Source organism: Streptomyces sp. WAC03905 (assembly GCF_057371075.1).
In genome coordinates this window covers 1-115,343 of sequence record NZ_JBXYDZ010000002.1, presented here as the reverse complement: position 1 = coordinate 115,343, position 115,343 = coordinate 1, and the positions used below count along the sequence as shown (strand labels likewise).

Annotated in this window: 72 protein-coding genes, 5 tRNA genes and 37 pseudogenes (1 of these 114 running past the window's edge); 58 read left to right on the top strand and 56 right to left on the bottom strand. The window is 65.5% G+C overall.

Annotated features, from left to right (window positions below; genetic code table 11):
* The 6 genes and pseudogenes from AC2RP6_RS01170 to AC2RP6_RS01145 form a co-directional block, all read left to right on the top strand.
* A protein-coding gene (locus AC2RP6_RS01170) for an FAD-binding monooxygenase (protein ID WP_486444410.1) crosses the window boundary here: on the top strand, nt 1-927 show its 3' portion. Its footprint begins 327 nt before the window's first position; only the last 927 of its 1,254 coding nucleotides appear in the window; the start codon falls outside the window, past its left edge; the stop codon is at nt 925-927.
* A gap of 851 nt (nt 928-1,778) precedes the next feature.
* Nucleotides 1,779-2,224 (top strand): annotated as a pseudogene (locus tag AC2RP6_RS01165) (helix-turn-helix domain-containing protein); the annotation flags it as partial.
* Nucleotides 2,225-2,318: 94 nt separating this feature from the next.
* Nucleotides 2,319-3,704 carry a hypothetical protein gene (locus AC2RP6_RS01160; protein ID WP_486444409.1) on the top strand — a complete coding sequence of 462 codons (1,386 nt, stop codon included), beginning with the start codon at nt 2,319-2,321 and terminating at the stop codon, nt 3,702-3,704.
* A complete protein-coding gene (locus tag AC2RP6_RS01155; protein WP_486444408.1) occupies nt 3,701-5,563 on the top strand; it encodes a GMC family oxidoreductase in 1,863 nt (620 codons plus the stop codon). The genes AC2RP6_RS01160 and AC2RP6_RS01155 overlap by 4 nt, the downstream gene beginning before the upstream one ends.
* Before the next feature lie 485 nt (nt 5,564-6,048).
* Complete coding sequence (locus AC2RP6_RS01150) at nt 6,049-8,574, top strand: FG-GAP repeat domain-containing protein (RefSeq protein ID WP_486444407.1); 2,526 nt, start codon at nt 6,049-6,051, stop codon at nt 8,572-8,574.
* Nucleotides 8,575-8,885: 311 nt separating this feature from the next.
* Nucleotides 8,886-9,842 carry an IS481 family transposase gene (locus tag AC2RP6_RS01145; protein ID WP_486444406.1) on the top strand — a complete coding sequence of 319 codons (957 nt, stop codon included), beginning with the start codon at nt 8,886-8,888 and terminating at the stop codon, nt 9,840-9,842.
* A 120-nt stretch (nt 9,843-9,962) separates the two neighbouring features.
* Here the strand turns inward: AC2RP6_RS01145 and AC2RP6_RS01140 are convergent.
* The 3 genes and pseudogenes from AC2RP6_RS01140 to AC2RP6_RS01130 all read right to left on the bottom strand — a co-directional run.
* Nucleotides 9,963-10,199 (bottom strand): annotated as a pseudogene (locus AC2RP6_RS01140) (IS256 family transposase); the annotation flags it as partial.
* Entirely contained in the window at nt 10,189-10,497 is a 309-nt protein-coding gene (locus AC2RP6_RS01135; RefSeq protein ID WP_486444405.1) for a Mu transposase domain-containing protein, read from the bottom strand. The pseudogene AC2RP6_RS01140 and the gene AC2RP6_RS01135, both read right to left, overlap by 11 nt.
* A 138-nt stretch (nt 10,498-10,635) precedes the next feature.
* Complete coding sequence (locus AC2RP6_RS01130) at nt 10,636-10,818, bottom strand: hypothetical protein (protein WP_486444404.1); 183 nt, start codon at nt 10,816-10,818, stop codon at nt 10,636-10,638.
* A 220-nt stretch (nt 10,819-11,038) separates the two neighbouring features.
* Here AC2RP6_RS01130 and AC2RP6_RS01125 point away from each other — a divergent pair, with 220 nt between their 5' ends.
* The 5 genes from AC2RP6_RS01125 (at nt 11,039) to AC2RP6_RS01105 (ending at nt 14,837) form a co-directional block, all read left to right on the top strand.
* Complete coding sequence (locus AC2RP6_RS01125) at nt 11,039-12,040, top strand: DUF6192 family protein (protein WP_486444403.1); 1,002 nt, start codon at nt 11,039-11,041, stop codon at nt 12,038-12,040.
* 2 nt (nt 12,041-12,042) lie between these two features.
* On the top strand, nt 12,043-12,462 hold the full coding sequence (locus tag AC2RP6_RS01120) for a RacP protein (RefSeq protein ID WP_486444402.1): 420 nt from the start codon (nt 12,043-12,045) through the stop codon (nt 12,460-12,462).
* A 65-nt stretch (nt 12,463-12,527) separates the two neighbouring features.
* Complete coding sequence (locus AC2RP6_RS01115; protein ID WP_486444401.1) at nt 12,528-13,346, top strand: IS5 family transposase; 819 nt, start codon at nt 12,528-12,530, stop codon at nt 13,344-13,346.
* 128 nt (nt 13,347-13,474) lie between these two features.
* Nucleotides 13,475-13,918: a GNAT family N-acetyltransferase gene (locus tag AC2RP6_RS01110; RefSeq protein WP_486444400.1), complete on the top strand. Its 444-nt coding sequence runs from the start codon at nt 13,475-13,477 to the stop codon at nt 13,916-13,918.
* Between the two features lie 44 nt (nt 13,919-13,962).
* Nucleotides 13,963-14,837 (top strand): IS5 family transposase gene (locus AC2RP6_RS01105; RefSeq protein ID WP_486444384.1). Its coding sequence is split into 2 segments (ribosomal slippage): nt 13,963-14,356 and nt 14,356-14,837, totalling 876 coding nucleotides; the frame shifts between segments, so codons are not numbered across the junction.
* A 163-nt stretch (nt 14,838-15,000) separates the two neighbouring features.
* Here AC2RP6_RS01105 and AC2RP6_RS01100 read toward each other — a convergent pair.
* From AC2RP6_RS01100 to AC2RP6_RS01080, 5 genes and pseudogenes are all read right to left on the bottom strand, one after another.
* Nucleotides 15,001-15,768 carry an IS21 family transposase gene (locus AC2RP6_RS01100; RefSeq protein WP_486444399.1) on the bottom strand — a complete coding sequence of 256 codons (768 nt, stop codon included), beginning with the start codon at nt 15,766-15,768 and terminating at the stop codon, nt 15,001-15,003.
* A gap of 876 nt (nt 15,769-16,644) precedes the next feature.
* The gene (locus AC2RP6_RS01095; RefSeq protein WP_486444398.1) at nt 16,645-17,163 is read right to left on the bottom strand and encodes a hypothetical protein; all 519 of its coding nucleotides are present in this window, start codon (nt 17,161-17,163) and stop codon (nt 16,645-16,647) included.
* Between the two features lie 765 nt (nt 17,164-17,928).
* Nucleotides 17,929-19,168, bottom strand: a pseudogene (locus AC2RP6_RS01090) (IS256 family transposase); the annotation flags it as partial.
* Nucleotides 19,169-19,676: 508 nt separating this feature from the next.
* A protein-coding gene (locus AC2RP6_RS01085) for an IS5 family transposase (protein ID WP_486444397.1) occupies nt 19,677-20,491 on the bottom strand; the annotation gives its coding sequence in 2 pieces (ribosomal slippage) (nt 19,677-19,882 and nt 19,882-20,491; 816 coding nt in all).
* Between the two features lie 18 nt (nt 20,492-20,509).
* Nucleotides 20,510-21,061, bottom strand: coding sequence for a tyrosine-type recombinase/integrase (locus AC2RP6_RS01080; protein ID WP_486444396.1), 552 nt, complete (start codon nt 21,059-21,061; stop codon nt 20,510-20,512).
* A 755-nt stretch (nt 21,062-21,816) separates the two neighbouring features.
* Between AC2RP6_RS01080 and AC2RP6_RS01075 the strand changes: the two are divergent.
* From AC2RP6_RS01075 to AC2RP6_RS01045, 7 genes and pseudogenes are all read left to right on the top strand, one after another.
* Nucleotides 21,817-22,223: pseudogene (locus AC2RP6_RS01075) on the top strand (IS5 family transposase); the annotation flags it as partial.
* Between the two features lie 279 nt (nt 22,224-22,502).
* Nucleotides 22,503-22,994, top strand: coding sequence for a hypothetical protein (locus tag AC2RP6_RS01070; protein WP_486444395.1), 492 nt, complete (start codon nt 22,503-22,505; stop codon nt 22,992-22,994).
* A gap of 4 nt (nt 22,995-22,998) precedes the next feature.
* Nucleotides 22,999-23,661, top strand: a complete 663-nt coding sequence (locus AC2RP6_RS01065) for a DUF5987 family protein (protein ID WP_486444394.1) — start codon at nt 22,999-23,001, stop codon at nt 23,659-23,661.
* On the top strand, nt 23,658-25,241 hold the full coding sequence (locus AC2RP6_RS01060) for a GMC family oxidoreductase N-terminal domain-containing protein (protein ID WP_486444393.1): 1,584 nt from the start codon (nt 23,658-23,660) through the stop codon (nt 25,239-25,241). Before AC2RP6_RS01065 ends, AC2RP6_RS01060 begins: the two co-directional genes overlap by 4 nt.
* Nucleotides 25,242-26,995: 1,754 nt before the next feature.
* The gene (locus tag AC2RP6_RS01055; protein WP_486444392.1) at nt 26,996-28,621 is read left to right on the top strand and encodes a replication-relaxation family protein; all 1,626 of its coding nucleotides are present in this window, start codon (nt 26,996-26,998) and stop codon (nt 28,619-28,621) included.
* Nucleotides 28,622-28,679: 58 nt separating this feature from the next.
* A protein-coding gene (locus AC2RP6_RS01050) for an IS3 family transposase (protein WP_486444613.1) occupies nt 28,680-29,881 on the top strand; the annotation gives its coding sequence in 2 pieces (ribosomal slippage) (nt 28,680-28,971 and nt 28,971-29,881; 1,203 coding nt in all).
* A 113-nt stretch (nt 29,882-29,994) separates the two neighbouring features.
* Nucleotides 29,995-31,283 (top strand): annotated as a pseudogene (locus AC2RP6_RS01045) (IS3 family transposase).
* A gap of 185 nt (nt 31,284-31,468) precedes the next feature.
* Here the strand turns inward: AC2RP6_RS01045 and AC2RP6_RS01040 are convergent.
* Nucleotides 31,469-31,600, bottom strand: a pseudogene (locus tag AC2RP6_RS01040) (IS110 family transposase); the annotation flags it as partial.
* 213 nt (nt 31,601-31,813) lie between these two features.
* Here AC2RP6_RS01040 and AC2RP6_RS01035 point away from each other — a divergent pair.
* Nucleotides 31,814-32,170 carry a transposase gene (locus AC2RP6_RS01035; RefSeq protein WP_486444612.1) on the top strand — a complete coding sequence of 119 codons (357 nt, stop codon included), beginning with the start codon at nt 31,814-31,816 and terminating at the stop codon, nt 32,168-32,170.
* On the opposite strand, the pseudogene AC2RP6_RS01030 reads toward AC2RP6_RS01035, so the two are convergent.
* Nucleotides 32,123-32,733: pseudogene (locus tag AC2RP6_RS01030) on the bottom strand (IS110 family transposase); the annotation flags it as partial. The gene AC2RP6_RS01035 and the pseudogene AC2RP6_RS01030 sit on opposite strands and share 48 nt — an antisense overlap.
* 383 nt (nt 32,734-33,116) lie before the next feature.
* On the opposite strand from AC2RP6_RS01030, the gene AC2RP6_RS01025 reads away from it, so the two are divergent.
* The gene (locus tag AC2RP6_RS01025) at nt 33,117-34,319 is read left to right on the top strand and encodes an IS110 family RNA-guided transposase (protein ID WP_486444391.1); all 1,203 of its coding nucleotides are present in this window, start codon (nt 33,117-33,119) and stop codon (nt 34,317-34,319) included.
* A 63-nt stretch (nt 34,320-34,382) separates the two neighbouring features.
* Here AC2RP6_RS01025 and AC2RP6_RS01020 read toward each other — a convergent pair.
* The 3 genes and pseudogenes from AC2RP6_RS01020 to AC2RP6_RS01010 form a co-directional block, all read right to left on the bottom strand.
* Nucleotides 34,383-34,945: pseudogene (locus AC2RP6_RS01020) on the bottom strand (transposase); the annotation flags it as partial.
* A gap of 310 nt (nt 34,946-35,255) precedes the next feature.
* Nucleotides 35,256-36,374 carry a ParB/RepB/Spo0J family partition protein gene (locus AC2RP6_RS01015; RefSeq protein WP_486444390.1) on the bottom strand — a complete coding sequence of 373 codons (1,119 nt, stop codon included), beginning with the start codon at nt 36,372-36,374 and terminating at the stop codon, nt 35,256-35,258.
* Nucleotides 36,371-37,555 carry a ParA family protein gene (locus AC2RP6_RS01010; RefSeq protein WP_486444389.1) on the bottom strand — a complete coding sequence of 395 codons (1,185 nt, stop codon included), beginning with the start codon at nt 37,553-37,555 and terminating at the stop codon, nt 36,371-36,373. Before AC2RP6_RS01010 ends, AC2RP6_RS01015 begins: the two co-directional genes overlap by 4 nt.
* Nucleotides 37,556-37,721: 166 nt before the next feature.
* Between AC2RP6_RS01010 and AC2RP6_RS01005 the strand changes: the two are divergent.
* A pseudogene (locus AC2RP6_RS01005) lies at nt 37,722-38,263 on the top strand (GNAT family N-acetyltransferase).
* 53 nt (nt 38,264-38,316) lie between these two features.
* Here AC2RP6_RS01005 and AC2RP6_RS01000 read toward each other — a convergent pair.
* Nucleotides 38,317-39,428, bottom strand: a protein-coding gene (locus AC2RP6_RS01000) for an IS630 family transposase (RefSeq protein WP_486444388.1) whose coding sequence is annotated in 2 segments (ribosomal slippage) — nt 38,317-38,903 and nt 38,903-39,428 — 1,113 coding nt in all. Because the reading frame shifts where the segments join, the coding sequence is not laid out codon by codon here.
* Nucleotides 39,429-39,764: 336 nt separating this feature from the next.
* Between AC2RP6_RS01000 and AC2RP6_RS00995 the strand changes: the two are divergent.
* From AC2RP6_RS00995 to AC2RP6_RS00930, 14 genes and pseudogenes are all read left to right on the top strand, one after another.
* Nucleotides 39,765-40,629, top strand: a pseudogene (locus tag AC2RP6_RS00995) (IS256 family transposase); the annotation flags it as partial.
* 359 nt (nt 40,630-40,988) lie between these two features.
* The gene (locus AC2RP6_RS00990; protein WP_486444387.1) at nt 40,989-41,531 is read left to right on the top strand and encodes a hypothetical protein; all 543 of its coding nucleotides are present in this window, start codon (nt 40,989-40,991) and stop codon (nt 41,529-41,531) included.
* 742 nt (nt 41,532-42,273) lie between these two features.
* Nucleotides 42,274-43,046, top strand: a pseudogene (locus AC2RP6_RS00985) (IS481 family transposase); the annotation flags it as partial.
* Nucleotides 43,047-43,268: 222 nt separating this feature from the next.
* Complete coding sequence (locus AC2RP6_RS00980) at nt 43,269-44,351, top strand: IS110 family RNA-guided transposase (RefSeq protein WP_486444386.1); 1,083 nt, start codon at nt 43,269-43,271, stop codon at nt 44,349-44,351.
* Nucleotides 44,352-44,378: 27 nt separating this feature from the next.
* Nucleotides 44,379-44,570, top strand: a pseudogene (locus AC2RP6_RS00975) (integrase core domain-containing protein); the annotation flags it as partial.
* Nucleotides 44,571-44,643: 73 nt separating this feature from the next.
* A pseudogene (locus AC2RP6_RS00970) lies at nt 44,644-45,647 on the top strand (IS5 family transposase).
* A gap of 916 nt (nt 45,648-46,563) precedes the next feature.
* A complete protein-coding gene (locus AC2RP6_RS00965) occupies nt 46,564-47,205 on the top strand; it encodes a hypothetical protein (RefSeq protein WP_486444385.1) in 642 nt (213 codons plus the stop codon).
* A 51-nt stretch (nt 47,206-47,256) separates the two neighbouring features.
* Complete coding sequence (locus AC2RP6_RS00960; protein WP_359126242.1) at nt 47,257-47,673, top strand: hypothetical protein; 417 nt, start codon at nt 47,257-47,259, stop codon at nt 47,671-47,673.
* 723 nt (nt 47,674-48,396) lie between these two features.
* Nucleotides 48,397-49,023, top strand: a pseudogene (locus AC2RP6_RS00955) (IS110 family transposase); the annotation flags it as partial.
* Between the two features lie 272 nt (nt 49,024-49,295).
* The gene (locus AC2RP6_RS00950) at nt 49,296-50,540 is read left to right on the top strand and encodes an IS701 family transposase (RefSeq protein WP_486444365.1); all 1,245 of its coding nucleotides are present in this window, start codon (nt 49,296-49,298) and stop codon (nt 50,538-50,540) included.
* A 360-nt stretch (nt 50,541-50,900) separates the two neighbouring features.
* Nucleotides 50,901-51,775 (top strand): IS5 family transposase gene (locus AC2RP6_RS00945; protein WP_486444384.1). Its coding sequence is split into 2 segments (ribosomal slippage): nt 50,901-51,294 and nt 51,294-51,775, totalling 876 coding nucleotides; the frame shifts between segments, so codons are not numbered across the junction.
* 25 nt (nt 51,776-51,800) lie between these two features.
* Nucleotides 51,801-52,158 (top strand): annotated as a pseudogene (locus AC2RP6_RS00940) (integrase core domain-containing protein); the annotation flags it as partial.
* Between the two features lie 221 nt (nt 52,159-52,379).
* A tRNA-Ile gene (locus AC2RP6_RS00935) sits at nt 52,380-52,455 on the top strand.
* A 205-nt stretch (nt 52,456-52,660) separates the two neighbouring features.
* A tRNA-Lys gene (locus AC2RP6_RS00930) sits at nt 52,661-52,734 on the top strand.
* 44 nt (nt 52,735-52,778) lie between these two features.
* Here AC2RP6_RS00930 and AC2RP6_RS00925 read toward each other — a convergent pair.
* From AC2RP6_RS00925 to ssb, 6 genes and pseudogenes are all read right to left on the bottom strand, one after another.
* Nucleotides 52,779-53,012 carry a hypothetical protein gene (locus AC2RP6_RS00925; protein ID WP_486444383.1) on the bottom strand — a complete coding sequence of 78 codons (234 nt, stop codon included), beginning with the start codon at nt 53,010-53,012 and terminating at the stop codon, nt 52,779-52,781.
* 217 nt (nt 53,013-53,229) lie between these two features.
* Nucleotides 53,230-53,547, bottom strand: a complete 318-nt coding sequence (locus AC2RP6_RS00920) for a DUF6233 domain-containing protein (RefSeq protein ID WP_486444382.1) — start codon at nt 53,545-53,547, stop codon at nt 53,230-53,232.
* A gap of 396 nt (nt 53,548-53,943) precedes the next feature.
* Nucleotides 53,944-54,320, bottom strand: a pseudogene (locus AC2RP6_RS00915) (ATP-binding protein).
* A pseudogene (locus AC2RP6_RS00910) lies at nt 54,317-55,737 on the bottom strand (Mu transposase domain-containing protein). Before AC2RP6_RS00910 ends, AC2RP6_RS00915 begins: the two co-directional pseudogenes overlap by 4 nt.
* 745 nt (nt 55,738-56,482) lie before the next feature.
* The gene (locus tag AC2RP6_RS00905) at nt 56,483-56,674 is read right to left on the bottom strand and encodes a hypothetical protein (RefSeq protein ID WP_486444381.1); all 192 of its coding nucleotides are present in this window, start codon (nt 56,672-56,674) and stop codon (nt 56,483-56,485) included.
* Nucleotides 56,675-56,704: 30 nt separating this feature from the next.
* Nucleotides 56,705-56,941, bottom strand: coding sequence for a single-stranded DNA-binding protein (gene ssb, locus AC2RP6_RS00900; protein ID WP_486444611.1), 237 nt, complete (start codon nt 56,939-56,941; stop codon nt 56,705-56,707).
* 182 nt (nt 56,942-57,123) lie between these two features.
* Here ssb and AC2RP6_RS00895 point away from each other — a divergent pair.
* Nucleotides 57,124-57,211 (top strand) — tRNA-Leu (locus tag AC2RP6_RS00895).
* 636 nt (nt 57,212-57,847) lie between these two features.
* Here AC2RP6_RS00895 and AC2RP6_RS00890 read toward each other — a convergent pair.
* A pseudogene (locus AC2RP6_RS00890) lies at nt 57,848-59,089 on the bottom strand (IS256 family transposase); the annotation flags it as partial.
* A gap of 785 nt (nt 59,090-59,874) precedes the next feature.
* Here AC2RP6_RS00890 and AC2RP6_RS00885 point away from each other — a divergent pair.
* Both AC2RP6_RS00885 and AC2RP6_RS00880 read left to right on the top strand, forming a co-directional pair.
* A complete protein-coding gene (locus AC2RP6_RS00885) occupies nt 59,875-60,744 on the top strand; it encodes an IS5 family transposase (RefSeq protein ID WP_486444355.1) in 870 nt (289 codons plus the stop codon).
* A gap of 71 nt (nt 60,745-60,815) precedes the next feature.
* Entirely contained in the window at nt 60,816-61,112 is a 297-nt protein-coding gene (locus AC2RP6_RS00880; RefSeq protein ID WP_486444356.1) for a hypothetical protein, read from the top strand.
* A 227-nt stretch (nt 61,113-61,339) separates the two neighbouring features.
* On the opposite strand, the gene AC2RP6_RS00875 is transcribed toward AC2RP6_RS00880, so the two are convergent.
* From AC2RP6_RS00875 to AC2RP6_RS00855, 5 genes are all read right to left on the bottom strand, one after another.
* A complete protein-coding gene (locus AC2RP6_RS00875; protein ID WP_486444380.1) occupies nt 61,340-62,536 on the bottom strand; it encodes a ParB/RepB/Spo0J family partition protein in 1,197 nt (398 codons plus the stop codon).
* Entirely contained in the window at nt 62,536-63,285 is a 750-nt protein-coding gene (locus AC2RP6_RS00870) for a ParA family protein (protein WP_486444379.1), read from the bottom strand. Before AC2RP6_RS00870 ends, AC2RP6_RS00875 begins: the two co-directional genes overlap by 1 nt.
* A 1,067-nt stretch (nt 63,286-64,352) precedes the next feature.
* Complete coding sequence (locus AC2RP6_RS00865; protein ID WP_486444378.1) at nt 64,353-64,811, bottom strand: hypothetical protein; 459 nt, start codon at nt 64,809-64,811, stop codon at nt 64,353-64,355.
* Between the two features lie 433 nt (nt 64,812-65,244).
* A protein-coding gene (locus AC2RP6_RS00860; RefSeq protein ID WP_486444360.1) for an IS3 family transposase occupies nt 65,245-66,530 on the bottom strand; the annotation gives its coding sequence in 2 pieces (ribosomal slippage) (nt 65,245-66,257 and nt 66,257-66,530; 1,287 coding nt in all).
* A gap of 119 nt (nt 66,531-66,649) precedes the next feature.
* On the bottom strand, nt 66,650-67,759 hold the full coding sequence (locus AC2RP6_RS00855; RefSeq protein WP_486444377.1) for an IS630 family transposase: 1,110 nt from the start codon (nt 67,757-67,759) through the stop codon (nt 66,650-66,652).
* A 71-nt stretch (nt 67,760-67,830) separates the two neighbouring features.
* On the opposite strand from AC2RP6_RS00855, the gene AC2RP6_RS00850 reads away from it, so the two are divergent.
* Nucleotides 67,831-68,922: an IS630 family transposase gene (locus AC2RP6_RS00850; protein WP_486444376.1), complete on the top strand. Its 1,092-nt coding sequence runs from the start codon at nt 67,831-67,833 to the stop codon at nt 68,920-68,922.
* 93 nt (nt 68,923-69,015) lie between these two features.
* Nucleotides 69,016-69,246, top strand: coding sequence for a hypothetical protein (locus AC2RP6_RS00845; RefSeq protein WP_486444375.1), 231 nt, complete (start codon nt 69,016-69,018; stop codon nt 69,244-69,246).
* Here the strand turns inward: AC2RP6_RS00845 and AC2RP6_RS00840 are convergent.
* Nucleotides 69,201-69,602 carry a helix-turn-helix domain-containing protein gene (locus tag AC2RP6_RS00840; RefSeq protein WP_486444610.1) on the bottom strand — a complete coding sequence of 134 codons (402 nt, stop codon included), beginning with the start codon at nt 69,600-69,602 and terminating at the stop codon, nt 69,201-69,203. The two genes, AC2RP6_RS00845 and AC2RP6_RS00840, sit on opposite strands and share 46 nt — an antisense overlap.
* Before the next feature lie 264 nt (nt 69,603-69,866).
* On the opposite strand from AC2RP6_RS00840, the gene AC2RP6_RS00835 reads away from it, so the two are divergent.
* Both AC2RP6_RS00835 and AC2RP6_RS00830 read left to right on the top strand, forming a co-directional pair.
* Nucleotides 69,867-71,096: an IS701 family transposase gene (locus tag AC2RP6_RS00835; protein ID WP_486444353.1), complete on the top strand. Its 1,230-nt coding sequence runs from the start codon at nt 69,867-69,869 to the stop codon at nt 71,094-71,096.
* A 163-nt stretch (nt 71,097-71,259) separates the two neighbouring features.
* Nucleotides 71,260-71,604 (top strand): hypothetical protein, encoded by a 345-nt coding sequence (locus AC2RP6_RS00830; protein WP_486444374.1) that lies wholly within the window; start codon nt 71,260-71,262, stop codon nt 71,602-71,604.
* Here the strand turns inward: AC2RP6_RS00830 and AC2RP6_RS00825 are convergent.
* Nucleotides 71,605-72,015 (bottom strand): annotated as a pseudogene (locus tag AC2RP6_RS00825) (transposase); the annotation flags it as partial. It lies immediately after the preceding gene.
* Between the two features lie 559 nt (nt 72,016-72,574).
* Here AC2RP6_RS00825 and AC2RP6_RS00820 point away from each other — a divergent pair.
* The gene (locus AC2RP6_RS00820; RefSeq protein WP_486444373.1) at nt 72,575-73,018 is read left to right on the top strand and encodes an acyl-CoA thioesterase; all 444 of its coding nucleotides are present in this window, start codon (nt 72,575-72,577) and stop codon (nt 73,016-73,018) included.
* 36 nt (nt 73,019-73,054) lie between these two features.
* Here the strand turns inward: AC2RP6_RS00820 and AC2RP6_RS00815 are convergent.
* Nucleotides 73,055-73,734, bottom strand: a pseudogene (locus AC2RP6_RS00815) (transposase family protein); the annotation flags it as partial.
* A 353-nt stretch (nt 73,735-74,087) separates the two neighbouring features.
* Here AC2RP6_RS00815 and AC2RP6_RS00810 point away from each other — a divergent pair.
* Nucleotides 74,088-74,549 (top strand): hypothetical protein, encoded by a 462-nt coding sequence (locus tag AC2RP6_RS00810; RefSeq protein ID WP_486444372.1) that lies wholly within the window; start codon nt 74,088-74,090, stop codon nt 74,547-74,549.
* A gap of 346 nt (nt 74,550-74,895) precedes the next feature.
* Here the strand turns inward: AC2RP6_RS00810 and AC2RP6_RS00805 are convergent.
* From AC2RP6_RS00805 to AC2RP6_RS00785, 5 genes and pseudogenes are all read right to left on the bottom strand, one after another.
* Nucleotides 74,896-75,080, bottom strand: a pseudogene (locus AC2RP6_RS00805) (IS110 family transposase); the annotation flags it as partial.
* 52 nt (nt 75,081-75,132) lie between these two features.
* On the bottom strand, nt 75,133-75,417 hold the full coding sequence (locus AC2RP6_RS00800; protein ID WP_486444371.1) for a hypothetical protein: 285 nt from the start codon (nt 75,415-75,417) through the stop codon (nt 75,133-75,135).
* Between the two features lie 4 nt (nt 75,418-75,421).
* Entirely contained in the window at nt 75,422-75,559 is a 138-nt protein-coding gene (locus tag AC2RP6_RS00795; RefSeq protein ID WP_486444370.1) for a hypothetical protein, read from the bottom strand.
* A 179-nt stretch (nt 75,560-75,738) separates the two neighbouring features.
* Nucleotides 75,739-75,903: pseudogene (locus AC2RP6_RS00790) on the bottom strand (recombinase family protein); the annotation flags it as partial.
* 338 nt (nt 75,904-76,241) lie between these two features.
* Nucleotides 76,242-77,466, bottom strand: a pseudogene (locus tag AC2RP6_RS00785) (PP2C family protein-serine/threonine phosphatase).
* Between the two features lie 118 nt (nt 77,467-77,584).
* On the opposite strand from AC2RP6_RS00785, the gene AC2RP6_RS00780 reads away from it, so the two are divergent.
* Nucleotides 77,585-77,956, top strand: a complete 372-nt coding sequence (locus AC2RP6_RS00780; RefSeq protein ID WP_486444369.1) for a hypothetical protein — start codon at nt 77,585-77,587, stop codon at nt 77,954-77,956.
* A 233-nt stretch (nt 77,957-78,189) separates the two neighbouring features.
* Here the strand turns inward: AC2RP6_RS00780 and AC2RP6_RS00775 are convergent.
* The 4 genes and pseudogenes from AC2RP6_RS00775 to AC2RP6_RS00760 form a co-directional block, all read right to left on the bottom strand.
* A pseudogene (locus AC2RP6_RS00775) lies at nt 78,190-79,147 on the bottom strand (IS5 family transposase); the annotation flags it as partial.
* 53 nt (nt 79,148-79,200) lie between these two features.
* Nucleotides 79,201-79,629, bottom strand: coding sequence for a RacP protein (locus AC2RP6_RS00770; RefSeq protein ID WP_486444368.1), 429 nt, complete (start codon nt 79,627-79,629; stop codon nt 79,201-79,203).
* A gap of 3 nt (nt 79,630-79,632) precedes the next feature.
* A pseudogene (locus tag AC2RP6_RS00765) lies at nt 79,633-80,644 on the bottom strand (DUF6192 family protein).
* 1,270 nt (nt 80,645-81,914) lie between these two features.
* Nucleotides 81,915-82,713, bottom strand: a pseudogene (locus AC2RP6_RS00760) (IS5 family transposase).
* 202 nt (nt 82,714-82,915) lie between these two features.
* Between AC2RP6_RS00760 and tap the strand changes: the two are divergent.
* The 3 genes and pseudogenes from tap to AC2RP6_RS00745 all read left to right on the top strand — a co-directional run.
* Nucleotides 82,916-84,973 (top strand): annotated as a pseudogene (gene tap / locus AC2RP6_RS00755) (telomere-associated protein Tap); the annotation flags it as partial.
* Between the two features lie 11 nt (nt 84,974-84,984).
* Nucleotides 84,985-85,544: pseudogene (gene tpg / locus AC2RP6_RS00750) on the top strand (telomere-protecting terminal protein Tpg).
* An 805-nt stretch (nt 85,545-86,349) separates the two neighbouring features.
* Nucleotides 86,350-86,616 (top strand): Lsr2 dimerization domain-containing protein, encoded by a 267-nt coding sequence (locus AC2RP6_RS00745; protein WP_486444609.1) that lies wholly within the window; start codon nt 86,350-86,352, stop codon nt 86,614-86,616.
* Nucleotides 86,617-87,254: 638 nt separating this feature from the next.
* Here the strand turns inward: AC2RP6_RS00745 and AC2RP6_RS00740 are convergent.
* Together AC2RP6_RS00740 and AC2RP6_RS00735 are read right to left on the bottom strand one after the other, a co-directional pair.
* Nucleotides 87,255-87,428 (bottom strand): hypothetical protein, encoded by a 174-nt coding sequence (locus AC2RP6_RS00740; RefSeq protein WP_486444367.1) that lies wholly within the window; start codon nt 87,426-87,428, stop codon nt 87,255-87,257.
* 492 nt (nt 87,429-87,920) lie between these two features.
* Nucleotides 87,921-87,994: transfer RNA gene (locus AC2RP6_RS00735), tRNA-Ile, on the bottom strand.
* Between the two features lie 236 nt (nt 87,995-88,230).
* Here AC2RP6_RS00735 and AC2RP6_RS00730 point away from each other — a divergent pair.
* Nucleotides 88,231-88,842 carry a hypothetical protein gene (locus AC2RP6_RS00730; protein ID WP_486444366.1) on the top strand — a complete coding sequence of 204 codons (612 nt, stop codon included), beginning with the start codon at nt 88,231-88,233 and terminating at the stop codon, nt 88,840-88,842.
* Nucleotides 88,843-89,099: 257 nt separating this feature from the next.
* Here the strand turns inward: AC2RP6_RS00730 and AC2RP6_RS00725 are convergent, their stop codons facing one another.
* The 3 genes and pseudogenes from AC2RP6_RS00725 to AC2RP6_RS00715 all read right to left on the bottom strand — a co-directional run bounded on the left by AC2RP6_RS00725 (nt 89,100) and on the right by AC2RP6_RS00715 (nt 91,990).
* Nucleotides 89,100-90,344 carry an IS701 family transposase gene (locus AC2RP6_RS00725; protein WP_486444365.1) on the bottom strand — a complete coding sequence of 415 codons (1,245 nt, stop codon included), beginning with the start codon at nt 90,342-90,344 and terminating at the stop codon, nt 89,100-89,102.
* A gap of 155 nt (nt 90,345-90,499) precedes the next feature.
* A pseudogene (locus AC2RP6_RS00720) lies at nt 90,500-91,082 on the bottom strand (transposase); the annotation flags it as partial.
* An 83-nt stretch (nt 91,083-91,165) separates the two neighbouring features.
* Nucleotides 91,166-91,990, bottom strand: a complete 825-nt coding sequence (locus AC2RP6_RS00715; RefSeq protein WP_486444364.1) for a recombinase family protein — start codon at nt 91,988-91,990, stop codon at nt 91,166-91,168.
* 168 nt (nt 91,991-92,158) lie between these two features.
* Here AC2RP6_RS00715 and AC2RP6_RS00710 point away from each other — a divergent pair, with 168 nt between their 5' ends.
* Genes AC2RP6_RS00710 through AC2RP6_RS00700 form a run of 3 tightly spaced genes read left to right on the top strand, consistent with a single transcriptional unit; the run spans nt 92,159 to nt 95,708 of the window.
* On the top strand, nt 92,159-92,683 hold the full coding sequence (locus AC2RP6_RS00710; RefSeq protein WP_486444363.1) for a PadR family transcriptional regulator: 525 nt from the start codon (nt 92,159-92,161) through the stop codon (nt 92,681-92,683).
* Nucleotides 92,680-93,375 carry an ABC transporter ATP-binding protein gene (locus AC2RP6_RS00705; protein WP_486444362.1) on the top strand — a complete coding sequence of 232 codons (696 nt, stop codon included), beginning with the start codon at nt 92,680-92,682 and terminating at the stop codon, nt 93,373-93,375. The genes AC2RP6_RS00710 and AC2RP6_RS00705 overlap by 4 nt, the downstream gene beginning before the upstream one ends.
* Nucleotides 93,372-95,708 (top strand): ABC transporter permease, encoded by a 2,337-nt coding sequence (locus tag AC2RP6_RS00700; protein WP_486444361.1) that lies wholly within the window; start codon nt 93,372-93,374, stop codon nt 95,706-95,708. Before AC2RP6_RS00705 ends, AC2RP6_RS00700 begins: the two co-directional genes overlap by 4 nt.
* A gap of 194 nt (nt 95,709-95,902) precedes the next feature.
* Here AC2RP6_RS00700 and AC2RP6_RS00695 read toward each other — a convergent pair.
* The 5 genes and pseudogenes from AC2RP6_RS00695 to AC2RP6_RS00675 form a co-directional block, all read right to left on the bottom strand.
* Nucleotides 95,903-97,188 (bottom strand): IS3 family transposase gene (locus AC2RP6_RS00695; protein ID WP_486444360.1). Its coding sequence is split into 2 segments (ribosomal slippage): nt 95,903-96,915 and nt 96,915-97,188, totalling 1,287 coding nucleotides; the frame shifts between segments, so codons are not numbered across the junction.
* 1,636 nt (nt 97,189-98,824) lie between these two features.
* Nucleotides 98,825-99,046, bottom strand: coding sequence for a transposase (locus AC2RP6_RS00690; RefSeq protein ID WP_486444608.1), 222 nt, complete (start codon nt 99,044-99,046; stop codon nt 98,825-98,827).
* Nucleotides 99,037-99,699 carry an IS3 family transposase gene (locus tag AC2RP6_RS00685; protein WP_486444359.1) on the bottom strand — a complete coding sequence of 221 codons (663 nt, stop codon included), beginning with the start codon at nt 99,697-99,699 and terminating at the stop codon, nt 99,037-99,039. Before AC2RP6_RS00685 ends, AC2RP6_RS00690 begins: the two co-directional genes overlap by 10 nt.
* A pseudogene (locus AC2RP6_RS00680) lies at nt 99,696-99,944 on the bottom strand (transposase); the annotation flags it as partial. The pseudogene AC2RP6_RS00680 and the gene AC2RP6_RS00685, both read right to left, overlap by 4 nt.
* Before the next feature lie 375 nt (nt 99,945-100,319).
* Nucleotides 100,320-101,246 carry a hypothetical protein gene (locus AC2RP6_RS00675; protein WP_486444358.1) on the bottom strand — a complete coding sequence of 309 codons (927 nt, stop codon included), beginning with the start codon at nt 101,244-101,246 and terminating at the stop codon, nt 100,320-100,322.
* Nucleotides 101,247-101,614: 368 nt separating this feature from the next.
* On the opposite strand from AC2RP6_RS00675, the gene AC2RP6_RS00670 reads away from it, so the two are divergent.
* The gene (locus AC2RP6_RS00670) at nt 101,615-102,202 is read left to right on the top strand and encodes an Imm21 family immunity protein (RefSeq protein WP_486444357.1); all 588 of its coding nucleotides are present in this window, start codon (nt 101,615-101,617) and stop codon (nt 102,200-102,202) included.
* Nucleotides 102,203-102,229: 27 nt separating this feature from the next.
* Here AC2RP6_RS00670 and AC2RP6_RS00665 read toward each other — a convergent pair.
* The 5 genes and pseudogenes from AC2RP6_RS00665 to AC2RP6_RS00645 form a co-directional block, all read right to left on the bottom strand.
* Nucleotides 102,230-102,990: pseudogene (locus tag AC2RP6_RS00665) on the bottom strand (transposase).
* 106 nt (nt 102,991-103,096) lie between these two features.
* A pseudogene (locus tag AC2RP6_RS00660) lies at nt 103,097-104,100 on the bottom strand (IS5 family transposase).
* Between the two features lie 73 nt (nt 104,101-104,173).
* A pseudogene (locus tag AC2RP6_RS00655) lies at nt 104,174-105,309 on the bottom strand (IS481 family transposase).
* A 115-nt stretch (nt 105,310-105,424) separates the two neighbouring features.
* Entirely contained in the window at nt 105,425-105,721 is a 297-nt protein-coding gene (locus tag AC2RP6_RS00650; protein WP_486444356.1) for a hypothetical protein, read from the bottom strand.
* A 71-nt stretch (nt 105,722-105,792) separates the two neighbouring features.
* Entirely contained in the window at nt 105,793-106,662 is an 870-nt protein-coding gene (locus AC2RP6_RS00645) for an IS5 family transposase (RefSeq protein ID WP_486444355.1), read from the bottom strand.
* Nucleotides 106,663-106,784: 122 nt separating this feature from the next.
* Between AC2RP6_RS00645 and AC2RP6_RS00640 the strand changes: the two are divergent.
* Nucleotides 106,785-107,627 (top strand): annotated as a pseudogene (locus AC2RP6_RS00640) (IS630 family transposase); the annotation flags it as partial.
* On the opposite strand, the pseudogene AC2RP6_RS00635 reads toward AC2RP6_RS00640, so the two are convergent.
* Nucleotides 107,587-107,724 (bottom strand): annotated as a pseudogene (locus AC2RP6_RS00635) (IS481 family transposase); the annotation flags it as partial. The pseudogenes AC2RP6_RS00640 and AC2RP6_RS00635 sit on opposite strands and share 41 nt — an antisense overlap.
* Nucleotides 107,725-108,692: 968 nt before the next feature.
* Between AC2RP6_RS00635 and AC2RP6_RS00630 the strand changes: the two are divergent.
* Nucleotides 108,693-111,290 (top strand): helix-turn-helix domain-containing protein, encoded by a 2,598-nt coding sequence (locus AC2RP6_RS00630; RefSeq protein WP_486444354.1) that lies wholly within the window; start codon nt 108,693-108,695, stop codon nt 111,288-111,290.
* Between the two features lie 172 nt (nt 111,291-111,462).
* Nucleotides 111,463-111,544 (top strand) — tRNA-Leu (locus tag AC2RP6_RS00625).
* 110 nt (nt 111,545-111,654) lie between these two features.
* Here AC2RP6_RS00625 and AC2RP6_RS00620 read toward each other — a convergent pair.
* Nucleotides 111,655-112,445, bottom strand: a protein-coding gene (locus tag AC2RP6_RS00620) for an IS5 family transposase (RefSeq protein WP_486444607.1) whose coding sequence is annotated in 2 segments (ribosomal slippage) — nt 111,655-111,860 and nt 111,860-112,445 — 792 coding nt in all. Because the reading frame shifts where the segments join, the coding sequence is not laid out codon by codon here.
* A 355-nt stretch (nt 112,446-112,800) separates the two neighbouring features.
* On the opposite strand from AC2RP6_RS00620, the pseudogene AC2RP6_RS00615 reads away from it, so the two are divergent.
* Together AC2RP6_RS00615 and AC2RP6_RS00610 are read left to right on the top strand one after the other, a co-directional pair.
* Nucleotides 112,801-113,032 (top strand): annotated as a pseudogene (locus AC2RP6_RS00615) (transposase); the annotation flags it as partial.
* A 273-nt stretch (nt 113,033-113,305) separates the two neighbouring features.
* Nucleotides 113,306-113,890 (top strand): annotated as a pseudogene (locus AC2RP6_RS00610) (IS630 family transposase); the annotation flags it as partial.
* A 167-nt stretch (nt 113,891-114,057) separates the two neighbouring features.
* On the opposite strand, the gene AC2RP6_RS00605 reads toward AC2RP6_RS00610, so the two are convergent.
* A complete protein-coding gene (locus AC2RP6_RS00605) occupies nt 114,058-115,287 on the bottom strand; it encodes an IS701 family transposase (protein ID WP_486444353.1) in 1,230 nt (409 codons plus the stop codon).
* Nucleotides 115,288-115,343 lie beyond the last annotated feature (56 nt).

Below are 115,343 nucleotides of genomic sequence, written 5' to 3'. Positions count from 1 at the left end.
GAGGCCGTCCAACCGATTGCGGCATCTGAAAACCAAAAAGTGGTAGGGGTAAGCGTTTTCAGCAAATCTAGCAGGAAGTATTCTGATGTAAAGTGTGATCTGCTGGTTGATGCGACCGGTCGAGGGTCGCGTGCGGCCGTGTGGCTTGAGTCCCTAGGCTATAGCCGCCCTGCGCTTGAGGGAGTGCAGGTGGACATGGGGTATTCGACGCGAACCTTCAAGTTGACTCAGGGGGCACTAGGCGGAGCTTCTGCTGTTTTCTCTACGCACGCAAAGAATCACCCCCGAAGCGGCTTCCTTATGGAACTCGAAAACGGCTACCACATTCTAAGTCTTGGTGGCATCTTGGGTGACCACCCTCCCGCCGACTCGGTGGGATTCAAGGATTTCGCTAAGTCACTCCCTTTCTCAGATATTTACGAAGCTATTAAGGATGCGGAGGAAGTTGGGGAACCCGCAACGTTTCGATTCAAGGCTAGCCTTCGCAGGCGCTACGAGAATCTCAAACGGCTGCCAGATGGTTTTATTGTGATCGGAGACGCTTTATGTTCTTTCAATCCGGTATACGGACAAGGGATGACCGTTGCGGCTTTGGAGGCTCTGACTCTAGGGAAGCTCCTTAGCACGGGGAATGCGGTCACCCCTAGAGAGTATTATAATCGAGTCAGTAAGCTGATCGATGTTCCCTGGAAAACTGCAGTGGGCGCGGACTTAAGCAACCCCAAAGTGAAGGGGAGGCGCACATTAATGACCCGATTTTTCAATCGATACATTGAATTTCTCCACGCGGCCTCCACGCGTGATATCCGGCTTGGTAACGCCATGCTTCGAGTCCTGGGAATGATTGATCACCCTAGTTCGCTAATGCACCCAAGAATCTTGCTTGGCGTTGCGGCTGGAGCCGTTAATAGAAAGCTTCACACATAGGCCTAAATTGAAGCTGGGCGGACATCAAGTAATATGTGTATCCGAGCTGGCGAGGGAAAGTTGTGAGACGCGAAAAGCGTCTTCAGAAGTCGTTTCGGTGGTGCGATTATTCGTTTTTTCAACACTTGACGGATCTTGGTTGCGCCGCTGGAGCCGGAGGAGTTCTGTATGCTCTTCCGAGGTCGTAGCACCTGCTGAAGTGGTAGTCCAGGGCGGTAGTTGGGATCGGGCAGGTGACCGCAAAGTGCTAGCCGAGATCACTTCGTGGTGACATCGGGGGTACGTGGCAGTAGTTGCCGTCACTCTTCGGGCCGATCTAGTCATCTTGCTCGGAGATGCTTGAGCAACGGCGGCAGATCCGGTCAAAGATCTGGTCGACGGTCTTGGTCCACATAAGGGCCGTGAACCGTCGTTCCAGACTTTGATCCAGTTCTTGAGTGCGGTCTTGAGATCGTCCAGTGAGTAGAACACCCACGCCCTAGTGTTCCGAGTCGGGGATTCTGTAGAGTTGTAGTTTTGGGTGTGACGATGGGGCGGCCGAGGGCAGAGTTGGTGTTGGCGGATGAGTAGCGGGCCGTGCTCGAGGGGGGCGGCGCCGTTCGACGCCGCAGGCGTGGGCCTTGCGGTGCTGGATCATCCTGGCGGGTGCTGAAGGTGTGACGAACAAGGATGGTGCGGCCCTGGTGGGTTGCACGCTTCATGCGGTGGGTCGCTGGCGCTCCCGTTTCGTATAGTGAGGCCTTTCAGAGTGGCCACTGATCGGGTGACGGGCCAGCGTTCCGCAACGCGTAGGGCTCTCGCGCCGTTGGGGGAGGTGTTCGACGTCTCAACTCATCAGCGCAGGAGCCTCGTTGGTTTCCCGTCCTGCCGCACTCGTCCTGCCGCACGCTCTGGTCGAGTGGATATCCATGCTCATCGTAACCCGTTAGGGTGATCGGCGCTGCAAACTGCCGCCTCACCAGCGTGCCCTGGCCGGCCTGGTCTACCTGCGCCGGCGCGACCCGCTCACGCAGATCGCCGCAGGCTTCGGCATATCCGGCGGCACCGCCCACGCCTATGTCACAGCCGTCGTCGAGCACCTGTTCCGGAAGACGCCCGGACGGCTGCGGATCCTGCGCGAGACGGATCCGAATCACGTCCTGCCGACAGGACGCTCGCCGAGTGCGACCGCGTCGGTGACAGCCGGGCCGACTACTCGGCCAGGCACCACCGTCACGGTGTGAACATCCAGGCCGTGGCCGACCCCGCCGGCAAGCTGCTGTGGATCTCCCCCGCACTGCCCGGCCGCACCCACGACGCCGATAGTGGTGCCTGTGGCCTTGACACAGATTCAGGCAGAGTGGTTCGGTGGCTCATCCACTAACAGTCTGGCAGTAGCTGCAAGGGGAGCCATGGGATCGCATGGAACAGTCTTCGCCGAGACGATGTTAGGCGTCGTCCGCCTGAACGGGGAGGCTGAGGGGCGTCCGATCCGCCTAGACCTTCGGGCGCGGGCGAACGTAATGGTGCTTCCGCACCGCACCACCACGGCTTGCCTGACGGGACGGGTGCGGGTACGGGGATTTGCCGATGATGCAGACGCCGCGGGTCAAATGGAGATTTCGCCATTGGTTCGACGACGGATACGATACCGGTTGAATTTTATTGCAGGAAGCCGTCGCCTGACTCTGGAAGGCTGGAAATCTATCTCCTTCCGGCGGCCGCTGAGGTCGATAACCACACTACCGTACACCCTATTCGAAAACGATCTTCAGATCGGACGGGGCACGCTGCGCTTCCCATTAGCCATTGGACTGCTGCCGTTCCTGACCAGCTGGCGCTTACCCCGACACGGGGAAGGAGAGCGGCAACTGGCACCGCGATGGAACGGCACACCGGGCCGCACAGAAGTCTGGTACACGACTATCACCGACCCCACAGACGGGACCGGCATCTGGCTGCATCAAGAACTGGTCGCTCCCACTAACGGATCCCCCGCCCGTGTACACGGCTGGATCGCGCTCTACCCGCCAAAGGGCCCAGTGCGGCATGCGCGGTTCGGCCCCGAGTCCCGACCGCCCGGCCTGCCTTATTCTTCTCCGCACAGCGATTCAGGCTTGCGGCAATTGCGTGGCAGCGCACACACCTACGCCTGGGACCTGACCGAACGCCCTGCAGGTGAACCGCTCTACACCTTCCCTCGCTGGGCCTGGCGCCACCGCCTGCTGCCGGCAGCACAGATGCTGCCGGCAGCCTCCTCCACCTACAGCGGCACTATCACCCACCCCGGCGGGGTGCTCCACCTGAATGGAGCACCGGGGGCGACCGCACGGATCTACGGTCACGGCAACGCCGAGCGCTGGAGCTGGTTACACGCCGACCTCGGCCACGGCGACACCCTGGAAATCGTAGCCGCTGTCTCCAGGAAACCTGGACTCAATCGTCTGCCGCCTTTAGTGTTTCTCAAAATGCGCCACAAAGGCAGGGACTGGCCGCGCAGCGCCTCACGCGCTGCGTTCGGCTGGGTTGGACTGGGTCGGTTCACCGCGGGCATTTCTCTGCCGACTTGGACCGTGACCGGCCGAACCCTGCTGCGTCGCATCCGTGTTGTGGTCAACCAGCCCGAGGAACGTACCCTAACGTTGGAGTATACCGATCCGGATGGCAGCCACGCGGTGTGCCGCAACAGCGAAGCCGCCAACGCCGAGATCGTTCTGGAGAACTGGTGGGGCCGCTGGCGTCCGGAAGCTCGCTGGACCCTGGCTGGCACGGCACACGCAGAGGTAGGCAACCGGTGAACCGCAGCCTGCACAGCCTGGCCGCCGCCCTGCTCGCCGACGATGGCAGCTCGCCATGGATGGCCGACGTCCCGACCAGGTTAGAAAGCTTACTCGCGTCGCTGCCGCATCCGGGCCGGGCCTCTTTCCTCAGTGCTGCCGTCGCCATAGATGCTTACGCCCTCCTGCGTACCGGGTCACGGTTGGATCGCCTTACTCCGGCCGGCCGCGAAACCCTCATTGGCGCCCTGGCCACCCGCTCGGCCCTTCTGACGCTGCTGGATGCCCTGAAAGTGCCGGTTGTTTTGGCGGCCGAAACTGAACGCATGCTCCACCAACGGCCCGCCATACCGGGCAGATCGGCCGTCCCTGAGGATCCACCCCTGGACTGCATCCCCTCTATCGAATGGCCGGATCGGGTCACGGCGGATGTTGTAGTGATCGGCTCCGGCGCGGGCGGAGCGGTCGCCGCCCGCAGCCTTGCCCGCGCCGGAATGAGCGTGCTCGTCGTCGAAGAGGGGCGCCACCACACCACGGCAGACTTCACACGCACAACACCGCTAGACCGTTTCACCGAGCTGTACCGAGACGGCGGCGCCACCGTCATGGTCGGCCGACCACCGATTCTGCTACCCACCGGTCGTGCCGTGGGTGGCACCACGATCGTCAACTCAGGCACCTGCTACCGCACCCCCAGGCGCGTGCTCGATCGCTGGCATCAGCAACACGGCCTCGACCTAGCGGACTCGGCAGGCTTTGCGAAACATCTGGACGAGATCGAACGCACCCTGCGCGTCGCCACCCAGCCTCTAGAAGTCCTAGGCCAGGCCGGCCTCCTCACCATCCGAGGTGCCCAGCGCCTCGGATGGCATGCCGAACCGCTGCGCCGCAACGCCCCGGGCTGCCACGGCTCCACTCAGTGCGTCGTGGGATGCCCCACAGGCGCGAAACAGAGCGTGCAGCTATCTGTGCTGCCGGATGCCTGCGCCGCAGGAGCCCGGATCATCACCTGCGCCCGTGTGGACCGCATACTCACCGACCCCGACCGGCCCGGCGGGCCCCGCGCCGCCGGCGTCAAGGCCCGCCGCCCCGACGGCACCACGTTCGAAATACTGAGCCCACTCATCGTCCTGGCCGCGGGCGCCCTGCAGTCTCCAGCGCTGCTGCGCCGCTCCGGCCTAGGCCGACACCCGATGACCGGCCGCAACCTCGCTGTGCACCCCGCTACTAGCATCGCCGGTCGCTTCGAGCACCCGATCACCGGCAGCGCGGCGGTGCTGCAAAGCGCCGGTGTGGAAGAACTCCACCATCAAGGCATCCTGATCGAGGCCACTGCCCCCCCACCCGGCATGACCTCATTCGTCCTGCCCGGCCTCGGCCAAGACTTGCGCGCCGAACTCGACGGTGCCGACCATTTGGCCACTTTAGGCGCGATGATCGCCGACCGGCCAGGTGGACTGGTCCTTGGGCGCACCGGACGACTGGTCCGCTATCACCTCGACCCGAAAGACGGCCGCACTCTGCTGCATGCTGTCTCTGCGATGGGTGAACTGTTGTTCGCTGCTGGGGCAACTGAAGTACTCACCGGGCTTCCCCGGCACCCACGCGTGCGCACTCTTGCCGAGCTGCACGAAACCTTGAGCCGTACGACAGCAAAAAGCCTGCACCTGTCAGCCTTCCACCCCACCGGCACCGTAGCCCTGGGACGCGACGCGCAGATCGCCCCAGCCGACGAGCACGGTCGACTGCGCGGTGTAGGAGGCGTCTTAGTTGCCGATGCCTCCGCCCTGCCGAGCTGCCCCGAAGTCAACCCCCAACTCACCGTCATGGCTCTTGCCCTGGCCGTTTCCCAGAACGCCATCGAGTTCGCCGGACAGTGAGGTTCCCGACGGCCTGGGCCCCGGCGCGCGTTCCGCGCGGGGCCAAGGCTCGCTTCGTAGGCCGCCCGATCGGCTTGTCCCATATTGCAAGTCTGTTTTGAACCGGTCATTCGTAGGATCGGATGCGTCCTGGGTATGGCTTTGAGCTAGGCCGTTCTCTTGGATAATTTGGTTGTCGGTTAATATATTTCGTCGACTGGCCCAGTAGGTCGCATTGAGCCGTTTAGGTCCTTGCTGTTGCACGGCCCTTTGTGGCGAGCCTCCTTCATCTTCGGCTCTGCCAGGACGTTCAAGTACCGTTGATATATGGTGATGCGCCGAACCTTGCCTCTCAGGATATCAGGTGAAAGATTCTGAGTGAAAGCGGAGGCCTGCTCCCCGTTGCATTCTTTATGAAAGTGAGCTCGACTATGCGGTATTGGATGCTTGTGGGATCTCGTCCGCGGATGGCCGCTCTGGAAGGTCGGCCGTTGAGACTTCGAGTGATGGCGGTGGTCGTCGCGCTCAGTCTAGTGATGCCTGCAAGCGAGCTGCTCTCCGGAGGAGGGGTGGCGGGGGCTGCGGAGAGTAAAAATACTGCTTCGATTTCCCCGGCGGCGGATCCGCCGGGTATTCTATCTGGTGATTTCAATGGTGATGGCCGTACAGATATCACGCTAGTGGGCCTACAGGAGGTAGATAAGGCACCGACGGCATTCTCGGCGGGGTCCGGCACCTTCCGGTATACCGCGGGTACGATCGGGACAGGGTTAGGTTATTGGGCCCGTCAGCCGGGTGTGAAGCAGCTGACCGGTGACTTCAACAAGGATCATAAGACCGATATAGCCCTAGTCGGTGCGACGGGTCAGAACACGGTCCCGTTGGCGTTGTCTCTTGGTGACGGTAATTACATGGCAACGGCCCCGGACGTGGGGTCCGGCTTCGCTGCGTGGGCGCGTGAGCCGGGGTCGTCGGCGGTGACGAGCGACTTCAACAGGGACGGTGCCACGGACATTGCGCTGCTGAATGTTCCGGGGCTGTCGTTCGTTCCCGTGGCGTTCTCGCTGGGCGATGGGAAGGCCTTCTTCGTGCAGGCCGTGCAGGCCGGGGAGTTTCCCAGCTGGTCCCGGGTAGAGGGTGCCGAGCCAGTTGCGGGGGATTTTAATAACGACGGGACCACCGACATAGCTCTGGTCGGCGGTGTCGGCTGGCACACTGTCCCGATCGCGTTTGCTAAGCCGGAGGGTAACTTCGAGGTCACTAACGGTGCTGTGGGCGCTGGCTACGGCCAGTGGGCGAGTGGCCCTGAAACTAAGCCGTTGGCTGGTGACTTCGACAACGACGGTCTTACCGACATAGCATTGGTCGGCTCGGGCGGTTTAACAACGATGCCGCTCGCGCGTTCCAACGGAGACGGCTCGTTCCGGGTGACAGCGGGCGATGTGGGCACCGGTTTCGGAGCCTGGGCCAGCGACCCAGACAGCACTCCGCTCGCGGGAGACTTCAACGGCGACAACAAGACAGATGTCGCTTTGGTGGGCACGTCGGCCCTGAACAGTATTCCGATCGCGTTCTCCCACGGTGACGCAGCGGGTACCTACGGCGTGGTAGCCAAGAGCGGCGCACGTCTGGCCGACCTGGCGAGGACAGCCGGGGCCGTCCCGGTGGCGGGCGACTTCAACAAGGATGGCAAGACCGACATAGCCGTGGTCGGAGGCGATGGCTGGTCTTCCATGCCGCTGGCGCTTGCCGCGGGCGACGGCGTGTTTACGGTGGCCTCCACCCCCTTCGGGCTACCCGAGTTCGGCGCCTGGGCAACGGAGGCCTCCACCGCCTGGATTCATAACGAAACTCAAGCGGACCGCTTCGTCCGCGCCGTTCAGCAACCACGTCAAATCGTCAGGATCGCTCCGAGCGTGAACCTGGATCTCAGCGGCAGGCAGGACATCCAGATCGCATCCCACGTCAGGATCCTGGGCGCGCGTACGAGTGAGTTTCCCAGAGGCCCGCGCATTTTCACTAAGACTTTTCCCAAGAACTTCTTGAGGATCGGACGGGATCACTACGATCCCCTGCGCTCCGACAACGTGAGGATCAGCGGCATCCGCTTCGACGGAGGACTTGGCGAACGCGAGGCAGAAGAGGAGGACCCGCTCTCGATAGGCGTCACGATCTCCTCAAGCCAGAAAGTGGAGATCGACCACTCTGAATTCTACGGGTGGAGCAACATGGGCATCCAGGTCAGGGACGAGCAGAACCGAATCGACTTCGAGCATCGAACCCTAATGCCCCACATCACGGACAACTACTTCCACCACAACCAGCATCAGACGGGAGACGTGGTGGGCGGCGGTCACGGTGGCGGCTACGGCGTTGAAGTCGCCTATGGAGGCGCAGCGCTGGTGGAGCGCAATGTGTTCAATTACAACCGGCATGCTATCGCCGGGGACGGGCGCGCCGGAAGCGGTTTTCTATTCTACCGCAACATCGTTGAAAACGGCGGCGGCTGGAATACCAACATTTATCACACTCACATGATTGACATGCACGGCCGGGGTGATTGCGGAATAAGCACCTACAATTGCGGACTGGCTGGTGAGTACATGGATATCGCTCATAATCACATCAAGTACACGGCTGGAACCGGAATCAAGCTCCGCGGCACACCCACAACTGGTATGGACGTCCACGACAATCTGTTCGCACACAGCAACAAGTGGACAGACCTTAGGCTGCGCAGCGGGGCTCTCGATCAGACCGAGCAGGGGATCAGGGAGTGGAACAATACCCTGAACATTCCCTCAACAGCCCAGAGGTTAGCGGTATGCGACTTCAACGGTGACGGAGCTACGGATAATTTCCTAGCCAACGGCGTGACGTGGTGGTGGACCGATGGTAATGGCGTCCACCACTTCCTCGCCCAGTCCCAGCTGAGGTACAGCGAAATTTCTGAGTACCGCGACACAAACAATGACGGCCGATGCGATATTATTGCCAGAGGGAAAACTTACCTCACATTGCCCGAACTTTAGATGGGCTGAGGACTCGCAGAAAATCCAGGTGCTACTATCATTATTTAGCTTGTTGGTGCTTGCTGCGAAGATCTTCCGGGCTTGAGAGCTTCGAGGCTTTTGGTACGACATCGTAGCGGGGTGCCCGCCATTTGTTCTTGGCACCGGATGGCCATCCGGTGCCTTGGGGTTAGGCGAGCGAGCCGGGTGGGCGACGATCAGGATCTAGTTGTACTGATCACGAGCGTTGTTGACACTTGGCTGGTCTTGAACATGGCGAAGACCTCCGGTGTGGTGGGAGCTGTCTAGGAACTCACCGCACGGAGGTCTTCGTGTCCCACCGTAATGCCCGGTTGACCGTGTTCGGTAGGCGGCTACTGGTCGAACGGGTCGTCTCCGGCCGTCCCGTCGCCCACGTCGCTGCCGAGATGGGCATCTCACGGGCCACTGCCCATAAGTGGATACGCCGGTGGAGGACCGAGGGCGAGGCGGGCCTTCACGACCGGTCCAGCCGGCCCCGCACTACGCCGCACCGGACGCCGGCCGACATCGAGGCGAGGGTCTGTGAACTGCGTCGGGCACGCAAACTGGGCCCCGCAAGGATCGGCCCGGTCCTGGGATTGCCGGCCTCGACCGTCCACCGGATCCTGACCCGGCACGGTCTCAGCCGGCTGGCCTGGTTCGACCGTCCCACCGGCACAGTGATCCGCCGCTACGAACGCGAGCGGCCCGGCGAGCTCGTCCACGTGGACGTGAAGAAACTCGGCCGGATCCCCGAGGGCGGCGGCCACCGTGCCCTGGGCCGCGAGGCCGGCCGCAGAACCAAGTCCGGCGTGGGCTTCGACTACGTCCACTCCGCCATCGACGACCACACCCGACTCGCCTACAGCGAGATCCACGACGACGAGAAGGCCGCGACCTGCGCGGGCTTCCTCACCCGCGCGGCCGCGTTCTTCCACAGTCAAGGCATCACCCGCATCGAACGGGTCCTGACAGACAATGCCTGGGCCTACCACAAGGACCTGGCCTGGAAAGCCGCCCTCGCGGAACTCGGCGCGACCGGCAAGCTCACCCGCGCCTACCGGCCACAGACCAACAGCAAGGCCGAACGCTTCAACCGCACCCTGCCCGACGAACGAGCCTACCAGCGGCCCTACCAGTCGAATAACGCGCGGACCCAGGCACTGACAGACTTCCTCCACACCTACAACCACCACCACAGCCACACCGCACTCGGCGGACACCCACCCATCAACCGAATCAACAACCCTGCGGATCAATACACCTAGTGACCTGAGTCAGAGGTTCGCTGCTAGTCGGGCATGAGTCGTTCTGGTTCGAAGATTCCGCCGTCGTCGGTGAGTGGCGCCCAGCGGGCGGTGTTGGAGGGCTGGTTACGTCGTCGTTCGATTCTGGCCGTTCTTCCCGGCCGGATCCTGCCGGTCATACCCGAGGTGACCGGTCATCTCACCCTCGAGAGCGGACTCCAGCAGCCGCTTCGTCAGCTGCCGGAGCAGCCCGCCCTCACCCGTCAGCTGCAAGCCCTCCGTCTGGGCCCGGACCACAAGTTCCTCGATGAAGCGGGCATCCGCAGCCGTAGGCCCAGACCTCGTCTCAGACGCCTTGACTATGTTCTCACTGGTCACAAACGGCACTCATCCATGATCGGAGGCACACCGAATTCCTTACAATCCCGACCAGCAGGACCTCCAGGTAATGGTCCAGCACCTTGTGATAGGTGTAGCGGCGGGTCAGCCTCGGGTGGCGGGCCACGACGGTGCGGCCGTCGAAGACCACGAGTGCGTTCGCGCGCAGCGACACCCGCACCTGGCCGCCGATGAAGCGGGCGAGCACCGAGTAGTAGCTCTGGCGGACAGTGATCCGGCCGTTGCGGTGGACCGTCGGGGTCAGGTCCAGGCCGCAGTCGTAGCGGTCCGCCGGCAACGGGTTCAGAACCCGTTTCTGATTCCCCGTGGACGAGTAACCTGAGCTCTACGCTGGTTCGGTGTCCAAGGGCGCCGGCCAGGCCGGGGAGAGGGTCTGTGAGGGCTGTGGTGAACGGCTGAGGCCGGATGCCCGGCCTCACGCGGTGTTCTGCTCGGCGGCGTGTCGTTCCAGGCAGTGGCGGGTGCGGCGGCGGTTGCGGCAGCGGCTGGCGGCGATCCAGGACGAAGCCGGCCAGAGACGGTGCCCGGTCTGCGGGACGGCCTGGACGCCCGGGATCGACCGGAGCGTACGGGCGGTGTTCTGCTCGGGGCGGTGCAAGGTGGCCGCTTGGCGGTTGCGGAAGGAAACGTTCGGGACACGGTCACAGTAACGGTGAGGCGAACACTTTCGCGGACTGGGTCCGGTCATGGACCGGTCATTTGCGGACATTCGTTGTGATCTTCAGGTTGGCGGCTCCACTCTCCGTAGTGGAAGCGGGACCTGTCCTGACATGGACGCAAGTGCCGTGCCTTGTCCCGTGTTTGGTGGTGGTATCGCCATGCCGGAGGAGATCGACAACGTCGGAGAAGTGACCCTCTCCCGCTACGAGCAGATCGTGGCCGAGCTGCGGGATGTGGTCGAACAGCAGACACGCGGGCAGTTCACGATCGGGGACCGTGCCCTGGAGATCGAGCCGATGAGGGACCCGGGCGGCCAGGGCCTGGTCGATCCCCAGTGGTCGGTGGAGGCATCGTTGACACGGCTGGCCGAGGACATCGGCCTGAAGTTCAGCACGGTGAAGGGAGCCCGGTGGACCGCCTCACGCTGGCCGGCGGCCCACCGGCAGAAGGACGTCTCCCACTCGGTCCACCGGATCCTGGCCCACATCGAGGACCCTGAGGAGCGGTTCGCGGCGATCCTGGTGCCGCCGGAGGGCAAGTCCCGCTGGAACACCGACGACGCCAAGCGCAGGGTCGGCAACCGGGTCGAGACGCCGGTGACGCCTCAGGAGAAGATCACCGCGATCCACTCGCTGGCCCAGGACAACCGGGTTGCCGCAGCGGTGACCAGCGATTTCCTCAAGCGGCCGGAGGTGACAGCGACGGTCACACAGGTGGACAAGGCCCGGGTGGTGGAGGAGTTCACCCGCGACGAGCAGGTGGCCACCACCGCGGCGACGAGCCTGCTGCGGCGACCCGAGGTCGCCTTCAAGGCGATGAGCGACGACACCGCACGCTTCCAGGTCAACCATGCCCAGAACGAGAGGTCCAGGCAAGCACGCGAGCACTTCGAGACCACCAGCCCCGTCGCCCCGGCGGTCAAGAAGCTCGACCGGACGGTCGAGTTCCTCGACCTCGTCACCGCCTGCCACTCCTTCGTCGCCGCGGCCGGCCGCACCGTCCCGGGTCTGCGCGACCGCACCCTCAGCGAGGACGAAGCCTCGATCGTGCACCAGAACATCGCCAAGGTCAGGGCGACCCTCGACTGGATCGAGAACGCCGTCGACACCGGCAAGGTCGACATGGACGACGCCCTCGCGGCCCTGCTCCGGGGCCAGTAGCCATGCCCCGCGCCTCCCGGCGCAAGGGCGACGCCGCCAGACGGCACGCCGACATCCTCCGCTTCGTCCTCTTCGAAGCCCGCCCGGCTGGACTGGTCTCCCACCAGCTCATCCGCGCCAGCGGACTCTCCCTGCACCAGGTCCGCGCCGGCCTCGCCGCGCTGAAGGACGAGGCCGCCTCCAAGGGCTGGCCGCCGCTGATCTGGACCCGCACCGACGGCTACCAGCTCGGAGCCGAACGGGCCGTCCTGGAGGCATACGAACGGCAGGTGGTCAGCGAGAAGCTCACCCAGTTCCGCCGGTTCATCACCGGCACCGTCGCCCCGCACGCCGCCGCCTACCCCAACGACAAGTGGGTCCGCCACATCGTCGCCCAGCTCAACTCCATCGAATCCACCCTCGACCTCATCGCCTCAGCCTGACCCTTCCCACCCCTGGCGAAGCCGTCCGGCCCCGCCCCCATGTCTGGAGGGACGACCCGGTTGTCATGCGTCCCCGCCGCTATCCGACCGACACCACCGACGCCGAGTGGGCGCTGATCGAACCGCTGCTGCCGGTCCCGGCCTGCGAGACCCACGCCGGCGGCCGGCCCGAGAAGCACCCGCGGCGCGAGATCGTCGACGCGATCCGCTACGTCGTGGACACCGGCTGCAAGTGGAGGTCCCTGCCCGCCGACTTCCCGCCCTGGCGAACCGTCTGGGGATTCATGGCCCGCTGGGCCGCCGCCGGGATCATCGGCCACATCCGCGACGACCTCGCCGGCCGGATCCGCCGCACCATGGGCAAAGGCCCCGGCGCGGTCGCCACCGTGATCGACTCACAGTCCGTCAAAGCCGCCGAAACCGTCTCCCGGGCCACCCGCGGCTACGACGCGGGCAAGAAGATCAACGGCCGCAAACGGCATCTGGTCGTGGACACCCGGGGCCTGCCGCTGATGGTGATGGTCACCCCCGCCTCCCTCAGCGACCGCGACGCGGCCAAGGAGATCCTCTTCCGCCTGCGCCTCACCCACCCCGAGATCACCCTCGTCTGGGCCGACTCCGCCTACGCGGGTAAGCTCGTGACCTGGGCAAAGACCCGCCTCAACCTGACAATCAAACCCGTCAGCCGGCCCAAGGACACTGCCGGATTCGTGATCCTGCCCCGCCGCTGGGTCGTGGAGCGCAGCATCGCCTGGATGATGCACGCCCGCCGCCACGCACGCGACTACGAACGCCTCATCCAGCACTCCGAAACCTTGATCACCTGGGCAGCCATCACCCTCATGACCCGCCGAATCACCCGAGGCACAGCCAGCCCGGACTGACGTCCGTCCATCTGAAGCTCGTCACCGCAGTCCGCCCGCCATGGAAACCAGCACGGGCTGGCTCGCAGGTGCCCTCAGCCCAGGCCATCTGGATTGCTCCAACCTATGGAGTAGCCAAAAATAGGACCATGCTCACGATTCGACGCGCTCTCAGCTCCGACCTGGATGCGCTTCTGCCACTCATTGCAGAGTTCTACGCGGTGGACGGTCATCCCTTCGACTCCAATCGAGTAACTGCGGGCCTTCGTCCGCTCCTGGCCGACGATTCCGTCGGCCAGGTATGGCTAGCGACGACGAGTGGAAGTGAGGCGCCCGACGGCTACGCCGTTGTTACATGGAGCTGGTCCTTGGAGTCCGGTGGGCGCGACTGTCTTCTCGACGAAATCTACGTCCGCACCCCGGGCAGGGGAACAGGTGGCCAACTTCTCACCCATGCCATGACACACGCGCAAGCAGCAGGCAGTTCATCTATCTTCCTCGAGACCGAGGAACCCAACTCTCAGGCCCGCGCTTTCTACACCCGTCACGGCTTCACAGCAGAAAAATCGATCTGGATGGGACGAGACCTCTAGGGCCTGTTGCGAAAGTGGATCTTGTTCGTTGATGATCACCTGTCGTGGGACGTGGAGATCTGACGAACGGCCAGTGGGCCCGGCTTGAGCCGTTGCTGCCGACGGGCATCAAGCCGGGCCGTCCGCAGGTATGGACACGGCGGCAGCTGATAGACGGCATACGGTGGCGGACCCGAACCGGCGCTCCCTGGCGGGACGTGCCCGAACGCTATGGGCCGTGGGACCGGGTCTATGACCTGTTCCGGCGCTGGCAGCGGGACGGCACGTGGGCCCGGATCCTCACGCGGCTCCAGGCCGAGGCTGATGCGAAGGGCCTGATCACCTGGGACGTGAATGTCGACTCCACCGTCTGCCGGGCCCATCAGCACGCCGCCGGGGCGGCAGAAAGGGGGACCTCCAGAAGGAGCCGCCCGGCGGAGTGTTCGTCGAGCCGGCCGACCACGGTCTCGGACGCTCCCGTGGCGGACTGACCAGCAAGATCCACCTCGCGGTCGAGCAGGGGCAGAAGCCTCTGTCGGTGGTGATCACGGCTGGGCAGCGGGGTGATTCCCCGCAGTTCGAGCCGGTCCTGGAGGCGATCCGGGTGCCCCGGCTCGGGCTCGGCAGGCCGCGCAAGCGGCCAGACCGGGTCCGGGCAGACAAGGCCTACGACTCCCGCAGCAACCGCTCCTACCTGCGCAGACGCGGAATCAAAGCCACCATCCCGGTTCCGGCGGACCGGGTCCGCAATCGCCTCAAGCGCGGATCGCGCGGCGGGCGCCCGCCAAAGTTCGACAAGGACGACTACAAGCAGCGGCACGCGGTCGAGTGCGGGATCAACCGGCTCAAGCGCCACCGGGCCGTCGCCACCCGGTACGACAAACTCGCCGTCCGTTACGAAGCGACAGTGCTGATCGCAGCCATCAACGAATGGCTGTGACCAGCACTTTCACAACAGGCCCTAGCTAGAAGCACAACGGACGTCCCAACCTCACACCACCAATCCGGGGCTGCCTCGGAGGCGTTGCCGTTGGTCACAGCAGGTATCCATGCATTGTCGTGATCAAATTCCGTGATCCACACCTCGCCGAACAGTCCCCGGATCAGAAACAGGTTCTCAGCAGCGGCCCCTCGGCGTGGAAGTCGAAGCCGATGCTGGTCGCCTGCCCTGAATGTGCCGGACGTCCTCCAGCTCGTCGATCTCGGCCAACTGCTCGTTGAGCTCCGTCAGCGTCGTGACCTGCGGCGGCGGGACCATGTGGGTGCGGGCGGAACCGGCCGCCCTCGTGCTCGCCCCCGCCTTTCTCATGCGCGCCCTCCTCGCCCGGGACGCAGTAGAACGACGTGACGCCGTACCAGGACCGGAAGCTCACCCAGCGGGTCGTCTCGTTGCGGTTCCGCCCGAAACACACCTGCCGCACCGCCGGCCGAAGGTTGTCATATCGAATGCGCCCGGCCGGGACACCGCCCAACGCCTCGAACGCCGTGACGTGCCCTTCGAGGAACGCCTGCTGGGACGCGGTGGCGTAGACGCGGTGCACCGCCTTGCCGCTGTAGGACATGCGGAGCGTGAACAGCACGCACTTGCCCCGCTCGTCGGCCAGGTCCACCCACACATCCGCGAAGTCGACCTCCGCCTCCTGCCCGGGCTGCTTCTCCTGCGCGACGGTGCCCTCCAGGTGGCGGCGGCCTTCCTTGGCGAGCGCCGTCAGCTGCGGGCGCCGCCCGCGGACATAGTCCCGGATTGTCAAGTACGACGCCAGGTCGAAGTCGTCCTCGACCGCGAGACGGACCTTGATCCGCTCGATGGTGTGCCGCTGCTTCCGCGGCGCCTCCAGTTCCGCCCAGAGCATCTCGTCGATCCGGGACATCACCGGCACCAGCACCGACCCACGAGACGCGGGCCGCTTGCGCTCCCTCGGCAGTCGGCGTGCGAAGCGCCTCCGCCACCGTGTTCCGGCTCACCCGGTAGCGCAGAGCCAGCTGCCGGCCCGAGACCGTCGGATCCACACGCCGGTCCCCCTAGATCTTCTCGAACAGCCCCGGGTTGGTCGGCGCCATGTAAACCGCGTGTCTGATGCCTCAACTGCCCCATTACAGGCGTTATGCTGTTTTATCTCTGTGGTGTCAGACGGGCCGCACGCTGGACCCTTTCTCTCCTGCGTGCGGCCCGTCTGTGTATTCAGGCGCCCTGAACGGGACTGGCCGGTGGCCTCCTGTGCCCGGTGCGCGCCGGCCTGATTTCGGTCTGGCGTCTGTCCAGAGGGCAGCGAGACGGCCCGTTGAACTAGGAATGCTTTTGCGGTCTTGGTTGCGTTGTCTGGCCATTGGGTCGTGGTGCAAGAGTGTGAGAGATCTCAGGCTTGGCTGTTGGAATCCAGCGCGGCCACGTCCACTGTGGGGGCAACGTGAGGGCTCGCTTTCCAGATCAGCCCCCACGACTCGATCAGTGGCTGAACTGCTTGCGGTCCTTCGGCTAGTGCTTCGAAGAGTGCTTCACGGCGCCCCTGGAAGCGTTCTGGAGTCGGTTCGCCTGGGGGGCCAACCACTTGGGCGTGCCATGCCTCCTGGGTGATCTGGACATGCGTACCACGCTTTCGGTTCCCCATACCTGCCTTCGTTTCGTTCGCTCTCGAGTTCCAACGTCGGAGGGCGGGCTGAAAGAATAAAAATTTCTCTGCCCCTCCTGGGGTAAGCGATTGATAGCACCTGTCGACCTTCACCTTGCGCAATCAAAACTTTGAATCTCAGAAATTGATCCTAATTATCATATTGAAAGAGCTGGCGATTTTTGCGGCATTCAACAATTCTCCTGCCAGCCTTGCGACCGAAGGATCTCTAGGCGGATTTCTCTGAAGGTCTATCATCCAGACCTGGAGAGAAAATAAAGATGCAACTATGTTTTTATCTATGATGCTTCCAGGAGATTCAATTTTCCAATGGGTTGGCTCCCAGGGGACAAATAGTTGATATCCGTCGAATAGTTGTTCAAAGATTCCATACGTACCATCTCCGATTGTTAATCCTTCCAGCACTTTTAGCGTTTCTGGTTCGGCGGTTTCCGTGACTTCCACTTGCCACTCACCGCCTCCTCCCCGGGTTGCGCTGCGGCGCAAATTTATTCGATCTTCCCCGTGCATTATGCTGAACCCTGCCTGCTGATCGCAGAACTCTACAAGCGGCCTCCAATCTTCCAGTATTTCCTTGCGCCTCTCCCTTGGGAAGTATTTCTTGTCGTATCGGACTATTCCCCACGTGACTCCCATGCCATAAATCCTACACCCAGGTGTATGCCTCGGCCCCGCGCTGCTCGGCATCCAGCATTTACGCGGCGGGCACCGCGTACGATCGGCGGCGTGGAAAGACGGCTCAGGATCTGGGCACTGCGACGGGGGCGCCTGCCGAAGTGCTGGTCTTTGATGTGCCGGAAGACCGCCTGGCACGCAGAGCAGATATGGGCGAACATCATGGTGGCGGTTGCCAAGGGGCTCGCCGCGGAGCGTCGGCAACCGAATCGGCTGGGGCGATGTCGCAGCTATGGGACGAGACCGACCGGACGGCAGGCGGATAGGCCGGGAAGCCGACAGCTCTGGGTGATCGTCCGGCTGGAGTTCTGGCGGTGTCTCGTGCGCACGCGCATAATGTGCGCGAGGCCCCAAACCCGCTGGAATTCCGGTCCGGAGTTCCAGCGGGCGTGCACGATCTGCCACCGGGGCCACTCGCACGCGGCGGGCGCCGAGAGGCGAGCCCGCCTGTCGGGGGCGACCGGACGCCCGGCCACGACGAGCGGAGCGATCACGCTGGACCGCGCCACATCGCAGCAGCAGTTGCTCCCCGCCAGCCTCTTCCGGGCTTCAGGAGCCCCTCACGCGCCGTTCGGCGTAGCGGCGAGGAAACAAGAGCGGCCCGCCACGGTTCCGGGCCGTCTGACGGCCGCTACAACTCCCCCGCGATTGATAGGGGCTGTAGAGTTTTTGGTGTAATTGGGTTGGCTGGTCGGGCCAGATTCGGTTGTTGGTGAGGGGGCCGTCGAAGGCGATGTCGAAGGCTTGGAGGGCCCGCTTCCAGCGGGTGGTCCAGCGTTTGCGGCCGGTGCCCGTCGGGGTGAGGGACATCGCCGCGAGGTAGACGCACTTCAGGGCGGCGTTCTCGGAGGGGAAGTGGCCGCGGGTCCTCACGGCCCGGCGGATGCGGGCGTTGACGGAATCGATGGCGTTGGTGGTGCAGTGGATCCGGCGGATCTCGGCGTCGAACTGCAGGAAGGGGACGAACTCGGCCCAGGCGTTCTCCCAGAGCCGGACGATCGCTGGATACTTGGTGGCCCATTCCTCGCAGAACTCCAGGAACCGGCTGGTCGCGGCATCATCGGTCGGAGCGGTGTAGACGGGCTTGAGTGGTTTGGCGATCTTGTCCCAGTCCTGGCGGGCGGCGTAGCGGAACGAAGCCCGCAGCGGGTGAACGACACATGTCTGCACGACGGTCTTGGGCCAGACCTCCCCAGACCGTGTCGGGCAGGCCCTTCAAGCCGTCGCAAACCAGCATCAGGATGTCCTCGGGGCCGCGGTTCTTCAGCTCGGTTCAGGACACGGAGCCTGTGCTTGGCGCCTTCGCCTCCTTCGCTGCCGGCCCAGAGCCCGAGGATGTCGCGGTTGCCCTCGGCCGTGACCGCGAGGGCCATGTAGATCGGGCGGCTGGTCGACCTGGCCCTCGCGGATCTTCACGTTGATGCAGTCGATGAAGACGGCCGGGTAGACGCGGTCGAGCGGGCGGGCCTGCCATTCGGCCATGCCCTCCATCACCGAATCGGTGATCGTGGAGACGGTCTGCTTCGACACGTCGGCGCCGTAGACCTCGGCCAGGTGCGAGGAGATCTCACCGCGGGCCAGGCCCCTTCGCCGACAACGAGAGGACCATTTCGTCGACGCCGGTCAGCCGGCGCTGGTACTTCACGATCTGCGGCTCGAAGGCGCCGTCACGGTCCCGGGGAACCTGGACGGTCACCAGGCCGGCATCGGTGATGACGGTCTTGACCCGCTTGCCGGTACGGGAGTTCTGGCCGTTCTTCCCCGCCGGATCCTGCCGGTCATACCCGAGGTTACCGGTCATCTCACCCTCGAGAGCGGACTCCAGCAGCCGCTTCGTCAGCTGCCGGAGCAGCCCGCCCTCACCCGTCAACTGCAAGCCCTCCGTCTGGGCCCGGACCACAAGTTCCTCGATGAAGCGGTCATCCGCAGCCGTAGGCCCAGACCCCGTCTCAGACGCCTTGACTATGTTCTCACTGGTCACAAACGCCACTCATCCATGATCGGAGTTACACCGAATTCCTTACAATCCCGCGGCCCGCAGCATCCGCAGTGCACGCCCAGCCGGCTGGTCAGCTGCAGACTCGGCACGTCTTGTGGATGCACAATCACGGAGTTTCTGAGGCCGGCAGACACCATGCCGGTCATGTCAGGTGGCATGAGAAGCGCTCGGCTTCTCTGCACGTCCGTGATCTGGGCATCCGGGATTTCGAAAGGGGCGCCCCCGGGTTCGGTATCGATGGCATAGCTGCCTCGGGGGACTGTCGATGGCGCGAGCCGTGTCGTGCGGTGGCGGTCCGTGTCGTGCATGGAGACGTCCGGGATGCCCGGAAGCGCAGACCTCACACGGTCGGAGGTGTCGTAGGGGTCACCACGGCACCGACCGGAGCACACACGTCCTGCCCCCGGCTGGACAACGCCGCCCCGGGCCCCTCAGAGATCCAGAACTTCTAATTACTAACGACTTAGACCGTGTCCTATGTGGTGAGGTGGACGTGGCGCTTGTAGCAGCAGAGGGCTGCGGCGAGGCCGAGGAATGGCAGGTAGTTGCGGGGGTGGCGTTTGTAGCGGTGGTTGAGTCGGCGGTAGCCGGTGAGCCAGGACATGGTCGGCTCGATCACCCACCGGGCGTCTTCGAGCCGTTCCGATGGCTCGATGCCCTTGCGTGCGATACGGACTCCGATCGCTTCCCGCGTAACCGTTTCCGCAGCTCGGGTACGTCGTAGGCCTTGCCGGCGTGCAGACGCCGGGGTTTGAAGTGGCGGCCGCGGTGGGGGTCGTGTCTCGTTTGGTTGCCCGTGATCATGGGTTTCAGCGCGAGGCTGTCGTGGGTGTTGGCCGCGGTGACGCCGACGAGGAGGGGCAGTCCGGCCGCGTCCGACAGGACGTGCATCTTGGAGCCCGGCTTGCCTCGGTCCACGGGACTCGGACCTGTGAGTTCGCCCCTTTTAGCGCGAGCATGAGCAGAGTCCAGGACCACGCGGGACAAGACGAGGAGGCCGGCGTCGTCGAGGCGGTGCAGGATCCCCTCGTGCAGCCGACCCCACACGCCGGCCCTCGACCAGATCAAGAACCGGCGGTGAGCCGTCGACTTCGATATCCCGAAGCACGGCGGCAGTGACCGCCAGGCACACCCCCTGACCAGCACGTAGATGATCACCGCGAACAACGTCTCATCAGGCGTATCCGGTGTCCCACCACCCTGAAACCGCACCTTCGACGGTGGGATCAGCGGCTCCGCGATCTCCCACAGCCCATCCGGAACAATCCAACTCCACCTACCCCGCCCCATACCGACAACAACAACGCCTCACCACATAGGACACAGCTGACCGAGTAGCCGCTGTACTTCGTCGAGCGAGCCACCGGCATCGGCGACGTTGCTGCCGAACGCCCGTCGAAGCATGTGCGGGGTAAGGTGCCGGCCCACCTTTGCCCTCCGGCCGAGCCGTTCGACGAGTTCCCCCACCGCGTCCGGGGTGACCGGCGAGCCCAGCGGCGGGCGGAAGAGGTTCACCAGCAGGAAGTCGCTGCTGTCGTTGCCCAGGAACTCATGGCGCTCGTAGACGTACTGGTCGAATGCCTGGACCTCGAGGAAGTCGACCGGGGACCAGATCGACGAACGACGTTTGGACCACGCCGGGTTGGGGTTCTGGCGTCGCACGACGTGCAGGTGCGGCCCTTCGACATCGCAGCCCAGGATGCGGGAGTCCATCATCAGGTGGGCGTCGCAGTGACGCAGCCCCGCCAGCTGCCCGACGCGCAGTCCCACCCGGGCCATCAAGAGAACAATCAGCCGGTCGCGTGCCGAGCGGCAGGCGTGCAGCAGAGCGACGATCTCCTCGTCGCTGGCCCGGTTCACCTCGATCTCGGGCTCCTGCAGCCGGTGCCGGGCACCGAGCCGGTAGCCGATCCCCGTGTCCTCGCCCTGGGCCTCCGGTGGCAGGTCCTGCGTGCTAGCGATCTCGTAAATCTGCCCGAGGACCCATCCAGACGCGCCTTCGCCGCCACGGCATGTGCCAGAAACCCGCGTACCCCGGTCAGAACGCCGTTGATCCGGCTTCCCGACGGACCGGGCCCACCCCGGGACCTGCCATGACGATCTGCGAGGCTCCGCCGGAGCTGTACTTGAGCCAGACTATGAACAGCCCCATGTCCGCCGCTGCCGTCGCCCAGTCGCGACCCGTGCGCCGGCACCACCGCAAGTACAAGGCGATAGCCCCGGCGTACGACTTAGTCGTCAGCTCAGCGCGACTGCGGCCGAACCATAGATCCCGTAGGTACCGATCCGCGACCGGCATCACCTGCAGCTGATCATCAATGACCGTCCAGTACCGGCCCCCGGACGGCATGCGGACCAAGAACGCGTCCATCACTTCCCTGTCGTGCACCTCACGCGACGGCCCACCACAAGCACCACACCCCCGGAAAACCGTCATGCAAGGCATCAACGAAGAGGATCAGACAACGTCACACCACACCAGAAAGAACCCCAGAGAACGGCTGCCTCCACCACTGCCTCACCGTCGGCAGGCCCTACGGGGAGAACACCGCCTTCCCCGCCCCGCCCAGGCTCGAACTGGCCACACGGCTTGACCCGCTATACCCATCGGATGTCTGATCACCGACCGCCGTGGAACACCCCTTGCCGTGTCACTGACCAGCGGAAACCGGCACGACATCACTCAGCTCATGCCGCTGCTGGACGCGATCCCCAGCATCCGTGGCCTGGTCGGGCGGCCCCGTCACCGGCCACGGGGGCTGTTCGCCGACCGCAGCTACGACTACGACAAATACCGACGCCTGCTCCGCGGGCGTGGCATCACACCGAAGATCGCCCGCAAGGGCACCCCAACGGCTCCTGTCTGGGCAAGACCAGATGGGTCGGCGAGCGCACCTTCGCATGGCTCCACCAGTTCAAACGCCTCCGGATCCGCTACGAGATAAGAGCCGACCTCCACCTCGGACTGCTCCAACTCGCATGCAGCATCATCTGTTTGCGACAACTCAGAACCTCATTATGAAATGCTCAGTAAGTGGCTGAGTCACCGTCCCATCTCTTGTACTGGCGGGTAGTTGTGCTTCATCCTCGGTGTCTGGCTCTCCGCCTGCGATGTAGCGGCGGGCTTTCCTGAGCGACGCCCCTATTTGTTCCGCTTCCAGGAGGTCCCGTGTCCCCTTCACGCCTGCGTCACCTTCTGCTCGCCTGCGCCTTCGCCCTGGGGGTGTGCACCGCAACCGCCTCCCCGGCCGCGGCCGTCCCTACCGAGACGGCTGCATCCTCACCCCCATCGTTAACTGTGGTGGGCCCGTTCAGCGTGCCGGGCTTCGCCGCTATCTGTACCCGTCACACGTTTGGCGAGGCGGAGAAGCCGCCGTGGTGGCTGGCGTTCACCGATCCGCTGTGTGTGAAGTACAGCAAGCGCGACATCACCCTCGACAACGGCGGTGCGCTGACGTTCTTGCTCGCCGAACCAGCCCGGATCGCGGCCCCGCTGCTCACCTGCCACTACTACCAGAAGGACCACTGGAGCGTGCAGTCCACCACCGGTGCGGTGCCGTGGGTGGCCTGGGACGGCCAGTACTGGTGGGACAAACACAGTCAGCGCGCCGGAGCACGTCTGACCAACTTCCGCATCAACGGCATTTCGGTCGGCATCGGCGACGCCGTAATCGCGCTGCGCCCGCTCTATCCCGATCTTGCCGACGCGCTCGCCGCCTACGGCACCGCTTCTGGGGAGAGCGGCCTGACGACCACGCTGCCGTTCGACCTGCGCTGTGCTCTGGGCGGGTGAACCGGTGGTTTCTCGGACTCCGCTGGACCGGCGGGGCCTGCTCAAGGCCCTCGCCGCCACCACTGCCCTCCTGGCCGCCGGGCCGCTGAGCGCAGTGCCCGCTGAGGCAACCACCACGCTGGGCACCTGGAACACCCAGACCCTGGAGGCATTCGCCGACACCCTCATCCCCGGCCAGCGCCGCTACTCCGGTGACCTCGCAATCGCCGGGGCCGTCACCGGACCAGGAGCGGTGCAGGCCGGCGCCCTGCAAGTTCTCACCTACCCCCAGTTGCCACTGGCCCCGTGGCTGCCGGGTATTGCCGCTCTGCTCGATGCTCGGGCGCTGGCCTGGGCTGCCAGTCAGCTCATGCTCCTCCCACCGACGCGGCCCGCGTTCGTCGGCCTGTCGTTCAGCCACCGCACAGCCCTGGTCACCGGCCTGTTCGACCCCGACGACCCGGACCGGCCAATCTGGCAAGTCATGGCCCTACTGGTCGGCCTGGCCTTCGACACCGCCGCCCATCAGGCCACTACCACCGCACTCGCCAACGGCCACCCCGGTCTGTCCTGGATCGGCTTCCCGGATCCGGACGCGGACGGTTTGTGGCGCTTCCCGCAGCACTCCTACAACCGGCTCCTGGCTGATCTGCATCCGCAAACCACCGCCTCGGGGAGCCCGGCATGAGCGCCCAGACCACCGACGTGCTGGTGATCGGCTCCGGCTTCGGCGGCGCCATCCCCGCCTACTACCTCGCCGCCGGCGGAGCCCGCGTCACCATCCTCGAACGCGGCCCCCGCCTCGCCGCTACCGACTTCTCCCACGACCTGCGATTCGGCACCTACACCCGCATTGTGGACGTGATCAAGGGCGATGGGATCTCGGTAGTGGCTGGAAACTGCGTCGGAGGCAGCAGCGTTGTCTACTTCGCCGCATCCCTGCGCGCCCCATCCTTCATCTTCGAACGCCAGGGAAGCCTCGGACGCCGCATCTGGCCCGCCGCGCTAACCCGGGACGCACTCGATCCCTGGTACGAGCGGGCCGAGCAGGCCCTGCCCACCACCCGCCTAGACTGGACTTCCATCTCCTACGCAGGCGGCGTCCTCGCCGCCGCCTGCCACAGGGCCGGACGCACCTGCAACCCGGTGCCGGTCGCCGTCGACTTGGCCCGCTGCACAGACTGCAACTGGATGCTCTCAGGCTGCCGCTTCGACGCCAAACGCTCCATGCTGCTCAACTACCTGCCCGCCGCCGAAGCCCACGGCGCCACCATCCACCCCCTGCACGAGGCCCAGACCGTCGTCCCGTCTTGGATCGACGATTACCGGTACGCGGTCAGCTACACCGTGCTGGACCCGACCGATTACACCTGCACATTTCAGACCGGCACCATCCACGCCAAGATCGTCGTCCTGGCCGCTGGCGCCGTCGGCACACCCGTCATCCTGCAACGCTCCGCCCTGCCCCTGGGCGGCATCCCATCAGCCGTCGGACGCTACTTCTCCGGCAACGGCGACCGCGTCAGCGTCGCAGCCATGAACGAAACTAAGGTCCGTGACCTGCTAGGGCTGTCCCGCCCGGATGGCACCGCTTACGCCGCTCTGCCGATCGGTAAACCCATTACCACCGCCACCTACGACCACCTGGACCCTAAAGCGCCGGAGTTCACCCGGTTCACCCTGCAGCAGATCTACTTCCCACCCATCACCAACACCCTCGCCCGGGCTACTCTCGCTCCCGGCTGGTTCGGCACAGGCAAACGGCAGCTCCGGAGGTCCTGGCGGTCCTGGCTGACCCTGCTCGCCATGACTGAGGACGACAACGAGGGCACCTTCGGCCCCCCACCCCTCACCGGAGGCTTCACCCGACTCGCTCCCGGCCTCGGTCTGGGCACCATGACCTACACCCCCACCACCCACACTAAAACCGGCTGGAACGCTGCCGATACCGAACTACGCGCCATCCTTCAGAAAGACGGCCTGGCCACAGTCCGGCCTTGGACTGAACAGGTCGGCGGAACGGTCACCGCACACCCGCTGGGGTCCTGCCGGATCGGCGACGACCCTTACACCTCAGCACTCACCGATCAGCACGAACTCCGTGGACAGCCAGGCCTTTTCGTCACCGACGGCGCAGCCGTCCCCACCTCCCTCACCGTCAATCCTTCCCTGACGATCGCCGCACTCGCCGAACGCGCCACCCCAGCGATCATCACCCGCGCCCGGCAGGCCGGCATCCCGGTCAGCCACGGCGCCCCACTGCCCTGAAGCTCACTACCTGGGGCAGGTGTCTGCCTGCCCCAGAGGTCGTGGCTACTCGGCCCCAGGTCTCCAGGACTCGGCTCGGTGAAGCGGGTTTGATCGGCCACCCTGGTCGCCCAAGCGCTGCCCGGGAGTGCAGTCGCTCGAGCGGATAGCCGGCCGTGCGCGCGGTGGTGGTGGTGGTGTCGGCCCTGCCCCTCACGTCCATCGCATCCGGCTTGCGGGCACCGCGGACGTCGAGCTGCACTGCGTGTCGCACGTGGGGACGCCAGGTCTTGCGCATCGCGGCCGCGTAGTCCGCCGGAATGCCGTACAGCGATACCTCCTCCACGTCCGGGACATGGTGCAGCAGAATTCGTGGACCCGATGGTGCGCACCATTCCACCGACTTGAGGCCACCGCACCGTGTGGAGACCACCGTGCCCGGCATCCGCTCCACCGAGTGGAGACCACCCGGTGGAAGTGGACGCCATCGCCCGAGACGATGGGGTCCATCCACCCGGTGTGTACCTACTGCATTTCCCCTTGACGTGGGCCCGTGTCAAGGAGGGATGTGCCGCCACCCAGCCGGTCCACTCCGCCGCACCGACCCACCGGATGCGCACCTCCACGGGTGCGCCGGCTGGGTTGGTGCGCACCGGATGGAACCGCACCGCACCGCACCAGCGCACCGGTGCGCATCGTGCGCGTGGCTACGGACGCCCGGTCATGGACTGCACGGTGTGTGCCCACTTCAGGTGTTCGTTGCGCATGGTCTCCAGGGCGGCGTGGGTGTCTACGTGGGCGGCGGGTCGGGGATGACGTTCTCGACGAAGCGGATGATGCTGCGGGCGATGCCCAGCACGGCCGTTGTGGGGGAGTCGCGCGTCCAGTCCCGTAGGGCGGACAGCAGGATGCATCCGACCTCGTCCAGGGCGAAGGAGTCCGAGGCTCCCCGTCGCCGAGGACCCCCGTGATGGGGAAGACGATGTTCTCAGCGAGGCGCAGCAATACGAAGGCCAGCTCGGGAGTAGCCGACGTGCGTCCGGAGGCGTGGTTCCCGCCGCCCGTCTGCACGGCGAGAAGGTAGTCGAAGGCGCGATCGACCTCTTGCGGGGTGAGCGGGGTGCAAGGCGGGATCAGGATGGCATGGAGGTCTCCTCAACTGGGTGACGTCGCTCGGATCACGATGACTCCCAGCAGCCTCGAACGAGCACCCTGTGGACAGAGGACAGAGAAATCTCCCCTCCGCCGGATGCGGACGAATCAGGACTGCAAGGGCCAAAAAGGGCCCCCTTGTCCAGCTTGGCCGGTCCGACCGCGAGCCCGGCCCTGACCTCTTGTCCAGGTCCGCTACCGACCCGCCCGCCGCCGGGTTTCTCCTTGACCTGGCCACGGTCAGGCCGCGGACAAGTGGTCACCTGCACGCTGCTCCTTCGCCCCGGCCGCCCCGGCCGGGGCAGCGAAGGAGAGCAGACGATGACGAGCACTCACCCGAGAGCCGACGGGCAGCGGCACCGCGCGGGCCGATCGGACGTGAAGGCCGGACCGTGGGGGTGGCAAGCCCGAGGGGGATCCCTGGGTGCCCACTTCGGATGCCCCTCGGGAACCCCCTTTGGTGCCCGGTACCTGGGGGTAGGGGAAAACCCCTTGTCAGCGCGGTGATGAGCGCGAAAACGGCATCGTCACACCCCTCGGAGGCCAGCCCCGGCCAGCCGCGGCCAGCGGCGCCGGTCGGCCGGCGGCCGGTCGCGAGCAACGACGGAGAGGGAGCAGGGCTGATGACGGGGAAGAGGATCACCAACCCGGCGGGGTCGACGAACAGCTACCGCGGCGACGTGCCGCGCGTGCTCGGAGCGCTGAAGGTGGCCACGACGGATCAGATCCAGCGGATCGGCGCTCCGCACCTGACGTTCCGGCACGCCGACAAGCCAACCCCGGCCAAGCAGAAGCAGGCCCGCACCGCCTCGCACACGGCCGCGCTCTCCGACATGCGGGGGCACGGCCTGTCCGAGAACGGCGGCTCCACCGAGACCGGCGACACCCTGCGGAACCTGACCCCCAAGGGCCTCCTGGCCGCCTCCTACGAGCTGAACCGGCCGGCGACGGAGACGGGCTCCACCGCGCGCGGCGCAGGCTCCAGCGGGGCCTCCCACCCGATGGCCGTCAACGAGACCGTGATCGCCATGCTGCGCCCGAAGCCGAACATGGCCAAGCTCACCGACGACCCGCCACACGTCCAGGCCGCCGCCCAGGCCGCCGTCGACTCCCCGGACGGCATCGCCACCATCGCCTCTTACTGGACCGAAGTCCCGCTCCCGGCGACCGGCACGTGGAACGCGCCCGGCAAGGACGGCGCCCAGGCCGACCTCGTCCTCACCGCACCGCAGGACCAGGTGCCGCTGCTGTTCATCGAGGTCGACAACTGCCACGAAACCGCCGAAGAGCTCGCCGCCAAGCTGGAGAAGTACGCCCACTTCTTCAAGCGGAAGATGAAGGACACCGACGGCAAGGAGCGCCCGATATGGCGCACGCACTGGACGGTCCCCGAGGGCCGGTACGGCGATGCGCCGCATCCGCCCATGCTGCTGGTGTTCAACCGCGTCGGCGAGCGCAACCCCAACCGCACCGTCCCGCGCCTGCAAGAGCTGACCCGTCACCTGTGGCAGGGGGAGCGGCAGCGCAGCGGCCACCATCTCTACGACCGGAAGATCCCGATCATCGCAGTCGGGCTGAACCAGCTACGTGAGCACGGCCCGGCCGGCCCGGTCTTTCTCCGCTTCGGACGCATCCACCCGCAGCCGCTCCTGGAAGCGATCGGCAACCCGCGCCGCGAGGCCGCCAACGCCCGCGAGCAAGAGGAGGCCAAGGCCCGCGCGGCGGAATATCAGGCACGGGTACGGCGCGCGGCACAGGAGCACGACGCGAAGAAGGCGGCCGCAGCTGCACGGAAAGCCGCTCAGCGCGAGGCCCGCCGGCCTACCTGCGCCAGCTGTAGAACGCCGTTCACCGACGAACGCTGGGAGGCCGTGGAGAAGACGCACTGTGGAGAGCTCGTCGGCACCCACCGCAGCTGTGCGACGGCTGCAAGCACCAAGCTGTCGCCGCCACCAAGGAGCGCCAGGAGCCGGTGCACAGCGAGGCAGCGGCGGACGACTTCTGGCCCGCCCCCCCCAGCGCCCCGTCTGCACCGAATGGGGTACCGCGTTTACCGACGAACGATGGAAGGCGACCAAGCCCGTCGGCTGGGGTTCCTCCCCGGCCAAGCACCCGTCTCTGTGCGGGGACTGCGACCAGCGGTACGAGTCCGACTCGGACCGGGCCTGGGGTGTGAGTCCCCGACATGGCGAAGACCTCCGGTGTGGTGGAGCTGTCTAGGACGGCACCACACGGAGGCTGGGCCTTGACCCCTGATCCTGGACACACGAGACAGTGGATCCTGAGGATCTGAAGGACGGACATCTCGTGGTCATGAAGAACTGTCCGCCGCAGTTCAGGGCGGACGCGGTCGCGCTGTACCAGTCACGGCCCGGAGCGACGATCAAGCAGATCGCCGCCGATCTGGGAATCAACCCCGAAACCCTGCGCAACTGGATCCGAGCCGCTGGCGCGAGCCGGCCCCGCGGACACCAAGCGCAGGCGCCGGCCCAGCCGGCGGTGCCGTTGGAGGCGGAGAACGCCGCTCTTCGGATGAAGATCCGCGAGCTGGAGGAGGAGCGCGAGATCCTGAGGAAGGCGGCGAAGTATTTCGCCGGGGAGACGCGCTGGTGAACCGCTTCCAGTTCGTCGCCGACTACCAGCGCCGGTACGGCGTCAAGCGGTTAAGCCGGATTCTGGGGATCGCCCGCTCCAGCTTCTACTGCTGGCGCGCGACAGCCTCCGACCGAGCCGCCCGCCAGGCGGCCGACGCCCGGCTCGCCACCCGAATACCGGTCGTGCACCAGCAATCGGACGGAACCTACGGCGTCCCCAGGATCACTGCCGAGCTCCGAGAGGACGGCGAGCCGGTCAACCACAAGCGGGTCGCCCGCATCATGCGGAGCATCGGGCTCGCAGGCCTGCGGCTTCGCCGCAGGCACCGCACCACCGTCCCCGACCAGGCCGCGGCCAACGCCCCCGACCTGCTCGGACGTGACTTCACCGCGACCGAGATGAACACGAAGTACGTCGGCGATATCACCTATCTACCGCTGGACGGTGGGAAGTTCCTCTATCTGGCGGCCGTGATCGACCTCGCCTCACGTCGCCTGGCCGGCTGGGCGATCGCCGGTCACATGCGCACGGAACTCGTCACCGACGCCCTGGCCGCGGCCCGGCGGACCCGCGGCAGCCTGACCGGTGCGATCATGCACACCGATCACGGCTCGCAGTACAAGAGCCGGGCATCCGCCGAAGCCTGCACGTCAGCAGGAGTGATCCAGAGCATGGGCGCGATCGGGTCCAGCGCGGACAACGCGCTGGCGGAGTCTTTCAACACGACCTTCAAACGCGAAACGCTCCAAGACAGGAAGGCACGGTCCAGCGAGCGCGAGGCCCGCCTCGACGCCTTCCGATGGCTCCACCGCTACAACACCCGACGCCGACACTCCCGCCTCGGACAACGCAGCCCGATCGCCTACGAGACGGCAGTCACAACAACATCACCTACACTGGCCCAAGCCGCATAGCCCGTGTCCAGGACTCGGGGTCAAGGCCCGGCCTTCCCGCCGAGTTCCGGTCACCCTGAACCGTTCCGGCTTCTCTGCCGCTCCGTTGTGAGACATCAGTGAAGGATGGGGCTATGCCTAGAAGGATTGACTCAACGCTTCGGAGTCAGGCTGTGCGGCTGGTGACGGAGCATCGTTCGGAGTACTCCTCCGAGCGCGCCGTCCACATCCAGGTCGTCGATTCCCTCGGTGTCTCGAGGGAATCGGTGCGCCGCTGGGTCACCCAGCACGAGATCGACAGCGGTCAGGCCGCGGGCGTCAGCACGGACGAGCGCGAGGAACTCAAGCGGTTGCGGGCAGAGAACAAGCGGCTGCGCGAGGTCAACGAGGTGCTGAGGTCCGCGACGATTTTCTTCGCGGGGGAAGTCGCCCCCCGAAACCGCTGATCGTGGCTTTCGTCGATCAGATGAAGGCCGTCGGTCACGCCGTCGAGTCGATCCCGGCCGTGCTGAACACGGCGGGGGCTGAAGATCACGGCACGAACCTTGTGGGCCTGGTGTGCCCCGGCAGCGGGCGGGAACGAGCCCGCGGGCCCGGACCGTGAGTGACGCCCTGGTCGAGGACGTCGTCCGGTCCCTGGTCTTCACCCCCAACGCGGCCGGGCAGCGTGTGCTGGCTCCGGAAGGGCTCTATGGGCGACGCAAGATGCTGGCCCTGCTCCGCCGGACCTGCTGCCCGGGGCCGGGTTCGGGGCCGTCGACCGGGCCATGCGCTCACCCGGTCTGTCCGGCGTGGTCCGCGGGCGAAGACCGAGGACCACGATTCCCCAACCCGGCTGACACACGGGCTCCGGACCTGCTGGACCGCAACTTCACCGCGCCGGCCCCGGACCAGAAGTGGACAACCGACTTCACCTACGTCCGCACCTACCAGTCCTTCACGTACGTGGCGTTCATCGTGGACTGCTTCTCCCAGAAGATCGTCGGCTGGCAATCCTCCGTCAGAAAGGACGTGGAGCTGGTCGACGTGCCGTTGCGGATGGCACTGTGACGCCGCGGCCACGAGGGAAACCCCGTCCCACGCGGCCAGTTGATACACCCCAGCGATGCCAGGTCCCAATACACCAGTGGGCGCTTCACCGAGCACCTGCACATCGAGGGCATCCGGCCCTCGATCGGGAGGGTCGGGGACGCCTACGACAACGCCCTGATGGAGACGATCAACGGCCTCTACAAGGCCGAGTGCATCCGAACCAAAGGTATTCCACGACGGGCCCTGGAGGACCGTCTCCGACGTCGAGTACGCCACCGCCTCCTGGGCCGAGTGGTACAACAACCGCAGGCTGCACTCCACTCTGGGCATGATCAGCCCCACCGAGTACGCGGCAGCACACTACGCTGACACAGAACCACGAGCCGACTGATCACCGGCCAACAAAACACCGGCAGAAAAGTCGGAACGGTTCAGTGTGGCTGTCGTGAGCGATGACGTGCCTGTTGGGGATTCGAGGGGCGAGGGCATGCGGCCGTGTGACTTCTGTGGTCATCCGGTCGTGATCGACTCGGTCGACGAGCGTGACTGCCCCATGTGCGGTGAGGTTGCTGAGGATCAGGCAGCCGCGGCTGGCCGGGACTCGTAGAAAGTCCCGTCGCGGAGCATCGCGAAGGGGACGTCGGCCCGACGTCTGGCGAGGCAGAGCAGGGCCTGGGTGTGGTGCTTGCCCTGGGCGATCTTCTTGTCTTAGACGTGTCCTATGTGGTGAGGCGTTGTTGTCGGTATGGGGCGGGGTAGGTGGAGTTGGATTGTTCCGGATGGGCTGTGGGAGATCGCGGAGCCGCTGATCCCACCGTCGAAGGTGCGGTCTCAGGGTGGTGGGACACCGGATACGCCTGATGAGACGTTGTTCGCGGTGATCATCTACGTGCTGGTCAGCGGATCTGGTCGAGGGCCGGCGTGTGGGGTCGGCTGCACGAGGAGATCTTGCACCGCCTCGACGACGCCGGCCTCCTCGTCTTGTCCCGCGTGGTCCTGGACTCTGCTCATGCTCGCGCTAAAAGGGGCGAACTCACAGGTCCGAGTCCCGTGGACCGAGGCAAGCCGGGCTCCAAGATGCACGTCCTGTCGGACGCGGCCGGACTGCCCCTCCTCGTCGGCGTCACCGCGGCCAACACCCACGACAGCCTCGCGCTGAAACCCATGATCACGGGCAACCAAACGAGACACGACCCCCACCGCGGCCGCCACTTCAAACCCCGGCGTCTGCACGCCGACAAGGCGACGCCGTCCAGCCTTGCGGATCTGGGCCGGTGACCCGAACCGCTCCAGCAGCGTGAGGACGGCCGGGTGCTGCAGCCGCGGCCCCAGCACCCGCTCCAGCGACGGATGGATCTGCGTGAGCAGGCCGTGTAGCCGGTTGGTGACGCGGGCTTCGTCGGCCAGGTCGTCATCGAAGCCGACGATCATCTCCAGCTCGGCGATTGTCTCGTGCTCGCCGTCGATCGCCCACAGCGTGTGAAGCATCGCCCGGGAGGCGTCCGCGATGCTGAACGCGTCTCTCACATCCGCTTTGGCCTCGCCGGGATACAGATCGGCGATCCGCCGCATCGTCAGCCCTGGTAAGTAGGCGACTGGGCAGCCCATGTCCCTCGCGATCGCCAGCGCCAGGGCGCCGATCGAGGCCGACTGGTCGACAACGACCAGCACCGTCCCGTGCTTGGCCTGGAGCTTCGCGAACAGCTCGCGGAGCTTGGGCTCGGTGTTGGGCAGGCGCTTGTCGAAGGCTTTCTTCCCGGCCGGGGTGACGGCGGTGGCGTGGTGTTCGCCCTTGCCGACGTCCAGGCCGTGAAGACGTCGATGTCGCTAGTGTCGATCACGTGCAGGCCCCTCCATCACGCTTCCGGCCGGCCTTGCCTCGGCACCGAGCTGCCACACCCACGTTACGGAGAAGCTCTTCCGGCTCGGGTGAAGCCGGTGCAGCCCCTTATCAGCGGTCCGTCGATGCCTGCGGGCCGGTGCCCCCCCCCATTACCGTTCTGGTGGCCCCGCAATGGGGCGCCCGGCCTCCGGAGTCGGTATGACTTTCTCCCCCTGTCGAACGCATGGCCTGGGGGGTGGTGTCACCGGCTCCGGAGGCATCGACAGACCGCTGATTAGGGGCATGACCACCGACCTTTCCGCAGGTCGGGAGGCTCTTCGTAATGTGGATGTGGCGATCGGTGCCGTGGGACGGCCGGGCAGGGACGACCGGAGGACGCACGTGATCGACGTCAGCGACATCGGTGTCTTCCTCGGCCTGGACGTCGGCAAGGGCGAACACCACGCCACCGCCGTCACCCCGGCCGGGAAGAAGGCCTTCGACAAGCGGCTGCCCAACAGCGAACCCAAGCTCCGCGAGGTCTTCGGCAAGCTGCAGGCCAAGCACGGAACCGTGCTCGTGGTGGTCGACCAGCCGGCCTCCATCGGGGCCCTGCCCTTGGCGGTCGCCCGGGACATGGGCTGCCCGGTCGCCTACCTGCCCGGACTGACAATGCGGCGGATCGCCGACCTCTACCCAGGCGAGGCCAAGACCGACGCCCGCGACGCCTTCGTCATCGCCGACGCGGCCCGCGTCATGCCGCACACCCTCCGCTCGGTCGATCTCGAAGACGAGACGATCGCCGAGCTGGAGATGATCGTGGGCTTCGACGACGACCTGGCCGGCGAAGCAACAAGGATCAGCAACCGGCTGCGGGGCCTGCTGACACAGATCCACCCGTCGCTGGAACGGGTGCTGGGCCCGCGAGTGCAGCACCCGGCGGTACTCAGGCTTCTCGACCAGTTCGGCTCCCCTGCCCAGATTCGCAAGGCCGGACGCCGACGGCTCGTGACGCTGATACGCCCGAAAGCACCGCGGATGGCCGAGCGACTGGTCGAGGACATCTTCACCGCCCTGGACGAACAGACCGTCGTCGTTCCTGGCACGGACGCGGCCGCGCTGATCGTCCCCAGCCTCGCCAACTCGCTGCAGACAGTGCTTGACCAGCGGAAACTCCTCGCCGCCCGGATCGAGGAACTGCTGGAGGCACACCCTCTTTCCAAGGTCCTGACGTCCATGCCGGGGATCGGCGTCAGGACCGGAGCACGGATCCTCATCGACGTCGGCGACGGCACTTCGTTCCCGTCCGCCGCCCACCTCGCCGCCTACGCCGGCCTCGCCCCGGCGACCCGCAGCTCGGGCTCCTCGATCCGAGGCGAACAACCCTCCCGCCGCGGAAACAAGCAGCTCAAACGGGCCTTCTTCCTGTCCGCGTTCGCGGCTCTGGCCGACCCGACGTCCCGGGCCTACTACGACAAGAAGATCAGCCAGGGCAAGCACCACACCCAAGCCCTCCTCTGCCTCGCCAGACGCCGAACCGACGTGCTCTTCGCGATGCTCCGCGACGGCACCTTCTACGAACCCCAACCCGCCCCCACGGGTTGACGAAACCCATAGGGGCCCCCCCGGATCAGCAACCGAAACAAAGGGGGAATCGCAATGATGAAGTCAAGCCGCCTGCGTGACGGGTGGGGCGGAGGTGAACAGCCTTCCGTCACGGAGCATCGCCCACAGGACATCGACCCGGCGCCGGGTGAGGGACAGCAGAGCCTGGGTGTGCAGCAATCCTTCGGCCCGTTTTCTGAGGTAGTAGTCCCTGGAGAGGCCGGGCCGCATCATCGAGGCCTGGGCGGACATGTAGAACAGCCAGCGCAGACGCCGGTTGTAGTGCCTGGGGCGGTGGTAGTTGCCGGTGCGGCGCCCGGAGTCCCGGGCGACCGGCGCCAGGCCGGCATGGGATGCCAGGCGTCCGGCGTCTTTGTAGCCGGACAGGTCACCGACGATGGCGACGAACTCGGCCCCGAGGATCGGGCCATGCCGGGCATGGACTCGATGATCTCGGCCCGCTCGTCCGAACGGAAGGTCTCACGGATCTCCCGTCGTTGTCTTTGATCCTCTCGTCCAGGGCCACCAGCTGGTGGGCGAGGTCGCAGACAAGCCTAGCGGCCTGCTTCTCAGCGGGCAGCGCGATCTGCTGGGACTGCCGCGGCCTCGACGGCCTTGGCCACAGTGATGTTGGCTCCACGGAGAGGAGGTCCACGACGACGAGAACCAAGCTGTGGCGGGCGGCGAAGGTGTGGGCCTGCTTGGTGAACTTGCAGGAGGCGGCGAAGAGCGAGACGTCCGCTTTGTGTTTGCTACGCGCGCAGTATTCGCTGGGCGCGGTGACGTCGAGCTTCTGAAGGTCAGGGCTGCCGACGGTACGGTGCTTCGCCGTCTGCCCCTTTTCGGAAGCCCCTGTCTCTGCTTCTACCGCTCCCCCGCACGGACGGCCCCTGCTCTGGCTCCGGCCTCTGCAGGGACGCCCCCTGCTCTGGGCGTTCAGAGCACGCGCAGGTCTGCCGCCACCGCTGCCAGAATCGCGGCAAGCTGAAGACGGCCCTCCTTGGGGAGAAGCCGAGCGAAGTCAGCGACCAGTGCCTCCTTGCTACCGCTGCGCTCGATGTAGCGGTGCAGGAAACGAGTTCGCTGCTCGTCATCCAATACGCCAATGACGAGGTCCATGACCGCGTTGCCGTCATGCCACGGCAGTGAAGGAAGCTGTGTGGGAAGGCCGTGCTCGGCGATAACCGCGCCATCGGTCGGATGGGCCTTCGCACTGCCCTCGTCGGACTGAGGGGTGACGGCGTCATCCTTGGGCTTCAGCTCTCCACTGGCGGCATGCGGGGTGCTAACGGCGTTAGCACCCCGCTCGGTCCGCTTGCGGCGTTTCGCATCAGCCCGCTTCGCGAGTGCTTCTTGTGCTGCACTTTGCTGCTGCTGTGCGGGCAGCTGGCCGATGCTGCGTGCGATCTCAACCGGAAGGCTTCGATCTTCGACCGCGTCCTGGAGCTCCTGGGTGAGCTTGAGGAGGGCGATGCGCTGGGTGACCCAGGGGCTGGATTTACCCAGCGCGCGGGCGACAGCGCGTTGGGATCCATGGACGTGGACTAGGCGCTGGAGGGCCTTCGCCTCCTCCAGAGGGTCGAGGCTCTCGTGCTGGACGGCCGCTGTGAGAGCTGTCTCAAGAAGGGTGTCAGCGTCCTGGGCGAGTGAGTCGTCAACGTGGATGGGGACGTCGTCCAGGCCAGCCAGAGTGGATGCGGCAAGTCGACGGTTGCCATCGACAACCACATACGCGGCTTGGCCGATCCGGTCATCGTGGCCGGGGTGAGCTGCGAGGAACGCCTGCCGGCTAACGACAGCGAGGGGCTGGATGACGCCCCGGGAGGTGAGGCTGTCGGCGAGGTCCTCGACCGACTTGAGTTCCTCGCGGGGGTTGTAGGGGTTGTGGGCCAGGGCGTCCAGCCGAACGCGGAGTGTCCCGGCCGGGGCGCTGGTCGGGTCCGGGGCGGGGCCGTCCTGCCCGGCGAAGCGTGCGAAGGATGCCGCACGGCTGCTCATCGGCTGTGCCACGGCGTTGAACGTGGGGGAGTCGCCCAGCATGTCCGCCTTGCTCATGCCGTTTCCACTCCTCGCGCGACCTGTCGCATCCGGTGGGCCTGCTCGCAGTCAGGTGCGTAGTCCAGCAGCGGGCGCTGCTTTCGGACGGCCTCGCGCTGCTCCTTGACGTCGGGGACCACGGCCAGGACCGGGGGAGAGCCGAGCGACTTCCACTTCTCGAGGGACGAGGTTGCGATGTAGCCGCGTCGGCTGTCGAACTTGTTGACGACGAGTCCAAGCTGCTCGATGGCGAGGTCGTAGTCCCTGGAAAGGGAGTCGATCTGCTGGATCAGCATCCCGTAAGCCTGGGCCGAGGTGTCCTCTGCTTCTACGGGAATCACAAGACCGGAAGAGCCTGGCTTCTCGTCGTCGCGCTGGCGGCCGTAGTTGAGGGCGGCGTCCATAGCGAGTCCGAGGCTGGGCGGTGAGTCCACGACGATGACGTCGAAGTGCTCCTCGAGCGGGGCGAGTGCCCGTTCGAGGGTGGCCTCACGTGGGCCACGGAACATGGTGAGCCCTGAGTCGAGAAGAAACGCGTCGAAGGCTGCGGGCAGGATCCGCAGGCGTCCGCCGAATCGCTCACCGCTTATGACCACAGTGAGGTCGAGTAGCCTCTGCTTGGCTTGCTCACGGTGGAGCATGTGCGTGATGAGACTTTCCTCGCCCGCTGGAATGGCGGTAAGGCCGAGCTGGTGGGTGAGGTGTCCCTGAGGGTCGTAGTCAACCAGAAGGACTCTCAGGCCACCGACTGCGGCATCGGCTGCCGCACTGACAGCGGAAAGATCTTCGGCGAAGGCTTGGGCGAGGCCCGCGGATACGGCGGTCTTGCCGACGCCGCCCTTCTGGTTGCAGACGACGATTCTGCGGGTCGTCACTTGTACGCCGGCGGGGTTGTCGGCGAGCCAGAGAACCACGGACTGTGCCAGCCCCTGGATGTAGGAGACGCCGCGTTCGCGGCAGTCGGCTTTGAAGTCCTCGTACAGGCCCTCGGGGAGGTAGGTGCCGAACGAGTCCGCTCCGGCGGTGTTGACAGTGGGGAGGTCGTCACTGCAGTTCCGCCACGCCTGGATGCCGTTTGCGACGGCATCTTGCATGTCGATCTGGAGCTGCGCTGCACGAACCTTGAGTGCTTGCTGGAGGTGGGCGGGCAGCTTGGAGACGAGCTTCTCCCGCTCACCTCCCGAGTTGAGAGATGACATGGACGGCAGCATACTGCCGCCAGGCGAGGTGATGGTGATCCATAGGAGCGTTTTGCCGAAATCTGGCGGTAGTTGCTCCGCAAGCGCTAACGCCGTTACTGAGTTTGAAGGCGTGATGTCGGGGCCGGATGCTCCTGCTGTGGGGAAATTCGGTAGGTCGCCTGTCATGGCTGAGCTTGGACCCGCTGTCTGGCCGCCCGTCCCGTTGCGGACCGAGCGGCTCGTGTTGCGCGAGCCCGAGGCTCGGGACCGTGCGGCGTACGTTGACCTGTTCACCTTGTCAGAGGTGCGGACGTACCTCGGTGGCCCCCGACCACGTGCTGAGCTTGATAGTGCAGTACCTGAAGTGCCCGGGCGACGTCCTGCGTGGTCGATCACGACGGGGCGATGATCGGCATCGTCACGCTTGACCGGCGGGACGCGGAGCGTTCGGGACACGTCCGTCCCGATGCCAGGGAGGCCGAGCTCAGCTACATGCTCCTGCCGGAGGCGTGGGGACGTGAGTACGCTTTTGAGGCATGCGCCGCGGCTCTCGGCTGGTTCGCCGACGCCGTTCCCGGCGAGCCGGTGATGCTCTGCACCCAGGAGGCCAACGACCGCTCTGTACGTGTCGCGGAGAAAATGGGGTTCAGCGAGATGGAGCGGTTCGAGGAGTTCGGCGCCGAGCAGTGGTTGGGCGTGTGGTCCTCGGTCCCGCGGTCTGGTTGAGCACGTACTCAGCCCACGAGCGTGGCTCCACCTCCGGTTTCTTGAGCGCGGCTTCACAGGAGGGCATGCTGCGGCGACTCACAGCATGGCCCGTCTGAGCTGAACGTGAGGATGAGGCCGATAGCGGTGAGGCATCCGTCGATGATGCCGCTGCGGTATTGAATTTGGCGGAGGCCGTGTCGGAGCCGGCGTATGAGGCGGTCGGGGTCGGTGAAGGCCGTGTTGGCCTGGATGGTTCGGCGCAGAACCGACCAGATTCCTTCGACCAGGTTGAGGTCGGGGGCGTAGGGCGGCGGGTGATAGGCGGTGATCCAGTCCTGAGCGTCGATGAAGGCCCGCATTCGGTGGTCCTCGTGGACGTTCAAGTTGTCCCAGACGAGGACGATCGGTCCGTCGAACTGCTGGTGGGCGGCGATGAGGAGGTCGCGGTACTCGGTCCAGGCGAAGCTCTTGCGGCCGCCGCTCTTATGATCGGTATGTCGTTTGGGTCGATAGATCAGGCGGAGGCGTTCGCCGGGTTTGTAGCAGCACAGGGCTGCGATGGAAAACGGGCGTTGGGAACGGCCGCTGACCCGGATGGCCGGGGTCGTTCCGCGCTTGCCCCACATGCGAGAGGTCGGCGGCATCATCGAGAATCCTGCCTAGTCCTAGAAGACGAGCCGGGCCCCGAGCGCCGCCGCGGTGGTTCCAGGCACGGCCACAGCTCCTTCACCCAACTGGCCACCGCCACCTCGTCCCGCTCGACGGCACGACGGGCCGGAACCTGATGGCTCCAGCCGTGCCTCCGCAGCATCAGGGAGATCCCCGACAACGTCATGCTCTTGTGGAACCGCCGGCCGATCAGCGTCTTGATCCTGGCCAGCGTCCATCGCTGATCCGGCCGGCCGTGAGCGACCGGACCCTCGGCCATCTCCTCCTCGAGCACGACAAACAGCACATCGCTCAGTTTCGGACGGGACGCCAGGCCACGAGAGCGAACCGCGTCCTGCCCGGCCTCCCGCCAAGCCTGAGGCCACCGCTGGACTGAACGGACGCTGACCCTTAACTCCTTCGCGATATCGGTACTGCCCCGCCCATCGGCGAACATCCCGACCGCCTCCATCCGGACCCGCTCACGGAATGCTTGCCTCTCCGCGTTCAGACCCCCACCCTGCGGATACCTCATACACCGGGCATACCGCGACGATCACCGCTCGTCAGCCCCTACGACAACCCGCCTTTAAGGTCAGTAGCACTTGAGGCGGTGCTAACGGCGTTAGCACCGCCTTCCTCCCAGTGAGTATCAGGCTCGAGGTGCCCGAGGTCTCGAGATACGTGAGGGCCTGCACCCCCGCGTACCGAGCGGCAGTACAGGCCCTTGTGCCAGCAGGTCAAGCGACCTCACACGCGGCTCCGGCCCGCAGAATCTGGGTAACAAGCAAGACGGTGAGGACTTCCCGTGACGAGGTAGTGCGTGGCCGCCACAAGAGTCTCGCGCACCGGTAGCTCGTGGTGACGGGCGCTGGCTGAACTTGTGGTCCGGGCCCAGACGGAGGGCTTGCAGTTGACGGGTGAGGGCGGGCTGCTCCGGCAGCTGACGAAGCGGCTGCTGGAGTCCGCTCTCGAGGGTGAGATGACCGGTAACCTCGGGTATGACCGGCAGGATCCGGCGGGGAAGAACGGCCAGAACTCCCGTACCGGCAAGCGGGTCAAGACCGTCATCACCGATGCCGGCCTGGTGACCGTCCAGGTTCCCCGGGACCGTGACGGCGCCTTCGAGCCGCAGATCGTGAAGAAGTACCAGCGCCGGCTGACCGGCGTCGACGAAATGGTCCTCTCGTTGTCGGCGAAGGGGCCTGGCCCGCGGTGAGATCTCCTCGCACCTGGCCGAGGTCTACGGCGCCGACGTGTCGAAGCAGACCGTCTCCACGATCACCGATTCGGTGATGGAGGGCATGGCCGAATGGCAGGCCCGCCCGCTCGACCGCGTCTACCCGGCCGTCTTCATCGACTGCATCAACGTGAAGATCCGCGAGGGCCAGGTCGACCAGCCGCCCGATCTACATGGCCCTCGCGGTCACGGCCGAGGGCAACCGCGACATCCTCGGGCTCTGGGCCGGCAGCGAAGGAGGCGAAGGCGCCAAGCACAGGCTCCGTGTCCTGAACCGAGCTGAAGAACCGCGGCCCCGAGGACATCCTGATGCTGGTTTGCGACGGCTTGAAGGGCCTGCCCGACACGGTCTGGGGAGGTCTGGCCCAAGACCGTCGTGCAGACATGTGTCGTTCACCCGCTGCGGGCTTCGTTCCGCTACGCCGCCCGCCAGGACTGGGACAAGATCGCCAAACCACTCAAGCCCGTCTACACCGCTCCGACCGAAGATGCCGCGACCAGCCGGTTCCCTGCGGCACCTCCCGGACTACAGGTCGGCCATGCTGCCCGGACTGCCAGCGTCACTCCGCTGCATGCTCAGCCTGCGGCGGCGTCGCGGCGGTCGTCTCCGGCACCCTCGACCAACCCCTTAGCCTGGGCTGCACCGCGCCTGAGGCCTGGCACACCTGCCCCACCTGCACCGATCCCGATTACTCGCACCCTGGCCAGTGCGCTCGTTGTCTCACCAATCGGCGCCTCACCGAGCTCCTGGGCCATCCGTCCGGCACCCTCCACCCCGGTCTCGAAGCCCTGCGGAACAACATCGCCACCACCGAGCACCCACTCACCTCCAATCGGCGGCTGAACAAGCCGTCCGTGTCTCCGGTCCTGGCCGACCTCGCGGCCGGCAGACGAGCCCTGACCCACGAGGCCCTCGACGAGCTGCCCGACAGCCCGCCCCTCGCCAACCTCCGCCAGGTGCTCGTCGGCGTCGGTGCCCTGCCCGAGCGAGGCGAGTACATGGTCCGCCTCGAACGCTTCCTCGCCAGCCTTCTCGCATCACAGCAAGATCCCGAACAGCGCAAAGTCCTGCACCAGTACGCGATATGGCATCTGGTCCGTCGACTACGCCGACGCAGCAACGGCCGCCCCCTAACCCCGCAGCAGTTCGCATCGCGCGCCAACGCGCCCAACGCGGCCGTCGCCTTCCTTACCTGGCTCACAGCCCACGACCTCACCCTGGAGACCTGTCGGCAGGCCGCCGACCTCGACCAGTGGCTCACCAACGACTCCGCGAACTACCGCCACACAGGCGGGCACTTCGTCCGCTGGGCTCGCACCAACAAGCTCACCACCTTCCACGTCCCCACCGTCCGCTGGAACGGCCCCACCCAGCCACTCGACGACAAGCACCGGTAAAACGTCGCACGCCGGCTCCTGCACGACGACACCCTCAAGCCCGAAGACCGCCTCGCCGAACCGCTTCTCCTCCTCTACGTACAAGGGCCATCGGCGATCCACCGACTGACCATCGAGGACGTCGAGGTCGACGCTCAAGAGGTACGTCTCCACCTCGGTAGTGCCCCCGTTCAGCTCCCCGAGCCCGTCGCCCAGCTGGCCCGCACTGTCGCCGCGAACCGCAAGGGGCACGCGACCATCGGTGCCCTGGCTCCGTCTCCATGGCTCTTCCCCGGCGGCCAGCCCGGACGCCCGATCAGCACCACACAGCTGACCCAGCGCCTGAACCAGCTCGGGATCCGGCCCAGCCAGGCGCGCAGCACCGCTCTCTTCCAGCTCGCCACCGAGACCCCCGCCGCGATCCTCGCCCGCACCCTCGGTATCCATGCCGACGTCGCCGTCGCTTGGTAGCGTCTTTCCGCCGGCGACTGGAGCACCTACGCCAACGAAGTCAGCCGCCGCACCACAACGGAGAAATCATGAAACTGCCCGTCGTCATACACCGGGCCCGATTGGGAGTCGATGAGTTCAGGGTCCACCGACCTGCCAAGCCGTTGACCCGTGCCGTGCTCACTGACCACGACCGGCACCTAGGTGTGTTGTCCCGGGACGTTGGTGACACGCGTGCTGGGTTCTTGAAATGGGTGAGGGCCTCCGGGTTCGGTGTGGATTGCGACATCTGCACCGGAGACAGGAGGCCCTCGTGGTCCACCGTAATGCCCCGCTGACCGAGACCGGACGACTGCGTCTGGCGCGTTGTGTCGTGGACGACGGCTGGCCCCTGCGGCGGGCCGCGGAACGCTTCCAGGTCAGCCACACCACCGCGGCCCGCTGGGCCGGCCGCTACCGGCAGCTCGGCATCGCCGGAATGAGTGACCGCTCCAGCCGCCCCCACCACCAGCCCCGAAGGACCTCTGCCGAGATCGAGACGGAAGTGCTCCGCCTCCGCCGGGAACACCGCATCGGCCCGCTGCGGCTGGCCATCCGCTGCCGCATCGCGGCCTCCACCGCCCACCGCATCCTCACCCGGCACGGCCAGCCGCCGCCCTGGCCACCCTGGACCGGGCCACCGGCGAGCCCGTCCGCCGCTACGAACGCGCCCGCCCCGGCGAACTGATCCACATCGACGTCAAGAAACTCGGCCGGATCCCCGACGGCGGCGGTCACAAAGCTCTCGGTCGGGCCGCCGGCAGCCCGAACAAGGACCGCCGCAACGGCGCCGGATACGCCTACCTCCACACCGCGCTCGACGACCACAGCCGGATCGCCTACACCGAGGACCTGCCTGACGAGACCGCCCCGACCTGCGCCGGCTTCCTGGCCCGGGCCACCGCCCATTTCGCGTCCCTGGGCATCCGCGTCGAGCGGGTCCTGACCGACAACGCCTGGGCCTACAGCCGGAACACCTGGCGCGACACCTGCCGTGACCTGGGCATCCAGCCCCGCTGGACCAGGCCCTGGCGGCCACAGACCAACTGCGAGGATCTGACGGCGTTCTTCCGGTTGGTCTGACCCACAGACCAACCGGCCATTCGTGCCTTGTTGCCGATGTGTCGCCCGGCCGGGAGAACGTGTGCGGCTGCACCGGCGGACCGCCGGATGTGACCTGATAAGAGCCTGGCTCACGCGCCTCATCGCAGTTGTGTCCCCTGTGCTCCATCGGTGCGGCTCCATCCACATGGACCGCCAGGAGGACAGGTGCCCAGCAGCTCCACCACGAGCGTGACCCTCGGAGTCGACACCCACGCAGACATCCATGTCGCGGCCGCCCTCGACCAGCTCGGCCGGCGACTGGGCACGCTCACCGTTCCCTCGACACCACAGGGCTACGCCTCCCTCGAGTCCTGGGCGGCAAGCATGGGCACCATCGAACAGATCGGTCTGGAGGGCACCGGTTGTTACGGCGCCGGCCTGTCCAGGTGGATGCGGCAGCGGGGTCATCGAGTCTTCGAGGTCAACCGACCTGACCGCCAGACACGACGGCGCCGCGGGAAGTCTGACGCAGTCGACGCCGAGGCCGCGGCACGAGCGGTGCAGGCCGGCGTCGCTACGGCCATACCGAAGACCGGCGATGGTGCCGTCGAGATGATCCGCACCCTCAGGGTCGCCCGCCGCAGCGCGATGAAGGCCCGCACCCAAGCCGTCAACCAGCTCAGATCCCTGATCGTGACGGCTCCCGACACTCTTCGCGAGCGCATCCGCGGCCTCCACCGGTCGGAGCTGATCCGCACCGTCACTCGCTGGCGGACGGGAGCTGAACCGGACACGCTGACCGCAGTCACCAAGCTGGCGATGAGGTCCATCGCCCTCCGGTATCAACAGCTCAGTGACGAGATCGCAGGACTAGACCGTCACCTGCACAGGCTCGTTAGCCAGGCAGCAGCCGAGCTCATGGCCGTCAAGGGGCTTGGCGCCGAGACGGTCGCAGCCCTGCTCATCGCCGTCGGCGACAACCCCGAACGGCTCCGGTCCGAGTCGGCCTTCGCCCACCTCTGCGGCGTCGCCCCCATCCCCGCTTCTTCAGGCAAGACCAGCCGCCACCGCCTCAACCGCGGCGGCGACCGCCAGGCCAACCACGCCCTCTACATGATCACGGTCACCCGCATGGCCTGGGAACCACGCACACGCGCCTACGTCGCCCGCAGGACAGCCGAAGGCAAGACGAAGACCGAGATCATCCGCTGTCTGAAACGGCACATCGCACGCGAGATCTACCGGCTGCCCGTCCCCCGCATCCCAGCCCAGCCGCCGTCCCAACAGGACCTGGCAACCGCAGCCTGACCGTCCTTGACAGCTATTAAGAGCATCGGCAAGGTCGAACGCTTCCACCGCACCCTGCCCGACGAATGGGCTTACCTACGGCCCTACACCTCCAACGACGAGCGAACCAGGGCCCTGGCAGACTTCCTCCACACCTACAACCACCACCGCAGCCACACCGCACTCGGCGGACATCCACCCATCAGCCGAATCAACAACGCTGCGGGTCAATACACCTAGGGTCTGTATTGGGTCGTGATCGGTTTGTCGGATCTGCCCTCGCTGCGGGGGTGGATCCGGTAGTCCGGTGCGTGTGACGCGTGCGCAACTGACGGACGATGAGTGGGGATTCATCGAGCCGTATCTGCCGATTGGTGAGTACGGCCCGTATCCCGAGCGGCTGCGGGAGCAGTTCGAGGGCGTGATCTGGAAGTTTCGTTCGGGAGCGCAGTGGCGGGAGATGGCGGAGCGGTTCGGTGCCTGGTCCACGGTGCACAACAGGTTCAGGCAGTGGCGGGACGGCGGGGTCTTTGAGGGACTGCTGGAAGGCGTGATCGCCGAGGCGGCTGGGCGGGGCAGGGCTGACATGTCGCTGGTCAGCGTGGACTCCACGACGGTCCGCGCCCATCACGACGCGGCCGGGATGCGCTTAGAGAAGGAGGTTCTGGACGCTCTGGAGAAGGCCGCCCTCGAGGCGGAGGCGGCCCGGCAAAAAAAGGGGCGACACGGCGGAACAAGACGGACACGGCAACGCCGGGGATCCCGGCCGGGCCGAGCGACGGCGCGTCCGGCGACGGCGCAAGCTCCGTCTGAAAGCAGCTCTGCTCGGGCGATCGCGAGGCGGGCAGACCAGCAAAATCCACCTGGCTGCCGACCGCCGCTGCCGGCCTCTGGCCCTGACCTGACCGCGGGGCAGGCCGCGGACAGCCCCCAGTTCATCCCCGTGCTCAAGAAGGTGCGGGTCCGCGGGCCCGCCGGACGTCCGCGCACCCGGCCCGGCGCGGTCGCCGGGGACAAGGCCTACTCGTCCCGCGACAACCGCTCCTACCTGCGCAAACGCGGGATCAAGGCAGTCATCCCGGAGAAGAAGGACCAGGCCGCCAACCGGAAGAACAAAGGCCGCAGGGGCGGCCGGCCAGTCACCCACGACACCGACCTCTACAAGGAACGCAACACCGTCGAGCGCCTGATCAACAAGCTGAAGGCCTGGCGAGGCATCGCCACACGCTACGACAAGAACCCCGCAGCTACCTCGCAGGCCTCCACCTCCGTGCCGCCATGATCTGGATCAAAGACCTCACCCGGACCGACCTTTGATCACGACCCAATACGCGCCCTAGGGCCGGTAGCTCCTCAGCCCTAGCGGGCTTGCGGTGCCCCGCTGGGTAGGTCAGGAGGATTGGCGACTGCAGGCTGTACTCGTTGTAGGAAAGGAACCTTGGCTGAGGTCGGGGGTGGTGCAGGTGGCCCCTGACCGTAGTCCGGCGTCGGACCCTAGTCCTGGGCTCGCTTTCGGTGGTGCAGCTATCAGTCGGTGGAGCAAGCTGCTGTCCGTCCTCCCGGAATCGGGGCACCGGGCCCGCAGCCAGGATCCTGTGCAGACGCCCACGGGATGTAGTGCCCCCCTTGAGCGGAGAGTGAGCCAACCCATGCTGCCCTGTGGAGCACTGCGGAATGTCCTTGACCCTAGGAGCGGATAACTGAAGAGGAGTGACGATGCCTCAAATTGCTCTTGAAGAAGAGTATCCAGGATCCATAGGGCTCTGACCTGCAACAACGCGACTGGCAGCGTGTCGTGGGGGGCACGTTTTGCCTGGTGAAGTGTGTACCCGGCGAGCACATTTGGGCGGAAAATCAAGCAGCGGTTTACTCTCTGGTGCCGCCGCGAGGTCTCGCATCGTCGCAGGTGGGCGCGTTGCCGTTGGCGGACGGCGAGCCTCTACTGTCCGGCTGCTGAGGACTGGCGTGTGCTGCCGTCTCGACACGTAGAATCAACGAGGCATGGACTTCCGGTACGAGGTGGCACGGAAAGTTCACAAGGCGTGGACTTTTCAGGGCGCTGAGGGCCTGCTTGCGCATCGAAGACCCACGCGGCGCGTCGATGCATCAAAAGACAACTGGGCGTTGATTTTTAGATAGGCTCGTCCTGCCTGAGTACCAAGGAGGACGTGTGACATCTGATCCGCCCGCCCGTCGTCGAACGCGTGGGCCCCGCTCTGTCCCTACACCTGCCGTGGCAGGAAACGAGGCTGAGTTCGGAGACATCCTGGCCGTACTCGGCCAGCAGCTCGGAGAGGAGGTGGCCCGGGCCGCCGATCCTGGTGGCCGACGCCGACTGAAGGGTGTCCACTTCGAGTACGCAGCAGATCCCCGGTCCGTTCACGACATGGCGGGCGGGGCCGGCTACAGCCTGGCGAGCAATTGGTTCACACAGCTGCTCGCGCAGCTCGCCGTCGCCAACAGCATCACCAAGTCCCAGCTGTGCGTCTTTCTGTTCGTAGCCGGCGGACAGGTACCTGGCACGGGGATTGCGCAGTACACACAGCAAGAGATCACTGATGGACTGAACAAGGTTGCCGCCCAGAAGGGCGGCAAGATGATCACGCGTTCTACCGTGAACCGTGCTGTGCAGGCCCTCTGCGGTTATAACTGGGTGGAGAAGGCTGGCAACGGCCGGATCCAGATCAACGTACGCCTCTGGTTTCACGGGAACAGCACCGCGCAGCACGACGTCCTCGCTGAGATCGCCGAGCGGCATGAGCGGAGTCCTGAGGCTTTCCCCTACGCGGTGGGGCCTGAGGATGCTCATCAGGATGAGTTCGACCTCGACTTCGGCGTGGACGCGAGGATCCGTGGAAGGAAACGAACCGGGTGATAGCGCTGCCAGGCCTCATCCAGGGCGACCGATCACAAGGAAGGCCCTTTCATGGCTAACGTCCTGTCTCCGATCGTCGCGGAGCGCATCTGGGCTCTGCCTCTGTCCGGATCCGCCGTTAAGTTTCTCCAGTACCTTCTCTACCGGTGCGAGTTCGGAGGAGCGCTGCCAGTGCGGCAGAGGGACATGGCTACGGAGTACGGCGTGACTCCGCAGGCTGTCAGCGGTCTGATGGCGCCCTTGTGCGCTCTCAACATCGTTCTGCGTCCGCGTAGTGAGGAGCGGAACGGCAACTCCTACCGCCTTCACCCGCTCGCAGCGAAGTACGAGACCCCTGAGGCCATGGAGGCCGCCTTCCGAGACGCGCTCGTTCGCATTCAGGCCGGGGACCTGCCGAACCTGAAGCTGCCTACATACCGCCAGGCGCCGCCTGCCCCTACTGGCAGGCCGAAGCTGCAGGTCGCCTGACCTGTGCGAGAACGAGAAAGAGGGCCCCTCCACAGTGGTGGAGGGGCCCTCTTCGCCTGAGTAACAACGGTGCTAGCAGCATATCCGCTGCCCGCCGGTTCGGGCAGCGGGACTACGCCGGAGCTGGTACCTCACCCGAGAGTGGATGAAAAGTTTGTGTAGGGCCGGGGCCGTCCTGCTCAGGCGAAGATGACCATGGTCCTCGTGATCTCTTCACCCCTCCAGGTACTGGTGCACTGCGAAGAGATGGCTGTCATACGTCGGTAGTGATGCTCTCCTTGCCTGGGGAAAATGATCAGAGCCCCGCAACCTCCCTGAACTCCGTCCATAGGTATTGATCACGTCCGCCCATCCCACAACACTGCAGTGATCGGACTGCCGTCGAGGAGGCCTTTTGACCAACGAGGCTGCAGAACGACCGCTCCGCCGGCGCGAGGTGAAGCTCAGCGGCGTCTGCCCCCGTTACCGTCCTCGTGGCTCCGCGATGGGGCCTCCGGCCTTCGGGTCCGGTATGGCTGTTTCCTAAGAATGTTGGGCGGTCCGGGAGGACCGGGTGTGGCTGATGACTGTGTGTCGTTGATGGCTCGAGGGGAATGGCCGCCCGGTCCTTCTGGACGCTCCGACCACTGATTGAGAACTGCGGTCATCGCTGGTTAGGGACCTGTCGGCGGAGTGTTCTTCGGACCACGAATGTGCTGGTCACGGCGGAACGGAGCTTTGAGGGTGAGCGCGCGGCAGGCACGGATATGGGTCGGCATCGACGCCGGCAGGGGCACCAATGGGCGGTCGCCATCGACGCCGACGGCGAGACGGTGTTCTCGACGAAGGTGATCAACGACGAGGCCCAGATCCTCACGCTGATCGAGACCGCCAGAGAACAGGCTGATGAGGTGCGGTGGGCGGTGGACATCTCGGGCCGAGCCTCGACCCTGCTGCTGGCGCTGCTCATTGCGCATGATCAGCGGGTGGTCTACGTACCGGGCACGCACGGTCAACCGGATGTCCGGCGTCTACCGGGGCGAGGGCAACACCGATGCACGCGACGCCCGGGTCATCGCCGATCAGGCCCGCATGCGCCCCAAAGACTTCGCCCAGCTGGACATTCCGCAGGAGACCGTCTCCACGCTCCGGCTCCTGACGCACTACCGGGCCGATCTCATCGCCGACCGCGTGCGGCTGATCAACCGTCTCCGTGACCTGCTCGTCGGCATCTGCCCGTCCCTGGAACGGGCCTTCGACTACTCTGCGGCCAAGGGCCCTGTAATCATGCTGACCGAGTACCAGACCCCGGCTGCCCTGCGCCGGATCGGTGTGAAGCGGCTGACGATGTGGCTCGAACGCCGAAAGGTCGGCTTCTGGAACAGCGGCACCGGCCTTACCCGACGGCGGGCAACGCTGTTCGACCTGGACATCAATCGGTCCGGCACAAATCGGAAGCTGTCCCCCGACAGCCAAGCTCCTGCCGCTTAGTACTCCAGCAGCGTTTTGCTATCTGGCCTGGTCAGGGGTGTCGTGGGGAGTGTAGTGGGAGGGTGGGGTGCCGGTGGTGGTCTTGGCCGGGTGCTCCACCAACGAGTGGATGAGAGGTATGGGCCGGGCTGAGTCGTGGACAGCTTGTCTTCGTGATCGACGACCACGCGGACGCGGCCTGGGAACGACAACTCGAGGACCTGTTCCTTCGGATCGGCCACCGTTTCGGCCGCGCCGACCTGCGGCGCCGCGGACGGGACTACATACGAGGCCTGCTCGCCCCCGTCGGCCGCAAGAACGGCTGGCAACTGGCCGAATTCGCTGGCCATCGCACGCCCGACGGCCTGCAACGGCTCCTGAACAGGGCGAACTGGGACGCTGACGACGTCCGTGACGACCTCCAGTCCTACGTCGCTGAGCATCTCGGCGAGGAAGCAGGGGTGCTCGTCGTCGACGACACCGGTTTCATCAAGAAGGGCAGCACCTCCGCCGGGGTCCAGCGCCAGTGCTCCGGCACCGCCGGCCGCACCGAAAACTGCCAGATCGGCGTCTTCGCCGCCTACGCCACCACCCGCGGCCGTGCACTGGTCGACCGGGAGCTCTATCTGCCCAAGTCCTGGACGGACGACCGAGACCGCTGCCAGGCGGCAAAGGTCCCCGACGAACGGGGCTTCGCCACCAAAGGAGAGCTGGCCAAGCGCCTGGTCCTGCGTGCTCTGGCCTCCGAACTTCCGATTGCCTGGGTGACAGCGGACGCCGCATACGGGCAAGAGGGACGCTTCCGCCGACTACTGGAGCAGTCCGGGCTCGGCTACGTGCTCGCAGTACCCAAGTCCCAGCAGGTTTTCGGCCCGCGCATCGACCACCTCTTCGCCCGGGCCCCCGACGAGGCATGGGAGGCGATCTCCTGCGGCGACGGCGCCAAGGGGCCACGGCTCTACCACTGGGCGGCCCTGGAGCTGCCCACGGTGGCCGAGTTCGACTACCAGGGACAGGCCCCCGTGCGCCGCCGGTGGGCTCTGGCCCGCCGCAGTCTCAGCAAGCCTGAGGAGATCGCCTACTACCTCGCCTACACACCGCTCGAGACAGCCATTCAGGAGATGGTGCGGATCGCCGGGATGCGCTGGCAGATCGAAGAGTGCTTCCAGGCCGCGAAGAACGAGTGCGGCCTGGACCAGTACGAAGTTCGCCGATACGTGGGCTGGTATCGCCACATCACGCTGGCGATGCTGGCCCACTCCTACCTCGCGGTCATGGCCCACGAAGCGACAAAGGGGGGTGCAGAAACGGTTCCGGCGCCGTGGTTCCCCTCACCGTGGCAGAAGTCCGCCGGCTCCTGGCGCTTCGCCTCGGCCCAGGCGGCCGCCCGGGCCGGGCGCTCCGCCGCCACGTGCTGAGCTGGTCACTTTGGCGTCGCAGACGCCAGGCGACAGCCCGCCACTGCCACTACCAGCGGCGAATCCACTCGTTGGTGGAGCACCCGGCCAAGACCACCACCGGCACCCAACCCTCCCACTACACTCCCCACGACTCCCCTGACCAGGCCAGATAGCAAAACGCTGCTGGAGTATTGGTTCTGTCCGGCGGATCATGACGGCACAGGCTCCAGGCCATGCATAGCACCCTGACGGAGCACGCCAGATGTCTCTACGGCAACGAATACCGATGGTCGACGTGCCGTTGCGGATGGCACTGTGACGCCGCGGCCACTAGGGCCTGTTGCGAAAGTGGATCTTGTTCGTTGATGATCACCTGTCGTGGGACGTGGAGATCTGACGAACGGCCAGTGGGCCCGGCTTGAGCCGTTGCTGCCGACGGGCATCAAGCCGGGCCGTCCGCAGGTATGGACACGGCGGCAGCTGATAGACGGCATACGGTGGCGGACCCGAACCGGCGCTCCCTGGCGGGACGTGCCCGAACGCTATGGGCCGTGGGACCGGGTCTATGACCTGTTCCGGCGCTGGCAGCGGGACGGCACGTGGGCCCGGATCCTCACGCGGCTCCAGGCCGAGGCTGATGCGAAGGGCCTGATCACCTGGGACGTGAATGTCGACTCCACCGTCTGCCGGGCCCATCAGCACGCCGCCGGGGCGGCAGAAAGGGGGACCTCCAGAAGGAGCCGCCCGGCGGAGTGTTCGTCGAGCCGGCCGACCACGGTCTCGGACGCTCCCGTGGCGGACTGACCAGCAAGATCCACCTCGCGGTCGAGCAGGGGCAGAAGCCTCTGTCGGTGGTGATCACGGCTGGGCAGCGGGGTGATTCCCCGCAGTTCGAGCCGGTCCTGGAGGCGATCCGGGTGCCCCGGCTCGGGCTCGGCAGGCCGCGCAAGCGGCCAGACCGGGTCCGGGCAGACAAGGCCTACGACTCCCGCAGCAACCGCTCCTACCTGCGCAGACGCGGAATCAAAGCCACCATCCCGGTTCCGGCGGACCGGGTCCGCAATCGCCTCAAGCGCGGATCGCGCGGCGGGCGCCCGCCAAAGTTCGACAAGGACGACTACAAGCAGCGGCACGCGGTCGAGTGCGGGATCAACCGGCTCAAGCGCCACCGGGCCGTCGCCACCCGGTACGACAAACTCGCCGTCCGTTACGAAGCGACAGTGCTGATCGCAGCCATCAACGAATGGCTGTGACCAGCACTTTCACAACAGGCCCTAGGGAAACCCCGTCCCACGCGGCCAGTTGATACACCCCAGCGATGCCAGGTCCCAATACACCAGTGGGCGCTTCACCGAGCACCTGCACATCGAGGGCATCCGGCCCTCGATCGGGAGGGTCGGGGACGCCTACGACAACGCCCTGATGGAGACGATCAACGGCCTCTACAAGGCCGAGTGCATCCGAACCAAAGGTATTCCACGACGGGCCCTGGAGGACCGTCTCCGACGTCGAGTACGCCACCGCCTCCTGGGCCGAGTGGTACAACAACCGCAGGCTGCACTCCACTCTGGGCATGATCAGCCCCACCGAGTACGCGGCAGCACACTACGCTGACACAGAACCACGAGCCGACTGATCACCGGCCAACAAAACACCGGCAGAAAAGTCGGAACGGTTCACTCGATGTGGCGGGTTGGTGGGCGGCGGTCCGCCGGGAGCCGAGGGGGAAGGCGCAGGTTCCCGCTGAGCGTGGGATGGTTGCGCTCGGTGCAGAGCAGCCGGGCGGCGCCTGGAGGCACCGGCTTGTGGCAGGACAAGCGATCGTCCGGGTGTTCTAATCTGAGGTGTGGGTTGATCGGGGATGGTAGCTCAGCTGGTCAGAGCAGCGGACTCATAATCCGTCGGTCGTGGGTTCGACTCCCACCCGCCCCCACACCGGAACCAGCCCACACTTCCGTAGTGAGAGGTCTGGATCTCTAATGGGCTTTGGGCGGCGTTGTCCGGCCCGGAGGAGGACGTGCGTGGTCCCAATCGATGCCGTTCGCGTTGCAGATGCCCGTGGCGCTGGCCGGGGGTGGGGTGCTGTGGGGTGTGGTTGGCGGGCTGTGTGGTCGGTGGCGTGTTTTTATCGTGGGTATGGGGCGGTAGCTCAGTTGATTAGAGCTGTGGACTTTTAATCCGTAGGTCGTGGGTTCAAGCCCCACCCGCCCCACCGCTCGGACCGTTGTGATGCGCCCGTGGCGGGGGCGTGGTGTTTCAGGCGGGTGGCCGGGTCCCGCTGCTGCGGGTAATTCCGTGGGCGTTGAGGGTGTTCCAGACCTCGGTGGTGGTGGTGCGTCCGGTGCGCTCGGCGATCCGGGCGGCGGTTTCGCCGCGATTGTAGGCGGCCATGGTGGTTTTGGTCAGGTGGCGGCGGGCGGTGTGTAGGGCCTCCTGCGCGTCGTGCAGTGCGTGCGCGGCGGCTTTCAGGGAATCGTCACTGCTGCTCATGTCCCTACCCTGCCAGCGTGACCGCCGGTTGATGGCGCCCGGTCCGGTGTGTCTGGGTGGCTGCCGGGGCCCGCACTCCAGGGAGGTGGAGGGTGCAGGCCCCGGCCGGGTTGTGCACCCGGGTGTGCAACGAGCGTGCCAGGAGGAAGGTTCCGCGCCCGGCGTGCAGTCCCGCCACAATTACCGGACGCGGGGCGAGAGGGCAGCAGCGCTGTTGTCAGGGCTGAGCGTGGTCTTGTCCTGCCGGTAGCGGGTCGGTTGAGGCTGGGAGTGAGGTGGCGGCGTGGCATTCGCGGCAGGTGACGGTGCGGGGCTGGCGGAGGATGTCGAGGGCTTGGTCGAGGGTGATGGGGGTGGCGCCGGGCTGGCAGCCGATGACGTGGACCAGGCGGGCTGCGGGGTGGCCGGGGCGGTGGGGGATGTCCTGTACCGTCCAGGCCTGGCGGCCGTGGCCGATAGGTGCGGCGGGATGGGTCGGGACGGGTGTAGTCGCCGCCCTCGAGCGGGCGGACGTGCCGGGCGTCCAGCCACCCATTGCGCTCCGCCGGTTCCGTACGGCCTTCTTTGCCGCCGGGTGCCCAGCAGCTGATCCCGACTCGGTACTCCCCGCCGTCACTGGTACGCCGCCGCTCATGCAGGTGGGCACGCAGTTCCTGCCCGTCCGGCATGGTGACCATCACCCGGGCCGTGTTCCCCCGCATACCCGCCCCCTCCCACAGGCCGGCATCCTAACCAGCCCCGGGAGTGCCACCGCGGGCAGCGGCCTTTGCACGAGCGCCTGCCACTACGTCACCGTCCGAAGGGCGCCGAGTCCAGCTGTGTCGCCGACGTGTGTCAACGGCCAGTGACAGCCAGTTGTTCCATGCGCTGACGGCCGATTGAGCGTCCCCAGCGGCGGCCAGATACTTCCCCGCCGTTGAGAGGGCTGTGGTCACCTCAGAGGCATCACTCCCTTTCCGGTGGTGGCCTCGGTGAGTCGGAAGCTGTCACCTTGGGTGACCACGACGTGAGCGTGGTGGAGGAGCCGGTCGACGGTTGCGGTGGCGAGGGTCTTGGGCATGATCTCGTCGAAGCCGGAGGGGTGGAGCGGCGGGTCCGGAGGTTGGCTGCGTCACGGCCGGCCGCTTCTTCGGCCAGCAGGACCCGGACAGCCTCGGCCGGATCCCATCTCTGGGCCTTCGCGGTGGGGATCAGGTCGCTCAGTGCCCTGCGCAGGTGCGGGAGTTTGAGGCGTTTGGTCAGTTCGATGGCCTCGGCCAGCGGGTCGCTGTGGGCGCCGGTGATCGTGCGGATCGGGGTAGCCGTCAGCCTTCGTCCTTCTCATCGGTGATGCCGAAGCGGGACCAAGCGGAGGTGCCCGGCAGCAGGCTGTGTTCTTCGGAGGCGCGGGTGGGCTCGACGGTCTCCGCGAACCTGCCGGCGATCGCCGCGGCCCCCAGGGCCCGGTCGACTCGGCGACGGAGTGGAGCTTGGCGAGCTGGACGGCCTCGGCCATCTTCGGCTTGAGCGGCGGGCTCCGGCGGCCGCAACTTCGATGAGCCAGGAAGCAGCCCCGGGGCCGAGTGCGAGGAAGGCGGCCTCCGCGGCGGTCTTCACCCGCGGAGTGCGGTCGGCCTCCTTGTTCTCCCGCAGCGGGTAGTGCTCATCCTTGATCGAGGGATTGCTCGGGCTGGAGCGGTCGTGGCGGGCGACTTCGGCCGGTCCGTCCTGGCCGACGGGGGTGACGATCGGTTCGTCGCCGTGGGAGCGGGCCGAGACGCGGGTGTCGACGAGGTCGTGCGGGACCGAGTAGCGGACGCCCTCGACGGAGATCGTGGCGTCCCAGTTCACCCGCCGAGTGCTGCCGAACGCGACGGTGAAGGGTTGTTTGGGCAGTGGGTGCAGCCGCTGCTGTTCCTCGAGGAGGGCCTCGGCGGGCCGGCGGCGGCTCTCGCGGTGGACCCTGTTGACCGTGTCGCAGAACTCGCGGCAGGCCGCTTCGAGCTGGCCCATCGTTTTGTAGTGCGGCAGCAGGTTCGCGCTGGTGGGGACCAGGTCCGCCTTCGCGATGCGGATGGTCGCCTCGCTGCCGCCCTTCGTCTCGGGTCTGCCGGCAGGCAGGTCCGGATCGTCATGCCGTAGTGCCGTCCGACCTCGACGATCTCCGGGGCGTCTTCTCGTTGTCGGTCCGTGCATAGGTCGGCACTCCGCCGATCCGTCGCAGGGTCGCGTCCAGGCAGGTCACGATCGTCGGCAGGGGCTTGTCGAAGACCGGGATCACGACCCGAAACCGGGACCAGGCGAGCCGCGCGCACCACAAAGACGTACGTCTTCCGCCGCTGCGCGGGCCCTCGCCCCAGTCCCACTGGAGCCAAAGCGCGGGTTAGGCGATCCAGGGCCGGTAGACACGGTGGTGCCCCGACCGCATGCGCGTTCTCACCTCGGCGACCGCGCGGCGGGTGGTGCGTTCCCCGCCGGTGAAGCCCATCGCAGTGATCCGCCGGTGCACGATGTCCGCCCGTATCCGCCCCTTCGACGCGGCCACGAGTTCCTCGATCTTCTCCAGGAACTCGTCCATCGGGCGGGTTCGGTGCTGCCGCTCGACAGGACGCTCGCTCTGCTCGCGCAACTGGACATATCGCTTCACCGTGTGGTGGTCGCAGCCGGCCAGCTCGGCCGCCGCGCGGTAACTCCCCGTGAGGTCGTAAGCCTCCAGGATTTCCAAGATCTCCCTGCTGTTCCTCACACCGGCCAGCTTCGCTGGCCGGTGTCGGTCCGATTCCGGGGAGGTATCTGGCCGTCACCGGGAAGACTCGTGGCCACAGAATGCTATATAAACGGCCGCCTACGGGGAGTATCTACCGGCCACCGTCAGACGTGTGGGCGTCGGTCACCCAGGGCCCCTCGGCGGCGCTCCGCGCTTGGCTTTGCCCATTCCTGGACAGTCCACCGCTCCTAGACCTGGCCCTTCACTACTGGCCTGTCCGCAGTTCAGGTGCCGCATGGGCGGGGAGGATCCCATGAGCAGGTGTGGGTCCTCCCCGAGCATGGAGTGGCAGTTTTCAACCGGATTGCTTCACATGCCCCCACCCCGCGCCGCCAGTACCGCACACGTAACCATCCCTGCTCCCGCTCGTTTCCCCGCCGGGAACCTGCGCCTTCCCCCACGGCTCTGTGCCGGGCGGCCACCCCACCGCCCGGCACAGAGCCACAGGCAGCCCACCCTGTACGCCCGCAGGCCGAGGCACGCGGTTATTCTCAGAGGCAGGGTCAGAGGTACCCGTTCACCACCGCTCCGGACAGCCACCCGAACCACGCCTGTCCACACCCTGTTGAAAAACCTGTGGCAAAATGGGAAAGAGCTGAACATTCGGACAGGTTGAGGGGTGCTCCCCGGCTCCGGCGAGAGCACGTGGCCGCCGGTCGGTTCTACAGGTCCCGGGACGGTGTGCACCGGATCGCTGACCGCCCGGGTGGGGGATTTCGGGCGGTCAGAGCGGGGTGTCCGGAGTGTCGGGCAGGCCGTGGTCTTGGGCGGGCATGGAAGCCGGGCGGCCGGGGCGGGCTGTTGCCCAGGGGTCGTCGGGGGTGTTTTCGCGTGTGGGGGTGGGGTGTGTGGTGCGGGTGATGTTGAGGGTGGCGAACATTATGGAGGCGCCGATGTCGTCGACGTCCATCATCATCCTCGAGCGTTTCTCACCCTCCGGGCTTTCCTAGCGCTCGGTGCGCAGTCGCCCCGCGACTACCACCCGCGCCCCCATCTGCAGGGAGGTGGCGGTGTTCTCGGCGAGCTGGCGCCACGCTGTGCAGTCCAGGAATGTCGTTTCCCCGTCCCGCCACTGGTCGGTGTCCCGGTCGAATGTACGGGGAGTGGAGGCGACCGCGAACCGGGCCACCGGTATCCCACCCGGGGTGAACCGCAGCTCCGGCTCTTCCACCAGATTCCCCACTACCGTCAACGGCAGATCATTGCGCATCCCTACACCCTGGCACACCTGCTGGCCCGCTCACACAGCGAACCGCAGGTCGGCGGTACAGTGGGAGCCGCACTCCGCCAGCAGGCCAGCCGACCTCGGCGGGTCACCCGGCCCCCAATGCCCCGGGCAGCCGGAAGGGCGGGCGGATTGTTCATGGGAGTGTGGCGGAACTGGCAGACGCCCCGGATTCAAGTCCCGGTGCCCCAAAAAGGCGTGAGGGTTCGACTCCCTCCACTCCCACCAAATAGCGAACCGGCCGGCCCACCACCGCTGCGGGTGCGGCGGAAATGCCGACACCCCGGGCCGGAATTGCAGGAACCCGTTCATGGGACGCGCCAGGGGCCCGACCGGCTAACCCTGGCGCTCACCCCTGATCCTCCCCCACACCCACTGCGCGCACCATCACCACGCCGGAACCCCGCAAGCGCCACGGAACAGGCAGCCGTCCGGCAAACATCCACCCCGACGCAAAGAGCTGCAGCGCGCCCCGTGCCCAGCCGGACAGCGCGGAGTTCCAGGGTGCGCCACAGCAACACGGTGCTGCGGGACCGGACCGGACGAGCACAGGCCTCACAACACCACACCTTTACAGTCCCCCGAAACCACCGGCGTCCACACCACACCAAACACTGGGAAGAGCCCGAACATGGACTCCGTCTCCTCAGAGCACAGCCATGCATCCGGCCGGCACACTGGCCGCTGCGCAACCCGCTGGCAGGAACACTCGTTGAACAGCACGCGTCTCAGCTCCCGAGATGCACCCAGGGGGCTCTCGCTGACTTCAACACCGAGAGCCCCCACCCGCCAGGTTCTGTAGAGTTTTTGGTGTAATTGGGTTGGCTGGTCGGGCCAGATTCGGTTGTTGGTGAGGGGGCCGTCGAAGGCGATGTCGAAGGCTTGGAGGGCCCGCTTCCAGCGGGTGGTCCAGCGTTTGCGGCCGGTGCCCGTCGGGGTGAGGGACATCGCCGCGAGGTAGACGCACTTCAGGGCGGCGTTCTCGGAGGGGAAGTGGCCGCGGGTCCTCACGGCCCGGCGGATGCGGGCGTTGACGGAATCGATGGCGTTGGTGGTGCAGTGGATCCGGCGGATCTCGGCGTCGAACTGCAGGAAGGGGACGAACTCGGCCCAGGCGTTCTCCCAGAGCCGGACGATCGCTGGATACTTGGTGGCCCATTCCTCGCAGAACTCCAGGAACCGGCTGGTCGCGGCATCTTCGGTCGGAGCGGTGTAGACGGGCTTGAGTGGTTTGGCGATCTTGTCCCAGTCCTGGCGGGCGGCGTAGCGGAACGAAGCCCGCAGCGGGTGAACGACACATGTCTGCACGACGGTCTTGGGCCAGACCTCCCCAGACCGTGTCGGGCAGGCCCTTCAAGCCGTCGCAAACCAGCATCAGGATGTCCTCGGGGCCGCGGTTCTTCAGCTCGGTCAGGACACGGAGCCTGTGCTTGGCGCCTTCGCCTCCTTCGCTGCCGGCCCAGAGCCCGAGGATGTCGCGGTTGCCCTCGGCCGTGACCGCGAGGGCCATGTAGATCGGGCGGCTGGTCGACCTGGCCCTCGCGGATCTTCACGTTGATGCAGTCGATGAAGACGGCCGGGTAGACGCGGTCGAGCGGGCGGGCCTGCCATTCGGCCATGCCCTCCATCACCGAATCGGTGATCGTGGAGACGGTCTGCTTCGACACGTCGGCGCCGTAGACCTCGGCCAGGTGCGAGGAGATCTCACCGCGGGCCAGGCCCCTTCGCCGACAACGAGAGGACCATTTCGTCGACGCCGGTCAGCCGGCGCTGGTACTTCTTCACGATCTGCGGCTCGAAGGCGCCGTCACGGTCCCGGGGAACCTGGACGGTCACCAGGCCGGCATCGGTGATGACGGTCTTGACCCGCTTGCCGGTACGGGAGTTCTGGCCGTTCTTCCCCGCCGGATCCTGCCGGTCATACCCGAGGTTACCGGTCATCTCACCCTCGAGAGCGGACTCCAGCAGCCGCTTCGTCAGCTGCCGGAGCAGCCCGCCCTCACCCGTCAACTGCAAGCCCTCCGTCTGGGCCCGGACCACAAGTTCCTCGATGAAGCGGTCATCCGCAGCCGTAGGCCCAGACCCCGTCTCAGACGCCTTGACTATGTTCTCACTGGTCACAAACGCCACTCATCCATGATCGGAGTTACACCGAATTCCTTACAATCCCCCGACAGGGTGGTCTTCAGGCCGTTCACGTGACCGCTGAGGCCCTTGCCGTTCTCGGGTCGCAGGGCGTCGGCCGGCACCCTGCCGCCTCGTCGGAGTGCCTCGCGGTTGATGTCTTGCGCTCGCGGGGGGAGTTCGGCGTAGTAGTCGCGAACTCGGGCAGGTGTTCAGACAATGTCGGTGACGAGGACAGCCTCGTGTTTGGCGAGGACGGCGACGATGTCCTTCAGAGCTTCGGGGGTCGGATCTCACGGTAATGGGCACAGCTGCCAACTTCGAGAAGGGCGACGGCTACTACGCCGCCCGCCCCTCGGCACTGAGCGCCGTTGTGATCTGCATCGCCAGGAGCACCGGCTCTCCGAGGGTTCCCTGCGCGGGAAAGATCTGCGTTGAAACCGTGGGTGAGGATGGCAGGGGCCGCCGCGCACGCTGGTTGGATTCCCAGCAGTTGCACGACTCCCCTGCAACCGCCATGGGCAAGCCCGCACGACGGGGTGCATCCGTCTCCAGCCTGGCCAGCAGGTCCCTGCCCCACGCTCGGAAGTCAGCGGAACGGCTCAGGACCGTGTGCTTGTCGCTCGATAGACCGGCAACCTGGGAGCACACCAACTCCGCAAGCGAGTGGGCGCTGCGCGCAGGGCAGCTGTTCGAGGCTCTGACGCTTCTAGGCCGTGTTTTAGGTCGGGGTTCCGGTTCACGCCTCATGCCGTGATGATCACCGTGTGGGGCGTGGGGATCTTTCTGATGAGCAGTGGTCTGTGCTGGAGTCGTTGCTGCCTGCGGCTGGTGTGAGCCGCAGGTCGCCTTCCCGGCGGCGGTTGGTGGACGGTGTGCGGTGGCGGGTGCGGACCGGTGTCCCGTGGCGTGACCTGCCGTGTGAGTACGGGCCCTGGCAGACCGTTTACGGGCTGTTCCGCAGGTGGCAGCGCCAGGGTGTGTGGGGGCGGCTGCTGACGTTGTTGCAGGCGAGGGCGGATGCGGCTGGGCTGATCGCTTGGGAGGTCAACGTCGACTCCACCATTTGCCGGGCCCACCAGCATGCGGCTGGTGCCCGCCGTAACGGCGCTGGGCAGAAGGAGCCGCCCGGCGGAGTCGGCAATCAGCCGGACGATCACGGGCTGGGCAGGTCCCGGGGCGGGTTCACCACGAAGATCCATCTGGCGTGCGAGCAGGGCCAGAAGCCGCTGTCGCTGCTGGTCACGGCTGGCCAGCGGGGCGACAGCCCGCAGTTCGAGCCGGTCCTCGAAGCCATCCGCGTGCCCAAGCCCGGCGGTGGGCGCCCCCGGCGCAAACCCTTGCGGGTGCGGGGAGACAAGGCGTATTCCTCGCGCGCCAACCGTGCCTACCTGCGCAGACGCGGGATCCGGTGCACGATCCCGGAGCCGGCCGACCAGGTCCGAAATCGCAAGCGCCGCGGCCGTGATGGTGGCCGCCCGCCGGCCTTCGACCGGCAGGACTACAAAGCGCGTCACGCGGTGGAGTGCGGGATCAGCCGCCTCAAGCAGCACCGGGCTGTCGCGACCAGATACGACAAGCTCGCTGTGCGTTTCGAGGCTGCCGTTCACATCGCGGCGATCAGCCAGTGGCTGTGAACCACCGGCCGGCCGCCGGGCCGTGCCATCCTGACCACCGGGAACGAGTAGCACACGCAAGGGGAGGGCCCGTGGCCGCCGACTACTACTGCGCCGACAGCGAGAACGGCGACCACATCGACGACCCGTCCGAGGACGCACTGTTCATGCTCATCGGCGATCTGAACGGCACGGACAACACCTTCGTCGTGATCCAGCCCGACGAGGACGACCCGGTTTGGTTCGCTTCCGTCTCCGTGCTGGACGAGGGCGGCTACGAGATCGTCCGCCGCGACACGAGCACCCGCGAGCACGACGTCACCGTTGAGACCGGCAGCGACCGGATCGCGGGCGACCTCACCAAGTGGCTGGCCGCCCGCGCTTCCTAAAACACGGCCTAGCCGCACGTCTTGAACCGTATGCGGCAGCCCCGGTAGCCGCCGCTTTGTGCGTCCGCGCAGCCGCGGAGGCGGTCCTGGAGCTCACGGCACCGTCTGAACTCTGACTACGGACGAACCTAAGCGTACGGAAAACGGTGGAGGCCCTTGCGTGGCAAGGGCCTCCGTGCGCCCATGGCGCGGGGCTCGAGGCGGGCTGTGCTCCGCCTACGAGGATGCTACTTGAGGAGGCCGGTTGCGACCTGCTGCAGGATGACGGCCAGCGAGCTTCGGTCGTCGACGGAGAGCGCGCCCCTCATGTCCTTGATGACTGCGTCAACCCCACTGCTGACGTGGAAGTAGCGCAGAATGAAGTTACTGCGCTCCGAGGGGGACAGGTTGGTGATGGCGGCTTCCATCAACGCGGCTCCGCTTTGCCACAGACTGGCTGGCAGCTCCGGGGTGCTCTCGGTTTCCAGCGGAGCGGGCCGCGGGTCCGGGAACCGGTTCTGCTGCGGGGGTTCCTCCGAGGCTGCGGAATTGGCTTCCGCTCCTGCCGAGTGGGCCGGGGTAGTTTGCGTTGTTATAGGGCGTGGTGTCGGGGCTGCCTCGACTGAGGCGGTTTCACGGTCGTAAAACTCAGGCTTCATGTCAGCTCCAGCCGGCTCTCCGACAGGCATCGGCTTCGGAATGGCGACGACCGGCTTCTCAGCTTTCTTGGCTGCCGAGCGTTCCGCAGACGCTGTGGCCCGACGCTGTTGCTCGTCTCTCCACCAGCCCAGCTGTGTGGGACCGTCCCAGCTTTTGTCCCGTGCCAGCTTGCCCAGTGCGCGGGCAGCATCGAGGGGCATCGTCTTCTTCCGCACCAGATCCTGGGCTTCGGGTGCCAGGTGCGTGAGGAGAATGCGCTGGGTGACCCAGCCGTCGACTCGCTCGAAGTGCTGGGCCACGGCCCGGTTGGAGCCGAACTCGGCGACGAGAGACTGGACGGCGTAAGCCTCTTCTATGGGGTTGAAGTTCTGCCGGTCGACGTTCTCGGATACCACGGCTTCCATGAACGTCTTGCGGTCTTTGGCCAGGCCGTCGTCCACGACACAGTTCAGAGTGGCGCTGCCGGCGGCCGCAGAGGCACGGTAACGCCGTTCGCCAGTGACGAGGACGTAGTCGACGTCACCGATCTTCTCTGCGTGGTCGCCCCACAGCTTCAGGTAGGCGCTGCGGCTGACCGCGGGGCATGCCTGGATCTGGCGGCGCATCAGGCTCTTGCCGAGATCGATCAGCTCTGCCTCGGTGCCGAAGTCGATGCGCGGATTGACCAGGCTGGGGGAGAGCCGTCGGAGGGGTACACGAAGGAGACGGCCATCGGCTCGGGTGTCGACGACTGGGCTTGCATCCTCATCGCCGAAGAAATCGTCGAACTGGTCGTGCTTGGCCATCAGCGTCCTCCCGCGTATTTCTGGCGTCGGAGCTGGTGTTCCAGAGCGAGGGAGACGAAGTCCTGCTTGGCCTTGGTTGCGATGTGGTTGGACTCGTACGAGGTGCAGAATCGCCCATTGGTGATACCGCGCGTGTGGGGCTTGTAATGCCGGACCGTGGCATTGAACAGGTCCCAGCCCCTGCGCTGCGCGAGGCTGATGGTGCGGTCACGGTCCGCTGTGCCGTCCCGGGGGTCCCAGTTGTTGACGACGACCCCGTAGGGGATCTGGCGGGGGACGAGGACGCGCTCCACCGTGACCCTGGTCGGGGTGAAGGCCGAACCCTCGGCTTCGAGGGGGACGATGACGTCGTCAGCGACATCGAGGACCGCGCGGAGCGAGTCCCCGGTGGTGCCGTCGCCGAGGGGATCGATGGACTCGTCCTCATCGTCCTCGGCCTTCAGAGGCATGAACCCTGGAGTGTCGACGATGATGATGTCGGCCTTGGCGCTACGCAGTCGGCGCAGCTTGTCGAGGCTCTGGCTGGCGTCGACCACGCGGAAGGGGACAGGCCTGCCGGCCTTCCTGACCTTCTCCGCATGCTCGATGCTGGTGCCCTGGGGGTCTATTGAGACGACCGCCACAGAGGGCCCGCCTGGTGTGTCGGCATCACAGCCGAGGATGTCTGCGTAGACCGCGGCGAGGTTGACCGACAAGAGGGACTTGCCGACTCCGCCCTTACGGTTCAGGAGCACGGTGATGTAGGGCATTTACTGCTCTCCGACTACTTCCCGAGAAGACCCGGTACTTCGGATGGACGGGAAGCATCCTCTCAGATGATCTGAGAGATCTGGTGGGGGCATGCGGATCTCTGCGGTTTTACGGTCGTAAAACTCAGGCCCGGACCCTGCGGGCTGGAGCCGAGTGCCACCTCTCAACGAACCTGGATGATCTCCGCGAGCCTGCGCGCAGCTGTCGATCGACCCACCCGGCGGTCCGAAACACCTCACCAGGCACCCAGTCCGGTCCCCGCAGCCGGTGGACTACAGCGACCTCGAAGAGAGGGTCGAGTACCTCGCCCTCGTACCCCACGACGAGACAGGCTTCAGCTACTGAACAGGGGAGAAGCTCCGCGAGTCTGGCCAGGACCCTCGCCTCCGAAGGCAGACCCACAGGGTCGACACCGAGCGCCCGATCTGTGCGGTCGCGTCGCCGATCAAGGTCGGGCACATTCTCCCGGCAGTCATCGGCCAACCCCTGTAGCTCACCAGCCGTCTGTCCGGGAGCATCAAGCCACCACGGTGCCATCAGACATAGCCGAACCAACTCTGGCAGGCCAACAGCGACACGCCCGGCCTCAACATCGAGGCTCACGTACACCACGGGACGTTCCTCACCGCCCTCGCTACGAAGCAGAACTGCTCCAGCCGGGCCCCTGAGGCAAGCCGAACCCCGTCCTCCAACCGGTAATCAGCCGGAGACGTCGCGTCGAGGTCCGCGACCCCGGCGAAGAAGTCGACGACCTCCTCGTCGCTGCCCAGGAGAGGCAGCAACGTATCAGGCCGAGCGGGCACGCCGGATGACGCGTTCGATCAATGCACCGGGCAACCGTATCCGGGGCGTCCGACAGCAGGCCACGCCCGTTCCCTGAAGCCTGAGCCTGTCCGCAGCTCCGGGGGCCAAGCACCGTACCTTCAGCACGAAGAGTTTTACGGCCGTAAAACTCGCCGCTGACCGAGTCTGCGCGCAGCTGACGCCTGCGCCGCCGACGAGGGACGGCCAGGCGAGTTTGACGGCCGTAAAACCGGTGGGCACGCGGTGATGCGGCCTCGGCGTCCTAGAGCTGCTGTTCGACGGCGCGACGCAAGGTGGGCAGCAGCGGCAGCTGGGCCCGGGTTCGCTGGTCCGTCCGGGACTTGACCCTGGCCTTGGCCTTCTTCGTCGCGAACTCGTTCGCCTTGCTCGGACACGGCGCCACCCAGGGTGCCCACCGTGCCGGATGGTCGGCGGCCCAGCGGGCGATGTCCGGGTAGAACGCCGTGAGGAACACCAACTCGCTGCGGTTCACCCGCGGCCGCACCGGATGGCCCTGGGCATCACGGATGAAGGCCAGCCGTTCCTTCCACGCCTGCGCGACCTCGGGGGCCAGCCGCAGCGAGTCGATGCCGGGGTGGTGGATTTCCAGGTCGCGCCAGAACAACCGGCACAGTTTGCGGGCGATCCGCAGCGAGACGTGGTCGAGCTCGGGAGCCCGTTCGATGAAGTACTCGACAAGAGATCCCGGACGGCCCGGCACTCGATGCCGTACGCGTCAACGATCTGCTCGACGCTGCGGCGGCCCTCGATGCGGAGCGCCCGAAGCCGCAGCGGTGCGCTGGGCGGGAGCACGCCGGTCTCCTTGAGTAGCGTGTAGAACAACTGCCGGCCCGCGCTTCCCCGGGAGTGGTGTTCCTCCAGCGCGGTGGTCAGCTCGATGCAGTCGCCGACGGTCATGTCGCTGACCAGGCCGCCCTTGCGGATCACGATCCAGGTGAGCTTGTTTCAGAGCGTCGGACCTCGCTGTCGGGGTCGCGTGCTGGGCCATTTGTTCGAGCCGTTGGAAGGCAGCTGGGTCGCTGGCGGTCCGGGACTCGGTGAGCATCACCGTCACGCGCTGCCGCAGCAACCACGGATAACTGGGGCGGATTGAACCGTTCCGACTTTCCTGCCGGTGTTTTGCTGGCCAGTGATCAGTCGGCCACAGCTTGGGTGTCAGCGTAGTGGGCTGCCTCGAACTCGGTGGGGCTGATCATGCCCAGACTTGAGTGCAGGCGCCGGTTGTTGTACCACTCCACCCAGCAGGCGGTGGCGTACTCGACCTCAGCGATCGTCTTCCAGGGACCGTCGTGGAAGACGCTGGTGCGGATGCACTCGGACTTGTAGAGACCGTTGATGGTCTCCATCAGGGCGTTGTCGTAGGCGTCACCGACGCTCCCGACCGAGGGACGGATGCCCTCGAGCCGGAGATGTTCGGTGAAGCGCACACTCGTATATTGCGACCCGGCGTCCGAGTGGCATATGAGCTGGTCCCGCCCGACCGGGGTTCCTTCCTGGCCGCGGCGCCACAGGGCCATCCGCAGGGGCACATCGACCAGCTCCACATCCCGCTTCACCGACGCGTGCCAGCCCACGATCTTCTGGGAGAAGCAGTCCACGATGAACGCCACGTAGGTGAACGACTGGTACGTGCGGACATACGTGAAGTCGGTGATCCACTTCTCATCGGGAGCCGGAGCGGTGAAGTCCCTGTTCAGCAGGTCCGCCGCCCGGCTGTCGGCCGGGTTGGGGACGGTCGTTCTGGGTCTTTTCCCCCGCACGACGCCGGCCAGGCCGAGTGAGCGCATGGCCCGGTCCACAGCCCCGAACCCGGCCTCGGGAAAACGGGTGCGGCGGATGAGAGCCAGCATCTTGCGCCGGCCATAGAGACCTTCGGGAGCCAGCACACGCTTCCCAGCGGCGTTGGTGGTGAAGGCCAGCTGGCGGATGGTGTCCTCGACCAGCGCGTCACTGATGGTCCGGGCCGCGTGCCCGTTCGCCGGCCCTGCTGGGGCGCACCAGGCTCGCAAGGTTCGTGCCGCGATCTTCAGTCCCGCGGTGTTCAGGGCGATGAGGATCGACTCGACGGCGTGACCGACCGCCTTCATCTGGTCGACGAAGGCCACGATCAGCGGTTTCGGGGGTCGAGTTCCCCCGCGAAGAAAATCGTCGCCGATTTCAGCACCTCGTTGACCTCACGCAGCCGCTTGTTCTCCGCCCGCAGCCTCCGCAATTCCTCACGTTCGTCACTGGTCACACCTGCGGCGACACCGGTGTCGATCTCGTGCTGGGCCACCCAGCGCCGTACGGACTCCCGGGAGACGCCGAGCGATTCGGCGACCTGGACATGGACAGCACGCTCGGTGGAGTACTCCGAGCGGTGCTGCGTCACCAGACGCACAGCCTGGCTCCGAAGCGCGGGGTCAATCTTCTTGGGCACGTGTCCCATCCTCTCTGATGGCTCACAACGGAGCGGCAGAGAAGTCAGAACGGTTCACCCCGCCCCACGACCAACACAATGGTCCACGCGAGGCGATCGCATGATCCGCCGGTCATACCCTAGTGTCCTGAGTCGGTAATTCGTCGACAGTACGAAGCGAGCGATTCGAGGATTTGGTCGGCCGTCTTCGTCCAGACGAACGGTTTGGGGTCCTCGTTCCACGAGTCGATCCAGGTGCGGATGTCCTTCTCCAGCGCCTGGACCGACTTGTGGACGCCTCGCCGTATCCGCTTGTTCGTCAGCTCCGCGAACCACCTCTCGACCAGGTTCAGCCAGGACGAGCTGGTGGGCGTGAAGTGCATGTGGAACCGGGGATGGGCCAGCAGCCACTTCTTGACCGCTGCGGTCTTGTGGGTCGCGTAGTTGTCACAGATCAAGTGGACCTGGAGCCCTGCAGGGATCTCCCTGTCGAGTTTGCCCAGGAACTTCTTGAACTCCTCGGCCCGGTGGCGGCGGTGGAGCGATCCGATCACCTTGCCGCTCGCGGCGTCGAAGGCCGCGAACAAGGTGGTGGTGCCGGCGCGGACATAGTCGTGCGAAGCGCGCTCCGGCACCCCGGGCATCATCGGCAGCACCGGCTGCGACCGGTCCAGGGCCTGGATCTGCGACTTCTCATCCACACACAGGACCAGTGCCCGCTCCGGCGGATCGAGATACAGCCCCACCACGTCATGGACCTTGTCGACGAAGAACGGATCGGTGGAAAGCTTGAACGTCTCCGAGCGGTGCGGCTGCAGCCCGAACGCCCGCCACACCCGCGAAACAGTCGACTGCGACAGGCCCGTCTTCTTCGCCATCGACCGGGTCGACCAGTGCGTGGCGTTCTCCGGCTTCGACTCCAGCGTCCGAGCGATCAGATCCGCGACCTGCTCGTCCAGCACCGTGCGAGGACGGCCAGGACGAGGCTCGTCCGACAGCCCGTCGAGACGCTCCGCAAGGAATCGTCGCCGCCACTTCGACACCGTGTCGCGGGACACCCCGACCCGCTCCACAACTGCACGCGTCGACACCGGGAAGCCGTCCTCCCCGACGTCGTCGCAGGCCAGGATCACGCGCGCCCGCATCGCCATGTCCTGCGCAGACTTACGCCGCCGAACCCAGCCCTCCAACACCGACCGCTCGGCATTAGTCAGATTCAACGGCGCAAGCTTCGGCCCCGGACGCGTCATGACACAACACTATGGGAATTTCAGACTCATGACACTAGTGACCTGAGTCGGAGATTCGTCGTTGGTTGGGCGTGAGTCGTCCTGGACCCAAGGTCGCGCCGTTGTCTGTGACCGATGTCCAGCGGGCAGTGCTCGAGGGGTGGGTGCGTCGCCGTTCAACAGCCCAGGTGTTGGCGTTACGGTCCCGGATCGTGCTCGAGTCTGCCGGGGGACATTCGATTGCGGAGGTGTCGCGCCGTCTTGGGATCGCTCCCGAGACGGTCCGCACCTGGCGGCGCCGGTTCCTCGACAGAGGCGTGGAAGGCCTGCATGACCAGCCGCGACCCGGCGTCCCTCGGAAGATCACCGACGCGGACATCGAGCGTGTGATCGTCAAAACTCTCGAAGAGACACCAAAGAACGCCACACACTGGTCGACCAGGTCGATGGCCGCGGCGACAGGGATGTCGCAGTCGGCGATTTCGAGGATCTGGCGGGCCTTCGCCCTGGCCCCCCACCGGTCCCAGACCTGCAAGCTGTCCACGGATCCGCTGTTCATCGACAAGGTCCGCGATGTCGTCGGCCTCTATCTCGACCCGCCGGAGAAGGCCTTGGTCCTCTGCGTGGACGAGAAGTCGCAGATCCAGGCCCCCGACCGGTCCCAGCCGGTCCTGCCGATGATGCCCGGCGTTCCCGAACGCCGCAGTCACGACTACATCCGAGCCGGCACCACCACCCTCTTCGCGGCCCTCGAAGTCGCGACCGGCAAGGTCATCGAATCCCTCCACCGCCGCCACCGGGCAGCGGAGTTCAAGAAGTTCCTGGCCAAGGTCGACAAGGAGATGCCCGCCGACCTGCAGGTCCACCTGATCCTCGACAACTACGCCACACACAAGACACCGGAGATCAAGAGGTGGCTGCTGGCGCATCCGCGGTTCCACCTGCACTTCACACCCACCAGTTCGCCGTGGCTGAACCTGGTCGAACGGTGGTTCGCCGAGCTCACGCAGAAGAAACTCAAGCACGGCGCCCACCGCTCGGTCCAGGCCCTCGAACGGGACATCCGGGCCTGGCTCACCGACTGGAACGACCACCCACGACCCTTCGTCTGGACGAAGACCGCCGACGAGATCCTCGACAAGGTCGCCGCCTACTACAACCGAATCTCCGACTCAGGTCACTAGTCGGCGTGAAGTGCAGGTGGAAACGGGGGTGGGTCAGCAGTCACTTCTTGGATGTCGGGCGTCTTGTAGGTCGCGTAGTTGTCCAGGATCCAGATGAACCTGCAGATCAGCTGGGACTTCCTTGTCCAGCTTGGTGAGGAACTCCTTGAACTCTGCTGCCCGGTGGCGGTGGTGGAGGGAGCCGATCACTTTGCCGGTGGCGACCTCGAGCGAGGCGAAGAGGGTGGTGGTGCCGGCTCGGATGTAGTCGTGGCTGCGGCGTTCGGGGGCGCCGGGCATCATCGGCAGGACCGGCTGGGACCTGTCCAGGGCCTGGATCTGTGACTCCTCGTCCGCACAGAGGACGAGTGCCTTCTCTGGCGGGTCGAGGTAGAGGCCGACGACGTCACGGACCTTGTCGATGAACAGAGGGTCCGTAGACAGGTTGAACGTCTGCGACCGGTGCGGCGCCAGGGCCAGATCCGCGAGACCGTCGACTGCGACATGCCCGCGGCCGCCGCCATCGACCTGGTCGACCAGTGGGTCGCGTTCCTCGGTGTCTCCTCGAACGTCTTGACGATGACCCGCTCGACGTCGGCATCGGTGATCTTCCGAGGGACACCAGGCCGCGGGTCGTCGCACAAGCCGTCCAGGCCCCGCTCGATGAAACGGCGCCGCCAGGCGCGGACCGTGTCCGGCACGATCCGCACCGGCGTGACACCTCCATGATCGAGTGGCCCTCAGCGCACTCCAGCACGATCCGCGACCGCTGGACCAAGCCTGGGCCGTCGTGCGGCGACGTAACCAGCCTTCCAGCACCGCCCGCTGGACATCAGTGACCGACAACGGCGGAATCTTCGGACCCGGACGACCCATGCCAGACCAACAATGAATCTCTGACTCAGGTCTCTAGTAGTGCTTCGTTACGTCGGGTGATCTTGCCTGCTCGTGGGTAGTTTGTGCGCATGAGGTTGGGGGAGGTGGAACGACTCCGGAGTGAGTTGGCGGAGTTCGTTGCCGATGTCTTTGGGTCCTTGCCGCGGCGGGATCAACGCCGGTGGGGCGAGTGTTATCTGCGGGGACTGATGCTCGACGGCCGGCGCAAGTCGATCCAGCCGATGGCCGATCGCCTGCCGGACGGCAACATGCAGGCTCTGCAGCAGTTTGTGAACCAGTCGCCGTGGGATCCGCTGCCGGTGCGGCAGCGGATCGCCGAGCGTCTGTGCGAGGTGATCCAGCCCGAGGTGTGGGTCGTCGACGACGTGTCGTTCCCCAAGTGCGGCACCGAGTCGGCGGGGGTGGCCCGACAGTACTGCGGAGCACTGGGCAAGCGGGCGAACTGCCAGGTCGCGGTCAGCGTGCACGCTGCCACCGACACCGCTTCATGCCCTTTGGAGTGGGAGTTGTTCCTGCCCGAGGAGTGGGCGCGCGATGACCGGCGGCGCCGGCGGGCCGGGGTCCCTGACGACGTCGGGCACGCCTCCAAGACCCGTCTGGCTTTGGGGTTGCTGGAGCGGCTGGCCGAGCAGGGGCTGGAAGTGCCGATGATCGTGGCGGATGCCGGCTACGGCCGCAGCGTCTCCTTCCGGCTCGCTCTGGAGGAGCGCGGCTGGTCCTATGTCGTGGCCGTTGACCCCAAGGAGGTCGCCCGGCCCGCGGCGGCTGAGCCTCATCAGCCCGTCTATGGCGGGCTGGGGCCGCCCACGCTGCCCCGCTACCGCGAGGCGGCCCGGCCCCTGCCCTGCCTTGTCGAGACCGGCACCCGGTTCGAGGAGGTCACCTGGCGGCAGGGCAGCAAAGGCGCGATGACCTCGTACTTCGCCGTGATCGAAGTACGGCCCTCGGGGAAGGAAGCCACCCGCACGGCTCAGGAGCAGGCCGGCGGACGCAGTCGTTGGGACGGGCTGCTGCCCTTGCGGACCATGCTCGTCGAGCAGCCCGCAGAAGCAGCCGAACCGACCGGCTACTGGATGACGAACCTGCCCCCGACTACTCCGGTCGCTGATCTGGTGCGGTGGGCGAAGACGCGCTGGAGGATCGAGCACGACTACCGCGAGCTCAAGCACGGCCTGGGCCTGGACCACTTCGAAGGCCGCACCTGGCGCGGCTGGCATCACCACGTCACCCTCGTCACCGCCGCCCAGGCCTTCCTCACCCTGCGACGGCTCGACCCAAAAGTCCGGATGCCAGCCTGAGCCTCTACCAGGTCCTCGATGCCCTTCAGGACCTGCTTCGGTGCTGGGCCGGCACCTGCACCACCTGCGGCCGAACCCTGCCGACCAGCAAAACCAGAACCAGAACCTAACGAAGCACTACTAGGTTCCGTCCGGCGGAGCATGACGGCACAGGCTCCAGGCCATGCATAGCACCCTGACGGAGCACGCCAGATGTCTCTACGGCAACGAGTACCGATCCACGCCGGAGTGCGGGCTCGAAAACGGGGAGCGCTACTTCGTCGAGGAGCTGACATTCGCTGACGCGGATTCGATCCTTGCCATACTTTGTGAACTCTGTCCGCACCTGGTGGACGGCCACCTGCCGGTCTGGATCCGGAATCTTGCCTATCGGCTGGTGCTCTTGCAGCGGCCGGACGAACCGGCACTGCTTCGGGAGGCTGCTGAGAATCTGTGGATGCATGGCCCGGACTGGGACCACGTTGCAGAGGATCTCAAGGAGCGGCCCGACGCTCTGGAAGCCGACTGATCATGGCCTGAGCCAAAGGCGGATCGACGCAACCGTGACGGTGCCATGGAAGACGTAGGCGCGCTTTCATACCGCGTTGCCACAGCCCGGGAGTGCTTGAGTCGGTTGATCGTGCGCTCGACCTCGTTCCTGCGCTTGTACATCTCTTTGTCGAAGCCAGCTGGCCGGCCTCCCGGCTGCCGCGGCCCCGACGGTTGGCCCGCTGGTCCTTCGGTTCCGGGATGGTGTGTTTGATCTGCCGTCTGTGCAGGTATCGGCGGTTGCGGTGAGAGCTGTACGCCTTATCGCTGCCCAGATGGTCGGGGCGGGTGCGCGGATGGCCACCGCCGGGCGCTTGACCCGGATCCGTTCGAGGACGGGTACCAGCTGCGGGCTGTCGCCCCACTGACCCGGCGTGATCAGGAAGGCCAGTCGAGTCACTCGATCAGCGTGCCGTCCAGGAGCAGATGGTTCATGCCTTGCTCCCGGCACACGGCGAGGACTCGGCGCAGGTCGGCGGCCTGTCAGGCCAGGACGTCGATGCCTTCGTGCAGGTAGCGGTAGCCTGTGCTCTGTGAGATGTCGGCATCCCGGGCCAGGCAGTGCACAACACGAGCGATCGCGGAACCAGCACCAGCACCCCCTGACGGAACGGGCCCAGTGCCCGCGACCTTTTCGGGTACCGATCCGGCGGCGGCCGGCCAGCAGCCGGGCGAGGAACTCCACGACAGGGCGCGAGACGTCGAGCATGGCAGCATAAGTGACTAACGTGAAGCCCCCGTTAACAGGAATCTTGTGAGAAAGACCTATCATCCAGGGGCTGCACGCCTGCCTGCGGTCGCCCCAATACCTCAGCGCCGACGGGATCATTTCGTTGAGAAAACAATGGATACCGATACCCTGACAACGCCTTGAAGGAGCCCTGTCGGGCAATTCATCCCGTCGCGTATCACCTATATTAAGCGCACCTAGAACAGAATTGAGTAAGGCTATGAGTCAAGGTAAGACGTATTCCATCCTCGTGCCAGTTCGTTGGGGGGACATTGATGGCAATGGCCATCTAGCGAATAGTAAGTACCTTGAGTACGCGACGCAAGCACGCTTCCAGTTCTTATCGGATCGCGGTGTTGAACTGGCCGGAGGGAAATCTTATCCATATGGCCCGATCGTTTTTACCGACTTTATCGAGTATCGCAAAGAGATCCGCTTCGGCAGCGTTGCCACAGTCACGCTGGCACTGATTGCTGCTCGAAGCGATGGATCGCGGTGGCATTTCTCACAGGACATCCTGAATGGAGACGAGGTTGCTGCGACGATTGTCGCAAAAGGTGGCTGGCTTTCACTCGCTGAACGCCGCCTGATCGCTCCACCCAAAGAAACAGCAGATGCGATCCTGCAGATGCCCCGACATGCAGATTTCCAATGGCTCGACTGATCTCATGAGTGCGAACTTCTCACTGAGCCTCTTTCGTCCTGAATATTTGCAGGTCAGCAGGGTGTGGACGGTTTGGACGATGGTGCCGATGCGTCGGGTGGGGGATCTGGCTCGTCGGAGGGTTCGCCAGGACTTCAGCTGTGTGAAGGCGCGTTCTCCGGGCGCTCTCAGGCGGGCGTGGTCGCGGTTGAACTGCTCGTAGTGGGCGGGCTGTTCGCGATGGTTCTTGTACGGGGTGCGGAAGGTGGCGTCGGCGCCCTGGTAGGGGCGGTCGGGGAGGGCGAGGATCTGCCAGGTGAGGCAGGTCTGGACGATGCCGTGGGATCGGGCCGCGGTCAGGTCGTGGGTCCGGCCAGTGTCGCGCGGGAGAACGATGACGTGGTCGCCTTCACCGAGCCCGGTGAGGGCTTCGTGGAGGCCGGGCGCCCAGCCGGCCAGCATGTCCAGGGTCTCGTCGACGTAGCGCCAGGCGGTGGCCTGACATATCCCGATATCGGCCCCGAGCTGCGAAAACGTCTCGTTCTTCCGCAGGTGCACCAGGTGAGCAACGCCTGCTTGAAACAGCCGCACTTGCGCCAGCGGGTATTGCGGGCCTGGCGGTGCTCGTGCAGCAGCCAGGCGACATGCTCGACGAGCTCATGAGGGACCTCGAGCGTGGCAGGATACGGAACCAACAGGGCCCCTTCGGTCGCCGGTGTGATGAGTGGAATCACCACGCCAACGACCAGGGGCCCTGCCTCGTCACCACCCCCGCTGACCAGCCCATTTCACCCTCTAGCACAAGATGAAAGAGGCTCACTCATCCGTCAACACCAACTCGGCCCTCGACCGCTCCATCGCCACACCCAAAACGTAAAACTCTACAGAATCCCCGACTCACACCACCATGCACCAGGCCTTTCCGGTCCGAAAAGAAACTATGACTTATCTGACCGTGAAAGATGAGCGTTTTTCCATGACATTTCGCCTATAATGCGGTACCGTCATGAATGGCCAAAAATCGTTGTAACTTCGAGAGGAGTGGAAGCAGGGGCTGTTATTATCTTCTTTGTGATGCCATCATGCGGTCATGCAACTGTTGAGAACTCTGCAGCAGATCCGCGAAGGGCGTGTGGGTGAGGCGCGAGAAAAGGCACCTAAATTCCATCTCGTATCGTATGTCTTATGGGGTTTAGTGGCACTGGATGCGACTCTTGCCACTGCCGGTATTGCATATCCAGAATTGTGGTTCAGTGTGACGCATAGTGCGCCATATGTCGATCCTCAGGCCCTCCTCCCTAGAACGGGAGCATCGTGGGCGATGTTTGCTGTTCTTCAGGCTTGCGCAGCTGTAAACTGGAAGCGTTGCCCCGTGTGGCTTATTGCGATCGCTTCAATCAGAATCAGCGATTGTGCCACTGACTGGACGTACCTTATCATGAGTGAGGATATTTCCACACTGGGGGCGATGATGCTGGCGATCGCGTCACCGGGGAATTTGCTTTTAGCGTTTTTTCTATGGCGCCAATGGAAGATCTTTCGATGCCCTTGACATTTTCACACTTAGCCACCATCATGTCCTGGTATTTGGCACGTAAGGAATTAAATCGATTTCGAGCGCTCGCGTGTGCACTCCGCTACACCCGTTGTCCTGCCGATCGTCCAGTGGCCCGAGGCCGAGGCGGAGCCGGTGACGTACTGATCTCGAACCTGCCCGCCGAAATCCCGACCGAATAGATCCGATAGTCCGGTGTTCGTGACGCGTGCGCAACTAACGGGGATGGCGGGTGGGATTCGGGGAGCCGTACCTGCCGATCGGTGAGTACGGCCCTGTTTCCTAGCCGCTGCAGCCGCGAGGTTCCAAAGGCGTGATCCGGAAGTTTTGCTCGGGTCGGAGTGTTAATCTGGGCTTTCAAAACCCGGCATATTCCTCGTGGGTGGCGGCGAGCGAGCGGGGTAGCGAGGGGATGATCGTGTCGAGGGTGCCGATCCTCGGGGCCATGAAGTTTGCCATGCGTGGGGTCTTGGGCAGGATCACCTCGACGAGTCTGCGTCGGCCCGCCTTGCGTAGTGCGGCCGGGGACGGCCTCGGGGAACATCGGTACAGCTGTTGGCGCTGAAAACGATCATGGTTTCTAGCTGTGGACCTCTGCGTTCGGGTGGGGCTGGGCCTGGAGGCGTTCGCGGAGGTCGATCTCCTCGGGGGTGAGCGGGTCCTCGGGCCGGCGGATACGGACGGGCTTGGGCCGCATCGGCAGGCCGTCGTCCGCTGCGGTGGCCTCGGCTTCGGCGAGTGCCCGGTAGAGCGAGGCGACCGAGGGTGACTTGCCCGTGTTCTTCCCGGTCTTGATGACTAGCTTCTTAGCAATCCCCGGAACGGGGACGCTCTTGTTTTTGAGCGCGATGGCGAAGGTGAGCATGTCGTCATTCGATAACCTTCGGGCGTCCGCCGTGGTTGCCCTTGGCCGCTGCGGCGACCTGGCCTTCGAGGGTCTTCTCGCGGATGTAGTTGCGTTCGATCTGTCCGGCGACGGCGAGGACGGCGAAGAACATGGCGCCCATGCCGTTGGGGTCGTAGATCTCGGTGTGGGCCGGTGAGGAGTTCGAGCTGGATGCCGTCGGCCTGGAGCTCGGCGGACAGCGTCATCAGCTCGGCCGCGTTCCTGGCCAGGCGCTTGAGCTCGTGGACGGTGAAGATGACCGGTGTTTCCGGGGGCGGCCTCCTTGAACTTCCGGGCCAGCGCGAGCGCTGCCTCAAGCTCGGGCCGCACCTTCGCACGGGTGCTGATCTGCTCCTTGAAGACCTTGTGGCACTCCGCCCGGTGAAGGGCTTCGAGCTGGCTCGCCAGCTCCTGCCGGGCGGTCGACGTGCGGGCGTACCCGGGGTCCGAGTGGGAACGGACCAGGAAACTGGTGTTGCTGTCAGAAGTTTTGGCGGGTGGTCATTCGGGCCGTCGGGTTGTGCAGGTGAGTGATGATCCGACGATCGGTTTCCTGAAGGCGCGGACGTGGCGCGGTTCTGCGTGCCGGTCTGGAGGTCTGGCTCCCGCGATTTGGTTGCGGCTGGTGGTCAAGTTGCGGGAGGCACTGGGCGAGGTGACGGACGCGGCTCTGGACGGCGGGATGGCTGGCTCTGTCTTCGCCTGCGTGGCCCTTTCCCGTCTGCCGGCACAGGCCGCGTCGTTCTCAGCCCTGCATTGATCCGGTCGGGGGCGGGCCCGGCGGATGGTGCCTTTGTCGGGCGTCAGGTGTTGGGGGTGCAGAGGGCGAGGATGGCCATGTCGTCGTGGCCGTCGCTGGGGTGGCGGTCGGCCAGCGTGTTCACGAACTCCTCGAGGGCAAGGCACGTGTGTGGTGGCGATGTCGGCGAGTTGGGCCAGGCCGTCGTCGATGCTGTGGGCGGGGTGTTCGATGAGTCCGTCGGTGTAGAAGATCACGGTGGCCCCGGGCGGCAGGGGGTCGGTGTGGTCGGGTCGGTGCTGTTCGGTGCTCACGGCCAGCGGCAGTCCGGGCTCGGCGTAGAGGTACCGGGTCATCCCGTCTGCGGTGATCAGGAGCGGCGGGGGATTGGCCGGCGGTGCTCCAGCGTAGGGTCCAGCCGTCGTGGGCGGTCTCGATCCGGGCGAGGCAGGCGGTGGTGACCGGCAGGTCGGTGATGGCCTTCAGGGCACAGTCGAGCCGGTGCAGGACGGCGCTGGGCGGGGTGAGGCGGTCGAAGAGCAGGGCGCGGAGCATGCTGCGGGTCTGGGCCATGGCGGCGGCGTGCAGGTCGTGGCCGACGACGTCGCCGATGACGTCGGCGCATGCGTTGTCGGGGAGCCAGATGGCGTCGTACCAGTCGCCGCCGAGGTGGCCGGGGGTGGTGACGGGCCGGTAGATGGCGGCGCCGGAGAAGGGGTGCAGGTCGGGCAGGGTGGGCAGCAGCAGGCGCTGGAAGTGTTCGGCGCTGGCGCGGTGGGCTTCGACCAGGCGGATGTTGTCGATCGCGATGCCGGCGGCTCCGGCGAGGGTGATGACGATGGCTTCGTCGTCGCGGTCGAAGGGGCGGTCGTCGTGGCGTTCGGAGAGGTAAGGTCGCCGTAGATCGTGCCGCGGACATTGATGGCGACGCCCAGGAGGGTGCGCATCTGCGGGTGGCCGGGCGGAAAGCCGACGGAGGCCAGATGGGCGGCAATGTCGTGAACGCGCAGTGGTTGGGGGTGGCGGATCAGGTGGCCGAGGACGCCGTGTCCGCTGGGGAAGGCGGTCCCTGCCAGATTGGCGCATTCCGAGGCCGACAGGCCGGCGGGAATGAACTGCTGCAGTTCTTCACCGGAGTCGTCCAGGACGCCCAGTGCGCCGTAGCGGGCGCCGGTCAGGCCCATGGCGGTGGTGCCGAAGCGGTGCAGCAGGGCGGGAAGGTCCTCCTCCCGGCTCAGGGCCAGCACCGCATCGAGGAGGTCCTGCAGCCGGTTCTTGGCCGCGGCCATTTCCCTCAGAGCCTGTTTCCGATTCTTGCGGCCAATTTGGTTGACTGAGGTGATCTCGTTCGGTCAACGAGAAGGTGATCAGTAGTCGATTCTTGGGGGACAGGTGCTTCCGACTTGGGTGACGATGGCCGTTCCTCTTGGCGCTTCCGCCCTGATGGCTGCTGGCTGGGGCCGGCTGCGGTATTGGCGCCGCTTCTCCATGCGTCGGCAGTCCGTCGTTGCCGTGGTCTTCGGTGTCTCCAGGCAGGAGTTGCGACTTCGATTGGCAGTGGCTGGCAGCGGCGAAATTGAAACCGTTGTTTCGGTGGGGGAGACGATAGCCGCGGACTGGGAGAGGCGGCTTGAGCTGGGTGGATCAAACTCAGAGGAACCTGACTTCGAAGATGCGTCGTGGGACCAGTTGCTTGTCTCCTACTCTCCCAGTGATTCACCGCAGGTCATGACCTGCCAGCAGATCGAAGACGCCAGAATGCAGCCGTGGTGCTTGTGACCGCGGGTTCACTGATCTTGGCCATTGCCCTTCTCAGCATGATTCCCGCAGTCTTCCTCTGCCTTCTGGGAGGGACGGCAGGTGTTGTGGCCGCTGTGTTCGTTGCAGGAATCGGCCGACGTCGGGGTCCGGTTCGTGGTGGCAGCTCAGGTGACTTCGTTCTTGGTTGCGGAGCAATGGCCATGGGGGTCACCGCTGTGACAGCGATCTGGTCCGGACTCATGTGGTAGATGAGGGCGCCAGAGAGAACTCGGACCTGATCTGATGGGACGAGCTGGCCTGATGGGCTGGGCGGCTTCTGGGTGGCGGTGGTGACCGTGACCGCCTTTTCGATGAGTCCCGTTGCGCTTCGCGAGAGTCCGGTTGCTTGGTTCTGCGGGAGCTTCTGCGGGTGATTCGCCTGGTCATGAGGGTGATCGCGGCCCAGGTGATGAGCGATTCTGAGTGCTGGATGAGTCGTTCGTAGTCCCGCGCGTGTCTGCGGGCGTGCATGATCCAGGCGTGTGAGCGTTCGACGACCCAGCGCCGAGGCAGGACGACGAACCCGGGAACATACTTCGGGCGGCTGATGGTCTTGATCGTCAGGTTCAGGTATGGCTTTGCCCAGGTCACGAGCTTTCCGGCATAGGCGGCATCAGCCCAGACGATGGCGATTTCCGGGTGCATCAGCCGCAGCCGGAACAGTACTTCCTTGGCTGCGTCGCGATCGGTCATATCGGCTGGGGTGACCATGACGAACAGCGGCAGGCCCTTGGTGTCCACGACCAGGTGCCGCTTGCGGCCGTTGATTTTCTTGCCGGCGTCGTAGCCGCGGGAGTTCTTGCCGACGGTCTCGGCGGCCTTGATCGACTGAGAGTCGATGACGGTGGCGACGGCTCCGGGAGCCCGGCCCATTTCGCGGCGGATCCGCTTGCGGAGCTGGTCACGGATCTGGCCGACGACGCCGCAGGCGGCCCGGCGGGCCATGAACTCGTAACACGTGCGCCAGGGCGGGAAGTCCTTGGATAGGGACCGCCGCTTGCAGCCGGTGTCGACGACATAGCGGATCGCGTCCACGATCTCCCGGCGGGGATGTTTCTCGGGACGGCCGCCGGTCTTGGTTTCGCAGGCCGGTGTCGGCAGCATGGGCTCGATCAGTGCCCATTCGTCGTCCCAGGTGTCGGAGGGACAGCAGCGCCTGCGCGGCAACATTTACCCCCTCATGGACGGGGCGGGGCCGGCCGCGAAGCGGCTGGCCCCGCCGGTCAGGCATCGGTGAAGTCGGCGATGACGTCAAGTGTGGACTCGACCGAGCTGAGCTGGGTGTTGAGGTGTTTGATCCACCGGCCCTTGGGCTGGAGGGCGGCGGGCGGGGCGACGGTCCCGGTGATGAACCTGCGGATTTCGGTGAGCTTGCCGCGGATGACCGCGACCTGGTATGCCTCGAGCTCGGCCGGGTCGGCGCAGAACTTGTAGCCGTCCTTCAGGGTCCAGATCAGCGGAGGCCAGTCACGTTCGGCGATGGTGTCCCGCAGACAGGTCAGGCCTGAGCGGGTCTGGTGGGGCGAGAGTTCGCTGGATCTGACCAGCTGAACGAAGGTCAGACCGGCCGGGCGGGCCTCGAAGAGTACGAAGCGGATGGTGTCGGCGTGTCGCTGGGCGGCGGGTGATCTGCGCTCGGAAGCGCGAGGCATCGCCTATTCGCCTTGCAGCAGTTTGGCCAGCTCTCCGTCGACGTCGACCTTGCCGGTGTCGACCGCGGTCTCGATGCAGTCCAGCGTCGCCCTCACGCGTGCGACGTTCTCATGGATGAGGGTGCGTTCGTCGTCGCCGAGCGGCGCCTCGCGCAGGCCGGGGACGACGCGGCCGGACGCGGCGACGAATGCGTGGCAGGCGGTGACCAGGTCCAGGAACTCCACCGATCGGTCGATGTTGCGGATGGCCGGGGCGACGGGGCTGGTCTGCTCGAAGTGCTCACGGGCCTGCCGGCCCCGCTCGACCTGGGCGTGATTGACCTGGTGGCGGGCGGCGTCCTCCGACATCGCCCGGAAGGCGACTATCGGCCTGCGGAGCAGGCTGGTCGCGGCGGTGGTCGCCACCGCCTCGTCGCGGGTGAACTCCGCCACGACCCCGGACCTTCTCCTGATCGGGCGCTTTCGCCGCGACCGTCGGACGTTTCAGGAGGTCCGTGGTCACCACCGCGGCGACGTCCTCGTCACGGGCCAGGGTGTGGATCGCGGTGATCTTCTCCTGCGGAGTGACAGGCTTGACGACCTGCCGGCCGACCTGCCGGTTGGCCTCGTCCGGTGTCCACCGGCTCCTGCCCTCGGGCGGGGTGAAAACCGTGGCCCACCGTTCCTCGTCGTCGACGATGGACGCCATGATCTTGTGGACGGTGAAGGACACCCCGGACACCCGGCGGTCCTCTGGCCACTTCGACGCGGTCCACCTCGCCGACCTCACCTGCGAGTACGACACCCCGATGTCCTCGGCGAGGCGGAGCAGCGAGTCCTTGACCGTGAACAGCTCATCGCCGCGTTCCTGGCCGCCGGCCTCGCGCATCGGCTCGACTTCGAGGGCGTAGTCGCCGATCGTGAACTGGATGCGGCTGGACGTCTAGACCAGTTTCCGCAGCTCAGCCACGATCGCCGCATAACGGTTTCCGCTGACGCTGCCGACCTTGTCGGCGGACTCGATCTCTTCGGGCATGGCTTCCACCACCCACCGCGGACCGGTGCACGGCCAAGCGGCCGTGGCGAGACCCGGCTCGCTTCCCGACCGAGAGTCGGACCGGAAATAAGACGATCACAACGAAAAGCCGTAATTGGCCACGTTCTGAAAGGATTTGGGTTCCGGGTGCGTTCGCGGTGCGGTCACTGTGACCGTTCACCGAACGTTTCCTTCCGGGCCCTCCAGGCCCTCGTGACACGCCGCCGCGAGCAGTAGACCGCATTCGAACGGCGGTCCACCCCGGCTACCCAAGTCGCCCCGCACTCGGAGCACCCGGCCCTGCCAGCGCCACTCAACTCCGCGGCCACCCGCTTGCGCAACCGGCGGTCCCGGCGCCCCTGCCTGGAACGACATGCTGCCGAGCAGTACACAGCAGTAGGCCGTGCGTCCGGCCGCAACCGTTCACCCCAGCCCTCACACACCCTTTCCCCGGCCCCCGGCGTCCTTGGACACCCAGCCAGCCTAGGGCCCAAAGCTACTCAAAACCGGGGATCGAAAACAGGCTCTAACTGGTGGCCGCTGCTGGTGCTGCTGGACGCTGCCGAGCACACCGAAACAGGTGGGGATACCGGTATGGGTGACGGGAACGAGGTAACGGTCATGACGCCCCTTGCGTCAGGCCAGCTGACCCGGACGCTCGGGGAGGGTGGCATTCGATCCCTCGTTGACGGAGGGTGAACGCGCCCAAGCGTGCCGAATAGTCCTGGTCCCCCGACCACATGGCTGGGCCTCTTGGCATGATTCCTGTGGCAGGATGTTACAAGAACGCTATCGCCCTTTTTCATGAAAGAAGCGACCCGCTCAGAACCAGGCGCTAAGCGGGTCGCTTTTTAGTGTTCAGCCTGCACGCGATGCCTGCCTACATTACTTTCCGTCAGTTTTCCTTGCAAAGCCACTGGTTGGTGTCGTGGTCAAAAGTGCAACCCGCCGCGGCCGCAGGGCCAACAAAGAACCCGCCCATGAAAAGAGCCGCAACTATCGCTAGAGCCGCCTTCTTCATTTCTTCCTCCTCTATCGACTTACGCGTTTCGGCTGGCCGCACTCGGTAACGACCGCGACCGCCGGATCGATTGCTTATAGAAAGTATTTCGAACCACGCAAACGTCAACAGGGTATTAATTACTCATCTATTGATGCGGTGTGCCGGTCAACTTGGTTAGTGATGGGGCGTCAATTAGGCGTGATTCTATGGTTGTTGTCAACAATGCGTTATGGGGAGGTATGAGCACCCCTACCCTCAGAATTCATCTCATTTGGTGAGCGTGCGGTAGCAGATGGGGATGCAGGCGATGCTGGTGAAGGCGGGGAAGTGGTCGGTCTTGTGTTCGTAGCGTCGGTGGAGGCGGCGGCAGCCGGCGAGCCGGCCATGGTGCGTTCTACGGTCCAGCGGTGGCGGCCCAGCCGCTGCGAGGACTTGACTCCCTTGCGGTGATGCGGTGGGTGATGCCACGTTCGCGTAGCCGCCGCCGCAGGTGGGTGTGGTCATAGCCCTTGTCGGCGTGGAGTTTGCCGGGCTTGCGCCGTCGCCGACCACGGCGCGGGCGGATCGGGGGATGGCCTTGACGAGCGATATCAGGGCCTGGCTGTCGTGCAGGTTGGCCCCGGAAATGCCGACGGATGTGGGCAGACCCGGCCGTTCCGTGATCAGGTGGATCTTCGAGCCGTACTTCCCCGGTCGACAGGATTCGGACCCGTCAGGTCGCCCTTTTTTTCAGAGCCCGTATGGGCACCGAGTCGATCGCGCACCGCGACCAGTCCAGCTCGCGGGTGCCGAGTTCATCAAGGACCAGGCGGTGGAGCCTGCCCTACACCCTGGCCTTCGACCACTGCGAGAAGCGCCTGTGGGCGGCCGCTCCGGACAGGCCGAACGCTGCCGAAGGCAGCTGCTGCCAGGTACAACCCGACGTGACCACGAAGACGATCGCGGCCAGCACTTCCCGGTCGCCGTGCCGACCCCCACCACCCTGCGGCCGCGACGGCACCTCCGGCACCACCCGCTGCAACTCCCACAACTCGTTCGACACCAGCCGCTCAACGATCCCCACTATGACACAGAGAAAACAGAGCCACCCAAATAAGACGACTGAGCCTCTTTCATCTTGTGCTGGAGGGTGAAATGGGCTGGTCAGCGGGGGTGGTGACGAGGCAGGGCCCCTGGTCGGTGGCGTGGTCCACTCATATCTCCGGCGGCCGAAGGGGCCCTGTTGGTTCCGTTATCCTGCCACGCTCGAGGTCCCTCATGAGCTCGTCGAGCATGTCGCCCGGCTGCTGGATAAGCTCGCGGAGCTCTACCCCGCCCCGGCCGGCACAGCCACGCCCGCCCCCGCCGCCGACGTTGCGGTGCCGGCCACGTTCACCGCCGCGGCCGCCCCGGCGGAAGCGCAGACTCTGTCTACAGGTCAGGCGTCCGAGCGTGGGGTCATGACGGCAACCGAGAACACCCAGGCCCCTGCCGCTGCTCCGGCCGCCGCGCCCCGTCTGGCGCGCACCACCATGATGTCGTCGACGTCGCGCCGCCCGGGTGCGAAGAAGGCGGCCCTGGCCGGCGCCCCGGCGGGCGGTACAGATCCGCCGTTCGAGAACGGGCCGTTGGCGGTTATCGACGCCGAGGACGGCAAAATGTTGGTGCACTGCACGGGCAGCCTGGTCCTGGATGTGCCCGCCAAGTCCCGGCCGTCCCTGGACGACTGGACGCTCAAGGAGGCGAAGCTCGGGGCTCCGAAGCTGTCCGGGCTGGGCAAGGACGCCGACCCGCTGATCGTGCTCACCGAGGCCGCGTACAAGCGCTATGGCCTACGCGTTACGCTTACGAAGGAGGAGCGGACCGCCGGGCGAATCCCGGAGGGCCAGAAGGTCATCAAGCAGCTGGTCCGCGCGGAGTGGAAGCTGACGAAGCGCGGGTTCGGGCCGCGGGCGCGGATCTACCGGCCGGCGACCGCTTCGGAGCGGGCCTGCGTGCAGCTGTCTGTCCATCCCGTCGTGGAACGCGCTGGACACCCGGCACTGGGGCGACGCCGGGCAGCTCCCACCGGCCGAGCTCGCCCGCGTCTTGGGCGTGTACGCGTCCCGGGTGATGACGCCGCGCGGTTCCACGGCCGTGATCGGTCTGGAGCTGATGACCGCGCTGCACCCGCCGACCCGGGCCTCCGAGCCTGACGCCGACGGTAAGCGGCACACCGAGCACAACCCCGGCTCGCTGGGCAAGGACGCCATCGACCCGATGAACTGGCCGCCGTGCGAGGTGCCCGACGGCCACCCCGCCCTCAAGGATGTGCCCCACTTCCACGCGCGCGGCCCGGCGGAGAAGCTGTTCGAGGAGGCGTATGACTGGGCGCGGCCGATGACCGACGCGGAGTGCACCCTGCGCCACCTGGTCGGCATCTACGTCAACATGGCCTTCGCCGCCGACGCCAACGGGCTGCCGGTTGGCCTCGGGGAGGCGACGCACGTCAAGGCCACGGTGTTCGACCTGAAGCTGCCCGGCTCCTGGCTGGTCGACCTGTCGCACGTCGACCTGTCCCGCGTGAAGGTCGGCAAGGAGTGGGTGGAGCTGGACGACAGCCTGCTGCCGTCCCCGTTCACGCCGAAGGGCGAGCGGCCCGAGGGCCCGGCCTGGTACTCGACGCCCACCATTGCCTATGCGCAGGAGGTCGGCTACGAGGTGCGCCCGATCGAAGCGTGGGTGCGGCACGAGCACGGGAGGTACCTGGACGGTTGGTACCAGCGGCTGCGCGACGCCTACCTCGCCACGATGGTCGACCTCGGCGTCGAAGCCGACCTCGCCCCGGCCGACTTCCTCGCCGCGATGGACGGTTACAAGGACGGTGCCCCGGAGCTGGCGATCGTCGTCTCGGCGGTCAAGACGACGGTCAAGGGCGGCCTGGGCAAGCTGCGCGAGCGGCCCCGGGCCGAGGGCTGGCGGCCGGGCGAACCGTGGCGCGCCCTGTCCCGTCCCACCTGGAGGCCGGACATCCGCGCGGGGCGGTCATCTCCCGCACCCGGATCAACCTCCACCGCAAGATCGTCAAGCACGCCTCGTTCACCGGCCAGTACCCGATCGCGATCCTGTCCGACTGCGTCGTCTACGCCTCGAACGGCCCGAGCCCACTGGACTGCATGCCCTACCGCGATGGCAAGCCGCTCCCGGGCGGGTTCAAGCTCGGCATCAACCCCGGACTGGTCAAGCACGAGGGCACCCAGCCCGTCCTGTGGGGCGAGGAGGTCCGGGAGAAGTTCAATGCTCCGGAGCTCAACATCGCCCGGTACATCAAGGACGGCACCGTCACCGACGTCGACAACGTAGAGTAGGAGAGGCCGCGATGAGCCTGTTCGGGGACGGCCTGGAGGCCGCAGTGCAGAAGGCCCTCAGCCGCCCAGCGCCCAAGAACGCGGGCCGCAGATGCGGTACCTGGTCAAAAAAGCTCGGCGGCAGCAAGCCGGTCGCCGACCTGCTGGGAATGTCCCAGCGGTAGGTGTAGCGCTATGTGGCGGGCAAGGCCAAGACCCCGCGCCCCGCTCTCGCCGCGCGCCTGGAGTGCGAGGTGAAGTAGCGCTGGCAGCCGCAGATCAGGGCCAAGGTCAGGGCGAAGGCGGCCTCTACCGGCGGCATTGTCATCGACACCCGCGCCCGTATGGGCTACACTGCGCCGATCGGGTCCACGGGCCAGGGCCGCATCCGGCACCTGACCGTCGCCCTGCACCCGCAGTACGCCGCCCGCCTCTTCGAAGCCCCCAGGAGGCTGGCGCCAGCGACGACGAGCTCCAGGAAATCGCCGCAGAAGGACTCAAGAAGGAGTACTTCCAGGACAGCGGCCGCCGCGCCGGCTCCCTAGAGGAGGTTCGGTTCACCGACATCGAGCATCTCGAGTTCGACCTTTAGTGCTTTGCCGCATGCGGCTGAGTGGTTCGACTGACGCTTAAAGAGTGAACGCTACAGGGAGCTTTTGGCGGCCTAATTTTTGCGCCCTCCAGGAGCATGCCGGTGACGAAAAAATAACCGGAGAGATGTTTGCCGCCAGTAAGTTCACATTCGGCTGCCGCATCTTCGGGCTTGCGCAATTCCTGACCGGCGGAGTTCCCCGCGGGACCCCGAGCTCAGCCATGGCGGCTGCATCTTCTACGCCCCATCACCAGCGTTCCCTGCCGGGTATGACCGGGCGTACTGGGATTCAGGCAGGGAAAGAGGTGCTAATAAAGGGCTGATTTTATGTCGGAGCATTCAATGAAGGTGACGGTAGGGGAAGACTCCTACCTAGCGGCCCGGGGGAAAACGCCGGTTTAAAATGACAGGCGCCGCACCGCGCTGTTCCGGTTCATTCTGTTCTTCGTGCTCAAGCCGTCCTCGTGTACCGGCCATCATGCGCAGACGGTATCGTTGACCTTGGCTGTTGCGGTCGCGGGAGTGGAACTGGCAGACGCTTCAGGTCCCGGTGTCCTTCGCGGCGTGAGGGTTCGACTACCTCCACTCCTACCCAAGGCCAGGGCTCTCTCGTGCTCCTCATGGTCGCTACCGTCTTGCACGGCAGGTTGGGCTGGCCGTGCCCGCGCCAGGGGATGGTCCGGCGCGGGTGAGGGTGTTGTCGTCTGGTCAGCAAGTCTCAGCTGGAAAGTGAGTCGGCGTGGGAAAGTTCGGTTGGTGCATCACCGGCCATCACGGGTCATGCCCCGTGAAAACTTTGAGCGGCATGCAATGTACCTGCGCTTGCCATGCGGAAACGCGCCATGCGATCGTGTCACTCGATAGAATTCCGAACCATAGGAGAATGAGCAGCAGCACAGAAGAGCAGCTAGCCTCAGGTGGCTCTGCCATCTCACCGACTATGGAAACTGTCTCCTTTGCAGTCGATGGCGTATCTTACGAAATCGAATTGGTCCCAGATGAGGCGTCCGTGCTGAGGCGTGATCTCGCTCCCTACCTCGCCGCGGCCTGTCAAATATGCGGCCCGGAATAGTTTTACTCAAAAAACTATCTCTGAACCCGAACCCGGTCCGCAGGCTCAGGGTGTTATGCGGCCAGGGCGGGATGGGTGAGGAAGCCAAGCTCGAGGTGGAGCAGGCCGGGGTTCTAGGGGGGCTGGTGGCTCGGTTGCGGATTTGCCGCTGGGTGAGACGCTAGGGTCGTCGATGGTTTCGTTCAGGGCCAGGATCCGCCGACCCACCGCAGTGTGGAGGCCGCGCCGGGGGTTACGGTTGTGGTCCAGCAGGGCGGAGGCCAGAGTGCTGGGATTGACGCTCGCGGTGCGAGCGGTGAAGGCGCGGCTGGCGCGCTCGTAGCGCAGCTGCAGGGCATGGAGGTGGTCGATGACCGGCCGCAGATCCATGGTGTCGCTCCAGGGGCTGTGGTCAGGAGCAGGTCCGGGTCCAAGGCGAGGAGTTGTCGGGCGGCGGCCTGCTGGATGCGCCGGGGTGTGCCTGCTGCGACATCGTGCAGGGCGGCCCGGCCGCCAGGGTGCTGGGCGACCCTCCGGCCGCCCGAGCGATGGCGGCCTGCGACAGGACGGGATGCGTGGCCAGCAGCGCCCACACATGGTGCATGGCCGGGGCGGCGTCTGTGGACCGACCGCCGTATCTGCGCTCACGGCACGGCAGATCAAGCCATCGCGAGCGACAGCAGGCGCCGTGCGATTGCCGGGCTGACAGTGCGCTCCTCACCTGGGCCGTGCCGAGCATCACCCAGCAGGGACTTCAGCGTGGAGGAGGCGACACCCGCATGGGCGATGGCCGCTACCGGCAGGTGGGGGCGCTGGGCGATCAGATACCGCACGTGCTGGAGGACAGGGGCGGCGGCGATACAGTCGGCTCGCATACAGAGGTTTCGGAAAGTTCGAGCAAGACAGTTAGGCAGGCATACTGAGCGAACTCTACGAGCCGACAGGGCAGATGGGGCGATCCAGCGGCCCTGGCACCACGTCATTCCACCGGACGCCCCTGACCGGCTGCCGCGCCCCTTTCACGGCGACTGCTTTTATACCCGCTGATGTTCTTGACGCGCAAGGAGACAACTCCTGCACGAATGAGCCTCTTCCAACCTGGCGTCCGTACTGGTCAGAGCCCTGCTGCCGGGCGGGTCCGCGCAGTTGGCGCCGGCTTCTGAACTGGGCCTGCGGTCGGCCGAGTACTCCGGAGACCATCTGCTGGCCGCTCACGCCCTCATACGCGCCAGATTGAAAGGCTCAATGGCTCGGCTGATTTTGGTATGTCCTCGACGGGGTGCCCCTTGGCCCGGGGGAGCGCTGATGCCGGGTAGTGGTAGGTGTGGGGTGGGTGGGACTTGAACCCACGGCCGACGGATTATGAGTCCGCTGCTCTGACCAGCTGAGCTACCACCCCACCGCACCTCGAGTAGAACATACGCCCGGTTACCGTGTCGCGCCGGGGTGAGGAACCGCAGGGAATCTGAAGGTTCTGGAGCGGTGGGCGAGAGCGGAGGATGGGGGAGCCGGGAGGCAGGTAGCACTACTGCCGGCGCTGGGGGATGTGAAGGCGGGCGCGATGGCAGTGAGGGAGCGCGGATGCTTGTTGTTCCGTGGGATGCGGGAGGGAGGAGCCAGGGTGACGATAGGGCTGTGTCTGCTGGATCGCCGGGAAACGAGGAGGGCGCGGCCCGCCGGGTGCGGGTGCTGCGTCTGGAGACGCTGCGCGACATCGAGGCCCTGATCCGTGAGCTGCAAGAGCTGCACGGGGAGCTGCGGGTGTGTGAGGAGGGGGACGGGGAGCGGGTGCGGGATCTGCTGCACGCGGTGGGGGTGATGACCGGGGTGTGGCTGGACGACGTAGCCTGCCGTTTCGCCGGAACCGATCATGACGCCGATGAGCTCTACGCCCGGGCGTGGCAGTTCCTCGACGAACTGAATCTGGAGCCGGGCGGCTTTTCGACCCGGGATGATCCGGCCTTGTTCACCACCTTGTGCGGTTCTGCGGCGAGTATGCTGGGCCGGGTGTGGATCAACGGCTACCTGCTGGGCCCGGTCCCTGAGGACGCCTGGCCCAGCCGAGAGCTGGCAGTACTCATGCTGCAGGCCCTGGAACATCACACCGACGCCCTGGCCCTGGCCGAAACCCTCGACCAGCCCCTCCCACCACCGCCTCGCCCACACCGGCCGGATGACGGGGCCGGGCCGGGCGGGATGTCTGACATGGGAGAGGAGCCGGACGCGCCGGGGGAGGAATCACCCTGATTCTTCCGAAGCGCTGTCGTCGATGGTGGTGTGTTTGATGGTGATCCAGGCGTGGCTGCGGCGGCCGGGGAGGTAGACATCTAGTACTCCAGCAGCGTTTTGCTATCTGGCCTGGTCAGGGGAGTCGTGGGGAGTGTAGTGGGAGGGTTGGGTGCCGGTGGTGGTCTTGGCCGGGTGCTCCACCAACGAGTGGATTCGCCGCTGGTAGTGGCAGTGGCGGGCTGTCGCCTGGCGTCTGCGACGCCAAAGTGACCAGCTCAGCACGTGGCGGCGGAGCGCCCGGCCCGGGCGGCCGCCTGGGCCGAGGCGAAGCGCCAGGAGCCGGCGGACTTCTGCCACGGTGAGGGGAACCACGGCGCCGGAACCGTTTCTGCACCCCCCTTTGTCGCTTCGTGGGCCATGACCGCGAGGTAGGAGTGGGCCAGCATCGCCAGCGTGATGTGGCGATACCAGCCCACGTATCGGCGAACTTCGTACTGGTCCAGGCCGCACTCGTTCTTCGCGGCCTGGAAGCACTCTTCGATCTGCCAGCGCATCCCGGCGATCCGCACCATCTCCTGAATGGCTGTCTCGAGCGGTGTGTAGGCGAGGTAGTAGGCGATCTCCTCAGGCTTGCTGAGACTGCGGCGGGCCAGAGCCCACCGGCGGCGCACGGGGGCCTGTCCCTGGTAGTCGAACTCGGCCACCGTGGGCAGCTCCAGGGCCGCCCAGTGGTAGAGCCGTGGCCCCTTGGCGCCGTCGCCGCAGGAGATCGCCTCCCATGCCTCGTCGGGGGCCCGGGCGAAGAGGTGGTCGATGCGCGGGCCGAAAACCTGCTGGGACTTGGGTACTGCGAGCACGTAGCCGAGCCCGGACTGCTCCAGTAGTCGGCGGAAGCGTCCCTCTTGCCCGTATGCGGCGTCCGCTGTCACCCAGGCAATCGGAAGTTCGGAGGCCAGAGCACGCAGGACCAGGCGCTTGGCCAGCTCTCCTTTGGTGGCGAAGCCCCGTTCGTCGGGGACCTTTGCCGCCTGGCAGCGGTCTCGGTCGTCCGTCCAGGACTTGGGCAGATAGAGCTCCCGGTCGACCAGTGCACGGCCGCGGGTGGTGGCGTAGGCGGCGAAGACGCCGATCTGGCAGTTTTCGGTGCGGCCGGCGGTGCCGGAGCACTGGCGCTGGACCCCGGCGGAGGTGCTGCCCTTCTTGATGAAACCGGTGTCGTCGACGACGAGCACCCCTGCTTCCTCGCCGAGATGCTCAGCGACGTAGGACTGGAGGTCGTCACGGACGTCGTCAGCGTCCCAGTTCGCCCTGTTCAGGAGCCGTTGCAGGCCGTCGGGCGTGCGATGGCCAGCGAATTCGGCCAGTTGCCAGCCGTTCTTGCGGCCGACGGGGGCGAGCAGGCCTCGTATGTAGTCCCGTCCGCGGCGCCGCAGGTCGGCGCGGCCGAAACGGTGGCCGATCCGAAGGAACAGGTCCTCGAGTTGTCGTTCCCAGGCCGCGTCCGCGTGGTCGTCGATCACGAAGACAAGCTGTCCACGACTCAGCCCGGCCCATACCTCTCATCCACTCGTTGGTGGAGCACCCGGCCAAGACCACCACCGGCACCCCACCCTCCCACTACACTCCCCACGACACCCCTGACCAGGCCAGATAGCAAAACGCTGCTGGAGTATTAGCCGTAGGTCCGCTCGACCGTCCATCGCTTCGGGATCGGGGTGAGGCCCCTGGTACCGGGCTTGCGGGCAGTGATCTCCATGTCGATGCCGAGGGTGGCGGCGTGCTCGACGAGGTGCTGGCGGTAGCCTCCGTCGACCCAGGCCTTCCCGATCCCGGGGTGGCTGGCGGCGACCTGGTCCAAGAGTTCGGTACCAGCGACGGAGTCCTGCACGCTCGCCGCCGTGACCAGGGCGGCGAGGAGGAGTCCGAGCGTGTCGGTGACGATGCTCCGCTTCCGGCTCAGGATCTTCTTTCCGGCATCGATGCCCTGGCCGGCAGCGGGGACGCTGGTGGAGGTCCTAACGCTCTGAGCGTCCATAACGCAGGCCGACAGCTCTGCTTTGCGCCCCTCTTTCTCACGTAGGAGCTGCCTGACAGGCCGTTGAGCTGGGCGAATACACCATCGTCGGCCCATTTGGCGAGGTAGCCGCAGACCGTGCTCCAGTGCGGTCGTGGCCCAGGTCATGCTCCGGCGGCCGCCCGAAATCCAGAGCCCGGCCGCGGCGCTCGAACCGCCAGGCCGAGAGCACGGGCTCGATCAACTACCAACGGGCATCGGACAGATCACTCGGATACGGCCCTGTTCTCCCGAAGCTACGGCGAAGTGACAAGTAGCGCTCTGTCATCAGAGTGACGCTCGGTCAGGGACAGCGGGGCGGGGTCCAGGGACCTCGCTGGCCTGGAGAGTGGCGAAGTCTGCGTGCGCGGCCTCGACGGCTTCTGGGTACGCCTCGTGCTTGGCGTGCTCGGCGAGCGCTCGATAGATGCTGGCGACGGAGGGGCTGTGTCCCTTGCGCTTGCCGGTGGGGATGATCAGGTCGGGCTGGATCTGCTCGACGGACTCGCCGCCCGCGCGGCGCCGCAGCACGGTGTGGAGCATGTCGTCGGTAATGACCGGGGGCCAGCCGCCGTGTATGCCCTTGCGGGCTGCGGTGTCGAGTCCTTCAAGCGTGGATTCGCGGATGTTCTCCCGTTCGGTCTCCGCCATCGCCGCGAAGAACGCGAACAGCAGCTTGCCAAGGCCGGTGGGGTCGTAGATGCCGGGCAGGGGGCCGGGGAGCATCTCCAGGATGAGGCCGTAGGCGGTGAGGTGGTCGGCGAGCGCGGTGAGTTCGGCGGCGTCGCGGCCCAGCCGCTTCATCTCGTACACGGTGAAGACGACCCGGCAGTGCGGGGCGTGCGCCTTGACCTCCCGCGCGGTCCGCAGCGCCTCCTCGAAGCGGCGGCAGACCCGGACGCGGGTGCTGATCTTCTCGCTGAAGATCTTGTCGCGGGGGATGCCCTGCTTGCTGAGCGCGTCGAGCTGGGAGTCGAGTTCCTGCCTGAGGGTCGAGCATCTCGCATAGCCGATGCGGATGTCCGCGCTGGGCAGGTCCGGGTCGATCAGCGCCGGCGGTGGGGTGCCGGACCGCCACGGCCGGCCCGGGCCGCGGTCGGCGGGGTTGGGCACCCGTAGCGTTCTTCAGCCGGGGCACCTGGGTGAAGCGGCAGGTGTGCTATGCCAAGGCGACCGCGCCGCTACGCGAGCGGCAGGGCGAGCCGGGCTGTGCGTCACACTTCGCGGACATCAACCCAACGTATCAACTGAGTGTATAGCCGACGTGTATAGTCAGGCGGCATGTCTATCAGCCATACTCTTCTCGGCCTCCTTGAGTCCGGCCCCCGCCATGGATACGACCTCAAACGCGTCTTCGACGAGAGGTTCGGCCATGACCGCTCCCTGCACTACGGGCAGGTCTATTCGACGATGTCGCGTCTGCTCAGAAACGGGCTGGTCGAGGTCGTTGGTGTCGAGGCCGGTGACGGCCCGGAGCGGAAGCGGTACGCGATCACCGAAGCGGGTGTCACCGATGTCGCTCGGTGGCTCGCCTCTCCGGAGAAGCCCGAGCCGTATCTGCAGTCGACCCTGTACACGAAGGTCGTTCTGGCCCTGCTGACCGGCCGCGATGCCGCCGAGCTGCTGGATGTGCAGCGCGCGGAGCATCTGCGGCTTATGCGGATCCTTACCGACCGCAAACGCCAGGGTGATCTCGCCGACCAGCTCATCTGCGATCACGCTCTGTTCCATTTAGAAGCGGACCTGCGCTGGCTGGAGCTGACCGCGGCCCGGCTGGACGCGCTCGCAAAGCAGGTCGCCGCATGAACCACACATTCCCTGCTGGCTCCCTGCTCACAGCCGAGGACCTGCGGAAGTCATACGGGCGCACGGCCGCGCTCGACGGCGCCGGCTTCTCCATCCATCCCGGTGAGGTGGTGGCCGTGATGGGCCCATCCGGATCCGGGAAATCGACCCTGCTGCACTGCCTGGCCGGGATCGTGACCCCAGACGCGGGCACTATCACCTATGACGGCCGCACACTGTCCGCCATGAACGACGCCGAGCGCAGCGCCCTGCGCCGCAGTGAGTTCGGCTTCATCTTTCAGTTCGGCCAGCTGGTGCCGGAACTGTCCTGTGTGGAGAACGTGGCACTCCCGCTGAGGCTGAACGGCACCCGGCGCAAAGACGCCGAGCGCACGGCGCTGCAGTGGATGGAGCGCTTGGAAGTCGATGATCTCCGTGCCAAGCGTCCCGGTGAGGTCTCCGGCGGCCAGGGGCAGCGGGTGGCGGTGGCCCGTGCGCTGGTTACCGGCCCGCGCGTGCTGTTCGCCGACGAGCCGACTGGCGCTCTGGACTCGATCAACGGCGAGCGGGTGATGCAGCTGCTCACCGAGGCGGCTCGCTCCACCAGAGCCGCGGTTGTGCTGGTCACCCATGAGACCCGTGTGGCGGCGTATTCGGATCGCGAGATCATCGTGCGTGACGGCAAGTCCCGCAGCATGGAGGGCGCCGTATGAGCCGGAACACCCACGGACATTTAACCCGCTGGGGCCGTGACCTTCTGATGGGTGTGCGGTTCTCGGCAAGCGGAGGCCGTGAGGGATGGATCCGCACCTTGCTCACCAGTATTGGGGTCGGCCTGGGCGTCGCACTGCTGCTGGTGACCACGGCGCTTCCGAGTGCGTTTGCCGGGCGGGATGCCCGCGCCGACGCGCGCAGCGAGTACACGGCGCCCACCGCGAAGCATCCCGGCCGCAACACGCTGCTCATCGCCCCGGCGGACACCCGCTTCCATGATCAGGAGATCTACGGCCGGCTGCTGCAGCCCGAAGGACCAGATGCCCTCCTACCACCAGGCCTCGCACGCTTCCCCGCCCCAGGAGAGATGGCCATCTCCCCCGCTCTGGGCGAACTTCTGAAGTCCCCAGGCAGCCAGTGGCTGCGTGAACGCCTGCCCAGCAAAACCATTCAGGTCATCGGTGACGAGGGCCTGCTCGGCCCCACCGAACTCGCCTACTACGCGGGCAGCAGCACCCTGGAACAGGCCGGCAGCCAGACCCGGCGCATCACCGGCTTCGACAACAGTGCCCCCTCACAGCCGCTGGACCCGGTCCTGACCCTCCTGATCCTGCTGGTCTTCATCGCCCTGCTGACACCGGTAGCTGTCTTCATCACCACCGCCATGCGCTTCGGCGGCGAACGCCGCGACCGCCGTCTCGCCGCGCTGCGCCTGATCGGCGCCGACGGGCGGATGGCCCGCAGGATCGCCGCCGGCGAGGCACTCGCCGGCTCGCTGGCCGGACTGGTGATGGGCGCCGGGTTCTTCTTTCTGGCCCGCCACTTCGCGCACGGCGTCGAACTGGACGGGATGAGCGTGTTCCCGGCCGATCTCAGCCCCACTCCGTGGCTTGCTGCCCTGGTCACCGGTGCCGTGCCGGCGGCAGCCGTCGCGATGACTCTGCTCGGTTTGCGCGGTGTGGTGATCGAGCCGCTCGGAGTGGTCCGCACGGCCAGGCCAACCCGGCGCAAACTCTGGTGGCGGCTGATGCTGCCGCTGGCCGGACTGGGCCTGCTGGCCCCGATGACCGGCATGGGCAACGACCAGGGCTACTTCGACCAGCGGATGGTCATCGGCGGCATTGTCCTGCTGCTGGCGGGCGTTACTGTGCTGCTGCCCTGGATGATCGAGAGCGTCGTCGCCCGGCTGGGAGGCGGATTGGTCTCCTGGCAGCTCGCCGTCCGTCGGCTGCAGATCAATAGCGCAGCAGCAGCACGGCTGGTCAGCGGCATCGCCGTCGCCGTCGCCGGGGCGATCGCCCTGCAGATGATGTTCACCGGCATCGAAAGCAACTACACTCGCTCTACCGGACAGGACCCCTCCCGGGCCGCGCTCATGGTCTCCGCGCCGTCGGACACCCAGGCATCCACACGCATCGAAACCCTCGCGAAGGACATCAGCCGGACCGAAGGCATCCGCACGGTAACCCCTCTCACCCTCACCAATGCCACCACCGGCACACAGCACGAGGCCGCCTCGGTCGCCCTCACCATCGGCAGCTGCACAGCCCTGCGCGAAGTGGCAGTCCTGGACTCCTGCAAGGACGGCGACAGCTTCATCCTGCACGGCGGTGACGACGACACCGCAACAGCGGAGGTGGCCCGGCCGGGACGGAAACTGCACGCGGGCCTCTACGGCGACAAAACCGTCCCCTGGACCCTGCCCGCAGACGCGCGCCCGGCAGCCAGCCGCCCCGACCCCACCGGCACCCGGAACAGCGGCATCCTCGCCACCACCAGCGCCGCACCCCTAAACCTGGGCACCTCCCGCTCCGCAACCCTCTACCTCCAGCTCGACCCCGCCGTACCCGACGCAATCGAACGGGCCCGCACCGCGGTCGCCAGACAGGACCCGACGATGACCCCCGTCGATCTGCAGGCGACCGCACGATCCAGCCAATTCCAGTCGATCCACACCGGCCTATTCATCGGCGCCACCTGCGTCCTACTGCTCATCGGCGCCAGCCTGCTCGTCTCCCAGCTCGAGCAGCTGCGCGAACGCAAGAAACTGCTGTCCGCACTGGTCGCCTTCGGCACCCGGCGCACCACCCTTGGCATGTCGGTCCTGTGGCAGACCGCCCTGCCGGTTACCCTCGGCCTGCTGCTGTCCACCGCGGCAGGCCTGGCCCTGGGCACCATGCTGCTGAAAATGAGCCTCGCCCCCGTCACCATCAACTGGCCGACAATCGCAGCGATCAGCGGCATCGGCGCAGGCGTCATCCTCTTGGTGACCCTCCTCACCCTGCCACCCCTCTGGCGCCTCATGCGCCCCGACGGCCTGCGGACAGAATGACCCACCGGCACGATCCGAGTGCGTCAGCAGTCACCTCTCGTCCCCACGGCCTACTCTGCTCCCAAGCGGGCCGAGGTCGAGCCGGTTGCCCATATCCAGCTCGAACCGGCCGTGGGGATTGACGTGGGTCCAGAACAGCGGGGACAGGGCCTGAACCGTTCCGACTTTCCTGCCGGTGTTTTGCTGGCCAGTGATCAGTCGGCCACAGCTTGGGTGTCAGCGTAGTGGGCTGCCTCGAACTCGGTGGGGCTGATCATGCCCAGACTTGAGTGCAGGCGCCGGTTGTTGTACCACTCCACCCAGCAGGCGGTGGCGTACTCGACCTCAGCGATCGTCTTCCAGGGACCGTCGTGGAAGACGCTGGTGCGGATGCACTCGGACTTGTAGAGACCGTTGATGGTCTCCATCAGGGCGTTGTCGTAGGCGTCACCGACGCTCCCGACCGAGGGACGGATGCCCTCGAGCCGGAGATGTTCGGTGAAGCGCACACTCGTATATTGCGACCCGGCGTCCGAGTGGCATATGAGCTGGTCCCGCCCGACCGGGGTTCCTTCCTGGCCGCGGCGCCACAGGGCCATCCGCAGGGGCACATCGACCAGCTCCACATCCCGCTTCACCGACGCGTGCCAGCCCACGATCTTCTGGGAGAAGCAGTCCACGATGAACGCCACGTAGGTGAACGACTGGTACGTGCGGACATACGTGAAGTCGGTGATCCACTTCTCATCGGGAGCCGGAGCGGTGAAGTCCCTGTTCAGCAGGTCCGCCGCCCGGCTGTCGGCCGGGTTGGGGACGGTCGTTCTGGGTCTTTTCCCCCGCACGACGCCGGCCAGGCCGAGTGAGCGCATGGCCCGGTCCACAGCCCCGAACCCGGCCTCGGGAAAACGGGTGCGGCGGATGAGAGCCAGCATCTTGCGCCGGCCATAGAGACCTTCGGGAGCCAGCACACGCTTCCCAGCGGCGTTGGTGGTGAAGGCCAGCTGGCGGATGGTGTCCTCGACCAGCGCGTCACTGATGGTCCGGGCCGCGTGCCCGTTCGCCGGCCCTGCTGGGGCGCACCAGGCTCGCAAGGTTCGTGCCGCGATCTTCAGTCCCGCGGTGTTCAGGGCGATGAGGATCGACTCGACGGCGTGACCGACCGCCTTCATCTGGTCGACGAAGGCCACGATCAGCGGTTTCGGGGGTCGAGTTCCCCCGCGAAGAAAATCGTCGCCGATTTCAGCACCTCGTTGACCTCACGCAGCCGCTTGTTCTCCGCCCGCAGCCTCCGCAATTCCTCACGTTCGTCACTGGTCACACCTGCGGCGACACCGGTGTCGATCTCGTGCTGGGCCACCCAGCGCCGTACGGACTCCCGGGAGACGCCGAGCGATTCGGCGACCTGGACATGGACAGCACGCTCGGTGGAGTACTCCGAGCGGTGCTGCGTCACCAGACGCACAGCCTGGCTCCGAAGCGCGGGGTCAATCTTCTTGGGCACGTGTCCCATCCTCTCTGATGGCTCACAACGGAGCGGCAGAGAAGTCAGAACGGTTCAGCCCGCCGGTCGGCGTCGGCGAGGTAGTAGCGGATGAACGCCGCATGGCCACGTTGCCGGGGCGGCCATGAGATCCGGCGGCCCCCCTGCCCCCAGTAGTCGGCCGTCGCGGAGATAGAGCTCGCCCAGCGCGTCGGCCGTCGCCCGCTGAAGCCCGCAGGCGGGTCGGCTGGGAACGCCCCGTGTAGGGTGCCCTGCCGGAGGTCTGCTGAAGACGTAACGCTGTAAGGCGGATCACAAGAGTACGGCCAGCGAGACCGATCGCCGCGGCAAATGCGATCAAGCCGATCAGCATGCTTATGCGGCGCAGCCGCTCGTCCCGTCTGGCCCACTCACGCACGGCTGCCGCATGAGCGCGCCTCGTGGGCTGTTCTGCTGACCGGCTCCGCAGCCATAAAACTCCCGCCCTCCCCCGCGTTACGCACACGACGACCGCTGCTACCTTCCACGCTAAACAGCGTCTGGCCGAGACGCATTTGCCCCGGACCCTGGACACGTGCCCGACGGCCCGAGCGGGGTCAGGGGCGGCGTTGGCAGGCGGTGTGAGGGTACCTAGGGAGCGAGAAGCCGACGCTGATGAGGAGGCGGGTGGCGAAAATATCACCGGCGGGATGTCACCGGCGGGACAATCAGCGGTGAGGTGCTCGGTACCATGGAGAGCGGCATGGTCAAGGCGCCCCGCCAAGTACGGGTGGTGATGCTCTGACGACGGGAGCACCGCACGGCCGACACCCCGCCATATTGCTCGCCCATTCCAGCAGCCAGCCTCCCCGCCCAGTGGCGGCCACGGTTCCGGTCAAGGACCGCTTCCCCACCGTCGCTGAAATTATGCTGGTGACCGAAATCAGTCCGGTGGTGGAAGGTGTGGGCCGTTGGTGTGACCGTGCGGGCGGGTGCGGGGCTCGAAGCTATGGGCTGATTGGATAGTACCTGCCGTTGGATGAGCGGCATTTCGCGGCGGTGGGGTCTACCCGTCGCGGTGGCAGGGTCCCGGGGCCTCTCTTCTCCGGGACCTCTGCTGCTCTATGCCCCCGTAGTTATAGGTTTGTCCACTGCTGAGTGAGTTCGACGGCCAGGGGTGGTTTCGTTCCGGTTTGTATGGCGTGAACGACGGCCTCGTGGAGGGTTCGGCTGGCTTCTTCACCGAGGCAGGGAACAGGGCTGCCGACAAGGCAATACCAGTCACCTGCTCCGGTGTACTGCACACTGATATGTGCGAGCTGTTCGGCCTCGGTCCACGTGGTGTGGACACCGATCTCACCAGTGAGGGTGCGCCCGTCACAGGTTCTCACCCCGTGAGGCGAGGCGAAGACCGCGGGGGTGGTCCATGACGCCCAGGACATTTCGACTCCCTACCGTTCGGCTGAATACTCATCCCCCAGTCTGAAGACATGCCGACCAACACGCACGTCCGGAACCCGGCGGGAAGCCTCTCAAGAAGCCCGCGACGGAGGGCCTTGCTGCCCCCGGATGTTGAGCACGAGACACTGGATCCTGCGGATCTGAGAACGGACAGCTGGTGCTCGTGGAGAACTGCCCTGAGCTTGTTCCGCTTTGACGGACACGTTTGGTGTGTTGGTCAGGCTGCCAGGGCAGTCTCGTATTCGGCGGGGCTGCGGTAGCCGAGGCTGCTGTGGAGACGGTGCAAGTTGTACCAGCTCTCGATCCACTCGAGTATCGCGGTGTGGGCCGCGGCCTGGCTGGGCCAGGGCTGACTGTTGCCGAGCTCGTTCTTAAGAGTGGAGAAGAATGATTCGGCAAGGGCGTTGTCCCAGCACTGACCGGTGCGTCCTACCGACAGTCTGATGCCGCAATTCGTTGCCGGGTGGCGAGTTCGCGGCTTGTGTATTGGCAGCCGCGGCGGAGTGGAAGATCACCGGGCCGGCCGGCCGGGCGGCGGGTTCGGCAGGCGGTCGTGAGGGCGTCGGCGACGAGTTCGGTCCGCAGGTGGTCGGCGGTGGTCCAGCCGATGACGCAGCGGGGGGCGATGTCGATGACGGTGGCCAGGTAGAGCCAGCCCTCGTCGGTGGCAATGCAGGTGATGTCGCCGCACCAGCGGGTGTCGATGGCGGCGGGGTCGGGCTGGAAATCGCGAAGCACCAAATCGGGTCGGGTCGCCGCGTGCGGGTTGGGAACGGTGGTGCGGTGGCGGCGCCTGCGGTGCCGGCCGGCGGGTCCGGCCTGCCGCATCAGGCGTGCCATTCGGCGGCGTCCGCAGCCGGCTCCTTCGCGTTGGAGGACGGCGTGGACGCGCGGGGCACCGCAGGTGCCGTGGGAGCGCTGGTGAACAGCAGTGATCTGCTCGGTCAGCTCAGCATCCCGCGCCGCCCGGGGGCCGGAGAGTCCGTTGCGGCGGGCGTAGTAGGCGGTCCAGGAGAGCTTGAGGAGTTCACACGCCCGTTTGACGTTGTGACCTGCGGTTTTCTCCGCCTCGATGAACGGTTCCACGTTCACCGGGTCTCCGTCGCGAAGAAAGCCGTCGCACGCTTGAGGATGTCGACGTCCTCAAGCAGCCTGCGGTTCTCACGCCGCAACGCGGCCAGTTCCTCGCGTTCGCTGCTGGTCAGGCCGTCACGTTCACCGGCGTCGACCTGGGCCTGGCGGACCCAGTCGCGGACAGCGGTCTCGGTCAGGTCGAAGTCCTTGGCGACCTGACCGACCGAGCGGTCACCACGCTGGCACAGCTCGACGATCTCGGCCTTGAACTCCGCATGAACGAGCGCCGAGGACGCGCCCTCCTCTTCCCCATATAATGAACATCATCCTTCCGGAGCCCAAGCCCCTGATCTCCGATGTCCGTAAAAGCGAAGCAAGCCCACTTCCCACCCTGGCCGATCTCGCCTACCAGCGCGCCGTGTCGTGGCCGACCATGTGCATCAAACGCAGGCCCTGAAGGAAGTGACCTCCACCGAGAAGACCTCAACCGTGCCTTGGCCACCACACGGGCACCCGTCGAACACGGCGCCACCCCCGCCTGAAGTCCTGGCGGATCCTCCGCAGATCCCCCATCAGCCCAACCCGCATGACCCAATCACCAAAGCAATCCTCACCCCAGAGCTACAACGTAAAAAAGCTCAGTGTTCTTGCATTAAAACGCGCGAGTCCGCGAAAAGCGGATCATTCGTTAAGTTCGCCGAAATTGAAGTGCGCAGCGCCTGGCGCAGATCCACAAGCAGCAGCTGATCCTTCTGCAGTTCAGTTAGCCGGTGCTGCAGTTGCACAATATCTGCCATAATGCGATCTTGTTTAATCAGATTGCGTTCAAGGTCGACAGTCACGCAGCGTGCGTATTTAGAAGACGGGTGGATTATTGCAAGCGAAACGCGGGAAGTCGGCTCAGCCGAGCGTATGATGGCGCGCCGCAAATAGAAGCCTAGTGTTGCACCATAAACGAGATGGCCGACCATGCTGAGCGTAAATGAAGCCGGCGTGAGGGAGAAAAGCATCTCCTCTCCGCGGGAAGTCAGCCCGACGGTGGCGAGCAGCCCTGTCCAGATAAATACTGCGTAACCAATCGACAGAAGGACTGGACGATTTAAAAGGGTGCGGTATCTCGTCCTACTTAAGATTCCGCACGTAAGGAAGAAGGACATCCCGATGCCGCCACCGTCTCCCACCCACCGCCAGATGTAGCCAATAAGCGCGTTCGTATCACCCTCATCCCCGATAATCATCCCACCCAAATGAGGAATGAAATCTGACCAGACCCCGAAGGCGATGAACGGGAATCGGATTAATTCATAGAATGCCACCGCCAATAGGCCGCCCAGGAATCCGTGGACGGCCCAGAAGGATGCCCGTGTGCGGCAAAACGCCAGTAGGGCAGATACAGCGGCTAGGGGCAGTACAATGAAGACCGCTTCACGCGATATGGGGGCGACACCGGTCACGTGTATTGGTATGGCGGCCACGGGCATCGCTCCGGCAATAAACATGACCGCCGTTTGCAGTGCCTCGGCCTTGCTGCTGTAGGAAACCATCATTGGTTCTGTTGCTTTCATCTGGGTTTACATTTGGCAGGTCAGCTGAAGATTGCCGCGCTAGTTTTCTGTACGTCGAAGTGGGTGCGCTTACCTCTCCAGAGGTTTTAAGGCCCGGTCTCGCATTAGCTGGAAGTCTGGCTTATTGGTACATGGTTTGTCCCTGACCTGTCGTGCGGATGAGTACATTCTGCTCCATTACCTGATCATTGCAGGGTGAGGTCGGGAGTCCAGTCAAGCGGGTGGTATTCTACTGAGTTAGATTAAATCGGCGTGGTTGGCTAAAGGCTGTCCCGTAACTGCTGGTTGCCATAGGCGCTGAGCCGTCCCCGTGCTGGGCTCCGATGAGTGCGGGGACGTTGTCAGCGGACGAGGGCACACTGACTTGCATGATCACCTCTTCATCCGCTGCAGATGATGCCTCTGGCCCCTTCCTTGTCTGGGTGGAGTCGATGGGCGGCCCTCTGATCGTCGTCCCCGTTTTCGCTCTGACCTCCTGGGGCGGGTGTACGGAGAGTGGCCTTATGGCGGGAGATGCCACCGCCCCAGACGACTACGACCGTGCCTGCGCGGTGGACGATCTGGCCGGTGTGATCCCCATCGACGAGAACGGTGCGCAGACACTGGCCCTGGCGGACGAGCCGGCGACCAGCTGCTATCTGCCCCAGCACCGAACGTTCCTGCAGTGGCTCGCCGCCGACTCCGAGGCCGGACTGAGAGTCGCGGCGGACTCTGTCCTCGCGGACCCGGCCACGGTGTGGGAGGAGTGCGGCACCTGGGCCTCGGACGGTCCGGCGGTGCTCATGGACTCCGCCGAAGCAGGTTCCGACTTGGGTGTCGAGTACCCCGAAGGGGGGATGCCCGCTGAGGCGTCGGTCCCACTGCCCGCCGGCCGCTGGAGGGGCCGCGCCACACAGACCAAGGTGGACGAGGAGAACTGGGTCGGCCTGGTCCAGCTCCTGCCCGCCGAATCCTGAACGGACAGTACTTCGGGCCGGGTGCGGTCAGTCGCGGCGCGCAAGGTTGTGCAGATGGGTGATGCCGAGCATCGCGTGGTGCACGCCATCGCCTTTGAGGCGGCAGTCGCGCAGGATCTTCCAGGTCCTCATCCGGGCGAAGGCATGCTCGACCCGAGCGCGGATCGTGCGGTGAGAGGTGTTGTGCTCTTCCTTCCAGGCAGGCATTTCGCCCTGCCCAGGGTCGCCGCGGTGTGGGATGACGAGCCCGGTATCTCGATAGCCTCCGTCGGCGATCACTGCGGTGTTCCCGACGGCGGCCTTCGCCTCGATAGCTCCCATGCCCTGCAGTCGTTGAGGTTGCCCGGCAGTGGCCGGCCGACCACGACCACCAGTTGGGTGTCTGCGTCGATGACGACCTGGTGATTCGTCGAGTACCGATAGTTCTTGGACCGCTCCGCCACCGCGTGGTCGCGGGTGGGAACCAGAGTGCCGTCCACGATGAGCACGGTGTCCTTGTGGAACCGCTTCCAGGGCCGGAACGCGAGAAGAGGCCCGCCACGCCTGACGATGCGGCCAGCCGCGGACTTCGAGACACCGAAGAGCAGTGCGAGCGGCCGCCGTGTCAGATTGGTGCGCCAGTATGCAGCGACCAGGAGCACCCGGTCCTCCAGCGGAATCCCCCATGGCCGGCCTTGCCGAGCGACGTCGGCGCCTTCTCGCTGTAGGGCACGCACCACCCGGTTGAACTGGCGCGGAGCCACACCAGTGAATGGGGCTATCCAGCACGGCTCAGACGCCGTGATCATGCGTGGCACGGTCGAGATCATCGCAGGGCAAGATCACTTATGGGACAGCTCTTACCTTACTGACCTGAGTCAGAGGTTCGCTGTTAGGGCGCGTATTGGGTCGTGATCAAAGGTCGGTCCGGGTGAGGTCTTTGATCCAGATCATGGCGGCACGGAGGTGGAGGCCTGCGAGGTAGCTGCGGGGTTCTTGTCGTAGCGTGTGGCGATGCCTCGCCAGGCCTTCAGCTTGTTGATCAGGCGCTCGACGGTGTTGCGTTCCTTGTAGAGGTCGGTGTCGTGGGTGACTGGCCGGCCGCCCCTGCGGCCTTTGTTCTTCCGGTTGGCGGCCTGGTCCTTCTTCTCCGGGATGACTGCCTTGATCCCGCGTTTGCACAGGTAGGAGCGGTTGTCGCGGGACGAGTAGGCCTTGTCCCCGGCGACCGCGCCGGGCCGGGTGCGCGGACGTCCGGCGGGCCCGCGGACCCGCACCTTCTTGAGCACGGGGATGAACTGGGGGCTGTCCGCGGCCTGCCCCGCGGTCAGGTCAGGGCCAGAGGCCGGCAGCGGCGGTCGGCAGCCAGGTGGATTTTGCTGGTCTGCCCGCCTCGCGATCGCCCGAGCAGAGCTGCTTTCAGACGGAGCTTGCGCCGTCGCCGGACGCGCCGTCGCTCGGCCCGGCCGGGATCCCCGGCGTTGCCGTGTCCGTCTTGTTCCGCCGTGTCGCCCCTTTTTTTGCCGGGCCGCCTCCGCCTCGAGGGCGGCCTTCTCCAGAGCGTCCAGAACCTCCTTCTCTAAGCGCATCCCGGCCGCGTCGTGATGGGCGCGGACCGTCGTGGAGTCCACGCTGACCAGCGACATGTCAGCCCTGCCCCGCCCAGCCGCCTCGGCGATCACGCCTTCCAGCAGTCCCTCAAAGACCCCGCCGTCCCGCCACTGCCTGAACCTGTTGTGCACCGTGGACCAGGCACCGAACCGCTCCGCCATCTCCCGCCACTGCGCTCCCGAACGAAACTTCCAGATCACGCCCTCGAACTGCTCCCGCAGCCGCTCGGGATACGGGCCGTACTCACCAATCGGCAGATACGGCTCGATGAATCCCCACTCATCGTCCGTCAGTTGCGCACGCGTCACACGCACCGGACTACCGGATCCACCCCCGCAGCGAGGGCAGATCCGACAAACCGATCACGACCCAATACAGACCCTAGGTGTATTGACCCGCAGCGTTGTTGATTCGGCTGATGGGTGGATGTCCGCCGAGTGCGGTGTGGCTGCGGTGGTGGTTGTAGGTGTGGAGGAAGTCTGCCAGGGCCCTGGTTCGCTCGTCGTTGGAGGTGTAGGGCCGTAGGTAGGCCCGTTCGTCGGGCAGGGTGCGGTGGAAGCGTTCGACTTTGCTGATGCTCTTAATAGCTGTCAAGGACGGTCAGGCTGCGGTTGCCAGGTCCTGTTGGGACGGCGGCTGGGCTGGGATGCGGGGGACGGGCAGCCGGTAGATCTCGCGTGCGATGTGCCGTTTCAGACAGCGGATGATCTCGGTCTTCGTCTTGCCTTCGGCTGTCCTGCGGGCGACGTAGGCGCGTGTGCGTGGTTCCCAGGCCATGCGGGTGACCGTGATCATGTAGAGGGCGCAAGCACGGCCTGCCAGGCCAGGCCCTTGCGGTAGGCCCAGGCATTGTCCGTCAGGACCCGTTCGATGCGGGTGATGCCCTGACTGTGGAAGAACGCGGCCGCGCGGGCGAGGAAGCCCGCGCAGGTCGCGACCTTCTCGTCGCCGTGGATCTCGCTGTAGGCGAGCCGGGAGTGGTCGTCGACGGCGGAGTGAACGTAGTCGAAGCCCACGCCGGACTTGGTTCTGCGGCCGGCCTCGCGGCCCAGGGCACGGTGGCCGCCGCCCTCGGGGATCCGGCCGAGTTTCTTCACGTCCACGTGGACGAGCTCGCCGGGCCGCTCGCGTTCGTAGCGGCGGATCACTGTGCCGGTGGGACGGTCGAACCAGGCCAGCCGGCTGAGACCGTGCCGGGTCAGGATCCGGTGGACGGTCGAGGCCGGCAATCCCAGGACCGGGCCGATCCTTGCGGGGCCCAGTTTGCGTGCCCGACGCAGTTCACAGACCCTCGCCTCGATGTCGGCCGGCGTCCGGTGCGGCGTAGTGCGGGGCCGGCTGGACCGGTCGTGAAGGCCCGCCTCGCCCTCGGTCCTCCACCGGCGTATCCACTTATGGGCAGTGGCCCGTGAGATGCCCATCTCGGCAGCGACGTGGGCGACGGGACGGCCGGAGACGACCCGTTCGACCAGTAGCCGCCTACCGAACACGGTCAACCGGGCATTACGGTGGGACACGAAGACCTCCGTGCGGTGAGTTCCTAGACAGCTCCCACCACACCGGAGGTCTTCGCCATGTTCAAGACCAGCCAAGTGTCAACAACGCTCGTGATCAATACACCTAGGCCGTGTTTTAGGAAGCGCGGGCGGCCAGCCACTTGGTGAGGTCGCCCGCGATCCGGTCGCTGCCGGTCTCAACGGTGACGTCGTGCTCGCGGGTGCTCGTGTCGCGGCGGACGATCTCGTAGCCGCCCTCGTCCAGCACGGAGACGGAAGCGAACCAAACCGGGTCGTCCTCGTCGGGCTGGATCACGACGAAGGTGTTGTCCGTGCCGTTCAGATCGCCGATGAGCATGAACAGTGCGTCCTCGGACGGGTCGTCGATGTGGTCGCCGTTCTCGCTGTCGGCGCAGTAGTAGTCGGCGGCCACGGGCCCTCCCCTTGCGTGTGCTACTCGTTCCCGGTGGTCAGGATGGCACGGCCCGGCGGCCGGCCGGTGGTTCACAGCCACTGGCTGATCGCCGCGATGTGAACGGCAGCCTCGAAACGCACAGCGAGCTTGTCGTATCTGGTCGCGACAGCCCGGTGCTGCTTGAGGCGGCTGATCCCGCACTCCACCGCGTGACGCGCTTTGTAGTCCTGCCGGTCGAAGGCCGGCGGGCGGCCACCATCACGGCCGCGGCGCTTGCGATTTCGGACCTGGTCGGCCGGCTCCGGGATCGTGCACCGGATCCCGCGTCTGCGCAGGTAGGCACGGTTGGCGCGCGAGGAATACGCCTTGTCTCCCCGCACCCGCAAGGGTTTGCGCCGGGGGCGCCCACCGCCGGGCTTGGGCACGCGGATGGCTTCGAGGACCGGCTCGAACTGCGGGCTGTCGCCCCGCTGGCCAGCCGTGACCAGCAGCGACAGCGGCTTCTGGCCCTGCTCGCACGCCAGATGGATCTTCGTGGTGAACCCGCCCCGGGACCTGCCCAGCCCGTGATCGTCCGGCTGATTGCCGACTCCGCCGGGCGGCTCCTTCTGCCCAGCGCCGTTACGGCGGGCACCAGCCGCATGCTGGTGGGCCCGGCAAATGGTGGAGTCGACGTTGACCTCCCAAGCGATCAGCCCAGCCGCATCCGCCCTCGCCTGCAACAACGTCAGCAGCCGCCCCCACACACCCTGGCGCTGCCACCTGCGGAACAGCCCGTAAACGGTCTGCCAGGGCCCGTACTCACACGGCAGGTCACGCCACGGGACACCGGTCCGCACCCGCCACCGCACACCGTCCACCAACCGCCGCCGGGAAGGCGACCTGCGGCTCACACCAGCCGCAGGCAGCAACGACTCCAGCACAGACCACTGCTCATCAGAAAGATCCCCACGCCCCACACGATGATCATCACGGCATGAGGCGTGAACCGGAACCCCGACCTAAAACACGGCCTAGTCGGGCATGAGTCGTTCTGGTTTCGAAGATTCCGCCGTTGTCGGTGAGTGGCGCCTAGCGGGCGGTGTTGGAGGGCTGGTTACGTCGTCGTTCGACGGCTCAGGCTCTGGCCCAGAGGTCGCGGATCGTGCTGGGGTGCGCCGGGAACCAGTCGAGTATGGGGGTGTCACGGCGGCTTGGGATCGCTCCGGATACGGTCCGCACCTGTCGTTGTCGTTTTTTCGTACAGGGTCTGGACGGTCTGTGTGACGAGCCGCGGCCGGGCGTCCCGAGGAAGATCACCGACGCCGATGTCGAGCGGGTCATCGTCAGGACGCTGGAGGAGACGCCGAGTAACGCGACGCACTGGTCGACCCGGTCGATGGCGGGGTCACGGGGATGTCCCAGTCGACGGTGTCGAGGGTCTGGCGGGCGTTCGCGCTGGCGCCGCACCGGTCGCAGACGTTCAAGCTGTCCACCGACCCGCTGTCCATCGACAAGGTCCGCGATGTCGTCGGTCTCTATCTCGACCCGCCGGAGAAGGCCTTGGTCCTCTGCGTGGACGAGAAGTCGCAGATCCAGGCCCCCGACCGGTCCCAGCCGGTCCTGCCGGTGGTGCCCGGCACTCTGAACGGCGCAGCCACGACTACGTCCGGGCCGGCACCACCACGCTCCTCGCCGCCCTAAGGTCGCCACCGGCAAAGTGATCGGATCCCTCCACCGCCGCCACCGGGCAGCGGAGTTCAAGAAGTTCCTGACCAAGCTCGACCGGGAGGTCCCCGAAGACCTAAACGTGCACCTGATCCTGGACCACTACACGACCCACAAAACGCCGGACATCAAACGCTGGCTGCTGGCCCACCCCCGGTTCCACCTGCACTTCACCCCGACCAGCGCGTCCTGGCTGAACCTGGTGGAACGGTGGTTCCCTCGGCAGTCCGCCGTAGCGGCCAGCCGTCGTCCACGACACAACGCGCCAGACGCAGTCGTCCGGTCTCGGTCAGCGGGGCATTACGGTGGACCACGAGGGCCTCCTGAACTCGGTGCCGATGTCGCAATCCACACCGAACCCGGAGGCCCTCACCCATTTCAAGAACCCAGCACCCGTGTCACCAACGTCCCGGGACAACACATCTAAGCCATCACCAGCCTGCTCTCACATGAGCAGACCACCACCCGCGGGGCCCGCCAGCCACAGTGACCACCGAGGCCGACCCGCACCCTTCGACGCGTCACCGCCAACCATGCACAAGCTCGCTAAGCACGTTCACCAGTTCCGCAATGCACGAGAGAACAGTCCTGCAAACGACGCTTCCCAAATGCTTCAGCCTGTAATCACATAAGTTACACCGGTAATCTTTCAGTTCGATGGAGGCTGCGCTAGACAGTGTTTGATGGCTCTTTCCGCGGTGTATCTACCGGTGTTCCGGTGTTCCGGGCGGAAGTCAGAACGGTGCGTCTGCATGAGCTGACGGATAATCGGTGAGAGCGGATGGTCCCGCTGCTACCGAAGACCGGAAACCCGAGGGGTCGGTGGGCCGACTACCGAATCGTGATCAATGGTGTTCTCTACCGGACATGGGCGCACCCGGCTCGACCGGAGGGTTTCCTGGTGATCGGGAAAAGTGCTGCTTGAGCAGGGGTGCGGGTGTCTACCCACGGCAGTCCCCGCCGAGGGTTATTAACGTCGATACGGTCTAAGCGAAGAGCCGGTCAATCGACGGAGGATCCGAGATGGCAGAGCAGCGCCGCAAGCGATCCCTCACGCCCGCGTTACCCGAATAATCCATCTCTAATTTTGCTACATATTACGCTTTTTCGGGCGGTGCGAACGGATGGAGTAGAGATTCCTCAAGCTTGTCCACTTCGAGCAGAGCAGCCTATTTACGGCAATGCGCGCCCCATTGTCGTAAATATCTTCAGAGGAACTGCGACCCAAAGTACCACCAGTATTAAATTTCTGGAATAGCCGACTGATTCGAAAGAGATCAGATTGAACCGCACGGAGAATTTTGGCGGAAAGTGTGTCCCCCGCTTTATCGGTCGAGGCAGGGAATTATCTCAAACAGTGCGCCTTATGCGCGCTAATTCTCGCTCCGGTGTAGCTATCTCGTCCAATGACGGAAACGGAAGAACACGTCTAGGTGAGGAGGTCGTCAGCAAACTGGAAGATGCTGGGCACCAGGTAATTCGCGTATTGGCCGGCTGCGCAACAGAACATGCCGCAGATACCGCAATGGTGAGCAGGTCGAAGGTTCCGACTTTGCAAAATGCGCTAGCGATTCGGTCTAAACTGAGCAGGGGGCAGTTGTCTAAAACTTTCCTTTATATCGACGATGCTCACCTATTATCGACATTCGAGGCAGCCAGACTTTATAATGCGGTTCGGCACGAAGATGTTCGGGTTCTTTTGACGGTTTCCGTAGATTCCGAATCTCCGTACATGCTTAGAAACCTGTGGAAGGATGAGCATCTCCATAGAGTCCATATCAAAAATTTGGATGAAATTTCTGCTCGTATTATGGTCAGTGAAATGACGGGGAACCAGATCTCTCGGAGCGCGGCAATAACTTTCGCTTCACTTTCAGGCGGGACGCCTCAGTTACTCTCTCGCCTTGTAGATTCGGCCTTCTTGACAAATCAGTTCAGCGAATCTCCAAGAGGGTGGAATCTCACATCATCGGTATCCTTCTCAGCACTATTGTCGGAAACCATACGAGAACGCACCTCAAAACTGTCCGAAATGCAACGAAACTCACTGGATTGGGTCGCGCTGAGTGAACCAGCGCGATTGTCGCGAATAACGCGATTAGTGTCTGTAGAAAGCCTGTATGAGCTCGAGAAAGCGGGCCTCATTGCGGTAGAGGAAAGCCGTCTTCGGGATGCGCCCCACGGATCTCAGCTGGTGCGATGCGCCCAGCCTCTCGTCGGCCACTTCATCAGAGAATCTTTGCCATTCTTTCAGCGCCGCCGCATGCTGCAACGTTTGGTCGAGGAAATGGAAGCAGAGTGCTCAACCCTATCAAGCCGAGACCGAAGCACTAAAGCACTTTGGTCCCTTGACGCTGGATTAGAGATTAGCGAAATAGACCTTCTAAAGGCTAAAGATTCTGCTAATGAAATTCGCGACCTTCATTTGGCCGCGCACTTCGCTAGCAAACTTTGGCATTTGTATGCCTCTCCTGAGAATGCAGCCATATATTGCCTCACCCTGGTCGCGGTGGCCGAATTTGAAGAAGCAAATCAGATACTTACTCAGGCTCATGAGAGATTTTCTGACAAGTGCGACTTGTTGCGCCAGGCCGCCTTTCGCTTGATGGTGCTGAAAGGGGAACATCGTAGGGCTATGCAAGCTCTTGATGGAGAATCCTGCACCTCCAGAGAACTCTTCTCAGGAATCTCCTCATATTTACAAGGTGACATTTCCAGTAGTCTGCGCAAATTATCCTCCTTTGTTGACTTGCAAGAGAAAGAAGGCGATCTGTCTGGCGAATCAGGAGTGGAAGCCTCTATCTTTCTTTGCGCATCACTTTTAGACGCAGGAAAAACTTCTGATGCTTCCGACCTATTCGACTCGGCTCGGCTCGGACTTAGTAGCTACACGTTTCACTTCGACAGCATCAAACCGCTTCACGGGCGAATTATGGAAACGCGCGGCAATATATCCGATGCCGTTCGAGAGTTGACAATATCTCACGAAACAGCGGCAAGGTTAGGTGCTTCCCGAGAAGAGGCCCAGTATGGACTGGAGTTGGGCCGTCTACTCCTTGCGCAAGGCCGTCCGCAGAAGGCGAAAGAGATACTAAGTTTTAGCCCCTCATATCGAGTTGGTTGGCCTCAGTGGGATGAGCGTGCGGGGGTTCTACTAGTAATTGCCAAGGCTGCTGTGGGGGAGATTGATCCCTTCCCCTTACCCAATAAAGAAAGCACCGGAGAGCACATATCTTGGTATGTTGCACAAGCCTGGAGACTCTACCTAGACGGTCAGAGCCTATCAATGAAATCCTGCCTGCTGAAAGGAATCGATAGGGCTTTACGTTTTGGTGCTGCTGAACAAGCGGTTGCAGCTGTCCACGAGATGGGCCGTTTGGGAGTGGCCTCGGCTAGCGAGGAGTTCTGGAATATTGAGGTGCAAAGTAAATACTTGCAGGCCAAACTAGACTATTCCCGCGCTCTGGTCACGAAAGACCTTAGAGTCTTGCGTAAGTCGGCCGAGATATTTGCAAATAGCGGGGCTGAGCTCTACGCAGCGGAGGCATATGCCGAGCTTTCGGTTCTTTATGGTCGTGACGGTCAAGAACGCGCTGCGACGGCTGCGCGGCTGAGAGCCAGTGAATTTGCAGCTAAGTGCGAAGGCGCTTCTACCCCTCCTTTATGGTTGTTGGGTTCGACCCGCCCATTGACCTCGCGCGAACGAGAATTGGTCGCCTTGGTAATGCAGGGCTTGACCGACAAGCAAATAGCTACTCGGCTTACCATTTCTGCAAGGACGGTAAATAATCATCTGTACCGAATTTATCGAAAGCTTGGTGTGGGAAGCCGGCACGAACTCCGCGCCGATCTTAAGGGTTTAAATTTTGGGAATCTTTGAATTCGAGCCCATCGTCCCATGTGTGGCAATTGCATGAAATTGGTCGAGTTATTGGCGCGGTCGTCGCATTCTTTCCTATTCGATATTAAGTGTCGCTCTCCTGGGCGGGTTGCTTGTTGAGCAAAAAGTACTCTACAGCGTGCGACAGAAGATGCTGTATCTTGCTAATGGAGGGCAAGTGGCGGAACGGCAGACGCGACGGACTTAAAATCCGGAGCCTTTAAGGCGTGTGGGTTCGAATCCCACCTTGCTCACTTCTTGAATCTCGCGGCTAAAATGTCGCAATCATTTATTGATGTTGGCTCCTTGGCGCCAAAAACGTCGGGTCGTTCTTCTTAGAGCCGGCAGCGACTTAGACCGTGTCCTATGTGGTGAGGTGGACGTGGCGCTTGTAGCAGCAGAGGGCTGCGGCGAGGCCGAGGAATGGCAGGTAGTTGCGGGGGTGGCGTTTGTAGCGGTGGTTGAGTCGGCGGTAGCCGGTGAGCCAGGACATGGTCGGCTCGATCACCCACCGGGCGTCTTCGAGCCGTTCCGATGGCTCGATGCCCTTGCGTGCGATACGGACTCCGATCGCTTCCCGCGTAACCGTTTCCGCAGCTCGGGTACGTCGTAGGCCTTGCCGGCGTGCAGACGCCGGGGTTTGAAGTGGCGGCCGCGGTGGGGGTCGTGTCTCGTTTGGTTGCCCGTGATCATGGGTTTCAGCGCGAGGCTGTCGTGGGTGTTGGCCGCGGTGACGCCGACGAGGAGGGGCAGTCCGGCCGCGTCCGACAGGACGTGCATCTTGGAGCCCGGCTTGCCTCGGTCCACGGGACTCGGACTTGTGAGTTCGCCCCTTTTAGCGCGAGCATGAGCAGAGTCCAGGACCACGCGGGACAAGACGAGGAGGCCGGCGTCGTCGAGGCGGTGCAGGATCCCCTCGTGCAGCCGACCCCACACGCCGGCCCTCGACCAGATCAAGAACCGGCGGTGAGCCGTCGACTTCGATATCCCGAAGCACGGCGGCAGTGACCGCCAGGCACACCCGCTGACCAGCACGTAGATGATCACCGCGAACAACGTCTCATCAGGCGTATCCGGTGTCCCACCACCCTGAAACCGCACCTTCGACGGTGGGATCAGCGGCTCCGCGATCTCCCACAGCCCATCCGGAACAATTCAACTCCACCTACCCCGCCCCATACCGACAACAACAACGCCTCACCACATAGGACACAGTCTAAGACGTCATGTCATTTGGGCTTCGTGGACAGGCTGTGGCCTTGGCGGGGATCGTTTGAACGGTTGGTGCCGGACGCGTTGTGCGAGCTGTTCCAAGTGGTGGTGCCGGAGGTTTCATCGCAGCTTCAACCGGCGGAATCTTCAACGACATGCGCCAGCTCGGCCCGATGCTCGAAGGCCTCCCACCCATCCGCGGGAGAGTAGCCACCCGGCAAGGCTGTCGGAGGAGGTCTATGCCGAACGGCGGGTCTTAGACTGTTTCCTATGTGGTGAGGCGGTCGTTGAGGCCGTCGTGGGGCGGGGTAGGTGGAGTTGGATTGTTCCGGACGGGCTATGGGAGATCGCGAAGCCGCTGATCCCACCGTCCAGGGTGCGGTCTCAGGGTGGCGGGACGCAGGACACGCCTGATGAGACGCTGTTCGCCGCGATAAATCTACGTGCTGGTGTCCGGCTGCGCCTGGCAGGCTCTGCCGCCGTGCTTCGGGATATCAAACAGGTCAGTGGGCGCCTCTTTGTCGAGCTGGTTAGGAACTTCTAGTGACCTGAGTCAGAGATTCATTGTTGGTCTGGCATGGGTCGTCCGGGTCCGAAGATTCCGCCGTTGTCGGTCACTGATGTCCAGCGGGCGGTGCTGGAAGGCTGGTTACGTCGCCGCACGACGGCCCAGGCTTGGTCCAGCGGTCGCGGATCGTGCTGGAGTGCGCTGAGGGCCACTCGATCATGGAGGTGTCACGCCGGTGCGGATCGTGCCGGACACGGTCCGCGCCTGGCGGCGCCGTTTCATCGAGCGGGGCCTGGACGGCTTGTGCGACGACCCGCGGCCTGGTGTCCCTCGGAAGATCACCGATGCCGACGTCGAGCGGGTCATCGTCAAGACGTTCGAGGAGACACCGAGGAACGCGACCCACTGGTCGACCAGGTCGATGGCGGCGGCCGCGGGCATGTCGCAGTCGACGGTCTCGCGGATCTGGCCCTGGCGCCGCACCGGTCGCAGACGTTCAACCTGTCTACGGACCCTCTGTTCATCGACAAGGTCCGTGACGTCGTCGGCCTCTACCTCGACCCGCCAGAGAAGGCACTCGTCCTCTGTGCGGACGAGGAGTCACAGATCCAGGCCCTGGACAGGTCCCAGCCGGTCCTGCCGATGATGCCCGGCGCCCCCGAACGCCGCAGCCACGACTACATCCGAGCCGGCACCACCACCCTCTTCGCCTCGCTCGAGGTCGCCACCGGCAAAGTGATCGGCTCCCTCCACCACCGCCACCGGGCAGCAGAGTTCAAGGAGTTCCTCACCAAGCTGGACAAGGAAGTCCCAGCTGATCTGCAGGTTCATCTGGATCCTGGACAACTACGCGACCTACAAGAGGCCCGACATCAAGAAGTGACTGCTGGCCCACCCTCGTTTCCACCTGCACTTCACGCCGACTAGTAGTGCTTCGTTAGGTTCTGGTTCTGGTTTTGCTGGTCGGCAGGGTTCGGCCGCAGGTGGTGCAGGTGCCGGCCCAGCACCGAAGCAGGTCCTGAAGGGCATCGAGGACCTGGTAGAGGCTCAGGCTGGCATCCGGACTTTTGGGTCGAGCCGTCGCAGGGTGAGGAAGGCCTGGGCGGCGGTGACGAGGGTGACGTGGTGATGCCAGCCGCGCCAGGTGCGGCCTTCGAAGTGGTCCAGGCCCAGGCCGTGCTTGAGCTCGCGGTAGTCGTGCTCGATCCTCCAGCGCGTCTTCGCCCACCGCACCAGATCAGCGACCGGAGTAGTCGGGGGCAGGTTCGTCATCCAGTAGCCGGTCGGTTCGGCTGCTTCTGCGGGCTGCTCGACGAGCATGGTCCGCAAGGGCAGCAGCCCGTCCCAACGACTGCGTCCGCCGGCCTGCTCCTGAGCCGTGCGGGTGGCTTCCTTCCCCGAGGGCCGTACTTCGATCACGGCGAAGTACGAGGTCATCGCGCCTTTGCTGCCCTGCCGCCAGGTGACCTCCTCGAACCGGGTGCCGGTCTCGACAAGGCAGGGCAGGGGCCGGGCCGCCTCGCGGTAGCGGGGCAGCGTGGGCGGCCCCAGCCCGCCATAGACGGGCTGATGAGGCTCAGCCGCCGCGGGCCGGGCGACCTCCTTGGGGTCAACGGCCACGACATAGGACCAGCCGCGCTCCTCCAGAGCGAGCCGGAAGGAGACGCTGCGGCCGTAGCCGGCATCCGCCACGATCATCGGCACTTCCAGCCCCTGCTCGGCCAGCCGCTCCAGCAACCCCAAAGCCAGACGGGTCTTGGAGGCGTGCCCGACGTCGTCAGGGACCCCGGCCCGCCGGCGCCGCCGGTCATCGCGCGCCCACTCCTCGGGCAGGAACAACTCCCACTCCAAAGGGCATGAAGCGGTGTCGGTGGCAGCGTGCACGCTGACCGCGACCTGGCAGTTCGCCCGCTTGCCCAGTGCTCCGCAGTACTGTCGGGCCACCCCCGCCGACTCGGTGCCGCACTTGGGGAACGACACGTCGTCGACGACCCACACCTCGGGCTGGATCACCTCGCACAGACGCTCGGCGATCCGCTGCCGCACCGGCAGCGGATCCCACGGCGACTGGTTCACAAACTGCTGCAGAGCCTGCATGTTGCCGTCCGGCAGGCGATCGGCCATCGGCTGGATCGACTTGCGCCGGCCGTCGAGCATCAGTCCCCGCAGATAACACTCGCCCCACCGGCGTTGATCCCGCCGCGGCAAGGACCCAAAGACATCGGCAACGAACTCCGCCAACTCACTCCGGAGTCGTTCCACCTCCCCCAACCTCATGCGCACAAACTACCCACGAGCAGGCAAGATCACCCGACGTAACGAAGCACTACTAG

What these genes read in the sequence shown, in the direction of transcription:
- AC2RP6_RS00605 (WP_486444353.1), bottom strand. Translation starts at nt 115,287, where the DNA reads ATGAGGTTGGGGGAGGTGGAACGACTCCGGAGTGAGTTGGCGGAGTTC.
- AC2RP6_RS01110 (WP_486444400.1), top strand. Translation starts at nt 13,475, where the DNA reads ATGCTCACGATTCGACGCGCTCTCAGCTCCGACCTGGATGCGCTTCTG.
- AC2RP6_RS01150 (WP_486444407.1), top strand. Translation starts at nt 6,049, where the DNA reads ATGGCGGTGGTCGTCGCGCTCAGTCTAGTGATGCCTGCAAGCGAGCTG.
- AC2RP6_RS00700 (WP_486444361.1), top strand. Translation starts at nt 93,372, where the DNA reads ATGAGCCGGAACACCCACGGACATTTAACCCGCTGGGGCCGTGACCTT.
- AC2RP6_RS00925 (WP_486444383.1), bottom strand. Translation starts at nt 53,012, where the DNA reads ATGAGCAGCAGTGACGATTCCCTGAAAGCCGCCGCGCACGCACTGCAC.
- AC2RP6_RS00830 (WP_486444374.1), top strand. Translation starts at nt 71,260, where the DNA reads ATGCATAGCACCCTGACGGAGCACGCCAGATGTCTCTACGGCAACGAG.
- AC2RP6_RS01095 (WP_486444398.1), bottom strand. Translation starts at nt 17,163, where the DNA reads ATGGGAGTCACGTGGGGAATAGTCCGATACGACAAGAAATACTTCCCA.
- AC2RP6_RS01010 (WP_486444389.1), bottom strand. Translation starts at nt 37,555, where the DNA reads ATGTCATCTCTCAACTCGGGAGGTGAGCGGGAGAAGCTCGTCTCCAAG.
- AC2RP6_RS01015 (WP_486444390.1), bottom strand. Translation starts at nt 36,374, where the DNA reads ATGAGCAAGGCGGACATGCTGGGCGACTCCCCCACGTTCAACGCCGTG.
- AC2RP6_RS00795 (WP_486444370.1), bottom strand. Translation starts at nt 75,559, where the DNA reads ATGGGCGCCATGTTCTTCGCCGTCCTCGCCGTCGCCGGACAGATCGAA.
- AC2RP6_RS00920 (WP_486444382.1), bottom strand. Translation starts at nt 53,547, where the DNA reads ATGGGTGGCTGGACGCCCGGCACGTCCGCCCGCTCGAGGGCGGCGACT.
- AC2RP6_RS00710 (WP_486444363.1), top strand. Translation starts at nt 92,159, where the DNA reads ATGTCTATCAGCCATACTCTTCTCGGCCTCCTTGAGTCCGGCCCCCGC.
- AC2RP6_RS00670 (WP_486444357.1), top strand. Translation starts at nt 101,615, where the DNA reads ATGATCACCTCTTCATCCGCTGCAGATGATGCCTCTGGCCCCTTCCTT.
- AC2RP6_RS01100 (WP_486444399.1), bottom strand. Translation starts at nt 15,768, where the DNA reads ATGTCCCGGATCGACGAGATGCTCTGGGCGGAACTGGAGGCGCCGCGG.
- AC2RP6_RS00855 (WP_486444377.1), bottom strand. Translation starts at nt 67,759, where the DNA reads ATGACGCGTCCGGGGCCGAAGCTTGCGCCGTTGAATCTGACTAATGCC.
- AC2RP6_RS00875 (WP_486444380.1), bottom strand. Translation starts at nt 62,536, where the DNA reads ATGGCCAAGCACGACCAGTTCGACGATTTCTTCGGCGATGAGGATGCA.
- AC2RP6_RS01160 (WP_486444409.1), top strand. Translation starts at nt 2,319, where the DNA reads ATGGGATCGCATGGAACAGTCTTCGCCGAGACGATGTTAGGCGTCGTC.
- AC2RP6_RS00675 (WP_486444358.1), bottom strand. Translation starts at nt 101,246, where the DNA reads ATGAAAGCAACAGAACCAATGATGGTTTCCTACAGCAGCAAGGCCGAG.
- AC2RP6_RS00960 (WP_359126242.1), top strand. Translation starts at nt 47,257, where the DNA reads ATGGCTAACGTCCTGTCTCCGATCGTCGCGGAGCGCATCTGGGCTCTG.
- AC2RP6_RS01125 (WP_486444403.1), top strand. Translation starts at nt 11,039, where the DNA reads ATGCCGGAGGAGATCGACAACGTCGGAGAAGTGACCCTCTCCCGCTAC.
- AC2RP6_RS01060 (WP_486444393.1), top strand. Translation starts at nt 23,658, where the DNA reads ATGAGCGCCCAGACCACCGACGTGCTGGTGATCGGCTCCGGCTTCGGC.
- AC2RP6_RS00870 (WP_486444379.1), bottom strand. Translation starts at nt 63,285, where the DNA reads ATGCCCTACATCACCGTGCTCCTGAACCGTAAGGGCGGAGTCGGCAAG.
- AC2RP6_RS00845 (WP_486444375.1), top strand. Translation starts at nt 69,016, where the DNA reads ATGAACCTGCAGATCAGCTGGGACTTCCTTGTCCAGCTTGGTGAGGAA.
- AC2RP6_RS00770 (WP_486444368.1), bottom strand. Translation starts at nt 79,629, where the DNA reads ATGCCTCGCGCTTCCGAGCGCAGATCACCCGCCGCCCAGCGACACGCC.
- AC2RP6_RS01115 (WP_486444401.1), top strand. Translation starts at nt 12,528, where the DNA reads ATGCGTCCCCGCCGCTATCCGACCGACACCACCGACGCCGAGTGGGCG.
- AC2RP6_RS01055 (WP_486444392.1), top strand. Translation starts at nt 26,996, where the DNA reads ATGACGGGGAAGAGGATCACCAACCCGGCGGGGTCGACGAACAGCTAC.
- AC2RP6_RS00745 (WP_486444609.1), top strand. Translation starts at nt 86,350, where the DNA reads ATGCAATGTACCTGCGCTTGCCATGCGGAAACGCGCCATGCGATCGTG.
- AC2RP6_RS00800 (WP_486444371.1), bottom strand. Translation starts at nt 75,417, where the DNA reads ATGCTCACCTTCGCCATCGCGCTCAAAAACAAGAGCGTCCCCGTTCCG.
- AC2RP6_RS00835 (WP_486444353.1), top strand. Translation starts at nt 69,867, where the DNA reads ATGAGGTTGGGGGAGGTGGAACGACTCCGGAGTGAGTTGGCGGAGTTC.
- AC2RP6_RS00810 (WP_486444372.1), top strand. Translation starts at nt 74,088, where the DNA reads ATGCAACTGTTGAGAACTCTGCAGCAGATCCGCGAAGGGCGTGTGGGT.
- AC2RP6_RS00820 (WP_486444373.1), top strand. Translation starts at nt 72,575, where the DNA reads ATGAGTCAAGGTAAGACGTATTCCATCCTCGTGCCAGTTCGTTGGGGG.
- AC2RP6_RS00905 (WP_486444381.1), bottom strand. Translation starts at nt 56,674, where the DNA reads ATGATGATGGACGTCGACGACATCGGCGCCTCCATAATGTTCGCCACC.
- AC2RP6_RS00705 (WP_486444362.1), top strand. Translation starts at nt 92,680, where the DNA reads ATGAACCACACATTCCCTGCTGGCTCCCTGCTCACAGCCGAGGACCTG.
- AC2RP6_RS01120 (WP_486444402.1), top strand. Translation starts at nt 12,043, where the DNA reads ATGCCCCGCGCCTCCCGGCGCAAGGGCGACGCCGCCAGACGGCACGCC.